The organism is Haloterrigena gelatinilytica, from assembly GCF_013342145.1.
In the GTDB taxonomy this organism is placed as follows: Archaea; Halobacteriota; Halobacteria; order Halobacteriales; family Natrialbaceae; genus Haloterrigena; species Haloterrigena gelatinilytica.
This window is the reverse complement of record NZ_JABUQZ010000001.1, coordinates 612,214-722,976: the sequence shown is the minus strand read 5'-3', so window position 1 is coordinate 722,976 and position 110,763 is coordinate 612,214. Positions and strand designations below refer to the sequence as shown.

The following is a 110,763-nucleotide window of genomic DNA, read 5'->3' as shown; positions in this document are numbered from 1 at the left end:
AGACAAGAATTCTTGAACGCCGATATCGTGCTACCAGAGCTCTCTGTGAGGAGAACCGGTTCAGAGAACTTTCGTTGCTCGAAGCGTGAAGGAACTAGAGACGATTGAGACGCGTAACTCCAGCAGCCGTCACTCGTCGCCGACCAGACAGTACCCGTGTCCCGGTTCCTCGAGGATCGTCTCCCTCTCGTCGTCGTAGTAGTTCGAGAAGACGGCCCGTTCCGCGTAGTAGATTCGCCCGTCGACGGGGACCGGCGCACTGGTAACTCGACCGCGGTTCGCAACCCGCCAACATCGATTGCCGGTCTCCTTGTCGAGGGCGTACAGGTGCGAATCGTAGGAGCCGGCCAGCACCGTTCCGGCAGTGACCGTCAGCGCGCCGATAACGCGGCCGCCGACGTCCGCCGACCACAGCTCTTCCCCCGATTTAGCGTCGATCGCGTAGACGTAGCCGTCGTCATTGCCCATGTAGACGACATCTTCCTCGATGTCGACTGCGGGGTTCGACATGATAGAGCGATCCGTGTCGAACGACCACACTTCCGAGCCGTCCTCGAGATCGAGACAGTAGAAGGTCTCGTCCCAGCTGCCGACGTAGCCGTAGCCGTCGTGTGCCGCGACGGTGCCCTTGATCTGGGCGCCCTTGCGAAAGGCGCCGCCCGCTTGTTCCTCGCCGTCGGCGTCGGTCTGGAACGACCACGCGAACTCGAGAGAGGGAAATTCCCAACAGTAGACGACGCCGTCGTTCGACCCCGCGAGGATCCGTCCCGTCTCGAGATCGATCGTCGGTGAAGGGTGGGGCTGGCCCCAGATGCGGTCGTCGCTCCAGGTCGGCTCCCCCGTCTCCGGATCGATTTCCCAGAGTGCGCCGGAAGATGGTGCGCCGTATTCGGCGATGATGTAGAGCCGCCCGTCGTAGTAGGCGGGACTCGAGCCGATCGCGAGCGTTCCCTCGAGGTCCCGGGAACGAGTCCGCCAGACGAGGTCGCCGGTTTTGACGTCCAGCGCGTAGAGGTCACCGTCGTAGCCGCCGATGTAGGCGGTGTCGTCGATCACTGCCGCCGAGCCGTGGAACCCTTTCTCCGTCGCGCCGGTCCGGGTCGACCACTGCAGTTCCCCCGTCGGTGCGTAGGCGTATACCCAACCGGTGTCGCCAGCGAAGATTATCGTCTCAGCGTCGGGCGTCGGGACGGGGCTCGACTTGGCGGCCGTGTGGCCGACGTAGTTGAGCGGGAACGTCCAGTTGACGCTCACCGAACTCGGGACGACTTCGTCGGGGAAGTAGCCGAGTCGACGCAGTCCGCGACGGAACAGCGAGACGTCCGTCTCCGGATGCGTCGCGTACTCGGAAACGGAAGCCGCGGGTTTAGCGGTCCCGCAACCGGAGTCGTCGTCGCTCGGGTCGACGATCGTACCGAGAGTGTCCACTGTCTCGGAACAGCCGGCCAGCCCGGTGACCGCGGCCGCGCTACCGAGACGAAGTAATTGTCGTCGGGACGGGACGTGTGTTCGCGCCCGCCCGTGATCCGCAGATCGTTTCGTCGAATCCATTAATAATCTGTTGCTGTCAAGAACTGCTGTTGACAAAAACATCTCGATCGCGCCAACTCCAGCCGATCGAGAGTAGAAGGCCGGCGAAGACTCACATGAGGATTCGATCTACCGAGGTGATCTGCAGTTCGGCTACTGATGGTGTCTCTCGCGGGCCGCCTGCAGACACTCGTCGCTGCAGTAGTGGTACTGGAACACGTCCGCCCCGTCGCGGACGCGCCACGTCAGTCGCCGGTCACGGGGCCCGATTTCGCATTCACAGGTGCGACACGCCGTCGTCTCGCGGAGTCGGTCGTGACTCGAGGGTAGTTCGGGTCCGTCGTAGCGGTGTTCCATACGGTGACTGGACAGTCAACCGACTAAGACGGTCGGCTGAATTACTGGACATCTTATATATGCCGTCGTTTCGAGTTGTCGAATTTGGCGGGCGAGGACGGTGACCCTCGAGACGACGGCCTGGTAGGACACCCCTCGTTTTCAGTGAACCGGTTGCTGTCGTAGCGATCCGGAGCGGGTAGACACCCCTCGTTTTCAGTGAACCGGTTGCTGTCGTAGCGATCCGGAGCGGGTAGACACCCCTCGTTTTCAGTGAAAGCCGCCGGCAAACAGCAGCGAGATGCGTTATATCGAGGATTCGGAGAGCGCGTCGAGAACGTTGCGCTGGTCGCTCGTAGACTCGAGGCAGGCGCTCATCACGACGTCGGGATCGTGCAGCAGGCGGTGGGTCCGGTAGCTGCCCTGTCCCTTGCCGCCGCCGGTGTGTCGGCTCTCGGTGATCTCCGGCAGCGTCCACTTCTTCATCAGATCGAGGACCCGCTGGTGGGTCAGCGATTCGCCGGCGACCACGTCAGCGACGACGCAGTAGGTGTCGTAGACTTCGCCCGTCGAGAAGGAATCCGAGAGTTTGGACTTCGTCAGGTACGCCAGCGCGTAGAGGGCGTAGCGAGAGTGAGGTGTCCCGTTCTTGATGACCTGAATAGAGCGGTTGAGATCGCTGTACTCGTCGGCCTTGCGCACGTGGTCTTCGGTCACTCGATCGCTGCCGTCCTTCTCCGCGAGTTTGCCGGCCGAGCGGAGGATGTCCAGCGCTCGGCGGGCGTCGCCGTGGTCGCGGGCGGCGAGCGCCGAGGCCAGTTCGATCACGCCCGGTCCGAGGACGCCGTCCTTGAACGCGTCCTTGCGGCGCTCGAGGATCGCCTGCAGTTGGGTCGCGTCGTACGGCGGGAAGATGATCGGATCGTCCTGGAAACTCGAGGCGACGCGCTCGTCGGGCGCGTCGGTGTAGTCGGTCTTGTTGCTGATCGCGACGACCGCGATGTAACAGCCCGTCTTGCCGGCCTCTTCGGAGCGAGAGAGCTTCGAGAGAATTTCGGCGGTATCGTCACCGAGTTTGTCGATCTCGTCTAAGATCACGATCAGCGAGTCCGAGTCGTGGAGGAGGCCGTCGCCGTCCCAGAGCGCGTCGTAGTAGCGACTCGCGCCGACGCCGTCCTTGGGGATGTAGCGGTCGGGATCGATCGCGTCCCGGACCTCGAAGGCCATCTTGCGGGCGGCTCGCGTCTCCGTGTTGTACTGATCGCAGTCGACGTACGCGGCGGTGAGATCGGTCTCCTGCATCTGGGCGATGCCGCGTGCGCGGCCGGTGACGTGTTTGGCGACGAGCGACTTGCCGGTCCCCGTCTTCCCGAAGAGGAAGCCGCTCTCGGGCGGATCGCCGAAAGCCGCCGGTTTGAGTAGCGCCTCGACGGTCTCGATCTCGCGGTCGCGGCCGACGATGCGGTCCTTCTGGGGCACGTGCTGGGGCCGGAGGAGTTCCCGACGACGGAAGATAGACGTCGTTCCGTCCGCCATCGGATCGTCCTGGAGTTCCTCGATCGAGGGCGTCGGGATCGGATCAGTTCCCATTAGCGAAGACTTTCCCGACGCGAGTGATAAACGCACCGAACCGGATTTTCAGTGAAAGACTCGAGACGGGCCACGAGAGTGAGTGACTCACTGATCGGGTCGCGGACGGCGACGGCACACACACCCCTCGTTTTCAGTGAACGGCCGCGTAAGTGGGGATCCGTGATCCGCTCTCAGCTCGAGTCCCTTGATCGCGTTATTATATTATTTATTGTATCGGTAAAGTAGTAGTGTAGTAGTAAGCCAACAGATCCTGAAAACGGTCTTTAGGACGCGCCACTTTCGCTCAGCGTTTTCTTTATACTACTGCTCGATCTTCGCACCCACGGGTTTTCGCTTTCACTGAAAACGAGGGGTGTGCCCGTCGTCGTTCTCCGTCCCGGTCGCTCGAGTCGAATCGACGACTGGTGTTACACCGGGGTCTCCGCCGGAATCGCTGTACGCGAGTAGCAAGAGCGGTGCGTCTCAGGTCGCCCACAAAGTCCTGACGTCGACGCGTCCCTCCCAACAGCAGCACGGACTCCGCGTATCGCCGCGTTCGAGTACACTCGAACAGACAGCCACCGACTTCCGGCTACTCCCATCAACAACTTATGAAAACCACCGATATGTTTATCGGCGTTTGCTCGAATGCGTGACGTAACTCATGCCAAGGTGTGGCAACTGCGACGCGTACGTGACGAGCGACTTCGTTCGGGTGTTCGGCGTGAACGACGAGGTCCACGGCTGTCCGAACTGTTCGACGTACCGCGAACTCTCCGGCGGCGACGGCGCGGTTCGCGAAACCGAGACGGAACGCGAGGTCGGCGAACTCCACGTCTGAGCGACTGCGACCCGTTTTTTCGCGGCGGCGCCCTCGCCCTCGAGTCGTTACCGTTCGCTCTCGCGTTGTCGGAACAGGCTACCGCTCGAGCGCGCCGGCGAGTGCGGAGGCTGCGTTCGATGGAGAACACCCTCGCAAACGCGAGGGTGGAAACGACATTGGGCGCGAGGATACGGGATCGCCGATCGACGGCCCTTCTCGAGCGCGAGATTACGACTGCGTCTCGGTCGCCGTCTCCGTCTCGACGTCGGGGGCGGCGGTAGCGGCGTCGTTTCGGTACTCCTCGAGTTCCTGCTCGACTTTCGCCTGACCTTTCTTGAACTCGCCGGTCGATTCGCCGATGGACCGCGCGAGTTTCGGGATCTTCTGTGCGCCGAACAGCAGGATCGCGACCCCGACGATGATCAGCAGTTCCGGGGCCCCGGGCGTCGGGACGAACAGCGGTGCGATCGATGTCACGTCTTCACTGCCTATCGGTGTGCATGTAGTCTTTTCCTCTCAACGGATCGGTTCCGTTCCGCGACCGCTCGGTCCGCTCGTCCGTCGTCACGGGTGCTTTCGGCACGTTATCCGCCGAATCCGGCTCGCTCACCAGTTCGTTCCCCGGGAGCGCGCTCGAGCGCGACCGGATACTGACGCTTCGGTCGGCGAAAAAGACAGTGACGCTTCGGTCGGCGAAAAGACAGAATCGACGTACGACATACCCCGAGATCTCCCGCTTCGTACTCGAGCGCTAGCCAGCGCGCGTTGAACGGCGTGCTCAGTCGTCGGCCGCGGCCGGTTCGACTTCTTCGATACTCGAGTCGGCGCGCTCGAGGTCCTCGAGGTACTCGTCGGCGTCCAGCGCGGCCTTCGAGCCCATGCCCGCAGCGGTGACGGCCTGCTGGTAGTGGTAGTCGACGACGTCGCCGGCGCCGAAGATACCGGGGACGTGGGTCTCGGTCTGGCCGCCGCCGTCGCCGCCCTTCGTCTTCAGGTAGCCGTCGGCGTCCATCTCGACGCCGGTGCCCTCGAGGTACTCCGTGTTGGGCGTGTGGCCGATCGCGAGGAAGACGGCGCCGACGTCGAAGTCGAACTCCTCGGTCTCGGGGTCGTCGAGTCGGTCGGTGGGGTGGCCCTGATCGTTCTCGACGAGGGTGACGTGGTCGACGCCCTCCTCCTGGGAGCCGTGGACCTCGACGAGTTCGGTGTTCTTCATGATCTCGATCTCGCCCTCCTCGACCTTCTCCTCGACGCGGTCGACCCAGTAGTCCTCGGCGCGGAACTCGTCGCGGCGGTGGGCGATGTAGACGGTGTCGGCGAATTTTGTCAGGAAGGTGGCCTCCTCCATGGCGGCGTCGCCGCCGCCGACGACGAGCATGTCTTCGCCGCGGAAGAACGCGCCGTCACAGGTCGCACAGGTCGAGAGCCCGTAGCCCATGAGTTCGTCCTCGCCGGGGATGCCGAGCGTTCGAGCGCTGGCGCCGGAGGCGGCGATGACGGCGTCGGCCGTGTAGACGTCGCCGTTGGTCAACTCGACGCGGAACGGGCGGGTGTCCGCGTCGACGGACTCGATGATGCCGTTTTTCAGCTCGGCGCCGAACTGTTTGGCCTGCTCTTTCATGTTGTTGACCAGTTCGGGCCCGCTGATCCCCTCGGGGAAGCCGGGGTAGTTCGCGACGTCCGTGGTGAGGGTGAGCTGGCCGCCGGGCTCGTCGCCCTCGATGACCAGCGGCTCGTTGTTCGATCGACCGGCGTAGATCGCGGCGGTGAGGCCGGCGATCCCGGTGCCGGCGATGATCAGTTTGCGGTGCTCGAGGATCTCGCCGTCCTCGGCGCCGGCGGCTTCGCCGCCTCCGTTTCGATGCCCCTCCGGCGCATCGCTCGCGATGCCGAGCTTTTCGTCCAACTCGCCCGTCTCGTTGAGCGCGCTGGTGTCGTCCCAGCCGCCGATGAGTTCGTCGTCGATGAACACTTCGGGCGCGGTCTTGCGGCCGTCGGCGCGTTCGACCATCTCCTCGAAGAGGTCGTCGTCGCCCGTGACGTTGTACGTCTCGTACTCGACGTCCTTGCTATCGAACAGGTCCTTTGCCTTCTCGCAGTACGGACAGTCCTCCTTGGTATAGATCTCGACGCGAGGCTGTTCGCTCATGTATCAGGGTTGGGATAGAGCGCCTAAACCCCTTGCGTTCTCAGCAATCTCGAGCGGTTGCTACGACGCACCGGTGCCGTCGTTCGATCTCCGCTCGCGGTCGCGAGGCGTCTCGCGTCTCGCTATTGACTACGAGGCCTGTGGGGCCCCGCTCTCGACGAACTCGACGGTCACGGCCACGTCGCGGTCGGTCCGGTCCTCGAGGCCGGCCTCGAGGGTCGAGACGAGGGTCGGATACGGAACGTCGGCGGGTCGCTGGACGACGACGGTGACCGCCGGCTCGCCGTCGGTCCCGGGACCGACGAACTCGGTGCGCACCTCGACGAGCTCGAGGTCGTCGTACGCCTCGTCCTCGAGGACGGTCCGCACCTCGTCGTTGACGGCGTTCTGGTGGCTCACGTACTGGCCGATGACCAGCCCGCCGGCGGCGAAGACGAGCATGCCGACGACGGCGGCGATGAGGAGGGTATCGAGCCACTCGCCGGGGACGTTGTCTCGGAGCGATCCCCGCGTCCAGCCGTCGGGCCGGTAGCCGAGATACCAGAAGACCGCGAGGCCGGCGAAGAGGATCGACGTAGCGTTGACGGCGACCAGCGCGCCGGCGCCGACGGCGACGGTCGTCTCGCCCCAGGCCAGCCCGATGCCGACCGCCGCGGCCGCCGGGATGAGCGCGACGGCGATCATCACGCCGACCAGCGAGACGGGAATCGCCGTCGCGAGGCCGAACGCGCCGGCGGCGCCGGCGCAGACGCCGACCACGAGCGCGAGCAGCCCCGGCGAGATCCGGTTCTGGACCTGCACGATGGCCGTGATATCGATCGTCGAGGGAACGACCCCACCGGACCGGACCAGCCACGCGAACGCGAAGGCGCTGGCGATGGCGACGACGAGCCCCATCGCCAGCGAGGTGAGTCCGCCGGCGATCATGTCGCGGTCGTCGAGCACGAGGCCGACGGTCCCCGTCAGCGCGGCGCTGACCTGCGGCGCGATCACCATCGACCCGACGACGATCGCCGGCGAGTCCAGCAGCAAGCCCGCCGTCGCGACGATCGCGCTCAGGACCGTCATCGCGTAGTAGGTGACGCGACCGGGCGTCATGTTCAGCGCCCGCGTGCGGATCTCCTCGCGGGCGATGCTGTCGTCTTCCTCCTGTCCGTTGACGTACCGTTCCTCGAGCTCCTCGATTCGCGGTGTCCGGGCCGTCTCGATCGAGGAGACGACGATGAAGTCGTCCTCGACGCCGGCCTCGCGCAGCGACGTGAGCACGCTGTCGACCGCCTGCGTCGGGACCGGGAACGTGACGAGTTCGCCCTCCCCTCGGTCGCTGCTCTCGTTCGTTCGAACGTAATCGAGGCCCTCGTCCTCGAGCACGTCGAGCGCCGCGTCCCGCGTTTCGGCCGGGACGAACACCTGCAGTAGTCGCACTGGCGACGGAGACGAGTCGTCGCGTGATACCTATGCGGTCGTTATACTGTTGTTTCCGATCGTTTCTTCCCGGTTACCGTCGGAGTCGGGCGCGCCCGCCGTGCCGGTGTTGCCGACGGTGGCGCGGCGTCGAGTTCCGGCTCCGCTTCCCCGTAGGTGATGGTGGAAGGCGATCCCCGGCGCCGATCCGTCGCCGACGCCCGGGCGAGACAACGCACTTACGGTCTCGACCGACGAGTATCGACCATGGCTGCGGATCTCGAGGAGAAGACGGATCGCTACGGCGAGTTGCTCGCGGAGGCCCTCGAGGCGGCGTCGGTCGCGCCGCCGGAAGGAACCCCGATGGCCGAGGCGGCGGCCGAATGTTACGAGATGGCGTCGTCGTACCTCGAGGACGGCCGTCACTTCCGCGAGGCGGACGACCTCGTCAACGCGCTGGCGTCGTTCTCCTACGGCCACGCGTGGCTCGACGCGGGCGCTCGAGTCGGCCTGTTCGACGTGCCGACTGAGGGACACCTGTTTACGGTCTAGCGGTCCGCTCGCGGCCGGCGAGCCGCGTCGGGCTCGAGACCGAGGAGACGGAGCGCGGACGGCGAGACGGTACCAATGCATTTGGACACTACACTTCTGTAGCTCGCTGTTGTACGGTCGACTGCGATGGTGATGGTACGCGCCGACCGAGTCGGACCGAGCTCGCCGGCGGGTAACTCGCACTACCGAATCGCCGACGGAGTGCGTCGTCGCGGCATCCCCGGAATCCGCACGAGTAACACCAATATAACCGCAACATATATAATAGAAAATCCGAACAGTTTATAAGATAGGCGAAACCTTTATATGACTTACGGCCTTACCCTATGTTAGCTGAGGCGACCGGGTTTCTTCTGGTTACCCCACCCGGGAGCCCCGAGTAACGCACCCGATACACACACCATGACAGACACCACCATCAAAACGTACTCAGGCGAGACGGAGAGCGAGGAAACGACCGAACAGTCGGGGGAGCAAGAGCGCTGCCCCGAGTGTGGCGGCCGAGTCGTATCGGACGCCGAACACGCCGAGACGGTCTGTGAAGACTGCGGTCTCGTCGTCGAGGAAGACGAGATCGACCGCGGCCCCGAGTGGCGGGCCTTCGACGCCGCCGAGAAGGACGAGAAGTCCCGCGTCGGCGCGCCGACGACGAACATGATGCACGACCAGGGCCTCTCGACGAACATCGGCTGGCAGGACAAGGACGCCTACGGCCGGGCCCTCTCGAGTCGTCAGCGCCAGAAGATGCAGCGCCTGCGCACCTGGAACGAGCGGTTCCGCACCCGCGACTCCAAGGAGCGCAACCTCAAGCAGGCGCTTGGCGAGATCGACCGGATGGCGAGCGCGCTCGGTCTCCCGGAGAACGTCCGCGAGACCGCCAGCGTGATCTACCGCCGCGCGCTCGAGGAGGACCTGCTGCCGGGCCGTTCGATCGAGGGCGTCGCGACAGCGTCGCTGTACGCCGCGGCCCGCCAGGCGGGCACGCCGCGTAGCCTCGACGAAATTTCGGCCGTCAGCCGCGTCGAGAAGATGGAGCTGACCCGCACGTACCGGTACATCATCCGGGAACTCGGCCTCGAGGTCAAGCCGGCCGACCCCGAACACTACGTGCCGCGGTTCGTCAGCGACCTCGACCTCTCGGACGAGACCGAGCGCATGGCCCGCGAACTGCTCGAGTCGGCCCGTCAGGAGGGCGTCCACAGCGGCAAGTCGCCGGTCGGCCTCGCGGCCGCCGCGGTCTACGCCGCCGCCCTGCTGACCAACGAGAAGGTCACCCAGAACGACGTCAGCGAAGTCGCCAGCATCTCCGAGGTCACGATCCGCAACCGCTACAAGGAGCTGCTCGAGGCCTCCGACACGGCAGCCCCGGCGTAAACGCCATGTTTCGGGGTCTGTCATCGGCGGTTTCGATTCGACCTCGGGTGCCGTAAGCGGCTGATTGGGAAGCGACAACACTTTTGAGGTGCGGTGTGGAATATCATGGCATGGACGAAACGACCGTGCAACTGTTGTGTCCAGAATGTGCGAAAGATTGGCAGATTTCTCCCGGCGAACTCCCCGCTGCCGCCGACATGTTTCACTGCCCCGGCTGTCACGCCTCGCGGCGGATGTCCGAGTTCACGCGAACCGATCGGGATCTCCAGACGTTGAAACAACTCGGCTAGCGATCGACCCCGTGCGGTGCGGAGCGCGATCCGCCCACTTCTTCGATTCTCTCGCGTCAGTGTCCAGTAGTAGTGACCGTTTACCGAGCCTGACTGGAGCGTTCAACCCCCCGCTGAAAGCGCTCATTATTCGTGTAATACCCCATTGTACGCGCTTCCTTCGAGCGGTTTTGTTCCGAGTAGGGACCCCTTTCCGCGATTTCTATCCGGCGACGTCCTGTCGACTGAACTCAGGGCCCGTGCTAACGCGACTCAAGATAATAATATAACCCTGCAGTGGGTATGATTGCATGGTTATGAAGAAGCAGGAGCTCATTCACCTTCACGGCCTTCTCGCGGAGGTATCGAACCAGTGCGCGGAGTGGGATGACTGTACTATCGACCTCGAGGAGTACGAGTCGCGGGGCATCCGACCGACATCGATCCACAAGTCAAAAACCGATCACAAAGCTGCTGTCTTCGCACTCGCCGGGGGAATCACGAAGAACATGCGCGAGGGGGAGCAGGAAGCAGTCGCCGCTACTGCGGACTGAGACAGACGACATCTCCTTCGATAACTCAACCGCTGACTGGCGAGACTCGTCTTCATATGCTACGCCGGCTTCTTGTGCGCCTCGTCGGCGACGAGCGCCATTCTGCTACGTTTCGCGATACTCGCGCTGCTATCCGTCGCGATAGTCGGACTCCTGTTCAGTGCTGTGCGTATCGCTCGCGAAAATACACCGGAGAGTCAGGCGGGGACGTCAGTTACTCGACCAGATCCTCGAACTCGGGGAGGATCTCCTCGTCGTCGGTCTCCTCGTCGTCGGTCTCCGCGGTCGACGACTCCTCCGTTTCGGTGTCCGACTCGTCGTCGACTTCGTCTTCCTCGAGTTCCTCGACCTCGATGACCTCGAGGGGGATGTTCTCGAGGAGTTGGCCGATCTCCTTGCGCGCGATGCGGGAGGCGTGTTCCTCGCGCTCGACGTTGAAGACGGTCATCTCCAGTTCGAGCGCGACCAGTGCCTCGTCGGCCGCGATGAAGGCGGGCGGGAGCTCCTCTCCCGATGGGGAGGTGCGCTCGCCCATGTTGATCTCGACGTAGTTTAAGTCAGGGTTTAGCATCTCACCCGTCTTCGAAATGGCGATGCGAATCGCCTCGTCCGGAGTTTCCACATCGAACACCGGCACGGCGGCTTCGACGACAACCCTGCAGTTCATGTGCGGATATTGTGTCGCATCCAGTATGAAAGTTCGCCTCAGGAGACAGGACACTCTGTTCGAGAGCTAGCTCTGCCCGGCGAGCGCCCCGTCGGCTGGATAGCTAGGTAATCTCACGCGCTGTGCGGCTGATTCGATCGACCGGCCACCCGTCTGCCCCGTCGGTTCGAAAGGCAAAAGCCCGCGCCCCCGAACGGACGGCTAGATGGAGTCAGGGACGATTCCGGTCGACGAACTCGGGGGCGGTCTCGACCTGTATCGCACGCTCGAGAGCGGACAGAGCTACCTCTGGCGGCGCAGCGACGGCGAGATGTACGGCGGGTCGCCGGCGCCGAACGCGTGGTATCACACCGTCGTCGACGGGGAGGTGATCCGCGTTCGCCGCCGCGGCGGTCCGGAGGGCGATCCGACCGCCGGGGTGGCGGCCGACGCGACGACCGGCCGTCTCGAGTGGGCGTCGACGACCGACGCCGAACCGATCGTCCGCGACCTGTTGCGCCTGGACGACGACCTCGGGGCGATCGTCGACGCGGCGCCGGACGATCCCCTCCTTCGCGAAGCCTACGAGGCCCACCGCGGGATGCGACTGGTCGACGATCCGGCCTTCGGCTGCCTGATCTCGTTTATCTGTTCGACGCAGATGCGGGTCGGTCGGATCCACACGATGGTCTCGACGCTGGCTCGAGAATACGGCGACGCGATCGCGTTCGACGGCGAGACCTACCACGCGTTCCCGACGCCGGCGCAACTCGCGGCGGCGACCGAGGCCGAACTGCGGGACCTGGGACTGGGCTACCGCGCCCCCTACGTCGTTCGCACGGCCGAGATGGTGGCCGACGGCGAGGCCCACCCCGAGGAAGCGCGGGACCTCGCATACGAGGCCGCGCGGGAGTACCTGACGCGGTTCGTCGGCGTCGGGGACAAGGTCGCCGACTGCGTGCTCCTGTTCTCGCTGGGATTCGACGAGGCCGTCCCCCTCGACACGTGGCTCAAGTCGGCCGTCGAGGAGTACTACCCCGACTGCGACCGCGGCTCTTACGCCGCGACCTCGCGGGCGATCCGCGAGCGACTGGGCGGGGAGTACGCCGGGTACGCCCAGACCTACATCTTCCACCACCTGCGGACCGGCGAGTGACGCCGTTCGCGCGGACAATCGCTCGGCCGCCGCTGTGTCGATCGGCGCTCAGTCGTAGTCCTCGCGCCCGGTCATCGCCCAGTAGGCCTGCGAGACGAGCATAACGGCGAAGATAGCCGCGAGTACGGCGGCGACGTAGCGGGCGGCCGTCTCGCCGACCAGATAAGACGCGAGTCCGCTCGCGACGAGAACGAACAGGATCGCGCCGACGAGTAACTCGAGTAGCTCTCGGAGCGTCGCGCGACTCGTCGAGACGTCGAGATACTCGTCTTCGATGCGTTCGATGATGCCCATGGTCGTGTCCTCTCTCGTTCGGAGCCCGAATCAGCAGAACTCCTCGAGCGCGGTCTGATCCCGCTTTAGCGGTCGCGCCCGGTAGCCGTACTCGGTCTCGAGGCGGTCCGCAAAGGCCTCGTCAAAGCCGTGGTGGGTGTAGACGGTTTCGGGGTCGATCGCCCGGACCGTCTCGAGCAGTTCGTCGAAGTCGCAGTGATCGGTAAGCGGGAAGGTGACGTCGTAATTCCCCCGATACAGGAAGAAATCGTCGACGGCCCAGCCGGAAAAGCCCGCCTTCAGCGCGCCCTCGCGCTCGACGGCGGCCTCGACCCAGTCCGCGCGGGCCTGGTTGGTCGGGAGGATCACGATCTCGTCGGAGAGGCCGCGCAGGGAGTCGTACGGGCGGCCCGGGAACGCGAGTCGGCCGTCCGTGGCGGTCTCGATGGCCCGGTTGACGTCGCGGATCGAGTCGGACACCAGGATCTCGCGCTCGAGGTCGTCGCTGTCGGTGGCGGTAGTCTCGTCGGCATCGATTCGAGTGTCACCGTCGGCCGCTCGAGACCCCGCCAGCGCCTCGCGGGCGATCCACTGCAGCTTCTGGGCCCGGCCCAGCGAGTAGCCGAAGCAGAACAGCGGCCGGTCGTCGTTGTCGCGGATCCAGTCGGCGATCTCGGCCTCGAGTTCCTCTTGCGACGGGAAACGGTACTTCGGGAGTCCGTAGGTCGTCTCCATCACGAGGACGTCGGCGTCGATGCGCTCGGGGTCGAACCCCTCGAGGTAGCACCGATCGCGCGTCGAGAAGTCGCCGGTGTAGCAGTAGCGTCGGGAGTCGCCGTCGGCGGTCTCGAGGTCGAGCAGCGCCGCGCGCGAGCCGACGACGTGGCCGGCGGGAACGAGGTCGACGCCCGGCGCGGAGTCGACGAACTCGAAGCCGGTACCGGTGCGAGCCTCGGCGATCGCTGCGGTTTCCGGCGAACAGACGACCGTCTCGGGAGTCGACCGAAACGTGTGGTCGGCGTGGGCGTGGCTCACCACGTTGATCGCCCCGACGGCGCTGCGGGCGTCGGCGACGATCCGCGGCTGTGATTGCCGCTCGAGGCCTTTCGAGGACTCGAGTTCGAAGTGGATGCCGTCACGGTGGCGAACGGGCACTGGGATCGCGCGTTTGTAGGGGCTCGAGCTACCTTCCGTTGTCGCTTCTGTGCACGGTGGTCGTCGATGGAGTACGCGCTTCCGTTCCGAGATCAGGGACGGACTCGAGTAGTCGTGGCGGATCGAGACCTCGCTCATCCACTGGAAGACGCTTCGCGCCTCCCAAGCCTTCGTTCACTCCGTTCGCGAAGACCCCGCGCAAATTCGACAGGCGCCCTCGCTTCGCTCACGGTTACTCCGCTCCCCGTTCGCAGTCGAGGTGCTCCCGTCGGTCGCACCTCGCTTCGCTCGAGTGCCTGACAGCGCGCGCCACGGCGGGTGATCAGTCGACGGCTCGCGTCGTAGAGTCGGCTTTTTGCCGCTCGCGGTCGACCACTCGCACATGGCGGACCGAACCCGCGCACACGTCTTCGTCTCCGGGAAGGTACAGGGCGTCTACTACCGCGCGAACACTCGAGACACGGCCCGCGACAGGGGTGTCGACGGCTGGGTGAAGAACTTGGACGACGGCCGCGTCGAGGCGATCTTCGAAGGACCCGAGGACGCCGTCGAGGAGATGATCGAGTGGTGTCACACGGGCAGTCCCGCGGCCGACGTCGAGGACGTCGAGGTCGAGTACGAGGAGCCGCGGGGCGAGGACGGCTTCGAAATCCGGTACTGAACCGGCGTTCGGCGCTGCTGTCGGCCGCTATCGAGGACCGAACCGATCCGTTCGGCGGTCGCCGTCACCGGTCGTTTCACTCTCGATCGTCGGGCTGGTCGACTCCCGAGTCGTCGCGTTCGGCCCTCGATCCCGTGACCTCGCCGTCGTAGATGTCGATGTGGTGGACCGCGCTCGGGGAGAGGAGTCGGTTCCCCTCGAGTTCGATCCAGCCGTTGGCGTGGACGACGATCGGCCCTTCGTAGAGCGGGTCGTCGTCGACCGGTTCGTCGTAGATGACGACGTCCCTGTAGGCTTCCGTGAGGGGATTCACGTCGTCGGAGACGATCGAGTCGCGGGAGGCGATCGGCGGGAACATCGTAGGGGAATGACACCACTACGTCAGATAAGTATACCGTAACGGACAGTGGCCGTGCCGTGCAACGCGAGACGACGCCATCGAGGCGAGCGATCAGACGGACTCGACCAAATACGACTCGAGCCACGGCGGCTCCTCGGTGTACTTCCACTCGGCCATCTCGGCCTTCTCGCCGGCGTAGTAGGCCCGATAGGCGGCGACGGGATCGTCGGGCCGTTTGTACTCGTCGGGCATCGTCTGGGGTCGGGGCGTCGGCTCTTCGCCGGGGAATTCGATCGCCTCGGGGTCGATACGCTCGATCACCTGCCAGGAGGCGTGGTCGTCGTCCTTGTCGTATCGCTCGACGAACTCGGCGTTGAGCGCCGCGGCGTGCTCCCGGAGGCGAAGCCAGTTCGCCCGCGACTCGGTCGCCCACGTCGTGACGGGGTGGTCGACGTGGGTCGGCCGATAGAGGAAGTCCGCCTCGTAGCCGTTCTCCCGGGCTGCAGTGCAGAGGACCTGCGCGGCCTCGAGCAGCAGCTTGTTGACGTGCTGGTCGCAGTGATAGCGCGCGGCGAGCCGCGGATCCTCGTCGAGCCAGAAGACGTTCACGACGGTAGTTGGGGCTCGAGACGATTGACGGTATCGCCTACCGATGTTCGACCGAGTCCCACCGGTCCGCAACGTTGAACGGACGGCCCGTCGAACCCCCGGACATGATCACAGGCGAGCGAATGGGCGCCGTCGACGAGAACGCCGCGGCACTGGGCGTGCCGCGAAAGCAGTTGATGGAGTCGAGCGGGAACGCCGTCGCCCGCGCGGTCCGCGACGTCGCCGAGCGGGGCGACCGAGTCGCGATCGTCGCCGGACGAGGCAACAACGGCGGGGACGCGTTCGTCGCCGCTCGCTTCTTGGACGGGTACGACGTCACGACCCTCCTGCTCGGCCGCGCCGCGAACATCGGCACGGAGATCGCTCGCGAGAACTGGGACGCCCTCCAGCGGGCCGACTACGACGCGCGAGAAGTCACGGACTCGAGCGGGTTCGAGCTCCCCGAGTGCGACGTCATCGTGGACGCGATGCTGGGGACGGGGATCAGCGGCGACCTCCGGGAACCCGCGGCGACCGCGGCCGACGCGATCAACGCCGCCGACGCGACCGTCGTCGCGGTCGACGTCCCCTCCGGCTTCGACGCCGACGGGGGCGACCACGCCGACAACGGCGTCGAGGCGGACCGCGTCGTCACGTTCCACGACGCGAAACCGGGACTCGAGGACCTCGACGCGGAGATCACGGTCGCAGATATCGGCATCCCGGCCGCGGCCGAACGGTACGTCGGGCCCGGCGACGTCGACCTCGCGCGACCCGACACTCGCGAGGGACGGCCGAATATCATCGGCGGGGGCCCCTACACCGGCGCGCCGGCGCTGGCGGCCCAGGCCGCCCTGCGGGCCAGCGCGGAGCTCGCCTTCGTCGCGGCTCCCGACTCCGTCGCCGGCGAGATCCAGGGGTACAGCGAGGATCTGATCGTCCAGTCGTACGAGAGCGACGTCCTCACGCCCGAGGTGGCCGACGACCTCCTCGAGACGGCCGAAGCGTACGACAACGCCGTCGTCATCGGCCCCGGTCTCGGCACCGCAGACGAGACTCTCGAGGCGACCCGCCAGTTCCTCTCTTCGTACACCGGCCGGGCGGTCGTCGACGCCGACGCCCTCGCGGTCGTCCCGGAGATCGAGACCGACGCGACGCTGGTCTGTACGCCGAACCGCGGTGAACTCGCACGGATGGGCGGTCCCGACACCGACGATCTGGCGTCGGCGGCCGACGAGATCGAGGCGTTCGCGGCCGAACTCGGGCACGTCGTCCTCGCGAAGGGGGCGAACGACGTGATCACCGACGGCGAGCGCACGCGGATCAGCCGCTCGGGCACCGTCGGGATGAAGGTCGGCGGCACCGGTGACACGTTGGCGGGGATCGTCGCCGCCCTGCTCGAGCACGCCGAGCCGCTCGACGCCGCCGCGGCGGGGGCCCACGTCAACGGGCTCGCGGGCGAGCGCCTCGCGGAGACCAAGGAGCACGGGTTCCTCGCGTCCGATATGCTCGCTGAACTGCCCGCGGTGCTCTGGGGTGGTGACGATGAGTGAGGACCCGTCTCCCGCCGCGGACTCGAACACGGACCCCCGAACCGACGCCGACGACCTCACCCACACCACCGACGAGGGCGACGTCCAGATGGTCGACGTCGGCGACAAGCCCGACAGCGAGCGCCGCGCGGTCGCCGCCGGCGAGATCCGCCTGCAGTCCTCGACGATCGAGGCGATCCGCGACGATCAGATCGGGAAGGGCGACGTGCTCGCGACCGCCCGCGTCGGCGCGATTCAGGCCGTCAAACACACCTGGGAGACGATCCCGATGTGCCACCAAATTCCGATCACCAACGTCGACACCGAGTTCTCGCTGGGCGAGGACCGGGTCGAACTCGAGGTCGCCGTCGAGACGATCGGCAAGACGGGCTGCGAGATGGAGGCCCTCGAGGGCGTCACGACCGGGCTCAACGTCGTCTGGGACATGGTCAAGGCCGTCGAGAAGGACGACGACGGGCAGTACCCCGAAACGGGGATCGAGAACGTCCGAGTCGTGACCAAGGAGAAGCACCGGAAGTGAAATAGCGGTGACTCGAATCGGGGCGTGTCATGGCACTCCGGACGCCGCTCTGTGACGCCCTCGAGATCGAGTACCCCATCGTCCAGGCGCCGATCGGCAGCGCCACGACCCCGGAACTCGCGGCGGCCGTTTCGAACGCCGGCGGGCTGGGCCATCTCGCCGTCACGTGGCGGGACCTCGAGGAGACCCGCGAGGCGATCCGCGAGACCCGCGAGCGAACCGACCGGCCGTTCGCCGTCAACCTCGCGCTGGACGACGCGACGACGGTCGTCGACACCGATCCCCATCTCGAGGTCGTCCTCGAGGCCGGCGCGCCGATCGTCTCGTTTTCCTTCGGCGATGCGGCCCCGTACGTCGACCGCGTCCACGACACCGGTGGGACGGTGCTGCAGACCGTCGGCAGCGCGGACGCCGCACGCGAGGCCGTCGAGGCCGGCGTCGACGTCGTCGTCACGCAGGGCCTCGAGGCCGGCGGCCACGTCCAGAGCGAAATCGCGACGGCGGCGCTGGTCCCGCGGGTCGCGGACGCGGTCGGCGACGCGGTGCCGATCGTCGCGGCGGGCGGATCGCCGACGGCCGCGGCGTCGCGGCGGCGCTCGCACTCGGCGCGGACGGCGCGTGGCTCGGCACCCGCTTCGTCGCGTGCGAGGAGGCGAACGTACACGAAACGTATCGGCGACGGCTCCGCGAGAGCGACGAGACCGATACCGCGTACACGACCCTGTACGACGAGGGCTGGCCGGGGATGCCCCACCGCGTGCTCGAGAACGAGACGCTCGAGCGCTGGCGGGCGGCCGGGGAACCGCCCGCGGGCGAGCGACCCGGCGAGGGCGACGTCGTCGCGCGGACGGACGACGGTGACGCCGACCCGATCGAACGCTACGACGAGGCGCTGGCGACGCCCGACCTCGAGGGCGATATCGAGTCGATGGCGCTGTACGCCGGCCAGAGCGTCGGCGGAGTCGACGAGGTGCGGTCTGCGGCTGCAGTCGTGAGGGAGCTCGTCGCGGAGACGCGCGAGACGATCTCGGATCTCTCGACGGTCGCCAGTTCGGTGGATCGATAGGCTCGTTTCTCACGCCCTTGAGCGGTGACTGGAAGGCGAACCGACTCGATCGAGACCGATCGCACGTCATCGCAGTCACGAAGCGAGATCGTTGTCCGTCGATCGTTTCGGGAAAAGAGTGCGGCCGAATCGCGGCGCTGGAGGGCCGTATCGAACGGGGGCAGGCGGTATTTAGAGGTCCATCCCGCCGTTGACGTCGATGACTTCACCGGTCACGTACGAGGAATCCTCGCTGGCGAGGAACCGAACCACGGCCGCGATGTCCTCGACTTCGGCCAGCCGCTCGAGGGGGATCCCCGAGACGATCCGCTCTAAGACCTGATCGGGGACGGACTCGAGCATGTCCGTCCGGGTGAAGCCGGGGGCGACGCAGTTGGCCGTCGAGCCGCCCTTGGCGAGCTCGAGGGCGATGGTTCGGGTGAAGCCGAACATGCCGCTCTTCGCGGCGGCGTAGTTGGCCTGGCCGAAGTTCCCCTGTTTGCCGACGACGCTCGAGATGTTGATCAGGCGCCCCTCGTGGGCGTTCCAGATGTCGTCGAAGAACTCCTGGGTGCAGTTGAACATCCCGCCGAGGTTGACGTCCATCACCCGGTCCCAGTCCTCGCGGGACATCTCGGTGAACTGTACGTCGGCCGTGATGCCGGCGTTGTTGACCAGGACGTCCGCCGGGCCGAACGCCTCGTGGCAGACCTCCCGCATGTGTTCGACCTCCTCGCGGTCGGTTACGTCGGCCTGGGCCGCGACGGCGCTTCCGCCGGCGTCCTCGATCGCGCCGACCGCATTTCGGGCGGCGTCTTCCGAGGAGCGGTAGTTGATGACGACGTTCGCACCCTCCGCGCCGAGATACTCCGCGATACCCCGTCCGATACCGCGCGCCGAGCCGGTGATGATGCAGGTTCGCCCATCCATGGACATGACTCACGCCTTCAACGGCCGCCGATAAATAACGACCTGTTAGTTATCAGTACATACAACGAGGATAACGGTTCAGCGGCCGATCGAGCCCAGACGCCGGTCTCGAGCGAGCCGCGAGCGTCCCCGACAGCCGAACCGATACTATCGGCTTTCGGCCTGCTCGATCCAGTCTTCGATGCGACTGGGCGAGATCCCCGTCTCGGTGGCCAGTTCGGCGACGTCGGCGTCGACCAACTCGTCGAACGTCTCGATGCCGGCCTCGGCCAGCGTATCCGCGTAGGCCTGTCCGACGCCGTCGAGGTCCGTCAGATCGTCGGTCTCGGACTCGATCGCCGACTCGGCGTCGACGTCCTCGTCGGTGACTTCTTCGACGACCTCCTCGTCGACGTTCATCTCGCCCGGTTCGGCGGGTTCCTCCTGAACGTCGTCCTCGCCGCGTTCGACGATCTCCGCGTCCGATCGGTCCTCGCCGTGGAGGTCGCTGGTCTCGGCGTCGAGTTCGGTCTGGGTACTGCTCTCGGCGTCCGTCTCGAGTCCGGATCCGTCCGCGAGGTCCTCGGCGCCGGACTCGTCGCCCGCGACGTCCTCCGCGAGCGCGGCGTCTGCGGCCTCGGGTTCGGGCGTCTCCGGCTCCGAATCGACGTCGGAACCATTCGAGCGCTCCTCGAACCACTCGCTGACCTGCGGCCAGAGCTCCTCGTGGCTGCGCGAGGAGACGGACATGCCGATGTGACCCGTCGCGAACTCCATGACCTCGGTGTCGTCGGAGCCGATGACCTCGTTGAACGGCTTCGAGGCTCCCGGCGGGATGAGGTGGTCGTACTCGGCGACGATCTGGAGGACGGGCATGTCGATGTTGGAGACGTCGACGCGCTCGTCGCCCAGGTAGAGCTCGTTGTTGTAGAGCTTGTTGTCCTGGTAGATGTCGCGGATGAACTCCTCGTAGGCCTCGCCCGCGACGTCGATCCCCTCGTCGAGCCAGCGCTCCATCCGGGCGAAGTTCTCGACGAAGTCCCCGTCCTCCATGTTGTCGTAGAACCGGACGTACTTCGTCACGTTGTTCGCGACGGGGTCCATCAGCGCGAAGCCGACGTCCAAGAACTCGGCGGGGACGTTGTCGAACGTCTCGGTGACCGCTTCCGGATCGTAGAACTCCTCGCCGCCCCAGAGCTCGAGGACGCCGCCCTCGCCGGCGAAACAGAGGCCCGCGGCCATCAGTCCGAGGTTCTTGACCTTCTCGGGGTACAGCGAGGCGTACATGGCCGACTTCGTGCCGCCCATGCAGTAGCCGAGGATGTTGATCGCGTCCTGGCCGGAGCGTTCGCGGACGACGTCGACGCAGTTGTCGATGTAGCGGTTGACGTAGTCGTCCAGCGACAGCGAACGGTCCAGCTTCGAGGGCTCGCCCCAGTCGATCAGGTAGACGTCGAAGCCGGACTCGAGTAAGGTCCGGACCACCGAGCGGTCCGGCTGGAGGTCGAGGATGTAGGGTTTGTTGATCAGCGCGTAGACGATGAGGATCGGCACGTCGTGTTGCTCCTCCGTCTGGGACTCGTAGTGGAGGAGTTTCAGCTTGTTCTCCTCGTAGACGACCTCGCTGGGCGTCTGACCGACCTCGATGTTCTCGACGGTTTCGGTGCGGTCCGGGGCGACCCGACTCTTCTCGGCCAGATCGGCGGTCGCCTCCCAGGCCTGTCGCTGCATGTTCAGGGCGGTCGCGAACGGATTGTTCATTGCTCCTCTAGGTGCTCGAGAACGCGGTCGATTTTCTTCTCGACGTCGTGTTGGCGACGCTCGAGTTCGACCAGTCGGTCGCCGATTTCGACGACGTCCGCTTCGGTCGCGAAGCCGAGCGTTCGCAGGGTCTCCTGGGACGTCTCCTGGGCCTGCTGTTGCATCTCGAGGACGTCGCCGACGGTCTCGCCGGTCATCCGAGCGAAGGCGGTCGTCGACATGACGTCCTTGAACGCCTCGTTGGCCGTGTTGAGCCAGATGTCACGGAACTCCTCGGCGTCGACGTCCTCGCCCTCGAGCTGGTCGTTCATCCGCTCGACCATCTGCTGGGAGGCGTTCATCCAGGTCTCGTAGGCCCGGGCGTAGCCCTCGACGCCGTCGGAGATCTCGTTCTCCTCGGTCGCCTCGCCGACGGCGTCCGACCAGCTCTCGACGAACTGGGCCTGGGCCTCCATGTTCTCCTCCAAGGCGTTCATGAACTGTTCGTTCCACTGTTCGACGACCTCGTTCCACTCGTGTGACTGGGGCTGTGAATCTGACATTGGAATAATATTAGCGGGCCAACCGCAAAAGCCTGGGGCTGCGTTGCGCGTTATGCGGAGATGTCGATCTCTTCGGCGGCCTCCTCGACGTTCTCGGCGGCCTCGGAAACGTTCGCTTCGACCTGCTCGTGAGCCTCGAGGTAGGCGTCGAAGGACGTGTCGACGACCTCGGCGTAGCTGGCGGCGAACTCGTCGTAGGCGGCCTCGGACTCCTCGATGGCCTCGACGACGGCCTCGAGCGACTGGGACTTCGCTTCGGTCGCGGACTCGAAGCCCTCGTCGACGAGTTCGCGGATCTCGTCGAACTCGGCGGCTTCCTCGGGCAGCGAGGCCTCGAGGGCGTCGAAGTAGGCGTGGACGGCGCCCTTGGTCAGTTCCGCGTTGGACTCGAAGAGCGCGCCCGAGGACTCGACGGCGTCGCCGAAGGCGGCGATCGAGGACTTCTGGGCCTCGAGGGCGTCGTGGGTCATGCTCTGGGACTGTTCGATGGCGGTGCGCTGGGCGTCGAAGACGGCGGTGACTGGGTTCTGGGTCATGATTGATCCTCTCGGTTTCGTTTGACGGGGACGACGACGGTCTGGACGATATCTCCCTCTTCGATGTCGAGGGCTTCCCGTTCTGGACCGGGAATGCTGATCCGACCGCCGCTCTGGACGCGGGCTTTGAACGTCGCCGTCCCCATGTTCATCGGCCCGAAGCTCGAGCCCGTATCGAACGGGTTCGAGCTACTGGCCTGCATCATCTTCTTCAGCATCTCCTGCTGGGATTCGGCAACTTGCTCGCCCGCCTCCTGCATCTGTTCGGTGAACATCGCAGGCGGGAACCAGAGCGATCGATCGGAGTCGTCCGTCATCACCTGTATCAACGAGCGCGCACCACATAAGGGTTTCCACTAGATACCATCTAATACCATCTAATACCATAGTGGGGGCCGGGCAGTTTCGAGCAGCGATCGTATTACCGGATTTTATCATGGGAAAAATTCTGTCTGTCGGTTGTACTGACGCGAATTCCGGCCCTAGAGCCCTCCTAATGGTAAATTACTAGCTATGAGCACCAGTAACAGTCCGTGCGCGAGCCAAAGAAGTCATAATGTCCACACGCTTACCGCCCCATAGATGTCCCACCAGAACGCTGCGAAACGGAACCTCGCTGCCATGACCGATGCCTGGTCGGCGATGACACAGACCTTCCTCCAGAGCGCGACCGCGGCGAACCGGGCGGCCATGTCGGCGATGGTGCCGACCGCGTCGAACGGGTCGGAAAGCGAAACGGTTCCCGCGTCGATTCCGTCCATCGACCACTCCAGTCTCGACTGGCAGTTCGACCGAACCGTCGACGATCCGGAGCACATCAGCGTCGGCGACACCGTGACCTTCGAGAAGGTCATCAGCGACGAGGACGTTCGCGCGTTCGCCCACGTCAGCGGCGACACGAACCGGCTTCACCTCGACGACGAGTTCGCCGCCGACACCCGCTTCGGCGAACGGATCGTCCACGGCACGCTCGTTTCCGGGCTCATCAGTGCCGCCCTGGCTCGGCTGCCCGGTCTCACCATCTACCTCTCCCAGGACCTCGAGTTCAGCGGCCCCGTCGGGATCGGCGACCGCGTCTCCGCGCGCGTCGAGATCGTCGAGGACCTCGGGAACGATCAGTACCGCCTCGAGACGCTCATCCGCGACGAGGACGACGACGCGACCGTCATCAACGGCGAGGCGGTCGTGCTGATCGACGACCTCCCCGAGGAGTAATTCGGTTCGAACTCGAGTCGGCACCGTCCGGCCGCTCGCCGCCCGCCGCTCGCCGTCCACCGTCCGCCGCTCCACGGGGGCGAGTAACCCCCGCCAGCCGCGTTGAATCGGCTTCCCCGCCGTTTTCGCAGTTTCACGAGTTCGCCCGAGCGGAGCGGACGGATCCGCCGTCGGGCGTGCGAACGCGACGCGTGTGCAGTGTTGCTAAGTAGTTCCTCGCGGAACGGCCCCACATGACGCTATTCGGGACTGCCGGGATCCGCGGTCCAGTCGAGGAGATCACCCCGTCGCTGGCGCTTTCCGTCGCGCAGGCCGCCGGCGAACCGGGGGCCACGTTCGTCGTCGGCCGCGACGGCCGGGAAACCGGACCCGCGCTCGCCGCCGCCGTCGAAGCCGGCCTCGAGAGCGCCGGCGCGGACGTCTACCGACTCGGGCAGGTGCCGACGCCGACGCTGGCCTTCGCCTCGCGCGGGCGACGCGGCGCGATGCTCACCGCGAGCCACAACCCGCCCGCGGACAACGGGATCAAACTCTTCGTCGACGGCGTCGAGTACGACCGCCAGGCCGAACGGGAAATCGAGGACCAGCTCGCGGACGGCTCCTCGCCCGCGGTCGCCGACTGGGACGAGTGGGGTCGGTCGGCCGAACTCGAGATTCTCGATCGGTATCGCGACGCCGTCATCGATTTCGTCCGCGACCGCTTCGACGGTGCGGAGAACGCGGTCTCGTCTTCGGGTCCGCTCGCCGGGCTCTCGATCGCCGTCGACTGCGGCAACGGCATGGCGTCGCTGGCGACTCCGCAGGTCCTCGAGCGGCTGGGGGCCGACGTCGTCGCGGTCAACGCCACCGTCGACGGTCACTTCGTCGCTCGCGAGAGCAAACCGACGCCCGAGACGCTCGCGGAGTTCACCGACTTCCTCGCGGGGAGCGAGGCGTCGTCCGCCTCGGAACGGGGGGGTGCCACCGCCGCGAGGACCGGCCAGTTCGATCTCGGACTGGCCCACGACGGCGACGCCGACCGGCTGGTCGTCCTCGGCCCCGACGGCGACGTGATCCACGAGGATACGATCCTCGCCGTCGTCGCCGCCCACTACGCCGAGACGAGCGACGCCGACGACCCCGTCGTCGTCACCACGCCCAACGCCTCGGCCCGGATCGACGAGCAGGTTCGCGCGGCCGGCGGCCGCGTCGAACGCGTCCGCCTCGGTGCGCTGCACGAGGGGATCGCTCGAGAACGCAAACACGGTGGTCCAGGGACCGAGATCGTCTTCGCCGCCGAACCCTGGAAACACATCCACACCGCCTTCGGCGGCTGGATCGACGGCGTCGCCAGCGCCGCCGTCGTCGCCGCGCTGGTCGCCGAGGCCGGCGACGCGGCGACCCTTCGCGACCCCGTCACCGAACGGCCCTACCGCAAGGTCAGCGTCGACTGTCCCGACGACGCCAAGGCCGACGCGATGGCCGCCCTCGAGTCCGACCTCCCCGACGCCTTCCCCGACGCCGCGGTCGACACCGATTACGGCGTCCGCCTCGAGTTCGAGGACGCCTCCTGGATCCTCGTCCGCCCCAGCGGGACCGAACCCTACGTGCGCCTCTACGCCGAGAGCGACGCCGTAGACGAGCTGGTCGCCGAGGCCCGGGAGGTCATCGAGTCGGCCGTCGCGGCCTCGCGGTGACGGTGGTCGAGAGGGACCTTTTTCCGTCCGCTCGAGTCAGTACCCGTATGACCGACTCCGAGTTGCTCGAGGCCGCCCGCACCGTCCAGGATTCCGCCCACGTCCCCTACTCCGAGTACCCCGTCGGCGCCGCGCTCGAGACCGCCGACGGCGAGGTCTTCGTCGGCTGTAACTTAGAGAACGCCAACTTCAGCAACAGCCTCCACGCCGAGGAGGTCGCGATCGCCGAGGCGGTCAAGAACGGCCACCGTGACTTTTCGCGACTCGCGGTCAGTTCCGGTCGCCGCGACGGCGTCACGCCCTGCGGGATGTGCCGCCAGACCCTCGCCGAGTTCTGCGACGACGATCTGGTCGTGATCTGCGACGAGGGCGAGGACGAGGCACCGAGCGAGTACACGCTGGGCGAACTGCTGCCGAACACGATCACCGAAGAGATGCTCGACTGATCGAAGAGGAGTGTGTGGTCGGGAACCGTCACTCGCTGCCGTCCGATTCGATGCGGTCCAGTATCACCTGCGCCAGCAGTAACGCGGGGATGAGTCCGACGAAGAGTATAAACGCCAACGATCCGGATTTGACGGCGTAGTAGCCGAGAGAGAACAGAAACAACGCGCCGAAGAGCCGCGGGCTCTTGATCATACGTTTCGGTTTTCCATCACGTTATATAAACCCGGCCGTCGATCCGCTCGCCGCGGTCACTCCGAAGAGCCGTTCGAGAGCACGTCCCGGAGCACCGTCCGGTGGCACCGCTTCTTCTCGGTGTTCTCGAAACAGACCAGCGCCAGCGACTCGCCCGCGGCCAAGCGCGACTCGAGGTCCTCGATCGCCGCCCGCGCCTCGTCCGATTCCTCGAGATACTTCCGATACGCCTCCTCGAATCCGACCTCGTCCCACGCGGCGTTGTGGGCGCCCTCCTCGCAGAGCCCCTGCATCTTCATATCTTCCTCGCGCCGGCGGAACGTCTCGAGCAGGTCCGCCGGCGGCCCCAGTTCGGGTCGGTTCTCGTCGACGGCGCCGTGGAACCACGACGTGGGTTTGCGGACGACGCCGACGCGGGTCGCATCGGCGGGCAGCTCGACCAGTTCGTGCTGGATCGCGGCGACGTAGGTGTCGGTGAGCGTTCCGGCTCCCCCGTCAGCGTCCTCGCTCCCGACGATATCGCCGCTCTCGTCGGTCCCCGCGGGCTCGTGCTCGTCTGCGTCGACCATACCCTCGCTACGGGCGCCCTGCAGTTATATACCGCGCCGGACCGAACCGCCGGACCGAATGACCGGCGCCGATATCGACGACAGCGAAGACCCGAACGCCGACGTCCAGTACCACCTCGAGGTCGGCCCCGGGGACGTGGCCGACACCGTGCTCCTGCCGGGGAATCCCGAGCGCCTCGAGAAGATCGTCGCCTTCTGGGACGACCACGAGATCGCGGCCCGCCACCGCGAGTACCGGACTGCCACGGGAACGTACGAGGAGACGCCGATTTCGGTCACGTCGACGGGGATCGGCAGCCCCTCCGCGGCGATCGCCGTCGAGGAACTCGCTCGAGTCGGTTGTGACACCTTCGTCCGAGTCGGCTCCTGCGGGGCGATCCAGCCCGAGATGGACGTCGGCGACCTCGTCATCACGACGGGGGCGGTCCGACAGGAGGGGACCAGCGACGAGTACGTCCGCGAGGACTATCCCGCGACGGCCGATGGGGAGGTCGTCAGCGCACTCGTCGCCGCGGCGGAGCGGTTGGGCTACGACTACCACACCGGCGTCACGATGAGCGCTGACTCCTTCTACGCGGGACAGGGCCGCCCCGGCTTCGAGGGGTTCGAGGCCGCGGGCTCCGAGACCCTCGTCGAGGACCTCAAGGAAGCCAACGTGAAGAACATCGAGATGGAGGCCAGCGCGATCCTGACGCTGGCGAACCTCTACGGGCTCCGCGCGGGCGCGGTCTGTACCGTCTACGCCAACCGCGAGACCGGCGAGTTCCGCACGGAAGGCGAGTCCCGAGCCGCCGAGACCGCGACGCTGGCGACGCACCTGCTGGCGAAGATGGACCGCATCAAACGCGAGGCCGGCGCCGACCGGTGGCACGCGGGGCTCTCGCTCGAGTAACGAGACGCTCATCGAGAGCGACGACGGGCGCTACGAACCGCCGAAAAACGAGCGTTCAGTCTCGCATCCGAACGATCCCGTTCTCGAAGACCTTCCGATTGGGGACGATGTACTCCTCCGAATCGTCCTCGATCTTCGTGACGAAGAGGTCGACCTCCTGGACGATCCCCGTCTGGTCGCCGATCCGGATCTCGTCGCCGATCCCGTAGGGCTGGTTGAGCAGCAGGTAGATCCCCGCGGCGCTCGAGACGAGGAAGTCCTTGAAGGCGACGGTGCCGACGATGACGATGCCGACGGCGTACACCGTCAGCAAGATCAGCAGGGCGACGACGTGGACGCCGACCTGTCCGAGCGCGATGATCAGCGTCACGTAGAGGACGCTGTACTTGACGAGTTTCGGGATCACGGAGACCTCGGGGAGCTTGACGCCCCGGAGGTACTCGCTGACGACCAGTTCGGCCTTGTCGGCGATGATGAAGCCGATGATGAGCACGAGGACGGCGATGAACAGCTGCGGGATGAAACTCGTCACCCGGAGCCAGAACGCTTCCGTGTCGAGCAACTGCGCGATGTGGATCGCCGTCAGCACGGCGATGCCGTAGATGAACCACGAACTCAGTCTGGCGACGATCTCGACCGTCGAGGTGCCGATCGACTGGGCGGTCCGCTCGAACGGCGTCCCCTCGACGGCCTCCGGGACGCCCGACGCCTGCAGGAGCTCTTCGTTGAGCCGCCCGACCAGATAGCCGACGACGAGCCCGAGCGCTAGGACCGCCGCGGCTATCACGGCCGGTTCGTTGATGAGCGTCTGCCACTCTACCATATCAGTACGCCTCCGGATCGACCTCCAAGATGAGCTCTCCGGCTTTGAACGCCCGGACGAGCCCATCGCTTTCCGAGAGCACGATCGTGATCGCGTTCGTATCCCGCGTGATCGCGCCCCCGGCCATGTGTCGGGCCCCCAACCCCTTCGGAATGTCGACACCTTCCGCGGACGGCTCGAGGTAGCGGTACGCGGAGACGATCTTCCCCGCGTCGGAGATGACGAACGCGCCGTCGAGCCGCGAGAACTCCTTCAGCATCACGTTCACGATCGGATCGCCGACGTGGACGTGGGACTTCTCGAAGGGGTTGTACGACAGCGGGCGGGACTTGTTCATCACCTTGCCCGCGTCGCCGACGACGAACAGCGCGCCGACGGGTTTCCCCTTCTGGCCCTTCTTGCCGAGTTCGATCGCCAGTTCGAGGACGGCCTTGATCACCTCCGGCTCCGCGCGGGACTTGACGAACAGGTCGTAGATGCCCGTGTGCGTCTCGGCGTCGGCGCGGACCCGGGAGACCGTATCGATCTCGTCGCCGTAGAGACTCGTCGCACAGACGAGCTGGTCGCCGTCCTCGATGAGGTCCTGCTCTAAGGCGCCCTCGAGACCGAACTTGATCCGCTCTTTGATGTCGTCGAACGCGAGGGGGAGTTCGACGAAGACGTCGGCGTTGACGGGGTTTTCCGTCCCGACGACGATGACGTCGAGGTCGTCGACGTCCGCGAAGCGTTCGTAGTACGAGCCACTCGGCGAGAAGAGGAGGACGGCATCGATGCTCGCATAAAGATCCCCGAACACGTCGTCTAACCCGGCCATTGCTCATACAAGTTGCTCCCGCGCGAATAAGCGTTGTGGACCGTCTGACGCACGTCTGTCGCTTGTCTCTCGGTTCGACCGGATTCAAAATACCATGATCACGGTTCAGCGCTCGATCCGGAGCCCGGACGGCATTCCCGCCATTCGACGGTGTGACGCAGCGCTGGTTCGATTCCCAACCAGTGGATGATCGCTCTCGACGACGCCGGGACCGTTCTCGAACGGTCGTCGACGCGCCGATTCCTGACGGCTCCGCGACCGAGTCGCTTTCAAGCCGGTCCGGAATCGGTGCCGACCGTCCGCTCCTCCACAATCGAATCACCGCGCGGAGCTGTCACTCGAGACGAGCGGCTCACTCGGTCAGCGGCAGGATGACCCCGAAAATCCACACCGAGAAGAAGCCGATGACGAGGCCGCCGCCTTCCGCGAAGGTAAACAGCGTGTGTTCCCATCCCGGAAGCTGTCCCAGGAACATGTGGCCGAGCAACTCGCCGGCCGCGCCCAGCACCAGGAGCCCGAGACCGAGCAGGAAGCCGCCCTTCGTGAGGGCCGGGTAATCGAGATCACCGTATCGTCCTGTACGGGTCATACGTAACACGGACACGCGAGGAATTATTATCGCTTCGGAACTCGAAGGCGACCGTTCGGTTCTCGCGGACTCTCGCTCGGCACTCGTGATCGGCTTTCGGCTCGCACTTTCGTCTCGAGTAGTTGCGACGGCTCGAGCGGAACGCGAGCGTTCGCTTCTGAATTCTGGTGTGCGGGACCGGATTCGAACAACGCGAAGACGTGCTCGTTCCCGAGGGTCACTGCGCGCGTCTTCTCTCGTTCGAATCCGCTAGCTGCATTTTCCGCTCACGATATTGTTCGCGGAAAATGCGCGGGACCGGATTCGAACCGGAGGAAACCTCACTACGTTCGGTTTCCAGGGCTCGAATCCGGTCCTGCTCTTCGCTCACTTCGTTCGCTCATGCGCGGGACCGGATTCGAACCGGCGGACCCCTACGGGACAGCGTCCTAAGCGCTGCGCCGTTGGCCTAGCTTGGCTACCCGCGCTCACTTCCAGATTTTCACGAACCCAGTAAGTACCTGTCGATCCGCGCTACCGCTGTTTCACTGGCTCTTCGGGCGACCAGTCCGGCGGCACGATAAACGTCACGTGCTCCGAATCCCGAAGCTGGTGGAGTTCCGCCGCTTGTTCGGCCAGCGATCGATCCCGGTACGGCATCTCGAGGCCGCAGCCGGTACAGACGAGCTTGCAGGTTGGCTCTTTCATAGACGGGACGCAGCCGTGCAGGAGCCGGACGAGCGTCTATTGTGAGGGACGAAGACAACCCGGTTTAGTAGTCGTATCCTAGTGAAATTACCAGAGAACAGCCAATTAGGCAACTCGTTCGTAGCTGAACGTTGCCCAGCGTAGCACCGGATTGGACGGTCCGTTCGGTGCTATTTCGAATCAGCCGCCCGAATATGTGATCGTTTCCTGACCGATTGGCCCTACCTTTATGCGCGATGCACCGATAGCCGGGTGCATGCACAGCGCCCGGGACCGGATCGAGTACGAACCGTGGCTCGAGGAACTCGAGCAGATCGCCGACCGGTTGGAGCTCTCGACCGAAGCGCGATCCTGTGCGGTGGATCTCTTCTTGACGGACGTTCCGGAGGACGACCGGTCGAAGCGAGCCGTCCTCGCGGCCAGCGTCTACGCCGGCTCGCTCGTCGCCGGCGAGGGCCGAACCCAGGGCGACGTCGCCGACGCCGCGGACGTCTCGCGGCTCTCGATCCAGTCGCGCTGGAAGGATCTCCTCGAAACGGCGGGCCTCGAGCCGCCGCGGTGGTAACTCGCCCGAACCGACCGTTTCGACTGTTTCACGGACTCACGCTGTGACTGTCTTCCCGTAAGTATACGCTACAAGAACGAAAATCGCGGGTCGGACGGTCGTCGCTTCCGTCCCTCGATTCGATGCTCCGGTGGGTGGCCGGATCGGTCCGCTCCGTCAGTTGGGGTCGGCCGCGTCGTCTCCGTCCTCGAGGACGTTTCCGTGTTCGTCGATCTCGCCCTTGACGACCCGGGTGCTGGAGATGATGTCGCCGTCCTCCGCGCGGACGTGTGGCACGACGACGACCTCGAGGGGATCGTGGCCGCGCTCCCGGCGAATCTCGTTGATTCGCTCCCCGCCGTCTTTGGTCTCCGGCGAGACGACCAGATAGTCGAACTGGGGTTCGGTCGCGATACCGGTCGGTTCCTCGAGAGGCCGGACCGCGAACTCGCGGTCGTGGTCCGCGGCGAACGACTCGAGTTCCGCCTCGAGCGCCGTCTTCCGTTCGTCGAACGATCTGACGCGGCGCTCGACGTGTCGCGTCTTCGGCGCGAGTTCGTCGCTCGTCAGTCCCACGGTCACGTCTCCGAGTTCGAACGCCCGTTCGAACAGCCGACGGTGGCCGTCGTGGACGGGGTCGAACGTCCCACCAAGCGCGACGTCCATACCCCATTCCACTTGCGCGGAGCGTATAAAACGGTCGAATCGGGGAACGCGTCGCTCTCGAGCGCCGATCGGATCGGGCCGAAAATTCGACGATCGTCGAAATCCACCTCCACATTGTTTTTAGTACTCCCCTGCAGTGTCCCCAATATGGGATTAGACGAGGACGCACTCGAGTATCACCGCACCGATCCGCCTGGAAAAATAGAGATTTCGACAACGAAACCGACGAATACCCAACGCGACCTCTCGCTCGCGTACTCGCCCGGCGTCGCCGCGCCGTGTACGGAGATCGACGAGGATCCGACCGACGCCTACCAGTACACGGCCAAGGGGAACCTCGTCGGCGTCGTCTCGAACGGCTCGGCGGTGCTGGGACTCGGCGACATCGGTGCCCAGGCGTCGAAACCCGTCATGGAGGGGAAGGGCGTGCTGTTCAAGCGCTTCGCCGACATCGACGTCTTCGACATCGAACTCGACGAGGAAGACCCGCACAAGTTCGTCGAGGCCATCAAGATGATGGAGCCGACGTTCGGCGGCGTCAACCTGGAGGACATCAAGGCGCCGGGCTGTTTCACCATCGAGGAGCGCCTGCGCGAGGAGATCGACATTCCCGTCTTCCACGACGACCAGCACGGCACCGCGATCATCTCGGGCGCCGCGCTGATAAACGCCGCCGACATCGCCGGGAAGAGCCTCGAGGAACTCGAGGTCGTCTTCTCGGGCGCCGGCGCGAGCGCGATCGCGTCGGCCCGATTCTACGAGTCGCTGGGCGTCCGGAAGGAGAACATCACGATGTGTGACTCCTCGGGGATCATCACCGAGGCCCGCGCGGAGGAGGGCGACGTCAACGAGTACAAACGGCAGTTCGCTCGTGACCTCCCCGAAGGCGGCCTCGCGGACGCGATGGAGGGCGCGGACGTCTTCGTCGGCCTCTCGATCGGCGGCATCGTCTCGCAGGAGATGGTCCGCTCGATGGCCGACGATCCGATCATCTTCGCGATGGCCAACCCCGATCCGGAGATCGGCTACGAGGAGGCCAAGGAGGCCCGCGACGACACGGTCATCATGGCCACCGGCCGCTCGGACTACCCGAACCAGGTCAACAACGTGCTCGGGTTCCCATTCATCTTCCGCGGCGCGCTCGACGTGCGCGCGACCGAGATCAACGAGGAGATGAAGGTCGCCTGCGCCGAGGCGCTGGCCGACCTGGCCCGCCAGGACGTCCCCGACGCGGTCGTCAAGGCCTACGGCGACGAGCCGATTCAGTACGGTCCCGACTACATCATCCCCAAGCCGGTCGACCCGCGCGTGCTCTTCCGCGTCGCGCCGGCGATCGCGGAGGCCGCGATGGAGTCCGGCGCCGCTCGCACCGAACTCGATCTCGAGGCGTACGAGGAGGAACTCGAGGCCCGCCTCGGCAAGTCCCGCGAGATGATGCGGGTCGTCCTCAACAAGGCCAAGAGCGACCCCAAGACGGTCGCGCTCGCGGAGGGCGAGAACGAGAAGATGATCCGCGCGGCCTACCAGATCCAGGAGCAGGGGATCGCGCTGCCGATCCTCATCGGCGACGAGAGCGACATCCGCCAGACGGCGGCCAACCTCGGACTGGACTTCGATCCGCAGGTCGCGGACCCGTCGGTCGGCGACTACGAGGAGTACGCCGACCGGCTCCACGAACTCCGCTCGCGCAAGGGGATCACGCGCAGCGAGGCCGGCGAACTCATCGAGCGCGACACCAACTACTTCGGGAGCGTGATGGTCGAACAGGGCGACGCTGACGCGCTCCTGACCGGCCTCTCCCACCACTACCCCTCGGCGCTGCGGCCGCCGCTACAGGTGATCGGGACCGACGAGGACGTCGATTACGCGGCCGGCGTCTACATGCTGACGTTCAAGAACCGCGTGATCTTCGTCGCCGACGCGACGGTCAATCAGGACCCCGACGAGGAGGTCCTCGCGGAGGTCACCAAACAGACGGGCAAGCTGGCGCGACGGTTCAACATCGAACCGCGCGCGGCCCTGCTCTCGTACTCGAACTTCGGTAGCGTCGACAACGAAGCGACCCGTCGACCGCGGCGCGCGGCGAGCATGCTCCAGGACGATCCCGAGGCCGACTTCCCGGTCGACGGGGAGATGCAGGCCGACACCGCCGTCGTCGAGGACATCCTCGAGGGCACCTACGGCTTCTCGGAACTTGAGGACCCGGCGAACGTGCTGGTCTTCCCGAACCTCGAGTCCGGTAACATCGGCTACAAGCTGCTTCAGCGACTCGGCGGCGCCGATGCCATCGGCCCGATGCTGGTCGGCATGGACGAGCCGGTCCACGTCCTCCAGCGGGGCGACGAGGTCAAGGACATCGTGAATCTGGCCGGCGTTGCGGTCGTCGACGCGCAGAAAGAGTAGCGAGGGATTGCAGATCCCTCGAACGAACGGGCGCACAGCGCCCGTGAGTAGCGCGGTCCCGGCCGCTCACCGCGAGCGAATTTTCGGCATTTTCTCGAGACGGTTCGGGAGAGCCGTCAGAACGGGTGTTGGCCGGTTACGATGAGGTGGACGCGTTCCACTCCCGAAACGCCCCGTCGCCGTCGGAGTCGGTCTCAGTGCCGACGTCCTCGAACGTGACGCCGCCGTAGGCGACGCTGCTGCCGGCTCCCGAGTAGACGCCCGCATCGCCGCAGTCCGCCGCTCGAGCGGTCGTCAGCGTCGCGTCGACGTTGTTCCGGAAGCGGAACGCCTGATCCCTCGCGCCTTTGGCCGTCACGGCGCTCAGCTTCAGGTCGCCCATGTCGTCGAAGAGGATCGCGTTCGTGAACTCGCCGTCGACGACGGTGTTCGAGATCTCGGCGCCGTCGAACCCGGCCGCGTACAGCCCCGAGCCGGCGGCCAGCCCCCTGTTGTCGGTTCTGATCGTGACGTTGGAAACCGTCAGCTCTCGGCGGCCGCCCTTGACGTGTCCGAGCGAGATCCCCCGCGCGTTCTCGATACACGAGACGGAGTCGATCGTCAGGTCCTCGATCTCGTCGCCGGTGTCGCCTCGGATCGCCGAATAGAGGCAGCCGGAGATGTACCCGTCGCTGATCGTGATCGACTCGTTTCCGTTCCGGTGGATGTGGACGCCGTACTCCGGACCGTTCTCGGGGTCGATCTCGAAGTTTTCGAGGATGCAGTTCCGCGTCGGGGTGCCGTCGCTCCCGGCCAGCAGCTCCTCGCCGCCGTCCCAGACGCTGTTCGACGCGATCTCCGTGGTCTGGTTGTCGAACTGAATCGGCGCGTCCGAGCCGGCCTCGCCGCCTCGAGTCGCCCAGTAGCCGTCGATCCCGACGTTTTTCGAGGACACGACGTCGATGTGGTGGTAGTAGATCCGGTCGCCGTAGATCCGTTCCAGCCGGACGTTCTCTGCGTGTGCGGGCATGATCCCGTTCGTAGCCGGCGAATCGATTCGGACGTTGCAGATCCCCCAGTTCGACGCGCCGTCGAAATCGACCGCGTCGTAGCCCCTGTTGGAGAGCAGCGCCCGGCCGTCCTCGCCGTCGGGGCGCGTTCCCTCGAGGACCGTCGCGCGACCCGCGCCCAGCAGGATCGTATCGTCGCCGATCAGCGGCGTCCGCTCGAGGAGGTACCGGCCCGGCGGGAAGTAGACGATCCCGCCGCCGGCCTCAGCGACGTCCGCGAGGAGGTCGTGGACGGCCGCGCCGACTTCCGTCTCGCCGTCGCCCTCGATCCCGTGTGCTTCGACGTTCCAGACGGGGGTTTCCTCGGTGCGCGCGTGGACGAGTTCCGCCGCCTCGAAGTGACTCGTCCCCGGTATCGGCTGCTCCGAACAGCCCTTGCCGCCGAAGTACGTCCAGTCCTCGCTCGAGGCGTCCCAGCGCCACGTGATCCCCTGATCGGTCGCGTGGTAGAGCTCGTCGTCGTACTCGCCCTCGTCGGGGCGGTCGGCGATCGGTCCTCGAACGATCGCGTGTCGGTCGACGGCTTCGACCGTGTCGGTGTGATCCCACGCGTCGCCCTCCTCGAACGTCTCGAGTCCGAGCCGCGGCGTTCGATCGCTCACGATTGCTCGCCTCCGCGTCCGTATTCGCTCCCGTAGGCGGCTCCGTAGCCGGTATCCTCGACCGACGCGTCGCTTTCCGAACAGCCAGCAAGTAGGAGGGAGGTTCCCGAGACCGCGACGAGTACGTCCCGTCGGCGGGGTCCTGAATCGGTCATACGTCCTGACTCTCCCACCGGCGTATAAACATTATTGCCTGAAACGGGGCCTCGCGGACGCCGGCCGGCGTCGCGTTCGCGACGGCCGCGGAACCAGTGGGATTTTTCGAGGTCCCCTCGAGACGTGTAGCACACGCAATGCGATCTCCGAACCGAGATACGGTCTCCGAACGCGGTTGCGACCGGTCCGCCGGCCTCTCGCGTCGTCGGTTGCTCGGCGCGAGCGCGGGCGCCGCGGCGGCGGGGCTGGCCGGCTGCGTCGGCGTCGACCTGCCGACCACGCTGGGCGGACGCTTCGACGGCACCGAGGACGTGTCGCTGTTCCAGAACGGGCTCCGACGCCTCGGCTACTACCCCGACGAAACCGTCCCGGAGTCGGTGAGCGTCAACTGGTCGTTCCCGATCAACGCCGCCGACCACACGGCCGCCAAGTCGAGTCCCGTCCCGACGCCCGACGGCGAGACGATCGTCTTCGCCGGCGACACCGGCAAGGTGTGCGCCTACGCGCCGTCGGGCGACCTCCAGTGGGCGACCCAGACGGACGCGACCGAAAAGGGCTTTCACGGGTCAGCGGCGATCGTCGGCGACGTCGCCTTCATCGGCGGTTACGACGGCGATCTCTACGCGCTGGATACCGAGAGCGGTGACATGGTCTGGCGAACGCGATCCGAGGACGGCGATCTGGACGGCCCGCTCGCGATCGGTTCGAGTCCCGCCTACCACGACGGCTCCCTCTACCTCATCTCCGAGTACGCCCCGCCCTCCTCCGGCGCGCTCTGGGAGATCGACCCCGAGACCGGCGACCCGACGTGGAGCGACGACCGCATCTGGGGGCAGGCCCACCCCTCGCCGACGATCGATCTCGAGACAGGGCGGATCCTCGCGGGGTCGAACGACGGCGTCGTCTACTGCTGGGAGTACCCCTCCCTCGAGTTCGCGTGGTCGTTTCAGGCCGACGCCGACGGCGAGGAACAGGCGGGCGGCGCCTTCCGCAAGGGCGCCCAGATCAAGGGCACCGTCGCGGCACACGACGGCTACGGCTACGTCGGCAGCTGGGACGGGACCTTCTACTGTCTCGACCTCGAGGACGGCTCGGAGGAGTGGTCGTTCGAGACGGGCGAGGTGATCATGTCGAACCCGGCGGTCGATACCGACGCGGACGTCGTCTACATGGGCAGCGACGACGGCTACGTCTACGCGCTCGATCCGGCCTCGGGCGAGGAGCTGTGGTCGACGGACGTCGGCGGCCGCGTCATCGGCGCGCTGACGGTCACCGCGGAGACGGTACTGGTCGGCTCCTACGATTCGCACCTGTACGCTCTGGATAAGGAGACGGGTGACCGCCGGTGGCGGGTTCGGAACCGCGGTCGAGTCACCAGCGCGGCGGTCCCCGTCGACGGGCGAATCTACTACGCGGAACGGGCCGTCTTCTCGAACTACTACGACGACGACACGGAGACGATCCTCGAGGAACCGGGACACGGGTACTGCCTGGTCGGCGACGAGTAGCCCCCTCAGCCGACGAGTAGCGTCGACACGGGCAGTCGACGGCGGTCGAGCGGTCGCACCACCGGGCGGGTTCCGGACGGGGCCCTAACGTTGCATATAAATATACGCCGAGACTGGATGCGAGTATGCAAAACCAGGGACGCTCCACGCGCAAGCGAACCGGTGGCCGACTGAAGAACGTCCGCAAGCGCCGAAAGAACGAGCTCGGACGCCTGCCGACGGAGACGCAGGTCGGCGAGCCCCGATACCGAACCGTCGACGTCCGCGGCAACGAGACGAAGACCCGCGCGCTCGCGACCGACGTCGCCAGCGTCAACAAGGGCGGCGAGACCGTCTCCGCCGAGATCGAGGACGTCGTCGAGAACGACGCCAACCCCAACTACGTCCGCCGAAACATCATCACGAAAGGCGCCGTCATCGAGACCTCGGAAGGCCGCGCTCGCGTCACCTCCCGTCCCGGTCAGACCGGTCAGGTCAACGCCGTTCTGCTCGACTAGATCGCGACCGTCTCGCTTCGTCTTCCGATCGAAGGCGACGTTCAGTTCTCCTCGAGCGACAGCTATCTTCGAGTAGCCGCACAGCTCCGCTCGAACTCCCGTGAGCGCGCGTCAGACGTCCCCGATCTCGGCGTTCCAGACCGGCGTCTTCGGCGCCTCGAGCCGCTCGATCTCTTCGTCAGTCAGGTCGACCTCGAGCGCGCCGACGTTTTCCTCGAGGTGATCGATCGTCCGCGGGCCGACGATCGGCGCGTCGACCAGACCCTTGTGCAACAACCAGGCCAGCGAGAGCTGCGCCGGCGCCGTGTCCTTCTCGTCGGCGAGGTCCCGGACGACCTCGAGCACCGCCCAGTTCTCCTCGGTGAAGCGTTTCTCCATAAATTCGTCCGACGCGGCGCGGCCCTCGTCGGGATCCGCGTCGCGTTCGTACTTGCCCGTCAGGAAGCCGCCGGCCAGCGGCGACCACGGGAGGACGCCGACGCGCTGGTCGGCACAGAGCGGCAGGACGTTGGCCTCCTCGTGGCGGTCGACGAGGTTGTACTCGCACTGCATCGAGACGAACCGCTCGCGGTTGTTCAGGTCGGCCTCGTACAGCGCCTTCGCGAACTTCCAGGCGGGCATGGTGCTCGCGCCGACGTAGCGGACCTTCCCCTCCTCGACGAGCGCGTCGAGCGCCGAGAGGGTCTCCTCGATCGGCGTCTCGTCGTCCCAGCGGTGGATCTGGTAGAGGTCGACATAGTCGAGCCCGAGTCGCTCGAGGCTCGCGTCGGCCTGTTCGAAGACGTGCTTGCGGGAGAGTCCCTGTCCGTTCGGGCCGTCGTGCATCGGGCCGTACACCTTCGTCGCGACGGTCAGTTCCGCTCGGTCGCGGTCCGCGTCGGCCAGCGCCTCGCCGAGGATCTCCTCGCTCTCACCCTGGGAGTAGACGTTCGCGGTATCGAAGAACGTGATCCCGAGGTCGAGCGCCCGCTGGATCACCGCACGGGACTGCTCGCGGTCGTTTATCATCCACGGCTCGTCACTGCCGAAGTTCATACAGCCGAGACAGAGCCGGGACACCTCGAGTCCCGTCTCGCCGAGGTGGGTGTACTCCATCCCGTCGTCGTTCGCGGCGTCGCGGGAAAATCCTCAGCCGGCCTCGCGGACACTGTCTCGACGCCCGACAGGAACCTCGAGCGCGGACGGTACTCGAGCGAGAGAGTGACGAAACCGAATCGAACCCCGGGTCAGGGGCGCGGCGCGGCCTTCTGGAGGGCCGTCTCGGCGATGTTGCCGCCGTAGTCGGCGCTTCGAGACAGCGAGTCGACGATCAGCCCCAGCGACTGGGCCTGCACCGGCTCGAGTTCTCGAAGCATGTCGTCGATCGTTCGGGTGTGTTCGTCGATCTCGAGGATCGCCTCGCGGGCGGCGTGGCCGAGGTCGGTCGCCTCGTCGCTGTCCTCGGCGACCAGCGCGTCCATCGACTTCTCGATGACGTCCGCGACGTCGTCGTGGAGGGCGACGAGCGCGTCGGCGACGTCTCCGGGAATCGCCTCGAGTTTGAGCGCGAGGTTGCTGATCTTGGCCGCGTGGTCGGCGACCCGCTCGAGTTGGCGGGCGCTCGAGTGGAAGTCGAAGCAGTCCTCGCGGGGGACGCCGAGCTCCTCCGCGGCCCGCGGCGAGCGCAGCGTCGCGCGGAAGATCCGCGAGACGACCTGCCAGAGGCGGTCGACGTCGTCGTCGCGTTCGATGACGTCCTGAGCGATGTCGTCGTCGTTCTCGACCAGCGCCGTGACGGCGTCCTCGAGCATCGCGCGGGCGATCAGGCGCATCCGCGAGACGGCGTTGACGATCGAGAGCTCCGAGGAGTCGAGCAGGTCCTGGATGACGACGCTGTCGGTCGTCTCCTCTAAGACCTCGACGCCGACGAGGCTCTGGGTCGCGCTCCGGATCGCGCTGCGCTGATCGGTCGTGATGCGGCCGGCCGAGAGGCGGATGATGTCGAAGCCGCTGACGTACATCGTCATCACGGCTCGGGTGAGCCGCTCGCCCTCGAGGTCCGTGACGTCGAGGGTTCCCGTCTGGCGATCGGTCTCGCTCTGGGGCGTCAACAACAGCGAGTCCCCCTCCGGATAGAACTCGACCGTCGTCCCGGCGCTGACGTCGTTGTCGGTCGCCCAGGATTTCGGCAGCGAGACGGTAAACGTCGACCCGCCCGTCACCTGCACCTTGCGCGTCTCCATACCGTGGCGATTCGACCCCGTGCGTATAAACCCATCTTCATCTATAGAGATCAGCGTCACCTATCGTACGGCCACACTACTGCTTCTGTGGGGTGAGTTGCCGAAATACGCACGCGAGTCCCTCGTGAGCCAGTCCGACCGTAGGAATATGTATAGTTGACAGGAATCTATGTAGTGATGGCAGCGACGGACCCGTCCCCGACCGTTCGCGAGCGGCGCGTTGTTCGGTCTCGAAAAATCGAGCAGTATCGCCGATCAGCGCCGTCGTACACCTCCTCTCCGTAGGTCTCTGTAACGTCACTGGGGCGACGTGTAACGGACGGACCGCTCATAGCACAGTATTTATTCGCTCGGGCGTTGAGTCCGGATAATGGTACCTGCGCACCGATTCGGACGCCGACCGATCGGAGCCGAGTTCGGTCCGGCGCTCGCCGCCGGTCGCGTGCCACCACGGCAGCGATCGTATCAACCTGCGTTTTCCAACCGATAACTGCCCGAACTTACCCACAATGACCGCGAACGGAACCCAATCCGTCTCGACGTCCGACGACAGTACCGCCCGTTCGGTCACGTCCGTAACCGACGACGCTCCCCTCGGATCACCGCGGGTCGACGACGCCGTCATCGAAGCGCGCGATCTGGACGTCTACTACGGCGACGACCAGGCGCTGGACGGTATCCACATGGACATCCCCGAGCGGAAGGTCACGGCGCTGATCGGACCGTCGGGCTGTGGAAAGTCGACGTTCCTGCGCTCGATCAACCGCATGAACGATCTGATAGACGTCGCCCGCGTCGAGGGCGACCTCTACTTCCACGGGAAGAACGTCTACGACGACGACGTCGACCCCGTCGCCTTACGCCGGAAAATCGGCATGGTCTTCCAGTCGCCTAACCCGTTCCCCAAATCGATCCGGGACAACGTCGCCTACGGGCTGCGGGTCCAGGGGAAAGACGAAAACGTCGACGAGAAGGTCCGAACAGCCCTCGAGCGAGCGGCCCTCCTCGAGGAGGTCGACGGTCAACTCGACTCGAGCGGACTGGATCTCTCTGGCGGTCAACAGCAGCGCCTCTGTATCGCCCGCGCGATCGCGCCCGATCCGGAGGTCGTGCTGATGGACGAGCCGGCGTCGGCGCTGGATCCGATCGCCACCTCGAAGATCGAGGACCTGATCGAGGACCTCTCCGAGGAGTACACGGTCGTCATCGTCACCCACAACATGCAACAGGCGGCTCGGATTTCGGACAAAACGGCGGTCTTCCTCACCGGCGGGGAACTCGTCGAGTTCGACGACACCGAGAAGATCTTCGAGAACCCCGAAAGCGACCGCGTCGAGGACTACATCACCGGCAAGTTCGGGTGAGCGGAGCGCCGACACGTGCGGCGACGAGGAGCCGGAGTCGACGCCTCCGAAGCGTCCGAAAGCCGTCTGACGGACGGCCGCACGATTCGCGCTTGGCGACCGGACCGGCCGGCGACTCGATTTTGCTGATCGACCCACGGAAATGGAACCCGACACCGATCGGTGTGCCCGTGATTCGGGTCGCCGTTCGCTTCGGACTCCTGATCCGATCACCGTAACGCCTCGTCGAACCACCGACCGATCGTCCGATCTCGTCTATATATGTTCGACTGTTCACCGCCGAATACGCTCTCGTAGAATACACGTTCATTCATCGCTATGTCTTCTCGTGTCAGCTATTGTCATATGTATGGGTTAGCGGCCCGACACTGGCACCAGTTATCGTGCTGATAGTCGCTGCAGCAGGTACATATCACTATATAGTTCTCATAGTAGTCTACTTACCTACAGTGTGGTTTGCATCCGGTGATGTCGAGAGAAACCACGGCGTCCCTGCCGACCGGCTTCGGTCGGCGTGATTTTCTCGCCGCGGCTGGTGTTGCCCTCTCCGGTGGGTTAGCCGGCTGTAGCGGCGTCTTCGCCGCGGAAGCAGATCAGGTGAACGTCGCGGGGAGCAGCACGGTGTTCCCCGTGACCGAGGCGATCGCTTCCGCGTTCTCCGAAGAGCACCCGACCGTCAACATCTCGCTCAGTAAGACCGGGACTGGCGGCGGGTTCGGGAACTTCTTCTGTGCGGGACGAACCGACATTAATAACGCGAGTCGGGCGGTCGCCGACGCCGAAGTCGAACAGTGTGGGAACAACGGGATCACACCGATAGAGTTCACGGTCGCGACCGACGCGCTGACGGTCGTCGTCAACCCGGACGCGGACTGGATCGACTGTCTCACGGTCGAGGAACTCCGCGAGATCTGGCGGGCCGACGGCGCCGAACGGTGGAGCGATATCAACGAGGACTGGCCCGACGAGGAGTTCGAACTGTACGGGGCCGCGACGACCTCCGGCACGTTCGACTACTTCAACGAGGCCGTTATCGGCGAGGAGGAGAACCACCGTAGCGATTACCACGCGACCGAACGCGACCGAACGATCGTCCAGGGTGTCCAGGGTTCGGAGTACGCGATGGGCTACTTCGGATTCTCGTACTACAGCGAGAACCCGGACTCGATCAAGGCAATCTCGATCGATAACGGCGACGGCTGCGTCGAACCGTCGATCGAGACGGCCATGTCCGGCGAGTACACGCCCCTCTCGCGACCCCTCTACATTTACGTCGCGAAGGAATCGCTCGAGAAGCAGGCGGTCCGGGACTTCGCTCGCTTCTACATGAAACAGGCCGCGACGGACCTCGTCTCCGACGTCGGCTACGTCCCGATCACCGAGGAGAACCGCGACGAGAACCTCGAGAAACTCGACGCCGCGATCGCGGAGGTGACCGAATGAGCCAACCGGACTTCTCTCACGACGCGAGCCGCACGGCGCGGGGCACCGCCTTCCGTTATCTCTTCATGCTGTGTGCGCTGCTGTCGATCCTGACGACCGTCGCGATCATTCTGACGCTGCTGATCGACGCGGTCGACTTCTTCGCACAGGTCTCGCCCGCCGAATTCCTCACGGGCACGCGGTGGAGCCCCACGAACGAACCGATCGCCTTCGGCGTTCTCCCGCTGATTTCGGGGACGCTGGTCATCACCGTGGGCTCGGCGATGGTCGCGCTCCCGATCGGACTGCTGACCGCGATCTACCTGAGCGAGTACGCCACCGATCGCCAGCGTTCGTATCTCAAGCCGGCCCTCGAGGTGCTGGCGGGCGTTCCGACGGTCGTCTACGGTTACTTCGCGCTCGTCTACATCACGCCGGCGCTGGACACGTTCCTGCCGCTGTCGACGTTCAACGGGCTGTCGGCGTCGATCATGGTCGGCATCATGATCATCCCGATGGTCTCCTCGATCAGCGAGGACGCGATGAGCGCGGTGCCGGACTCGCTCCGCCAGGCCAGTTACGGGCTGGGGGCGACGAAGTTCACCGTCTCGACGTCCGTCGTCGTGCCGGCGGCGCTGTCCGGGATCTTCTCGTCGTTCATCCTCGCGCTCTCGCGGGCGATCGGCGAGACGATGATCGTCGCCATCGCGGCGGGACAGACGCCCCGGATGGTCGATCTGACCGATCCGGCGGGGATGTTCCTGAACTCGATCCAGCCGATGACCTCCGCGATGGTCCAGATCGGGACGGGCGACATCGTCGGGCAGGGCGAAGCGTACAAGAGCCTCTTCGCCGTCGGACTGACGCTGTTCGTCATCACCTTCGTCATGAACCTCATCAGTGAATTCGTCGCGTCGCGCTACCGGGAGGTGTACCGCTAATGGCGGCCGATACCCGCGACGAACCCGCCGATTCCGGGTTCGGTCAGATCAGCCGGACGAAAGACGTTTCGTTCCGCCTGCTCGCGCTGGCGGCGACGCTCGTCGGCATCGTCTCGCTCGCGGCGTTGCTCCTGAACGTCGCCGTCGACGCCGTCGGCTGGCTCGACTGGCAGTTCCTCACGAACCCGCCCCACCCCGACCCGTTCCAGGCAGGGTTCCTGCCCGCACTCGTCGGCTCCGTCGCAATCATGCTCGTGATCGCGCTGATCACGTTCCCGCTCGGCGTCGGCGCCGCGATCTACCTCGAGGAGTACGCCGACGACGGCTACCTCACGCGGTTCATCCAGCTCAACATCGCGAACCTCGCGGGCGTTCCCTCGGTCGTCTACGGCCTGCTGGGACTGGGGCTGTTCGTCGGCCTCTTTAGCATCGGCTACGGGACGGTGCTGGCGGCCGCGTTCACCATCGCCCTGCTCATCCTGCCGATCGTGATCATCTCGGCCCAGGAGGCGATTCGGTCCGTCCCCGACTCCCAGCGACAGGCGTCCTACGGGATGGGCGCGACGAAGTGGCAGACGATCCGCAACGTCGTCCTGCCGCGGGCGATGCCCGGCATCATGACCGGGACGATCCTCGCGCTCGGCCGCGCGATCGGCGAGACGGCGCCGCTGATCATGATCGCCGCCCCGACGACCGTCTTCGGACTCCCGAACGGTCCCTTCAGCAAGGTCAGCGCCATGCCGCTGCAGATCTACAACTGGGCCTCCTATCCCCAGACCGAATTCCAGTACGGCGTCGTCGCCGCCGGCGTCGTCACGCTGCTCGTCGTCCTGCTGACGATCAACTCGATCGCGATCGTCATTCGGAATCGATATCAACAGCGCACCTGACAATGACTAACGAACAGATGACTTCCTCGGAAACGGAATCGACCGACGACCAGCCAGCCCCGACGCCGGGAACGGACGGCCTCGTCGACAGCGCCGACGCCGGCGCCGAGACGGAGACCGACCGGACGCTGCTCGAGGCGCGCGACCTCGACGTCTACTACGGCGAGGAGCGAGCGCTCGACAGCGTCGACATCGAGATTCCCGAAAAGCAGGTGACGGCGGTCATCGGTCCCTCGGGCTGCGGGAAATCGACGTTCCTCCGGTGTATCAACCGGATGAACGACCTCGTCGACGCCGCCCGCGTCGAGGGCGAACTGCTGTTCGACGGCAAGAACGTCTACGACGACGACGTCGACCCCGTCGCCCTACGCCGGAAGATCGGGATGGTCTTCCAGTCGCCCAACCCGTTCCCCAAATCGATTCGGGACAACGTCGCCTACGGGCTGAAGGTCCAGGGGAAAGACCGAAACGTCGACGAGAAGGTCCGAACAGCCCTCGAGCGCGCGGCCCTCCTCGAGGAAGTCGACGGTCAACTCGACTCGAGCGGACTGGATCTCTCGGGCGGTCAACAGCAGCGCCTCTGTATCGCCCGCGCGATCGCGCCCGATCCGGACGTGATCCTGATGGACGAACCGGCGTCGGCGCTCGACCCCGTCGCCACCTCGAAGATCGAGGACCTGATCGAGGATCTCTCCGAGGAGTACACGGTCGTCATCGTCACCCACAACATGCAACAGGCCGCCCGCATCTCCGATAAGACGGCGGTCTTCCTCACCGGCGGGGAACTCGTCGAGTTCGACGACACCGAGAAGATCTTCGAGAACCCCGAGCACGACCGCGTCGAGGACTACATCACCGGCAAGTTCGGATAGCCGTCGACACCACCGCCGGTCGGCGGTCGCCGATCGCGCGCTGACCGGGTATAATTTCGTTCGTCGTGACGTTTTCGGTCACCGATCGCTGAGCGAACGCACTGTTCACCGGCGGACGTGATGCGCTAATCTACGAATGTGTATTGTTCGCTAACCATATCTATTATGTGATTCAATAGCATGGGTTGGCAAATATGGTCGCCACTGGGGTACACATCCTGCTCGGTCTGGCACTGGTTCTGCTCGTTACTCGGTCCGAACGATCGGAGCCGTATCTCGTCGCGGCGCTCGCCGCCGCCGTTCCCGACGTCGATACGTTCGTCTTTCGGCCGCTGATCGAACTCGGCTACGTCTCGAGCATCGTGTGGACGCATCGCGGGCTCACGCACTCGCTGCTGGCGGGGGTCGTCATAGTGGGTCTCCTCTCCGCGTTCGGTCCCTGGCGAGCAGCCGCGATCGGATTCGGATCGCACGTCGTTTTCGATATGCTGAGCGGCGGAGTCCGGTTGTTCGCACCTGTCGATCAGACGGCGTACGGGGTTTCGCTCGACTGGCTGCTCCTGAATATGGTCACGTCGGCCTTCGCGGTCGCCGTGATCCTCGGCAGTTTACTCGGCATGAAATACGATTTCGAGCGCCGCGTTTCCCTTCGATTCCCGAAGTCGACAATCGAGCGATTCCGTTCGCAATAGCTCGTCGCACGGGTTATTCACACACGGCAGTTAGCTGGAAGCAGACGGACGATTTGGGAATACCGTGTACCACCTACAGCGGATTCGTATCGGAGTCCGTTGAAACGCCCGCCGCTGGGAGACAGCCCCATCAGCCCGCCTTATGCGTCGTAGATCGGCAAGGAGTCGAAAACTGTCGTCCCGTTCCCCGGTTCGGACTCCACCCACATCTCGCCATCGTGACGCTCGGCGATCCGTTCACAGAGCGATAGCCCGATCCCCGTGCCGGAGTGGTCTTCACGACTGTGGAGGCGTTCGAACACCTCGAAGATTCGGTCGTGGTTCCCGGGCTCGATGCCGATCCCTTCGTCGCGGACGGCGATAATTCCCTTCGTTCTGTCTCGTTCAGCCGATACGGAGACGCGCGGCGGTTCGTCGCCGCTGTATTCGAGCGCGTTGTCCAGCAGATTCTGGAACAGCTGTCGCAGTTGGCTAGCGTCTCCTTCGACGCGAGGGAGGTCCGTAACGGCTATCTCGGCATCGGTTTCCTCGATCTTCCGTTGGAGGTCCGTCTGCACGTCCATCAACACATCGTTCAAATCGACCGGTTCGAACGGATCGCCCTGCGTCTCGACTCGCGAATACGCGAGCAGCGCGTCGATCATATTGCGCATCCGGTCTGCGCCATCGACGGCGAACTCGAGAAATTCTCGACCCTCCTCGTCCAGCGTCTCCCCGTACTGGTTTTCGATCAATTGGAGATAGCTCGACACCATCCGCAGCGGCTCTTGCAGATCGTGCGAAGCAGCGTGGGCGAACTGCTCGAGCCGTTCGTTCGACGCCCTGAGCCGTTCGTTCACGGTTTCGAGTCGTCGCTCGGCTTGCTTTTGTTCCGTGATATCAGTGAGCGCACCAGGGAAGGTCAGCGGGTTCCCGTCGTCGTCGCACTCGACGTATCCGCGGGCGATGACCCACTGCAGTTCGTCGTCGGCGTTCCAAACGCGGTATTCGGCTTCGTACTCGCCGCAGGATTCGACGGCGTCTTCGATTTCCCGCGTCACTCGGTCACGGTCGTCCTCGTGAATGGAATCGAGCAGCTCTTGAAGCGGCACGCCCTCGCTGGCCTTATCCGGGTCGACTCCGAAGGTCCTCGCGAAAGATCGTCCGGTAACGAACTGGTCTGCAGGAATGTCCCACTCCCACGTCCCGACTGCGCCGGCGTCCACCGCCGCCTCCATATGTAATCGCGTATCGCGTAAGGATTGATACTGTTCTCGCTGTTGGAGCTGCGTACTCACCCAATTGCTGAGGAGTTCGATAAACGTCACCTCCCAGTCGGAGAAACCATCGCTCCTGGCCTCCGTCCCGCACAAGCAAAACGTTCCGTAGACCTCGTCGGCATCGAATATCGGCGCCCCGAGGTAACAGGCCATTCCCCGGGGATCTGCTAACTCCGGGGCTTGCGCTTCGACGTCCCCGAGGACGAGCGTCTGCTCGGTTTCAACGACGCGTTTGGACTTCGGGACCTCGGGAAGCGGAACCGAATCTCCCCGCTGAATATCGGCTCCGTTTGGGACGTCAATTGCCTCGAAGACGCAGGCGTCGTCATCTACAAATGAGAACGCCGCGAACTCCGCCCCGACGGCGTCACGACCGGTTTCCAGGAGAGAATCGATTTGCTCTAAGAACGGCTGGTCAGTATCTGAGATGATCTCTGAGACCTGCTGTAAGAACCTATTCCGACGCTCAAGCTCGTCCGTGAGAGTTTCTTGAGAACCGCTCGGTGATCCGTCGTCACCCATTAGCTGTCAGCAGCGCCTCTACGAGGAAAGGATTGTTCAATTCTTCTCCCGCACTGAACGAAAGATTTACATCCCACTCCGAATACCGAAGCTGTGTTACTGCCTACTGTTCGTGAGTGGTCTCGACGGCCTGTACCCATCGCGTCGATTTGACAGGGTTTCAAGCGTCGTAGCGGCCCGACACTTCGCTCGCGGATCGATGCAGCCTGCGACGGGCGGTTCCGGTAGTTCGGTGGCACAAGTTATATCTACGCCCGGAAAGGTGGCTGAACCATGGCCAGAAAATCGTATCAGGAGAAACTCGCGGAACTCCGCGAGGACATCCTCTACATGAGCGAAGTCGTCATGGAGCGACTTCGGATGGGGCTCGACGCCCTCGAGCAGAAAGACCGCGAACTCGCCCGGGAGGTAATCGAGGGCGACGGCGAGATCAACCGGATGTACCTCAACTTAGAGCAGGACTGCATCGACCTGCTGGCGCTCCAGCAGCCGGTCGCGAGCGACCTCCGGTTTATCGCCGCCTCGTTCAAGATCATCACCGACCTCGAGCGGATCGCCGACCTCGCGACGAACCTCGGCGAGTACACGCTGGACGCCGAGGAGAACCTGTTCCCCGACGTCGACGTCCAGGAGATGGGCGAACTGACCCTCCAGATGATCGAGGACGCGATGGTCGCCTACGACGAGGAAGACACTGCGGCCTGTCGCGAACTCGCCGCCCGCGACGACGACCTCGATCACTTCGCCGAGCGAGCCAGCGAGATCGTCGTCCGCGACCTGATCGAGCGCGAACTCGATTCGCCCGAAGAGGTCGAACTGTTGTTGCAGGACGTCTCGCGGCTCCTGTTGACGATCCGCGACCTGGAGCGCGTCGGCGATCACTCGGTCAACATCGCGGCGCGGACGCTGTACATGGTCGAAAACGACGACGAACTGATCTACTGAGCGCCCCGCTCCGTTTTCGCGCCTGCGAACCGCCCTCACTCGGGTTCGCGGTCGGTCGTCCCCATCGTGATCTCGCCGTTGGCGCGGATCGTCCCGTCGATCTCCGCGTCGGGGCCGAGCTCGAGCGCCGCACACGAGACGTCACCGAGGACGCGAGCGCCCGCCGCGATCGTGACGTCGCCGTCGCGCGTGGTCAGGTCGCCGTGGATTCGCGTTCCCTCGCCGACGGTGACGTCGCCTCGAGCCCGGAGGCTGCCGAAGATCGTCGTCTCGGCGCCGACGGCGATCGTCTCGGCGCGGACGTTGCCGTGGAGCCGGCAGTCGTCGCCGATCGTCGCGGGCGTCGAGACCCGCCAGGCGTCGTCGCTGACCGTCGCGTTCTTGGGGATCACGAGCGGATCGGCGTCGATCTCCTCGCCCTCGTCCTCGTCGACGAGTTCGGAGACGAGTCGCTGCGCGGTCTGTTCCTCGCCGATCAGCAGGAGGTGTTTGAGGTAGACGAACAGGAACACGATCGTCGGCATGGGGTTGCGGATGACGATCCAGCCGTTGGCCTCGAACCCCTCCTCGATCTCGACGTCGTCGCCGATATCGAGGTCGCCGGCGACTTTCATCTCGCCGGCGACGTGGACGCGCTCGCCGATGTAGGCGTCCTGCCCGACCAGTACGTTTTCGGCGACCTCGCACCACATGTCGAGACGACAGTCCGCCTCGGCTTCGATGGCGCCGCCGAACTCGACGGCTTCGCCGGCGAGGACGTTTCGGCCGCGGACCCCGAACTCGACGGTCGACCGACCGCCGACGAGGACGTCACCGTCGGTTACGAGGTCGACTTCCTTGGCTTCCGTTCCGTCGGGAACGACCAGTTCGTCTAACGGGTCCCTGCTGAAGGCCACACTTCACCCCAAAGGAGTATCCACTAATAAACCTCGCGCGTCGTCCGCCGCGCGTCTGACGCGCGTCTCACGCGACGCGAATCGCAACGCCCCGCTTTTAATCCCGCGCCGCGTACGGCCGTCCATGACGACTCTCGCGTTCGACGAAGAGGGGGTCGACGTCGTCTACGAAGGCACCGAGTTCCGCCTCGAGCGAGAACTCATCGAAGAGGCGACGGAGAAGACCTACTACGACGTGACCGACCACGAAGTGCTGCAGATCGTCGCCGAACAGCCGAACCTCCAGGGCGAGCCGCGACGCGTCGGTGATATCCTCTGAGGACGAGCGGGGACCCCGAGACTGGCATGCGGTACGCACTCCCACGGGAGACGAAAATCGAAACGGGTAAAAACATCACCCGGGTACGAATGAGTGAGCCGAGATAGCCTAGCCCGGCCAAGGCGGTAGATTCGAAATCTACTGTCCTCACGGACTCGGGAGTTCAAATCTCCCTCTCGGCGCTTTTGCAGCAACAAACCGGTGAGCGACGCGTAGCGGCGCGAACCGACGCCCGTTGCTGCGAAACGACTGCGAAGATTTGAACGAGAGAAGACGCGGGATGAGGTCTTCACGTCGTTCAAACCTCTCTCTCGGCGTTTCTCACGGTGCAACGAGACGAACAGCGGACGGACTTCTCGAGTCCGAGACCCGTCCTCGAGTCGAGCCACGACACTAATCGGAACCACCGCGTCGTCGAGTGCGGCGTACCGTCCCGCGAGGGACGTCTGCGAGCGTCGAGCGGCCGCATGCCATTCGCAAGCACACTGTTTATCGAAATAGGTCCGAAATCGGTAGTAGCAGAAAATGGGACTCGATTGTAACCAGGCGGCCGTCGATCGGGGTGGACAGCGGTGAGTTCCGACGATCACGAGGGTGCGGACGAGGAGACGTTCCATCCCCTCGGCGAAGAGTGGCAGGACGGCCTCGAGGCGGAACTCGAGGACACGGAGTACGACGCGGAGTTGGGGATGGAGATGGCCAGAGACGCCATGCGCGTCACCAAGGGGGAGCTCTCGGAGGAGGAATTCCACGATCGCTATCACGAGGACGTGATGGACGAGTTCGGCGAGGACGAACGACCGATCGAGGCCGGCGACGCCGACGAGGACGGGCGCCTCGAGAGCACGCTCTCTCGGTTCGGCGTCGACGAGGAGTCGCGCCGGGACGTCATGAAGAAGATGGGGGGCGCCGGCGCGGTGGGGTTCGGCGCCTGGGGAATCTCTAACGGCGGCTCGGACGAACCGCCGGCCGCCGCGGTCACGGCGGAGTCCGAAGAGGGAGGCGAAGAGAACGAAGGGACCCAGTGGGGGATGGCGCTCGATCTGGAACACTGCGACGGCTGTCTCTCCTGCGTCGTCGCCTGCGCCGAGGAACACGACTGGGATCAGGGCGCCAACTGGATGTACATCCTCGACTACCAGGACGAGACGACCGACGAGGAGGAAGACTACCGCCTCATTCGGCCCTGCCAGCACTGCACCGACGCGCCCTGTGAGAAGGTCTGTCCGACGACGGCGCGCCACACCCGCGACTCCGACGGACTCGTCCTGACTGACTACGACGTCTGTATCGGCTGTCGCTACTGTCAGGTCGCCTGCCCGTACGGCGTCAACTACTTCCAGTGGGACGAGCCCGAAGTCCCCGCGTCCGAACTCGAGGAGGACCACGTGTACGACGAGCGGGGCCGGCCGGTCAGCGCCCGCGGGCCGCGGGGCGTCATGGAGAAGTGTACGTTCTGTCCGACGCGTCAGGACGGCAGCAAGGGCGAGGAGTTCGTCGGCCGGACGGCCTGCGAGGACGCCTGTCCGCCCGAGGTCATTCAGTTCGGCGATATGAACGATCCGAACAGCGATCCGCAACGGTACATCGAGAACACCGCAAAAAGCCGCTCGCTCGTCCGAATCGAAACCGATCTCCCGGACCCGCAGACGATCGAGGAGAATCTCGAGGGCGACGATCAGGACCTCCAGTCGGTCGTCGAGTCCGTCGAAGACCTCGACGAGGAGACGATCGCGATCGTGTTGGCGGTCGCCATTCTCGGAGAGGGCGGCGAACCCGAACACGGGGCGAACGAGACGCTCGCCGAACAGGAAGCGGCCGTGTTCGACGTCGTCCGTGCGCTCGACGAAAACGGACTCGACCTCGAGAGCCAGGAGCTGCTCGTCGAACTCGAGCTCGCCGAAGATCCGGGCGAGGACGAGGAATTCCAGGGATCGGACGAGGAGCTCGCACAGGAAGTCCTCGAGAACTTCGGCGGCGATCCGCAGTCGCAGTTCAAACTCCTCGAGGACATCGGGACGGATCCGAACGTCGTCTACATCGGCAACCAGCCCGGCCCCGAAGCCCACCAGGTCGAGGGGCCGGTCGCCTACGAGGACGTCGACCAGACGGACGTCCGCAAGGACGTCCTCGACGAGGGAACGTTCGGCCCGCAGGGCCCCTCCCTGTAAGCGGGTCGCCCACTGGCGACGACCCGTCGGGTTCATTACGCCCGCCGCGAACGTCCACGTATGAACATTCGCCAACGACTGATCGTCGGGGCCCTCTGGATCGGCGTCGGGGCCGTAATGGCGATCACGATCGAGCCCGGCGTCCCGTCGACCGCGAGCGAGATCCTCAAACTGTTCGTCGTGCTCCTCGCGCTGTTCATCGCGTGCGTCTACCTGCTCGACCCCTGGAACGTCATCTCCCGCCAGCGGTTCCACTAGCGGGACGAATCCTGAACGGCTATTCTCCGGCAAACGCGTGAAAAACGGTTCGTCGCGACCTCAGTCGTCCGCCGGCGCGAGCGGTTGCTGATCGGCCGCGAGCAACCGATCGAGCGCGTCGACCATCGCCTCGACGCTCGCGCGCGTGATGTCGGCCTCGCTGCGGGCGACCGTCACGGAGCGATCGTTGCGGATCATGGTAACCTCGACGGTGACGACGGCGTCCGTGCCGCCGGTCACGGCGTCGACGTGGTAGGAGTCGAGTTCGGCGTCGGCCATCGATCCCAGCGCCTCGCGAACCGCGGAGACGGCGGCGTCGACGGGGCCGGAGCCGGTTCCGCTGGCGACGCGTTCCTCGCCGTCGACCTCGAGTCGGACGCTCGCCGTGGGAACGGCACCGCCGCTGGTGGCGTTGAGGTCCAGCAGTTCGACGACCCGCTCGCGGTCGTCGCCGGTGACGTCCTCGGCGATCGCCAGCAGGTCGGCGTCCGTGACCCGACGACCCCGGTCGCCGAGTTCGGTGACGCGATTCGCGATTTCGGCGATCTCGTCGTCGGCGGCGTCGACGCCGTGTTCCTCGAGCGTCGCCGCGACGCCCGCGCGGCCGGTGTGCTTCCCGAGGGCGAGCCGGCGCTCGCGGCCGACGGTCTCGGGCTCGTAGGGCTCGTACATCTTGTCGTCCTTGAGCGTCCCGTCGGTGTGGATCCCGCTCTCGTGGGTAAAGGCGTTCTCGCCGATGACGGCCTTGTTCGGCGGGAGCTGGACGCCGGTCGCCCGCGAGACGGTCTGGGCGAGGTCGTACAGTTCCGTCAGCTCGAGCGTCTCCACGTCGTAGACGTGCGAGAGGGCGATCGCGACCTCCTCCAGCGCGACGTTGCCGGCGCGTTCGCCGAGCCCGTTGACCGTACAGTGAACGAGGTCGGCGCCGGCCGAGACGGCCGCCAGCGCGTTCGCGACGCCCAGGCCGAGGTCGTCGTGAGTGTGGACGCTGACCGGACCGACGTCGGCGAGCCGACCGACCGCTTCGGCCGTGCGCTCCGGCCCGGTGTGGCCGACGGTGTCGGCGAAGCAGATCCGATCGGCGCCGGCGTCGACGGCCGTCGCCATCAGCTCCTCGAGGTAGTCGAGATCGGCCCGGGAGCCGTCCTCGCCGATGACCTCGACCCAGAGGTCGTGGTCTTTCGCGTAGGCGACGAGTTCGGCGGTTTTCTCGAGGTTGTCCTCGTGGGAGGTGCCGACCTTGTCCTCGATGTGGCGGTCGCTCGCGGGGACGACGATGTGGACCCCGTCGACGTCACACTCGAGGGCCAGATCGATGTCGGACTCCATTCCGCGACAGAAGCTCGTGACGCGGGCGTCGAGCTCGAGATCGGTCACCCGCGAGATGGCCTGTCGCTCGCCCGCGCCGGTGCAGGCGCTGCCCGCCTCGATGACCGAGACGCCCGCCCGCTCGAGCGAGCGGGCGATTTCGACTTTCTCGTCGGGCGTCAGGGAGACACCCGGGGCTTGTTCGCCGTCGCGAAGCGTCGTATCGAGAAGGCGGACTGTGCGGTCTGGAGCGATCGTATCGGTGGCGGAGTGAGTCACAGGTAGAAGCGAATCGGTGGTTACGGTCGTTTCATCGGAGAATTTCACGCCCAGCCGGGTTGCCCCGACTTCCTCTATCCTCGGACATATGTATGTGCCTCTATCACAGTATGCTGACTTAAATCCGCCGGTCCCGACTCGCTGAGACGGGGTCCGGAGTCCCCGTCCCCGATTCGTTCGGCCGCTCAGCACCGCCGTTTGGGAGCGTTCAGGACTCGAGGACGACCCGGTCACCGTCCTCGACGCCGTCCGCGGCGCCGGCCGGAAGTTCGACGAGCAGGTCGCATTCCGCACGGGCGAAGCTCCGCCACGGGCGCAGGCGCTCGATTCGTTCGACGACGCCGTCGACGACCCAGACGGCGTCGATCGGGAAGAAGACGAACAGCATGTGGACGTCGCGGACCTTCGCGGAATCGAATCGGAAGGCGAGCGCGGAGTCGTCCGGCATCGATCGCCGGAACATGAGGCCGCGGGTCTGGCTCAGCAGCGAGTCCGCGAGGTCGACGTCCGCCGCCAGCACTCGTCGGTCACCGCCCTCGTCGGTCGCATCGCCGCTCGAACCCGCTTCGTGAACCAACTGCACGCCCTCGAGTCGGGAGGCGGGTGGCAAAAGTCTTCTCGCTCGAGGCGCCGTCGCGAGCCGACTGCGACGAGACCGAGCGGTCCGCCGTCTTCGCGGCGGAACCGCTTCGCGTCTCGTTCCGACTGCGTTGTAACGCGATCTTTCCCGCACGGACCGGTCGTTCGTTGCCGTAACCGCAGTGATGCGCCGAAAACGGTCGTACGGGCGGTGCCACGAGAAGGTTACGACCGTGAACGAACGTCCGTCTTTTATTGGACGCCGTTTCTACGTGCGGGCGTCCGCCGGGGACGAGAGAACCATGACTCACAGCAACGAACACCGGCCTGAGCGAACCGTTTCCGACGAATCGCGCCGGACGTTCCTCGAGAAGGGCGTCGTCGTCACCGCCGTCGCGAGCGCCGCAGCGTCGGGCGTAACGAGCGCACAGGAGGACGACGAGGAGCGGCCCGGCGTCCTCGAGGGCGCGTGGGAGGGGTTGATTTTCCAGAACGACTTCCATCCGGAAGCGCGGTTTGCGATCGTTTCGGATACCCTCGACTGGTCGCCGAATTACGGCGGGATCGACGATAGCTGGTTCACCGGCTACAACACGCGCACGATCCGGTGGCTCAACACCGGCGAACACGTCCAGCTATTCGTCGCGGACGAAGCCGACATCGGACAGTACGACGTGAGCCTCGGATACGTCCCGAACCAGGAAGAGGGCTCGGACCGGCCGCTGGTATTCGAGGTGAGCCCGGAGTGGTCGCCCTTCGATAACGATCCGCGGCTGACCGCGATCAACTTCAGTCCGGTCGAGGAGGAGATCGAAACGCGACTGCTCGAGGGGGACGACTGGTGGCGGAACCAGGAAGAGACGATTCCCGAAGCCGAACGTACCGACGGCAACGCTACTGACCAGAACTAGACTGACGTTTCCGGAGACGAGAACCGACGGCCGACGCTCGCCGTCCGGAACCGACTCCCGACCCGTGACGTTCAACTGCTCGCCGTGCGAATGGCCGCTAACCGCGCATGGAGAAAACGCCGCGGGGTACGTCGGTCGGCGTCGACGACCCCTACGAGTTCGCGGGCGTCTGCGATCACCTCACCGGCGATGGGAACTGCCGGTACGCGTTCGACCACTACGAGCACGATCCCGAGTTCGCCCGCGAGCGCGCCGAAGACGAGTACGAGTGTCCCGTCGTCGACCCCGAATCGGACTGGACGTGGGCCGACTGCCCGCACTTCCGCTCGCGCAATCGCGACCGGGAGTGCGTCCGCTGTGGCCTCGCGGAAAAGCGCATGGCCCACGACGACGAGCGGCCGCTGCTCGAGGAGCACCACCTCTCGTACGCGCGCGACGGGGAGACCCTCTCCCACGAGATCACGGTCTACCTCTGCCGGTGGTGTCACGCCAAAGTCCACAACTCGTGGGCGCGGATCACCGACGACGCGGCGCCGGATCCGGAAGCGATCGCGGCCCTCGAGGAGCGCCGCGGTCGCGAGCACGAGGAGTTGGGGTTCGAGTCGGCCGCGGAGCGATACGACGAGGACGACTGAGGCCGCGTCAGCCGCCTCGCGGACCGAACCGATCGATCAGCCCGTGTTCTTCATCCCTGCGGCGATTCCCTTGACCGTCAGCCGGAGCGTCCGTTCCTCGATATCCGTGCGGTGGGTCTGCTGGAGCAGGTAGACCTGCAACATGTTCAGCGGATCGACGTAGGGGTTGCGCCGCGCTAAGTTCTCGCCGAGCCAGTCGCGGGTGTGGAGATCCTCGCGCTGGCCGATCTCGGTGATCAGTTCGGTCGCCCGCTCGTACTCGTCGGTCACGCGCGGGAAGAACCGTTCGCGGAGATCCGGTTCCGCCAGGTCGGCGTACTGCTCGGCGATCTCGAGTTCGGTCCGGGACAGCGAGAGGGCGGCGTTGTCGAGCGTGGTGCGGAAGAACGGCCACTCGTCGTACATCTCTTGGAGGTGTCCATGGACCCTCCGTCGTCCAGGTACGCGTCGATCCCCGCGGCGACGGCGTACCAGCCGGAGGATACACCGCGACTGGGTCCAGGAGAACACCCACGGATCGCCGGAGATCCTCGACGGTTCGCTCCCCGCTGCGGGAGGCGGGTCGCGACCCCAGATCCAGGTCCTCGATGACCGTGATCGGCGTCGCCTGCTCGAAGTACTGGACGAACCCGTCGCTCTCGAGGAGATCGCGGTACTCCTGCCGGGCGACGTCGGCCATGGTCTCCATCGCGTCGAACCACTCCTCGGGGAGTTCCTCCTCGTCGGGTTCTTCCTTGGCGTACAGCCGCGCCCGGAGCTGGGCGTTGAGCATCTGCTCGATGTTGCGCTCGGCGATGCGGGGGTTGGCGTACTTCTCGGCGATCGCCTCGCCCTGTTCGGTGAACTTGACCTGGCCGGTGATCGTGTTGTTCGGCAGGGCCAGCAGCGCCTCGTTCATCGGGCCGCCACCGCGGGAAATCGAGCCGCCGCGGCCGTGGAACAGCCGCATCTGGACGTCGTAATCGTCGCAGATCTCGCCCAGTCGGCGCTGGTTTTAAACAGCGACCAGTTCGCGGCCAGGAAGCCGTTCTCCTTGTTCGAGTCCGAGTAACCCAGCATGATCTCCTGGGTCTGCCCGCGGGCCTCGAGGGCCTGACTGTAGGCCTCGTTTTCGAACAGCGTGCCCATGATTCGTCGGGCCCCCGAGAGGGCGTACTCGGTCTCGAGCAGCGGAACGATGTCGATGCCCGCGTGCTCGGGCAGCGAGACGACGCCGGCCTGATCCGCGAGGAACAGCACCTCGAGGACGTGGCTTGGCTCGTCGGTCATCGAGATGGCGTACGTGTCGATCGCCTCGACGCCGTATTCGGTCTGCCAGTCGCCGAGGTTCTCGAAGAGTTGGAGCACGCGCGCGGAGTCCTCGGAGAGCCCCTCCGTCTCCGAGAGATCGACGACGGGATCGTCCTGGAGGATCGCCTCGGTTAGCAGGTCCGTCCGTTCCTCCTCGGAGAGCGACTTGTAGTCGATCCCTTCGCCCTCGAGGGCTTCGGCGATGGCGTCGGTGTGTTTCTGCTGGTGTTCGCGCAGGTCCAGACTGGCCAGCGAGAAGCCGAAGGTGGCGACCTGGCGCCGAATCGGGTCGACGTGGGCCTCGACGACGCTCTCGCCGCCGTTGTTCCGCAGGCTCCGCGCGATGACTTCGAGGTCGTCGAGGAGTTCGTCGACGTCGTCGTAGCCGCCCGGCCGGACGTCCCCGACCCGAGCGAGGCGCTCGCGCATGAGCTTGAGCTTCTGGCGGTAGGGCTCGCCCGGATACCGCTCCTCGGCCGTGCGGGCGACGCCGGGCAGCCGCTCGCGGTCGTCCTCGAGGGAGGCCTCGAACGCGGAGCCCGTATCGATGCGGCTCCCGTCCTGGCTCAGGACGCCCGAGAGGCGCTTGAGTTGTTCGCGGTACTTCTCGAGGACGACCTCGCGCTGGCGCTCGAGCGTATTGGCAGTCACCTCGGGGGTCACGTAGGGATTGCCGTCGCGGTCGCTGCCCGCCCACGAGCGGAACTCGAACAGCTTCGGAATCTCGAGGTCGCCCTCGGTTTCCGCGTCGATCGCGTCCGCGAGTTCGTCGTAGACCTCGCCGACGACGTCGAACAGCGTGTTCTCGAGATACCACTGGACGTTGCGCGCCTCGTCTTCGGGTTCGGGCTGGCGGTTTCGGACCTGCGGCGTCTGCCAGAGGCTCGTCACCTCCGCGTCGATATCCCGCCAGACCTGCGCTTGCTCCTTGTCGGTCAGCAACCGTTCGTCCAGCGTCTCGAGGTGCGTCGAGATCGTCCGCAGCTTCGATTTGACCGTCTTGCGCCGCGCCTCCGTCGGATGGGCCGTGAAGGTCGGCTCGATGAGGACGTCGTCGAGCACGTCCTCGACGGTGTCGACGCCGCGCTCGCCGAGTTCCTCGGCCGCCATCTCGAGGCTGTCCTCGAGCGTTCCCTCGTTGGACTCCGTCCGGATCGTCCGAACCCGCTCGCGCTCCTCCGCGAGGTTGATCAGTTCGAAGTAGGTCGTAAACGCCCGCGCGACGATCCGCTGATTGTGAGGCGACAGCCCCTCGAGTCGCGAGATCAGCGGCTCGCGAGACTCGAGATCACCGGATCGGTAGTCGATCGCCGCCCGCCGGCACGACTCGACCGTCTCGAACCCCTGCCGGGAGGTCTGGTCCTCGAGAACGTCGCCGAGTAACGCGCCGAGCTCTCGAACGTCCTGTCGAATCTCCCTGTTGTGAAGTCTCATACTGGCATGGTATAGCTTCACCCCCAAAAACCCCTGTGTAGCCGTTCTACCGTCGGTTTGGATCGTTTTTCGTGATAGTTACTCGCGGTGGTTGAATTCGGTGACACTTCGTGTAGACGAACGACGATAGCGCCCGTTTGAGAATGGTAATCACAGATTCGCTATCGCGAGATTTCGTCAGAACATGATATCCGAGAGACGACTCGCTCGCGGTGACGGCCGTCGAGGAGACGTATCCATTTCCACCACCGTCATTCAATTCACTACAACAATAGTCAATGGTTGCGAGTGCCGGGCGGCGACGGACCCCGCTACTGACCGCGCCCGATATCACCGCCGCGCTCGGTCCGCTGTACCCACTGCATAGCGCGCGATCGTCGCGCTCGTTCGGCCGAAAGCGATTCCTATCGCTCGCGGACCCTATCGGATCGTTCCGCCGAGGCGTCGTTGGGGGTACTTACTCGCGCCGCCGTGATCGAACGTCGGCGTCGTCGCTCTCGAGTGCCTGAACCGTCGGGTTCGTTACTGACTTTACCGGCGTTCGTCAGGGGTAGCGATCCCGAGCCGCTTCCGGTCTGGGTCCTGACACGTATCGGCGTTCCAGTCATTCGTATATTATTCATTGACAATTTGGTGTGTATGTGCTGTTCTCTGTCATCGATGGATGAGAAAAACTCCATCGAGAATCACTCTGCGTCGGTGTTAAGGAGACTGAACGAATTGTACGACTGTAATAACAAAACTCTACACACTGTGACAATAGCCCCGTGTTCGCTATGGAGAGTTCGACTGGTTTCGATCGCCGCTCCGTGGCTGTCCGGACAGCCGACGGTGTCCCCGTAGCCGAGCGCGCGGAGCGCGCTCGTCCCGCGGTCGACCGTCGTCGGGACGGGAACGACGGCTTCGACGCCCTCGCCGCGCCGAGAACCGAGAGCGCGTCCGGATCGGTAGTCGCCGTCCCCCGTTCGGGGCGACCGTTCGATCGCGCGCGCGGACGGGGAACCCGCGATCGACCAGTGGCGTTGATTGGACGGATTGCAGGGTATCGAACGCAACCCGAGACCGCCCGCTACGGAGGGTGAGAGCATGTACAGACAGCACACGATCGGCGTCGTCGTTCCGGCGTACAACGAGGAAGGGTTCGTCGGCGACGTGCTCAGGACGATGCCGGAGTACGTCGATCGGATCTACGCCGTCGACGACTGCTCGACCGACGGCACCTGGGACGAGATCCGCCGGACGGCCGAGGAGATAAACGGCGCCGAGAAGTCCGTCGCGGCCGTTCGGGCCGACGAACAGCCGGCGGCCGCCACCGACGGCGGTCCGGCGTTCGACCGGCGCGTCGTCCCGATTCAACACGAGACGAATCGGGGCGTCGGCGGCGCGATCAAGACCGGCTACCTCGAGGCCCTCGAGGACAAGCTCGACATCACGGCCGTGATGGGCGGCGACGGACAGATGGACCCCGATATCCTGCCGCGCTTTCTCGACCCGATCGTCGAGGGCGAGGCGGACTACACGAAGGGGAACCGCCTGGTCGACAAGGAGTACCGCGACGGCATGTCGCGGTGGCGGTTCTTCGGCAACTCGGTCCTGACCTTCCTGACGAAGATCGCCTCCGGCTACTGGAAGATGATGGACCCGCAGAACGGGTACACCGCCATCTCCCGGCGAGCCCTCGAGAACGTCGGCATCGAGGAGATGTACGAGTACTACGGTTACTGCAACGACTTGCTGGTGAAGCTCAACGCCCACGGCATGCGGATCGCCGACGTCCCGATGCCGGCCGTCTACGGCGACGAGGAGTCGAGCATCGATTACCCCTCCTACATCTGGAACGTGTCGGGAATGCTCCTCCGGAACTTCTGCTGGCGGCTGAAGGCCCGCTACCTCGTCCTCGATTTCCACCCGCTGGCGCTGTTTTACCTCCTCGGGACGGCGATCTGCGGCGTCGGCGTCGCCGGAATCGTCTGGTCGCTGTACGCCTGGCTGACGCTCGCCGCCCCGCTGTTCGTCCGCGGATCGGTGAGCGCGCTCCTGCTCGTCACCGGCTGCCTGTTCGTCCTCTTCGCGATGCTGTTCGACATGCAGGCCAACGAGTCCATGGAGGTGTGACGATGGCGACCGCACCTGCGGGCCGCGTCGTCGTCACCGTCCAGCATCCGGCTCACGTTCACTTCTTCAGGAACGCGATCGGCGAACTGGAGGATCGGGGCTACGACGTCCGCGTCTTCGCGCGCGAGAAAGACGTCACCGAGGCCCTCCTCGAGGCCTACGGCATCGAGTACGAGCGCCTCGCGGGGAGCGCGGCGTCGCCCCTCGAGCTCGCGAAAGTGCAGGCGACCTACGAGTACCGCCTGCTCAAACGCGTTCGGCGGTTGGATCCGGACGTCATGCTCGCGATCGGCGAGCCGGGGGTCGCACACGCGTCCGCGGTCGTCGACGGCCACAGCGTGCTGTTTACCGACACCGAGCACGCGACCCTGTCGAACGCGCTCGCGTTGCCGTTCGCCGACCTCGTCTGTACGCCCCGCGCGTTCTGGGACGACCACGGCTCTTCCCACTACACCTATCCGGGCTACCACGAACTGGCGTACCTCCATCCGGATCGGTTCAGCCCCGATCCGTCGGTCCTCGCGGACCTCGAGCCGCAGGTCGAGGCGGGGCTTCCCGCGGCGACCGACGGCGGGGCCGCGTCCGGGGCAGCCACCGGAGCTGAATCCGTTGGGTCCGGCGGCTCGACCGGCGGCGTCGGCGACGAGTCGCTGGTCGTCTTGCGGCTGATCTCGTGGACCGCTGCCCACGACATCGGCCGGGAGGGGATGGCCGGCGTCGAACGCCTCGTGGCCGACCTCGAGCGCGAGGGGGCGACCGTTCTCGTCTCGGCGGAGGGCGACCTCCCGCCGGCGCTTGCCGACCGGCGGATCGACCTACCGCCCGATCGGATCCACGACCTGCTGGCCCACGCCGACCTGTTCCTCGGCGAGAGCGCGACGATGGCCATCGAGAGCGCCGTCCTCGGCACGCCGTCGCTGTACGTCTCCGATCTGGACGCCGGCGTCCTCGAGGAACTCGAGACGCGCTACGGGCTGGTCCGCCGGCTCGAGCGGGACGCCGAGCCGAGCCGAGTCGCCGCCACCGCTCGGGAACTGCTGGCGATCGACGACTCGACGTGGCGGGAACGCCGACGGACGTTGCTCGACGAGACGATCGACACGACGAACTTCGTCGTGAACACGGTCGAACGGGTGAGCGACGCGTGATGGCGGACCGTTCGTTCGACGACGACTACGAGTTCGCCCTCTGTCTCACCCACGACGTCGACCGGCCCTACAAGACGTTCCAGGCGCCCTACTACGCCGCCGCGGAGCGCGACCCCTCCCACCTCCGGTCGCTGGTCACCGACGAGCGTCCCTACTGGCAGTTCGAGGAGCTGATGGCCCTCGAGGACGACCTCGACGTCCGGTCGGCCTGGTACTTCCTGAACGAGAAACGCCTCTGGGAGAAATCTCCCCGCGAGTGGCTCGAGCCCCGCAACTGGATGCTCTACACGGGCCGGTACGACATCGCGGACCCGGAGATCGTCGACGTCGTTCGGGCGCTCGACGACGGCGGCTGGGAGGTCGGCCTGCACGGCTCCTACGACTCCTACGACGACCGCGAGCGGTTGGGTTACGAGAAACGCGTCCTCGAGGACGTCCTCGGCGACTCCGTTCGCGGCGGCCGCCAGCACTACCTCAACACGAAACTCCCCGACACGTGGGAACACCACCGGGAGATCGGCCTCCGGTACGACGCCAGCTACGGCTCGAGCGACAGCTACGGCTTCGACGGTCAGTACGACGTCCTCCGCCCGTTCGACGACGAGTTCGTCGTCTTCCCGCTGACGGTGATGGAGACGACGCTGTTCTCCCAGACCTCCTCGGTCGACGCCGCGTGGCGCGAGTGCCGGCGCCTGCTCGAGGAGGCGGCCGACAACGGCGCGATCATGACCGCGCTCTGGCATCCGCGGTACCTAAACGAGGAGGAGTTTCCGGGGTATCGGACGATCTACCGCCGAATGATCGAGGAGGCGAAGGCGCTGGGCGGATGGGTCGGTCCGCCGGCCGAGTGTTACGACCGGCTCACGGCTGTGACGCCGTAGCGACCGTTCGCGCACAAAATCGGCACTCCGCCCCGGTAGCTGACTGAGTCGGTCGGAGAAACTTACTGGTTCTCGAGGGCGGCGCGGGCCTCCTCGCGGTCCATGTCGAGACAGATGTCGTGTTCGTCGTAGTACATCGCCGCGTCGGACGCGTTGCCGACGACGTAGCCCAGCGGGCCGACGGCTTCGATCCGGTTGTCGTCGGTCGTCGTGAAGCGCATCGAGGTGTCCTCGAAGGCGAGCTCGCCGTTGACCCAGTACTGCATCACGCCGTCCGCGTTGGCCTGGCCGTTCCGGTAGGAGTTGACCTTCACGTGGCACTCGATCTCGTTCCACTCGTCCATCTGCACCACGGCGTCGGTCATCTGGAAGTCACCGGAGCCGGTGTTGTCGAGGTGGTAGGAGTAGCTGAAGAACTTGTACCCCTCCGGCGCCGGCGAGTCGTTCCGGTTGGCGAACCCGATCGCGTTCGACCAGCCGTTCGTTCCGTCGGTGTTACCGCCGCCCGAGGAGCCGGGACCGTTCGTCAGGGGCCCCCAGAACATTCGGATGGTGTCGTCCTGATTGAGGTCGAAGTTCTCCGGGTAGATTTTGAACCGCGTGTAGACCTCGTCCTGGTAGTCGCCGACGTGCTCGGGGAACCGGTACTCGCAGTTGGCGATCTTCTGATCGCCGGTAAACGCCGTGTAGAGGGATTGTCGGCCCGTCGTCGTCCGGTTCGTGACGAACTCGGGCTGGTGGGAGCCGCGAACGTCGTTGACGTCGTAGACGTCGCCCGGGGCGCTGTAGTCGTCGTAATTAACGGAGATCAGGTCGCCGTCACCGGCAGCGGCCGCCGACCCCGCCACGCCCGAGATTCCGAGCGCCGCGGCGGCCGACCCGGCCAGCTTGAGATAGGACCGTCGGCCGAGACCCGCCTCGGCACCGCTGGTTCGGTCGTCGTCGACCGATCGATCGCGTTCGGTTACCGACTGATCGCTCGTCATGCAACTCTGGTAACGAGGATATACTGTTATAAACCTTTACCACTGATTAACGTCATATTATCCTGAGTGTATCTTCTTTCTACTACGATTGTCCGATAATTCTCGAAAGCAGATATGGACGACGGCGGGCGATATCGGCTGCTCGAAAGGCAGCGTTACCGTCCGTCGACGATGGGGAAAGAGGCTATTACTACGGGAGGAATCGGCCGGCTCAATCGTCGGTAACGGACGGGAAACGGAAGGGAACGGAACGTACTCGAATCGTCGAAACGCCGAGTCGACGATCCTACTGGATCTCGTGGTGAACGTCGACGGTGGCGTCGCCGACGAGTTGGAAGTCCGTGATATCTCCGTCGAAGAAGTAGGCGTCTCGCTCGCCCGCCCCGACGGAGCCCGCGGCGCTCGTGCCCTCGAGCGAGTCGGCGCGGTCGACGGTCGCGTCGCGGTAGTTCGACTGGATCACGTCGCCGTCGACGGTGAAGGAGTAGTCGGTCGCGTCGTCGGCCTCGCTGCCGTCGATGACGATCGCGTGCGGGAGGACGCGGGTCTCGCCGCTGTAGTCGGCGGGATCGATGCGCTCGGCGTCGAGGTACACGTGCGTCTCGCCCGTCGCGAACGCGACGTCGACGAGTTCGCCGGAGAAGCGGAACCGGTGGACGCCGCGCTCGATCGTCCCCGTCACGGTCTCGGAGGTCTGCCGTTCGGCGCCGACGGCGGACGCGTCGCCCAGGACGGTGTCGATCGTCCCGTCGACGGTCAGCTCGTAGCTCGCCTCCGATCCGTTCCCGACCACGGTCAGGACGTGGGGCAGGTCGTCGCCGTAGTCGGCGGGATCGATCTCCTCGCCGTCGACGGAGACGCGCGCGGCCCCGTCGACCGTGAGCTCCTCGAGCTCGCCGCTGAAGCGGAAGGCGTCGCGCCAGCCGCCGACGAGACCGGTGACGCGTCCGCCGTCGATGGCGTCGCCGTCGTCGATCGACGCACCGCCGTCCGTCGATTTCTCGACCGAGCCGCTGACGGCGAACTCGTATCGGGTGGTGCCGGTCGTTCCGAGGCCGTCGACGAGCACGACGTGCTCGAGGGGCTCGTCGGACCGGTCCTCGGCCGGCGGCGCGTCGGGATAGTCGGCCGGATCGATCTGCTCGCCCGAGACCCACAGCTGCGAGGGGTCGGGGTCGGCGGAGATGGCGACGATGTCGCCGTCGAAGAAGTAACCGTCGATAGTGCCGGGTTCGGCCGTCGCCTCGACGACGGCGTACTCGTCGGACGTGATCTCGACGCTCTCGTTGTAGGTCGCCTGGCTCCAGTCGGACTGGACGATGTCGCCGTCGACGTAGATGCGGTACGCGGCTTCCTCGTCGCCGTTCCGGTAGGTGAACCGCTCCTCGTACTGGTCGCGGGCGCTGGGCTCGACCAGCGTCGGATCCTCGTCGTACGGCGGCGAGTCGTCCCGATCGGCGGGCATACCGCCGATCGCGATCTCGTGGTCGTCGTAGATCAGCGCGTCGCCGGAGAGGCTCGAGCCGACGACGTACCCCAGCGGGCCGACGCCCTCGATGAGGTTGCTCTCGGTGGTCGTCATCCGGAGGTTCGTCCGTTCGAAGGCGAGTTCGCCGTTGACCCAGTAGCGCATCACGCCGTCCCGGTTCGCGCTGCCGCCGGAGAACGTGTTACACCGGACGTAGCCCTCGATCTCGTTCCACTGGTCCATCCAGATCGGGACGCTCGTCATCTGGAAGTCGCCCGAGCCGCCCCGGTCCATGTGGTAGGAGTAGCTGAAGAAGTTGTAGCCGTCCGGCGCCGGCGAGTCGTTCCGGTTGGCGAACCCGATCGCGTTCGACCAGCCGTTGGTTCCGTCCGTCGCGCCGCCGCCCGACGAGCCGGGGCCGTTCGTCAGGGGCAGCCAGAAGATGCGAACCGTATCGTTCGCGCTGAGCCGAATCCCGTCGGGGTAGAGCTTGAAGCTGGTGTACACCTCCCGCGGCATCTCGTAGCCGTTCTCCTCGAACCGGTACTCGAGGTTCGCGGTCTTTTGCGCGCTCGAGAACTCCGTTCGAATCGCCTGATTCGAACCGTTCGTCGGCGAAGAGACGAATTCCGGCGGAATGCCGCTCCGATTGTCGTTGACGGTGTACAGCTGTGACGGATCGCCGTACCGGTCGTAGTCGAGTTCGATTCGTTCCATTCCCTCGGTCGATTGCGCGCCCGCGACGCCCGCCGAGATCCCGATCGCCGCCGCGGCCGCGCCGGCGAGTTTGAGATACGATCGTCGATCGATCGCGCCGTCGCCGGCGGCTCTCTCGTCCGCACCGTCCGACGAGTCGTCACCCAGTTCCGGAGTGTTGCGTGCCATATACACCGAGTAATCAGATTTTACTATCATAAACTTTTCCGCTCCGTGAACGGACAAATAATCCTAGATTAAAGCCGTTTGAAAGGGAACTCTGTAAAATAACTCGATAGGTGTGGAAATATTGACCATATCGGGATTCGTGGCGTAAGATGAGATTACCGGCGGCTCGAGACCGCGTCGATCGCACAACCGTCGCGGGTCGGCCCGTCTCGCGGGCTCGAAACGGTCGGATTGCCCGTACGGTCACGCGAACCGACGCTATCGCGGCCGTCGGGAATCGCGTGTCCGCACGGCCCTTCCCGGAACGAAAGAAGCGACTCCCTTCGTTTTGCGCAGTACGGCTACAGCGGCCGTACGGCTGCTATAACAAAGCCTACATGAACCGAAGCTGAGCGAGAGTGTCGCCTTCGGCGATCGACCGCCCGTCGACACCGACAACAATGAGTATTCGTGTTTCAGTAGCCGATCCGTCAGAACAGGAGACGTGGAACAGGTACGTCGATCGCTCCCCTCAGGGGACGGTCTTCCACCGGTACGAGGCCCTCGAGTGCCTGCGGGATCACACGGGTGCGACGCTGTATCCGCTGATGGGACACAAGGGGGAGCATCCGGTCGGAATCTTCCCCGTCTTCGAACTGAACAGCGGCCCGTTCTCGCTGGTCTTCTCGCCGCCGTACGAACTCGGGATACCGAACCTCGGCCCCGCACTACTGCATATGGGCCAGCTGAAACAGCGAAAACGGGAGAAACGACACCGCCGGTTCATCGAGAGTTGTCTCGAGTGGATCGACGAGGAGGTCGATCCGCAATACACCTACGTCGAGACCGACTGGAACTACGACGACACCCGCCCGTTCGACTGGAACGAGTTCGACGTCTCGCCGGCGTACACGTACGTCATCCCGCTCGAGGACTCGCCCAGCGAGGAGGAGTTGATCAAGCGGTTCAGTCAGAGTCCGCGCAGGCGGATCCGGGACGCGCAGGACCGGGAAGACGAGTACACGATCGAGACCGGCGACCGAGCCGATCTCGCGTGGACCGTCGAGCAGGTTCGGAAACGGTACGAAGAGCAGGATCGGAAGCCGCATCTCCCCGTCGACTTCGTGACCGGACTGTACGACCGACTCCCCGACGGAGCCGTTCGCGTGGACGTGCTCCGGCTCGACGGCGAACGGGTGTCGGGCAACATCGTCCTCGATAACGGCGATCGAATCCGCGGCTGGCAGGGCAGCACGCGTCCCGATACCGATTTCCCGGCCAACGAGCTGCTCGAGTACCACGGCATGTGCGACGCCCTCGAACGCGGGGCCGACAGCTACGAGATCGTCGGGGCGAACACGCCTCGACTGACCACGTGGAAGGCGAAGTTCAGCCCGGAGACGCGGACCTACTACTCGGCGAAACGGTCGACGATGAGCATGGAGATGGCCGAGAGCCTCTACGTCAACCTCCGGGACAGCAGCGAGTTGCTCTCGCGACTGTCTCCGGCGACGAACTAGCCGTTCGCGCCGTCGCGCGGGCCGCGTCGTCCGCGACCGCGAGTCGAATACCACGCACGAACACCGCCGACCAACCGTCTACGCTTTCGAAACCGTGTCAGCACTCGAACCGACTCTGTACCGGAGCATCGAACCGATAAACGAGAACCAGTGGAACAACGTCGTCACCCAGTCCGACCGCGGGACCGTCTACCAGCGCTACGAGTGGGTCCGGGCGATCGAGGAGGCCTTCGACCACGAGCCCCGCCACGTCGTCGTCGAGAAGAGCGGCAATCCGATCGCCCTCATGCCTAACTTCAAGACCGACCTCCCCGTCCCCGACGCGGTCACGGAGACGCTCCCCGTCGCGCCGCCGCTCGAGCAGTTGGTCTCCCTGCCGACCGGATTCGGCGGCCCGGTCGTCCTCACCGACGAGGCCGACGCGCTCGACCTGCTCTTTGACGGTCTCGAGGAGACCAGCGAGCGGACCGTCGTCAACCACGCCATCGAGACCTACGACCTCGAGTACGTGCGGTACGGCCAGTACCTCCAGACCCGGGGGTACGAGCCGTCGTTCGACTCGTGTCTGTTCCTGATCGACCTCGAGGACGGCTGGGACGCCATCCTCGACGGGATGGACAAGGGCCGACGCCGCGACATCCGAAAGGGTAACGAACAGGAGTATCGGATCGAGATCGACCCGCTCGGGACGGACCTCGAGACGACCTACGACTGGTACGTCAAGAACCTGGAACGCGTCGACGGCTCGCCGCTTCCGAAGGCGTTCTTCGAGTCGCTGGCCGACCGGCTCGAGGACCGCCTGCGGGTCTTCAGGGCAATCGTCGAGGGCGAGGAGGTCGGTCGATACGTCTACCTCCTCGACGACGAGGGCGACGTCCTCCACCACTGGCTGTCGGCGATCCCGGATTCGGACAACTACCAGTACCACCCCTCCGAACTCCTCCACGAACGCGGGATCAAGTGGGGGATCGAGCAGGGCTACGAGCGGTACAACTTCGGGAAAACCGGTTCGCACTTCTCGAACTCGGTCTTCCGGTTCAAACACAAGTACGGGGGGACGGCCGTCCCCGTCTTCAAGGTCGAGAAGGGGTACTCGCGCGTCGCGTGGCCCCTCTACCAGTTCGGGCGCGAGAAGTACGTCGAAAAGTCGCTCTAACACGACGAACTTTTGCGCTGCGGGCGCGGCGAAGCCGCGCCCTCGGCAAAACTTCGATGAAAAGCACTCCTCCCTCCCCGCCGGGTCGGTCGTCGGCCCGCTCGCTCGGCCTTCGGCCTCGCTCACGGCTGCGCCGTTCGCGTATCCAAGGCGGCTTCGCCGCCTCGCTTCGCTCGCGGTAAGTGCATCCGTCTGTCTGTATTGCGAGTCTCACAGCAAACTCTCGAGACGAGATCCGGTCGCGATCTACTCGAACCGGCCGGCCACGTAACCGACGTACGGATGCGCCGCTTCTCGAGGTGAGCTACGTCGCGTCGAGCAACCGTCGTTACTCCCCGGGCCTCGAGGGAACCGCCTCGGGATCGAGTTCCTGCCCGTCGACCCACAGCTCCGCCAGTTCCGGGTCGGCGTCGACGGCGACGACCGAGCCGTCGTACAGGTAGCCGTCGGCGCTCTCGGGAGCGGCGACCGCGTCGGCGGTCGCGTACCCCTCGGTGTCGTCGGCCAGCGCGATCTCGACCGTCTCGTTCGGCGACGTCGTGTGCCCGTCGACGTTGCTCCACTCGCTGTGGACGACGTAGCCGTCGACGTAGACGCGGTAGCTCGTCTCCGCGTCGCCGGTCGCGACGGTGATCCGGCCGTCGTAGTCGTCCATCCTGCTGGGGTCCTCGACGTAGGGGGCCGATCCCCGTCGGTCCTCGATCGCCCCGTTGCCGCGCAGTTCGTGGTCGTCGTAGTAGATCGATAGGTCCGCCGGCGCCGTTTCGTCGCCGCCGTACCGAACCAGCGGCCCGCCGTACTCGATCGCCTGGTCTTCGGTCGTCGTCCAGCGGAAGTCGGTTCGCTCGTAGACGGGCGTACCGTTCAGCCAGCACCGAACCTCGCCGTCCGGGTTCGCCTCGCCGTCGCTGACCGTGTTCATCCGGACGAGCGTCTCGAATTGAAACCACTTGCCGACCGGAACCGGCGCACCGACGACCTCGAACTCGCCGCTGATGCCCTCCTGATCCATGTGGTAGGAGTACGCGGCGAGGTTGTAGGCGGCCTCGTCGTCGATCTCGCGATCGGTCACGGCGAACATGCTCGACCAGCCGTCGTCGCCGTGGGGCCGTCCCCGACTGCCCGATCCCTGGACGCCGGCCTCCGTGTTGAGCCCCGCACACCAGAACCGACAGACGTCCGTCTCTTCCATCGTCCAGTCCTCGCTCAGCGAGATCATCGCCCGCTGGTAGAGCGCCCGCGGCTGGGCGTAGCCGCCGTCGGGAAACCAGACCATCGCGTTGCTCCCGTCGCTGTCGCCCGCGGGGATGTCACACCGCAGGGCCGTCGCTCCCGTGTAGGCGGCTCCGTCCTCGAAGGCGAACCGTTCCGGATACCCCGTCCAGACGCGGTAGACGTCCGACGGGTCGTCGTGCGCGTCGTACTCGACGTCCCGTTCCTCGAACGTCGCAGTCCCGCCGCCACCCCCCTCGTTCCGGGCGACCAGTGCGATCACCCCGCCCGCGATCCCCGCCGTGAGCGCGCCGCCGGTGAGTTTCAAATACGACCGTCGGTCGACCATCTCCCGTACGGTACGGCGATCCCACCCTTAGTTACGTTCCGAATTCGAGAGTATACAATCGGTAGCAGGCCGTTATCCGATATACGCCCCTCCTACGGCACCGACCCTGCAACGTCGCGATACCCGAGGACCCCATGGATCGTCGCCGAGTTCCAACGAGGACGGTCAGACCGCGTCGCTGCGTGCAGCACTCCGCGCTCGAGAGAGATTCTCGCTCTTCGGATCGAATCGCCACCGTAGCGGACGCTCGAGTCGGAATTCGAGTCCGTCTCGGCGGCCGTTGTGTCATCCTACTCTGACAACTCCGATCCGGTTACGTTCACCGAACCTATCATAATCTATCGAATGTGAGCGGCCCAACAGTAGCGACAGCGATACGTTCTCAGCGGCTGTGAACGGTGTCGAACGTTTTTCGAACGCAATTGTATCTAGTTCCGACAGATGATCAGTTCCGTCGATCGAAGCGGACCGACAGCCAACCGTCGGTCCCGACCGGGAGCCGAACCGAGACCGGAGCCCGTCGCTCGAGTACGGATTCCGAACCCCTCGCGACCGATCGCGAGACCGCCGCAGGTCGGTGGTGCGCCGTGAGACGGCTCGTCGACCGCGTCTACGGGCTGTCGACGGTCGCGTTACCGCTCGTGGCCGTCGTCGGGGTCGTCGTCCCGCTGGTCCTCGGGCTGACGAACCTGGCGATTCTGGGGCTGTACTTCGCCGTTCCCATGATCGCCGCGCCGGCGCTGGTCCGAGCGATCGGCGACGAACGGGGCTCGTCGACGGCGGCCGGTCGTCGGATCCCGCGAGTCGACTGGCGAATCTGGTCGGTCACCTTCCACCTGCTGCTCGCGGGACTCGTGGTGTTGCTCAGCGCGACCGAGGTTCGACCGTTTCTGTTCTACGCGGGAGTCGCCGTCGCGTACCTGCTGTGTTTCCTGTTGATCACGACCTCGCGACCGACTCGAGGCCGCCACGCGATCGGCCTCTATCACCTGGTGGTCCTCGCCGCGCTCGTCATCTTCAGCGTCACGCTGAACTACGACTTCTTCGTCGGCCACGGCGATCTCATGACCCACATCGCGATGGCCACGTCGATCCTCGAGACGGGCGAGCTCTCGTCGCTGCTGCCGGAGTACGAGGCGTTCCAGCTCTGGCACGTCTACACCGCCGTCTCGACGCAGCTGTTCGGCGACTGGATCCCGGTTCACACGACGATGTACCTCCTCTCCGGGGGCGTCTTCGCCGCCGCCGTCGGGCTCATGTACGGCCTCGCCCGGCGCGTCTACCCCAACGAGACCGCCAGCCTGCTGTCGTGTCTGGTGTTGATCTCGTTCCCGCTGTACCTCTTCTACGGGATGTACTCGATCCCGCGCAGCGTCACCTCGATCCTCTTCCTCGCGCTCGTGCTCGCGCTCGTCGATCGGCCGACGGGGAACATGCGGATCCTGACGGTCCTCCTCGTCGCCGCGATCGTGGTCTACCACCCCGCGTCGATCCCGTTCGTCCTCGCGATCCTCCTCCTGTTCGCGGCCCTCGAGTTCTCGATCGCCAGCCCGATCCGGGCCGCCGACAACTACGTGCTCTCGGTCGGCGTCCTGGTCACGGCCACCTACTGGCTCTACAACGCCGAGTTCATCGTCGAACGGCTGGTCGACACGATGGTCGTGAGCTTCCTCGGCTCCACGTCGGGGTCGGGTCAGTCCGGAGACGTGCTCGCCGCGCCGTGGGCGCAGGTCGCGAACTTCGTTCCCTACGCGTTCGCGCTGTTGCTGGTCCTCGTCGGCTTCCTGTTCTGGCACCGGCGGCTCGCGACGAGCGGCGAAGCCGACGCGATGGCGGACGTGGCCGAGTCGAGCGTCGACTTCCGTTCGTCGCGGCGCGTGCCGCTGTTCACCTCCCTCGGGCTGCTGACGGTGGCCCTCGTTCCGCTCGCGTTCCCCGGACCGACGCTGCTGCTCGACGCCCTGGCCGGCATCAACATCAGCCGATTCGGCCACTACAGCATCATGTTCATCGCGTTGCTCGGCGGGTTCGGACTGTACGAACTGTTCGACCGCGGCGGCGTCGCGGTGTTCCTCGCGCTCCTCGTGCTCACGTCGGGGCTCGGATTCACCGCCGTCTCCAACGACTTCACCGCCTCCGACAACCCGGTCGTCGAACGTCCCTTCTACACCTTCTACCTCTCCGACAACGAGGTCCAGTCGTTCGAGGCCGTCGACGCGGGCTACGACGGCGAGATCGGAGCCGACAGGCTCTCTTGTCGGTATCTCACGGAGCTACAGGGCTCGTCGTGTTCGGTCGTCGACGCCGGCGGGGAGGGCGACATGTTCGCGGGCTACGACGCCGTCCTCATCAGGGAGGGCGAACTCGCGGACAGGCCGTTGCAGTTCTCCGAGTACGTCGAGAAGGAGTCGATCGACGAGAGCGAACTCGCCGATCGAAACCGCGTCTACGATTCGAACGAGGTCGCGCTCTACGGCTGATCGGCGCCGCGCGGCGCGCGATCAGCCCGTGAGTTGCTCCGCGACCTGATCGACGTCGATGAGGTCGAAGGCCTGACAGGCGACCAGCCAGACGACGGCGCTGGCGCCGATCGCGACGACGAGGCCGACGTATCCCGAGAGGACGTGTAGGAACGCCAGCACGATGGCGGCCATCCCGATGCTGATCCCCAGCGACGTCGCGAAGCAGTGGACCACGTTCCGGTAGTCGAAGGGGAGTTCGGTGTAGACGATCCCGACCGTACAGATCGCGTACGTGCCGTAGGTGATCACGGTCGCGACCGCGGCCCCGGCGGCCCCGAAGAGCGGGATCAGGGCGACGTTCAGGGCGACGTTCCCGATCGACGTCGTCGCCTTGAGGATCGCCCGCGACCGGGCCCGTCCGAGGTAGTCCAGCGCGGGCCCGGAGATGTTCTCGAGGGCCTCGAAGAAGACGAACAGCGAGAGGATCTGGACGACGAGGATGCCGCCGGCGTAGCCGTCCCCGAAGAGCAACACGATGGCCGGGTCGGCGACGACGAGGATGCCGATGCAGGCGGGCACGTACAGCGTCAGCGTCTTCCGCAGGCTCTCCTCGTACACCGAGGCGGCCGCCTCCGTTTCCCCCTTCGACGACTCGGCCCCGTAGGAGGGCGAGAGCGCGAAGCCGATCGACGCCGCGGGGACGCGCGTGAACTGGCTGATCTGTTTGCCGATGGTGTAGAACGCGACCTGCGTCGGGTTCGTGAGAAAGCCCACGAGGATGGTATCGAGGTGGCCGTCGACCTCGTCGGAGAGCCGCGTGACGCTCAGGGGCACGTTGTACCGGAGGATGTTCATTCGGACCTCGCCGTCGCCGGCGACGCTCTCCCGGTCGAGGTCGCTGACGCGCCAGACCATCCAGTGGCCGAGCAGCGTCGCGAGCGCGTAGGCGACCACGTAGCCCACGACGGCCGCCGTCGGCGTCGGTCGGAGCAGGACGGCGCCCGTCACGAGCGTCAGGGTCATGCCGCCCTTTATCGCGTGTAGCTTCGCCGTGGTGGTGATCGCTTCGTACCCCTGCAGGATGGCCCGGTTGTACCGGTAGAGCGTGTAGAAGAGGACGTAGCCCGAGCCGACGAACAACAGGCCGGCGAGGCCGGCCTCGTTCAGCAGCGCCGCGAGGAAGTCGGCGCCGACGAGCAGGGCGACGGCGACGGCCAGCGACGCGATCGCGACGAGGATCCACGATTCGACGACCGCGGCGACGGCGCGCTCGGTGGCGTCGTCCCTGTCCTCCGCGATGAACCGCGCCGCGGCCCACGGCAGTCCCGATTCGCTGACGAACCGAGAGAAGGAGAAGACCGAGAGCGCGAACGCGAGCAGTCCGTACGACTCCGGCCCGAGGATCCGCGTGAGCACGAGCAACAGGAGTCCGGTCGATACGACGTGAACGACGCGACCACCGAAATCGGAGACGATGTTCGATATCAGTCTGTTCGCCATGTGGTGTTTCGAGTTGTGAGGTTATCGATTGGACGGTGCGGGGTTCCGGAGCCGACGCGGGCGCGGAATCGACGCCGTCCGCGGTCGACCTGGGGCGATACCTGACCTGAGGGTGATGTGAAACGCGAACTAATAGGTTCGTGACGGGAATCGTGTCACTGACGAGTTGCTGAACGCTAGGGATCGAATAGGATTCGCTATCCGCCGCCTGAACCGACCGGCGGTGCGCGTAGGATCCGAATTCCCTCCGCCGTCTCGAGGCGGTCCAGTTGCCGCGGTTCGAACGATCACCCACCGATATGTACGCAGATCGCATCAGCTGACCGTGATGTCACTCGTCAGTAAGGCGAAGCACACCACGCAGGATCTCACCAGCAAAGCGAAGAACGCGAAGCTCGATCTGGCCGCCTACAAGTTCGCTGGCGAGTTCCCCGAAGAGTCGTACGCGTCGATCGACACTGAGCGAGCCGTCGTCGACGATAGAGAATCCGTGCGTCGGTTCTTCGGCGACGACCCCACGTGGCGGGATCGGTACTTCGAGTACCTCGAGGACGGCCACGTCGGGATGGTCCTCCACGACGACGGCGAGGTGATGAGCTACGGCTGGACCCTGACGCCGGAGTCGGTGCGGGCCCCCAGGGCGCTCCCGGACACGATCGTCGAGGAGGACTGCTACTGGCTGTTCGACGCCGGGACGGAACCGGAGTACCGCGGCAACGGGCTGTTCAAGGAGATCAACCGCGCGCGAACCGAGTGGATCCTCGAGCGGGATCCCGACGCGACGATCTACACCGATACCGGCGTCGACAACGTCGCCCGCTACGGCATCGAGTCCTCGCAGTTCGAACCGCACGGCACGATCTCGCTGGTCAGATTCGAGCTCCCGGGAACCCCGCTGTTGAAGTGGAGCCGGTGGGATCGGGACGCCGAGCATCCGCCGAAACCGGAGTGACGGATCGGCGACGGCCGACGGTCGCTCGAGTCTCGGGCCGGAACCGTTCGATCGAGTCCGGCGCTGCCACGATCGACGGGTACGAGCCGATTACCGACCGTTCGTGCGGTGGACGACCGACTGGTTTTATGTCACGGTCCGGAATAGTGCGGCGGCGATGCCTACGCCACGTCGTCTCCGATTCGTTCGCACGCAGGTCGCGCTGCTCCTGGGGTTGCTCCTGGCGCTGGCGGCGGTCGGCGCCTTCTCGCCGGGACTGTTCGTCCTGCTGGGAGTCATCGGCTTCGTCACGGCCATCGAACTCCTGACGCCGGCCGAGGTCCGCCCGCGGTGGTACGGGCGCGTCGAGGTGCTCGTCACGCTGGCGCTGGTCACCGCCGCGGCCGTCGCCGGCGTCCGCACCGTCCAGTTGTTCGAACCGGGCCTGCTTCCGTAGCGCGGCCGTTCGTCGCCGTCGGCGAGCGAACCCTTTCTTGACGGTCGGACGCAAACTGCTCGTAGCGGCACCGTCCTACGAAACCTACCATCGATACCCCGCACTCAGTAGAGCGCACAGCGCCCGGACTCCGTACCGGCGCAAAACACCCGCCGAGCGACGACTCGCGTCTCACTGACGCGCCGGTTCTCTCAGAAGGATGTTGGTCTCCCCGCTCGAGTCAGTCCCGTCAGACCGATCGACGCCGGTTCGCGACTCGAGTCCATCCCCGTCCGTCCCCCCGTCACCCGCTCAGTCCGCGCCGGTGTCCGCGTCCCACTCACAGCGGACGAGCCACTCCCCGCGGTCGGCGTCGTCGGTGACCTCGAGTCGGACCGGCCGCTCGAGGACCTCGGCCAGCCCCACCGCGAGCGTCGAGGCGACGGGATGGTCGAACCGGTCGACGGCGCCGAACGCGCTGCCGGAGACGGCGATCTCGGCCCGGCCCCGATCGATGTCGACGGCCGGCTCGGCCGCGGTCGCGAACTCGAACCGGCCCTCGAGGGCGTCGCTCAGTTGCTCGACCGTCGCGGCCGGCGTCTCGGTCGCGCCCGAGCCGGTCCCCGCGACCTCTCGAACGAACTCGGTGCCGATCGGCTCGAGGACGAGGCCGTCCTCGCCGAAGCCGACGCTCGTGTCACCCTCGATCGGCCGCGGCGCGTCGTCCGACTCGGCCGGGACGAACAGGCGGACGCGGTCGTCGTCGGTCGGGAGGTACCACCGGTCCGTCTCGAGACCGCGACGCGCGAGTATCGCCTCGTAGTTGGCGGCGCAGGTCGCGTAGACCCGCTCGGCGTCGCCGCTTTCGACGAATCGACTCCCCGTCACCGACCGGGTCAGCAGGCCGGCGAACAGTCCGACGCCGGCGAGGGCGTACAGCACCTCCTGTCCGTTCGGGAGGACGAACGCGGCCCCGAAGCTCAGGACGCCCAGGCCGACGAATCCGAGAGCGGTGAGCCGGAGCCGGTGTCGACGGGAGTCGTCGACTCCGTCCCGGAGCCGTTCGTTTCGGGCCCGCAGTCGCTCGACCCGGTGCTCGAGTTCGACGCGGTCGCCCTGCGTCGGGCCGCGAGTTCGGTCGGTGTCGGCGATGCTCGCATCGACGTTTTCGTCGGGGTTGTCAGTCCTCATGGGTGGATTCCTGTGGCGGTCGACCGCCGCGGACGGCCGCCGGCGCGCCGCGTCGGTCCCGCGAGCGCCGCCGAGAGAGACGGCCAGCTCCCGGTGGGCGGAGAGACGCCCGCAGTCGACGCGAACGGCGCATTCCTCGGCTACTAATTACGATCCCGGTGAAAGTAATGCCCTCACTATACTCTACCGACGTCGGAACCCGCGGGAGACGCCGTCGAGCGTCGCGGTTTTCGGTCCCTCAAATCGTTCGCGCGGGCGGCGTAGTCGGCTGCTACGCTCGTGACCGTTCAAGTTGCGTAGTCACTACTTCCTGACTGTCTCCGCAAGCGACCATCCAATTTACGTATCGGATATCGAACGGGAGATATATGTCAGATACCACTGCGAACCGGAATCGGTCCGCGCGGACCGAGGGGTGGCTGCCGCCGGATCTCGCGGCGGTCGTCGTGGCGACGCTGCTCGTCGTCGTCGCCGCGTTCGCGCCGGTGATCCGCGAGACGCCGCTGCGCGTCCCCCTCGGCATCGCCTTCGTCCTCTTCGTCCCCGGCTACGCGCTCATCGCGGCGCTGTTTCCCGAACGGAACCGAGTCGCCGTCGCCGACGCGGACGGCGACGATGCGGGCGACGCGACCGGCGGCGGACGAACCCGCATTCTCGGCGCCGGCACCGGCCTCGACGGCGTCGATCGCCTCTCGCTGTCGGTCCTCGCCAGCGTGGTCCTCGTCTCGGCGGTCGGCGTCGCGATCCACTACACGCCCTGGCCCATCCAGGCCGGCCCGGTCGTCGCCGTCGTGGCAGTCGCCACGCTACTGTTGGCGTGGATCGCCGCCCGTCGTCGGCGAGCGCTCGCCCCGTCGGTCGCGTTCGCCGTTCCGGTCCGGCGCTGGCGGTCGACGGTTCGGGGTGCCGTCCGCTACCCCGACAGCCGCGCCGACATTATGCTGACCGGGCTACTGGTTCTCGCCGTCGGGATCGCGCTGGCGAGCGTCGGCTTCGCCGCCGTCGGCCCCGGATTCGGCGGCGCCGACGAGGCCGAGGGCCACTCGGCCCTGTTCCTCGAGCAGGACGGCGACCTCCTGACCAACGAATCGGCCGCCCTCGAGGGCGACGACGCGACGAACGTCACCGTCGGCGTCGAGAACGAGGAGGGGCAGACGGTCGACTACACCGTCGTCGCCGTCGCGCAGCAACTCGAGGGCGACGGCGAGAGCGTCTCCGTCGCGAACGAAACCGAACTCGACCGCCGCGGGGTCGAGGTCGACGACGGCGAAACCCGACGCCTCGAGTACGAACTCGAGTCCGGATCGGTCACCGACGCCGCGGACGACGACGCGCGGATCGTCTGGCTGCTCTACTCGGACGAAGTGCCCGACGATCCGTCGACGGAGACCGCCGAGGCGTACGTGACGCTGTCGCTGTCGGACGGGGAAGACGGGTCGGACGGCTGAGCGCCGCGGCCGAACCCGATCGACCGCACGGCCCGGCGGCGGCGAGGACCGGCGGTTCGTCTGCCGCTCGAGGCTCGGTCGCGTTCTTCGACCGGCGAATCACGGCTCTCCTCCCCCCTTTTCGAACGCACCGACGGCCGCTTCGCTCGCGGTATCGCGAATTCACCCTGACTCCTCGAGGTGTCAGGGGGCTCCCGGTCGACCTGACAGCGGGAGCGAACGTCGTCGCCCCTCCGGCAACAATAATCAAGAGTCCGTACTCACAAGCGAGACTATGACAGACTCGGGTCCACCGGAGGGGGAACGCGAGGGGGACCCGAAGCGATCGGTCGTCTCGCGAGTCGCGCGCTCGGTCGTGCCCGGCGTCGTCCGCCGCAGTTACGCGCTGAAACTCGCGCTCGCGCTCTTCGTCGTCGTCCTGCTGATCGCCGGCATCGGCGTGGTCAGTTACGTCCAGATTCAGGGGATCATCGAAGCGGACGCGGAGGATACCCTCCGATCGACCGCGACGGTCCAGTCGGACGCCGTCGGCGAGTGGATCGACGGGATCGAGAGCCAGACGCGCGGGATCGCGACGTCGGACGTCTACGGCACTCGAGACCGGGAGGCGATCCGGGACCACCTGCGGGACTCGCGGGCGCTGGCCGGCGAGGACGTCGTGGGCGCCCACTACGTGAATCCGGAGAGCGACGAGATCGTCGCGAGCACCGATTCGGACTACGAGGGAGAGTCGGTCGCGACGGCGGTCCCGGCCTGGAGCGCTCCGATCGAGCGGGCGACCGCCGACTCGGGCGACGGCGACCCGATCGCGTCGTCCGATCGCGCCTACGAACGCAACGGCCGCCTGCTGATGGCGTTCGCCCGTCCGGTTCGCGTGGGCGACGGCGTGCTCGTCGTCGTCGCCGACGTCCGGCAGGGCTTCGAACAGCTCTACCGGTCGGAGACGATCACGACGACGCGGGTCCTGACCGCCGACGGCCGCGAGGTGGCCGCTCCGCGCCAGTCTCGGCCGGCGCCCCTCTCGGACACGTCGGCGTTCGGCGCCGCTCGCGACGGAGAGACGGCGATTCACGACCGCGACGCCGACGTGTTCGCGTTCGCTCCCGTCGACGGCACCGACTGGATCGTCGTCGCCGAGGCTCCCAAGGCGCAGCTCTACCAGGCCGGCGAGACCGTCGGTCGGAACGTCGCCTTCCTGATCGTCACCTCGCTCGCCGCCCTCGCCGTCGTCGGACTCGTGCTCGGCCGCGGGACCGTCCTCCCGCTGATCCGACTGCGCGAGCGGACCCGGGCGCTCGAGGCCGGCGAGTTCGACGTCGATCTTCGAACCGACCGCGAGGACGAGATCGGGCGGTTGTTCGCCTCCTTTGCGGCCATGCGAGACGCCCTCCGGACGCAGATCCGGGAGACCGAGGCGGCCCGCGAACGGGCCGAACGCTCGAGCCGGAAACTCGCGCGCCAGAACGAACGCCTTGACCAGTTCGCGAGTACGGTCAGCCACGACCTGCGCAACCCGCTGAACGTCGCGGACGGCTACCGGGACCTCCTCGAGTCGAAGCTCGCCGACGCCGAGTCCGAGGACGTCGATCTCGAGGAACTCCGGGAGTACGCGACGCGGATCGACGAGTCCCACGAGCGCATGGAGACGATCATCGCCGACGTGCTGGCGCTCGCTCGGGAGGAGAACACCATCGACGACACCGTCTCGGTCGACCTCGAGTCCGTCGCCGCCGACGCCTGGGCGAACGTCGACCACGAGGACGCGACGGTATCGGTGGTCGGCAGCCGGACGTTCGAGGCCGATCGGGAGCGGCTCCTGCGCGTGTTCGAGAACCTCTTCCGGAACAGTGTCGAACACGGCTCGACAAGCTCTCCTTCGCAAGCTCAGGAGAATAGCGTGGAACACGGGTCCACGGACAGTCGGCCGCAGGCCGACGACAGTGTCGAGCATGGCTCGACAAGCCTTCCTTCGCACGCTCAGGAGGACGCCGTGGAGCACGGCTCCACGAGTTCCCCCTCACAATCCGGACAGACCGACGTCCAGCAGGGCGACTCGAGCGTCAGCATCGAGGTCGGTCCCACGGAAACGGGCTTCTACGTCGCCGACGACGGCCCCGGCATCCCGACGGACGCCGTCGACGACGTCTTCGAGTACGGGGCGACGACGGCCGAGGACGGAACCGGGTTCGGGCTGGCGATCGTCGAGAGCATCGTCTCGGCGCACGACTGGACGATCGCCGTCGACGAGCGCTACGACGACGGGGCGAAGTTCGTCGTCTCGGACGTCGGCGGCGAGTGATCGCGGGTCCTCGAGACCGACGGCGTCGGACGGGTTCGCAACCGACCTTCGCTTCGGCGGCGGGCCATCACTGTTATCAGCGTTACCGAGAGTTCATCGGTAATGCACCGCCGACGGTATCTGGCGTCGCTCTCGGCTAGTTCGGTGGCCGCACTCGCCGGCTGCTCGAGCCAGCGAACCGACGGTCCGGTGACGGCCGGACCGCCGCGACTCACCGTCGAAGGGCGCTGGGTGACCGATCCGGACGGCAACCCGGTCGTCCTCCGCGGAGTGAGCCTCGACGATCCGGTGTGGAGCCTCGAACACGCCGCGGTGCGGGAGGAAGAGTACTGGGATGCCGTCCGACTCGCGACCGACGACGACGCCGGGTGGCACGCGCGGGTACTTCGGCTCCCGATAACGCCGCGTTCGATCAGCGACGCCGGCATGGACGCCGTCGTCGACGCCCTCGATCGGGCGGTCGAACTCGCGGCCGAGCGAGGCGTCTACCTGCTGGTCGACTACCACGCGAGCGAACGCTACGACACGTCGTCGATCGATCGGCGACTGCGCTCGTTCTGGGACCGCGTCGCCCCGCGGTACGCCGACGACGCCCACGTCCTCTACGAACTGTTCGGCGCGCCGACCGAGCCGGCGGCCGGCGGCCTCGAGGCCTGGCGGACCTGGCGCGACCGCGCGACGCCGTGGTTGTCCCGCGTCCGCGACCGCGCTCCGGAGACGCCGATCGTCGTCGGGTCGCCGGCGTGGTCGTCGATGACGGCCCACGCCGCCGAGGAACCGTTCGATCACGACGGACTGCTGTACTCGGCGCACGTCTACCCGTCCTGGGACCCCCGCTCCTGGGAGGCGGCCTTCGGAACGCCCGCCTTCGACGTCCCGGTGTTCGTGACCGAGTGGGGGTACACCGCCGCCGCCGGCGCCGAGGCGGCGGGGGCGGACGCCCACCTGATCGGGAGCACGGCGGAGTGGGGCGAGCCGTTCCGCGAGTGGGTCGACGCCCACGAGAACGTCCACTGGTGTGCGGCGACGTTCGGGACTCGCCGACAGCCGGCCATGTTCGACGCCGACTGGTCCCTCCCCGACGGCGACGACCACATGGGCGCGCTGGTCAAGGACTGGCTCGCCGACAGACGCGACGACCACCGACCCGGTCGGGAGACGCCGATCCCGTCCGGCGAGGGGTCGCCGCCGGCAGCCCCGGGAGCGGTCAGAATCGAGGAGGTCCACGAGACGAGGGCGACCGTGCGATGGGAACGGCCGCCGGATCCGGACGGCGACGACGTCCTCCAGTACCGGGTGATCGTCGACGACCGCGAGCCGTCGACCCTGCGGGGCGTCGAACGAGCGACCGAACTCTCGAACCTCGATCCGGATCGAGAGTACGAGGTGCGCGTGACGGCCGTCGACGAGCGCGGCCTCGAGTCGGACCCCGCGTCCGTCCGGTTCAGTACGCTCGATCGCACCCGGCCGGCGGCAATCATCCCCAGAACCGCCTCGAATCCGGTCGGCGACGAGGACGGTGCGTGGTCCGCCGCCGAACCACATGCGGCCGATATGCTCCTCTGGACCGATCGCCCGCTCGAGAACGCGATCACGTGGCGGGCGCTGTGGGACGAAACCGCGCTGTACGTGCGCATCGATCTCACCGATATCGAGGACTGGCAGGACACCTTCGCGGAGGTGTATCTCGACCTCGACAACAGCCGCGAGGAGACGTACGACGGAGAGAACGATCTCGATATGATCGTTCCTCGAGGCGGGCGGATCATCTGGCAGAGCGCGAACACGGCGCCGATAAGCGACGGCTCTTCGGTCACGACGACCGAGACCGACGGCGGATGGCGGGCGGAGTTTACGATTCCGTGGCGGGAATACGGCGTGCGGCCGATCGTCGGTCATCGCTTCGGAATGGACGTCCACACCGTCGTCGAGGAAGACGGCGAGCGAATCGCGAAGTTCGGCTGGTTCGACGAGAGCGACGACGCGTGGGCGGATCCGCGGAAGTTCGCGACCGTCGAACTCGGCGAGTGATGTCATCGCGGCTCGCGGCTGGAAGAGACGCAGTTGCTCCGGACCGACCACGCTCGCACGATACCGTTACGATTGCACAACTGATCGTCTCGAGTACTAATTCGGCCGTCGAACCCGTTCTCGCTGGTCGTCCCGATCGCTCGCGGACTCGGCCTCGTTCGCATCTGCCGATCCGAGCAGATCCGTCCGGAACGTGCGGTCGTACGAGAGGAACTCCAGCGGGACCGTCCGCCGAATCCCGGCGTACTCGAGGGTCGCGTCGAACTCGACCGTCAGGTTCGACGTTTCGTCGTTCCGGAGGTGCGTGACCCACCAGTCGTCTAGCTCCGCGTTATCGATGGCCGCCCCGGCGTCGATCGTTCGCGTACTGCCGGCCGGAATAACGGTCTGGTCGGCCGCAACGCCCTCTCCGACGACGATTCCGTTCAGCCGTACCGTGTAGCCGATCTCCGTGATCGGGACCGGCAGCCCGGTCGGGTTGGTCACCGTCGCCGACGCGTCGATCGGCGTGCGATTTTCGGTCGCGGTGCCCCACTCGGCGTCCGTTTCGTCGACGACCAACACCGTCCGATCGTACGCCCGAAACCGTCGGGTCTGATTCGTCCGGAGCGGCTCGAGCAGGTCCGTCCGGACGGTCCGTTCCTGCGCCGCTCCGTCCGCGGGGAGCCGGATACCGCCGTAGGTGGTGACCACGTCGGGTTCGACGCGAACCGTCGTCGTCTCGTTTCGGTTGACGTGGGACGCCCACCACGCCGGAATCTCGTCGTTGTCGATCCACGTCGAGACGGTAACGGCGCGTCCCGTCTCGTCGAGTCGGACGCGGTTGTCCCGCTCCGACGCGAGCACGATGTCGTTCGCCGAGACGGTGTACGAGACGTCCGCCACGGCGTCGCCGGCGCGGAGTACCGACGGCTCGTCGACGCCGATCCGGGTTTCGACTTCGGTCCGCTCGTCCGTGACGGTCCCCCACTCGGTCTCGACCGATTCGACCTGCGGCCGGTCGGCCGTGATCACGCCGTACGTCGCGGTCCCGCCGGTCAGAACGATCGCGGCGAGCACCGCCAGCGCCGCTCTGCGACGGCTCATCTACCGCCCCTTTCGTCCGCCCGGGGTTCTGCTATCGCGTTACACGTTCAGGTCGTTCAAGTCCGCACCGTCAGTGACCCGCTCTCGGCGCTTCGGGACGCAGTTGCGAGCGCTGGTCTCCCCCGATCGCTCGAGTCGCCGTCGCTCGCGAGCCCGCGGCGAACCGTACCCGCTGCTCCGGAGCCGAATCCCGAATACCAAATCGTATTGGATATACGATTATTCCGATCGGTTTCCTCTGTCGTCCTAGGGCAGGCACCCACCCCATCATCGCAGTGTCAGAGGCAGTTCTCCTGCCCTACGGCGATATCCCCTCCCCTTCCATCCTCCCTTCGAAGCGCAGTCCGGGAGACCCGACGCTCCTGTTCCCGTCCAGTCGCTTCGTCGTCTGCTCGAGTCGAACGATTCGTTTAGCTCGATAAGCGAATCGCTTCCGGTGAAAACACGGCGCAGCCGCAGGAGGAACAATCTACGCGTCGCTCGCTCGAGAACTGTGTCGGAGAAGTGCTCCGTCAGGGATTCGAACCACGGTCGCAGCAAAGCTGCTCTCTGATTCGAATCCTGGGTCGTATTCTTCGCTCACGAAGTTGTTCGCGGAGAAGTGCTCCGTCAGGGATTCGAACCCTGGTCATTGCCGTGAGAGGGCAATATGATTGGCCGGACTACACCAACGGAGCGTTCACTGCGTTCTCGCACCGAGCCTCGACGGACATCGTCCCTCTCGGCAACGGAGCGTTCACGTCCTTCGTCTGCATTCAATCGTTACGTCGTACGATGTTTAAGCATTCCGTTTCGATCCGAGAGTGTCCCACCGTCACACGGGTTCGGCAGCTGACAGCAGTCATTCCTCGAAAGGCGATTTGGTCGCTTCGGGTTCGAACCCGTCGAGGCTGATGATGTTCTCGCGACCGACCCGGAGTTTGCTGATCGTGCCGTCCTCTTCCATATCGGAGAGGAGCATGCTGACCTTGGATTTCGACCAGCCCGTCTCTTCGACGATGTTGACCTGCTTCATGCGACCGCCGTTCTCGCGGATGAGTTTGACGACACGGTCCTCGTCGGTGAGCAGCTCTTCGTCGGTGAGCGGATCGGGCTCCGGTTGGGTCTCTTGTGCCGACGGCTCGTCGTCGGTATCGCGCTCGGTCGCGGCGGCCGTCGCGGCTGCCGCCGCCGGGGCCGACGCCTCCGAATCGTCCGGCTCCGCGACTGCGTCCGGCGTCGGACCGTCGCCGTCGTCGTCGGTCCGGCGGCGGTGATACCAGACGGCGCCGACGACGACCGCCAACGCGAGGAGGCCGGCCGCGGCGAGTTGCCACGTCACGGCGCTCCCTTCGGCGACGCCGTCCCGTACGAACACCGCTCGCGGTTGCCCGTCGAGAAACTGCTGCTCGCCGCTCCAGCGAACCGTGTCCGCGTTCTCGAGCGAGTTGCCGGCGTACTGAGCGTCGGCTTCGGGATCGACGCGTTCGAAGGTGAGACCGTCGCCGGCCTCGACCTCGATTACCTGATCATCCGCGATGTAGAGGTCTTCGAAGACGTCGCCGACGGTAACGGTCCCGCCGTCGACGCGGGCGAACCCTTCCCAGGTGAACGACATTTCGACGATGCCGTGCGTCGTGCCCAACTGCTCTTCGACTCTCGCGGAGCGTCGGAAGTTCGTCGCTTCCATCTCGCGGTCGGTCTGCTCGGCGCCGCTGGCCGCCATGGCCTTCGAGGAGTTGACAAACCGCTGATAGAGGTCGCTCTCTTCGGACTCGAACTCCTCGGCGAACTCCTCGAACGCGTCCCGTTCTTCGGATGCGTTCTCGCCCCCGAACCGCCGTTCGTGGCGGATCGTCCACGTCGCGCTCCCGTTCTGGTGGACGGTGATCTCGAACGTCGTCTGATCGAAGTCCTGGGACTGAGCGATCGCGGGCTGTGACTGCGTCTCCGTCGGCGCGATCGACTGTGCGTACGGCGACGGGTCGCTTGTGGCACCCGTCCCAGCCACCGCCGTCGGGACGCCGAGACCGGCGACACAGAGCACGACGAGAACGACGGCGACGACGGAGACCGGCCGGTTCATTCGTCTACCACTACGTGCCGCAGCTAAAAATCCTTGTGAATACGAGACTCTCGAGGCGACCGGCCGACAGTCGAGTCGAGAGCCGATACCGCTCGGCTACAGACCGTAAACCGAACTCTGAGAGGAGTATCGGAAGGAACTCACAGCGCTCGAGACCGACGCGTGTCGGGATGTCGATACGTACAAACGGGTCGACGGCGTATCGGTGGCTATGATCACCAATCTCGCACAGGGCGTCCAGGCGTTTACGAGCAACGTCTTTCTCGTCGACGGCGAGCGGACCGTGTTGGTCGACGCGGGAGCGAACTTCGACGTCGTCGCGGCCGTCCGGGAACGGGTCGACGACCTCAACGCCGTCGTGCTCACGCACACCCACCGGGACCACGTCGGCAATCTCGAGGCGGTGACAGACGCCTTCGACGTCGACGCGTGGGGGTACGACACCGCGATCGACGGCGTCGACCGCGCGATCGCGGACGAGGAGACGGTCCGCCTGGGGGACCACGAATACGTCGCGCTTCACACGCCCGGCCACAAGAACGACCACCTCTGCTTTTACGCCGAGCGCCCGGGCGTCCTCTTCGCCGGCGATCTGATCTTCCAGAACGGGAGTTTCGGCCGAACGGATCTCGAGGAGGGCGACCGCGAGACGCTCATCGAGAGCATCGACCGCGTCCGCGAGCGGATCGATCCGGACCTCGAGGAGATGCACACGGGCCACGGGCCGAGCGTGACCTCCGACCCGTACGATCACGTCGAGCTCTCGGCGCAGATGGCGCGACAGGCCTGATTACCGCCGCTCTTCTGCCGACTGCGTCTCAAGTACGTGCGCGTCCGTCGGCGCGAACCCGACTGCGACGTCGCCGTCGATCGTCGCGTCACCACCGTCGTCCGCACCGTCAGCTCCGTTGTCGTCCATACCGCCGTCGGTCGTCGCGGTCACCCCGCTCTCGAGGCCGTCGGGGTCCGATGGGAACTGCATCTCGGCGTCGAACTGGAGCACGACCGACCCGCCGTCCCACCGCCCGTACGCCCGAACGTGCTCGCCGCGGAACTCGCTCGTTTCGATCTCGACGGGGAACCGATTGGCGTCGGCGTCTCGAGCGAGCGCGGCCGGTCGGACGCAGAAACTCACGCGCTCCGCACCGGCCGGGACGCCCGCGATCTCGAACTCGCGATCGCTCCCGTCGACGGCGACCCGCGCCCGGTCGCCGTCGCGGCCGCGCGCGGTCGCGTCGAAGACGTTGTTGTCGCCGACGAACTCGGCGACGAACCGGGTCGACGGCTCGCGGTAGATCTCCCGCGGTCGGCCGACCTGCTCGATCCGGCCGTCGCGCAGCACCGCGAGGCGGTCCGAGATCGCCAGCGCCTCCGCCTGGTCGTGGGTGACGTAGACGGTCGTGATCTCGAGTCGCGACTGGATCCGTTTGAGCTGGCGGCGCAGCGACTCCCGGAGCCGCGCGTCGAGCGCGCTCATCGGCTCGTCGAGCAGGAGCAGGTCGGGTTCGGGCGCGAGCGCGCGGGCCAGCGCGACCCGCTGTTGCTGCCCGCCCGACAGCTGGTCGGGATCGCGGTCGCCCATCCCCTCGAGATCGACCAGTTCGAGCAGTTCGCGGACGCGGTCGTCGACGCTCGTCCCCGCGGGCGGCTCCCGGTATCGAAGTCCGTAGCCGACGTTTTCGGCGACGCTCATGTGGGGAAAGAGCGCGTAGCTCTGGAAGACGACGCCGACGTCTCGCTCCTCGGGCGCCGCGTCGGTGACCACCTCGCCGTCGAAGCGGACGGTGCCGTCGGTCGGCGCCTCGAACCCCGCGATCGCTCTGAGCGTGGTCGTCTTCCCGCAGCCCGACGGCCCGACGAGCGTGAAGAACTCGCCGTCGCGGACGGTCAAATCGACGTCCCGCAGCGCGACGGTGCCGCTTCCGTCCGCCCCGTAGCGCTTGGTGACGCCCTCGAGTCGGAGTTCGGTCACAGTTCGTACCTCCCGCCGACGCGATCGACGACGACGAAACTCGCCGCCGTGACGAGCAACAATAGGGTCCCCATGGCGATCGCGGGCCCGGAGCGACGGCCGAGGTAGCGCTCGACGGCGACCGGCATCGTGTAGTGCTCGCTCCCGCTGGCCAAAATCACCGTCGAAGAGAACTCGCCGATCGAGACGGCGAAGGCGAAGGCCGCGCCGGCGACGATCCCGTTGGCGACCAGCGGGAGTTCGACGTCGAGCAACGCCCGCGTTCGCGAGGCGCCGAGGGCGCGGGCGGACTCGACCAGCGCCGGATCGAGTGTCGCGAGCAGCGGCGAGACGTTGCGCGTCACGAACGGGTAGGCGGCGACCGCGTGGGCGGCGACGATGGCGACCGCGCCCGTCACCTGGAGGCGCCAGCCGCCGGGTAAGGGAACCCCGAAGACCAGCCCCTGCAGGAGCCCGATCCCGAAGACGACGCCGCTGACCGCCAGCGGCAACATCGCGAGCGTGTCGACGAGCCGTCCGCTCCTGCCGGCCCGGACCGTCAGCACCGAGATCACGACGCCCATCGGCACCGCGACGGCCAGCGTCGCGAGCCCGAACAGCAGCGAGTTCCGGATCGCCGGGACCGGACGCGTCTGGAAGCTCGCGCCCTCGAGTTGGCGCTCGAGCAGGAACGCGTAGTTCCGGAGCGTGAACCCGGAGCCGTCGGTGAAACTCCCGACGACCAGACTCGCCAGCGGACCGACGAAGAGGACCAGCGCGACGCACCCGTACCCCAGAATCGCGAGCCGCCGCGGCGAGAGCGCCGTCCGCACGTCGGGGAAGAGCGCTTCTCTCGGCGGCGGCGACGGCGCCTGCGAGAACCCGGTCTGTGCCGACTCGTACCGGAGGTAGGCGTAGGTCAGCCCCAGCGAGAGGATCGTCTCGAGGATCGCGAGCGAGGCCGCTTCCCCGTAGGCCAACCGCTGGATCCGGTCGTAGATCCAGACCTCGACGGTCGCCAGTTGGAGGCCGCCGAGCGCGAGCACGATGGGGAAGGTCATGAACGTGAAGATGAAGGTCAGCAGCGCGCCGGTGAGGACCGCCGGGACGAGTTGCGGCACGACGACGTCGCGGAAGGCCCGGCGGGGGCTCGCGCCGAGGCTGCGGGCGGTCTCGACGGTGCGGGCGTCGACGGACTCCCAGGCGGAGACGGTCAGACGGGCGACCAGCGGCGCGTTGTAGAAGGCGTGGGCGAGGATCACGATCGCGAGCGGGCTCGTCTCGACGAACGCGAACGGACCCAGGCCGACCGCCCCGAGCAGGGTGTTGAGCGTCCCCGTCCGCCCGAACATCGCGTAGAAGCCGACGGCGACCATGATTCCTGGCAACACGAACGGTAGAATCGTCAGCGATCGGAGCGTGCGCCGGCCGCGGAACTCGTAGTTCGCGAGGACGGAGGCGGCCGGGAGGCCGATCGCGACGCTCGCGACCGTCGACAGCGCGGCCTGATAGGCCGTGAAACCGAACAGCCCCTTCCGAACCGGCGGCGCGTCGACGGCGAGCCACGGCACCGGCAGGTCGACGCCGGGAACCGGAGACGCGAGGGTCGGCGCGATCGACACCGCGGCGAGCCAGCCCGCGAGCGAGCCGAGATGCGCGCCGATCGCGAGCGGATCGGCGAAGACGTCCGCGAGGACGCCGAAGTAGAACGGATCCGTCAGCACCTCAGTGACGTGACCGAGCGTCGGCGATCCGTCCTCGAGGAGCGCCTCCACGAAGACGAGACCGACGGGGAGGTAGAGCACGACGACGAGGACGGCCGCCGTCCCGAGCGCGGCCAGCGAGAGGGCGCGGCGCTCGAGCCACGCGCTGACGGCGCCAGCGGAGAGTCGATCGACGACGGGACGATCTGCGAGGGACACGAGTGGGGCGACCCGTTACTGGCCGGCGAACTCCTGAGCCCAGTCCTCGACCCAGCCGTCGAGGTCGCCCCGGAGATCGTCGTAGTCGAACGAGACCATCTCCTCCGGCGTGTGCGCGTACTCGTCGAACTCCTCGTCGAGGTCGACGTGCTCGTCCGCGACGGCCGGGTACTGGACGTTTCGCGTGGCGATCTCGGCCTGGGCCTCGCTCGAGAGGACGAAGTCGAAGAAGTCGTAGGCGAGGTCGACGTCGCCGGCGCCCTCGAAGATCGCCATCCCCTCGGGGTTGGCGTAGCCCTGATCGTCCGGGAAGGCGACCTGATGGCGCGAGAAGTCGTAGTCGAACCGGTTGGCGTACACCTGGTCGGTCGAGTAGGAGACGACCATCGATCGCTCGCCCTCCATGTACGCGCCCGAGTAGGACTCGCTCCAGCCGTCGAGGACGCGAACCCCGTTGTCCTCGAGTCGCTGCCAGTAGTCGAGGTACCCGTCCTCGCCGAAGGCGTCGATCGTCCACAGCAGGAACGCCTGTCCCGAATCGGCTTTCTGGGCGTTCTGGGCCAGCAACGCGTCCTCGTATGCGGGTTCGGTCAGATCCTCGAGCGACGCGGGTTCCGCGACCTCGGTCTCGTCGTAGACGAGGCTGATGTAGCCCATGTCGTAGGTGAGCGTGCGGCCGTGGGGGTCCCCCAGCGAGAACTCGTCGCGGACGCGGTCGGCCCGCTCGAGTCGGTCGCGATCGAGTTCGCGAAAGAGGGCGCCGCCCTCGAGCTGGTCGTCGACGCGCACCAGATCGTCCACGTTCAGCCCCAGGTAGACGTCGGCGTCGATCTCGGCGTCCCGATCGGCGCGCTGGACGTAGTGGTTGATCCCGCCGTCAGGAAGTTGCTCCCACTCGAGTTCGGCGTCGAACTCGTCCTCGAAGCGCTCCTTGAGCCACGGGCCGGCGGAGTCCTCCGTATCGATCATCGACTCGTAGGTGACGACGGTGAGCGTTCCGTCGCCCGCCTCGTCGCCGCCGTCGTCCCGCGTCAGACAGCCGGCGATGCCGAGCGCCGATCCGCTTCCGATCGCACCGAGCAACGCGCGTCGTTTCATTACACGGTGGTTCCACTGAGTGGTCTTAATCCCTCTGATCGGATATCCCGGCAACGGCTGCCGCCTGAACCGGGCTCGAGCGACTGCGCGAGCGGAAACCCAGCTCGGACGAGGGCGACATTTTCGACTCGGACGATCCAAAGATCGATCGCCGGCAGCCGAGCGCGACGTTCGTCTGGCCCGGCCTCTCAGACCGCTCGAGCCGCCTCGAGCAGCGCGTCGTAGGCGTCAGAATACGCGCGAGCGATCCGCGCCGGCTCCGCCCGCTCGTCGCTCCCGAGCGGCGGCAGGCGAATCCGGTCGATCGGATCGAGGTATTCGAGCACGTCGGGGACGCGCTTCTCGAGCGCGCCGTCTTTCGGGCTCGAACTGGCGATCTCGCAGGCCCGGCAGTAGCGATCGCTCGGGTAGATCCGGACGCGGCCGGGTTCGACGGCCGCGACGGCGCTGATCGCCGCGGGATCGAGCGACTGGAGCGGTCGCGCGATATCGCTGTAGGATTCGACGACCGCGACCTCCGTCGATTCGACCTCGGCGGCCAGCCCCTCGAATGCGGGGACGTACCGCCGCTCGGCGATCTCGTTGAACTCCGCGACGGTCTCGACGGCGACGGCGTCCTCGAGCGGGAGCGCGTCGGCGACTGCGTCCGGAATATCCGCGGTCGCGTTGCGCACGAACGTCGGATCGTCGTCGCCCGGGCGGCCGACGCGATCGACGAGGAACTCGCGATCGGCCTTCCCGAGGAGTCCGGTCCCGTCGCCGGGCGTGGGACGCCAGAGGCGGTGGACGGGATTGAGGGTTTCCGGCTCGCGGCCGCGTCCCTCCGCGGCCGCGAGGCGTTTCGCGTCCTTCCCGTAGAGGCGGTCGTCGGCCAGCGCCGTCCGGCAGTCGTCGTGGTCGAACCAGTAGTCGTTGCCGGCCCGGGGCTTGTAGCCGACCGCGCCGGTTCGCTCGAGCAGGCCGACCGAGAACGTGGTCTTGCCGGCGTCGACGCGATCGGCACCGACCACGAGGAGGATCATTCTTTCAGGCCGTAGTAGCCGGGTTCGTCGTCGGATCGCGGCTCGGCGACCACGAGATCGTCCGCGTTGTTCATCACCCAGGGAATCGCCCAGTCGAGCAGGATGCTCTCGGTGCCTTCGTCGATCTCGGCGTCGGGCTCTAACCCCTGCAGGAGGCGGGCGATCTCGTAGACGGTGTACATCTGGTCGTCCTCGAGCAACTCCGCCGGCGTGTAGAAGTCACAGGGCGGGAGACTCTCGAACTCGTCCTTCGGAACGGGCATAGGCGACCGTAGACGCGCGCGCCACAAGACCGCACCGATCCCGACTCTCGGTTCCAGTTTCGGGTCCGCATCCGACCGTCGAGACGCCGGTCCGAGGACCGACGGCTCTCGAGATCGCAGACCGACTAGTAACAGATAGCCGATCGCCGTACTCGGCCCGTTCGATGTGGTGGCCCGGCAGTACAATTCAAAGATCGGAGCAGATAATCCCGCCTCGATCAGCGCATACGCTAGTCGGTAGCCACAAATCTTTATAATTCCGCCACGAGACGGACTCGGGTGGCACTCGCTCACGAGCTGATCCCGCTTATCTACGCCGTCGCGGCGGTGACTGCCGCCGCGCTCGGCGTCGTCGTCTGGGGCCATCGAGAGAAAACCGGTGCCGTACCGCTGGTCGTCGCGGTGGTCGGTGCGGCCATCTGGGCTGGATCGCTGTTCGCGCGCTCCGCGGTCGATCACGTCTCGCTGTCGGTGTTCTTCCTCCGATTTCTCTACGTCGGTGTCGGAGCCAGCGTCCTCGGCTCGTTCCTGTTCGTCCTCGCGTACACCGGCCGCGAGCACCTCCTCACGCGACGGACGATCGCGCTCCTCTCGATCGAGCCAGTGCTCCTCGCGGCGTTCGCGTTCGCGAATCCCGGCGACCTGTTTTTCGAATCGATCTCCCGCGATCCGACGGTCGTCGGCGGTATCGGCTTTCAGTGGGGCCCCGCGTTCGACGTCCACCTCGTCTACTCGTACTGTCTCTCCCTCGCCGGAACGATACTAATCCTCGAGTTCCTGCACAACTCCCGGTCGCTATACCGGGGGCAAGCCGCGATGCTGGTCGGCGCGTCCGCGTCCCCGCTACTGACGAACGTGGTCTACACCCTCGACGTCCTCGGGTCGATCGCCATCGATACGACGCCGATCGGATTCATCCTCGCGGGTGCGCTGTATTCGGTCGCGATCGTCCGCTACCGGCTGGTCGATATCGCTCCGATCGCCCGCGATCGCGTTCTCGATACCGTCACCGACGGCGTTTTCGTCGTCGATACTGAGAATCGCCTCATCGACGTCAATCCCGCCGGCCGAGCGCTGCTCGAGGAGTTCGACGAGTCGCCGATCGGGACGGATCTCGACTCGCTGTTCGCCGATCGCCCCGAGTTACGGGACGAATTCCGCGGTCTCAGGGATCGTCCCGTCGAGACCGAACGCGAACTGGCACTGCGCGACGGGCACTTTCACGTTCGGACGACGCCGATCGAAGACGGGCGCGACCGCCACGTCGGCTGGCTGTTCGTCGTCCGCGATATCACCGAACGCAAGCGCCGGGAAGCCGAGTTACAGCGCCAGAACGAACGCCTCGAGCGGTTCGCCGATCTCGTCTCCCACGACCTTCGCAATCCGTTGAACGTCGCGGACGGTTACCTCGACCTCGCCCGCGAGACCGAAGATGAGGAATACCTCGACGAGATCGAACGATCCCACGAGCGGATGGAGGCGATCATCGACGACGTCCTCGCGCTCGCTCGTGAGGGAGCGGACGTGACCGATCCGGAGCGCGTCGACCTGGCGGTGGTGGCCGAGCGAGCCTGGGTGAGTGTCGACACCGGCGACGCGACGCTGACGATCGAGGAGTCGACGACCGTCCTCGCCGACCGACGGCGACTGCTCCGACTCCTCGAAAACCTCTTCCGGAACGCCATCGACCACGGGCGTCCGGCGGACGGCTCCGCCGACCCGGAGGACTCGAGCGATCCGACGGAGCCGTCGCTGACCGTTTCCGTCGGTGCGGTCGGAACGAATCCGGTACGCGGCTTTTTCGTCGCGGACGACGGTCGCGGGCTCTCCGACGACCGCGACCGCGTCTTCGAGGAGGGGTACACGACCGACCCGGAGGGGACGGGCCTCGGACTGAGCATCGTCGAGGAGATCGCGACCGCCCACGGGTGGGCGATCGAGGCCGTCGAAAGCGCCGACGGCGGCGCCAGATTCGAGTTCCGCGGCGTCGAGATCGACGACCGGGACGCGGCCGTCCCGACCGCTGACTGACGGCTTCGAGTCGCGGCGGTCAACCGCCGCCCGGCGTCGGTCCGACTGCCGACCGAACGGCCAGTGCACTTTACGTACTCGATGCTCGAGTGACGACGATGTCCGCGGCCCCGGGAAGCTCGATCGTACAGGCGATGTACGCGATCACGGCTCTCAATAGCGTCATCCTCGCCGGCGTGCTGTGGCGCCATCGCGATCGGCCGGGCGCGTGGCCGCTGCTCGGAACCGTCCTCGGGTCAGGACTGTGGACCGTCTGCGGGCTCGCGCTCATGCGGATCGATCCGGGCCCCCTCGCCCTCGCACTGCTCGGACTCCTATTCCTCGGTGTGGGGGTCGGGACGATGGCGCAGCTCGTCTTCACGCTCGAGTACACCGGTCGAGAGGAACTGATCAGGCCGCCGATCCTGGCCGCGCTGTCGATCGAACCGGTGCTGGTCGTCTTCACCGTGATCGCGAATCCGAGGAACCTCTTCTACGCCCTGAGCGACGGAACGGTCGAGTGGGGGCCCGCGTTCTGGATCCACACGACGTACTCCTACGTCGTCCTCGCCGTCGTGACGGTGCTGATCATCGAGTTTCTGGTTCGCTCGCGGTCGCTGTACCGCGGGCAGAGCGCGGCGCTGCTCGCCGGCACGCTCGCGGCCTGGGTCGGGAACGCAGCCTACGTCTTCGGAGCGGTCGACGTCGACGTCTCGCCGATCGGGTTCGCCGTCGCCGGGATCCTGTACGCGGTCGCGATCCTTCGCTACCAACTGGTCGATGTCGTTCCGATCGCCCGGGATCGGGTGCTCGACACCGTCACCGACGCGGTCTTCGTCGTCGACGACGAAGACCGACTGATCGACGCTAATCCCGTCGGTCGGCGCCTGCTGGCGTGCGTCGACGGCTCGCCGATCGGGACCGGCGTCGACTCCCTGCTCGCCGACCGCCCCGCGTTGGGCGAGGAGGTCCGCGCGCTGACCGCGACTCGCGACCCCGCGGAACGCGAGCTCGCGGTCGGCGACGACTACTACCTCGTGCGAACGACGCCCATCGAGGACGGCCGCGATCGCCACGCCGGCTGGCTGTTCGTCGCTCGCGAGATCACCGAACGGAAACGCCGCGAGACGCGACTCGAGCGCCAAAACGAGCGCTTAGCGGAGTTCGCGAACATCGTTTCCCACGACCTCCGCAATCCGCTGACGGTCGCCGGCGGCCACCTGCAACTGGCCCGCGAGGCCGACGATCCGGACCCGCACCTCGACGAGATCGAGCGGTCCCACGAGCGGATGGAGACGATCATCGAGGACGTCCTCGCGCTCGCCCGCGAGGGACGGGATGTAACGGATACCGAACCCGTCGACCTCGCGGCGCTCGCGGACCGCGCGTGGGCGAGCGTCGACACCGGCGACGCGACTCTCGCGATCGACTCGAGCGCGCCGATACTGGCCGATCCCGACAGGTTGTGGCGACTGCTCGAGAACCTGTTCCGCAATTCCCTCGAGCACGGGACCGATCGCGCGGACGGCGCCGACCTCGAGGTCGCGGTGGGAACGCTCGGCGACGCCCGCGACGGATCCGGAGCGGGGTTTTACGTCGCGGACGACGGCGTCGGAATCCCGTCGTCTCAGTGCGATCGGGTCTTCGAGAGCGGGTACACGACCGACGGGGACGGCACGGGGTTCGGGCTCTCCATCGTCGAGGAAATCGCGACGGCTCACGACTGGACCAGCGCCGTCGCGGAGAGCGACGCCGGCGGCGCCAGATTCGAGTTCCGCGGCGTCGAACCGGCCGGCGACGCGACTCCCGCGGACGCCGATGTCGGATCGGATGAGTCATCGATCGGGACCGATCCGTCTCGGTCCTGAGCCGCACGCACGCTCGACTATCGGTCCGAATCCGAGCGCAGCCCCTCATTCGTCCCGCGTGCCGCCGTCCAGATAGTACCGGATCCGGTCGCGACTCGACTCGGCCACCTTCACGAACTCGAGGACGCGCTCGCCGTCCTCGCGGCGGTCCGACTCGAGGCCGACCGTCAGCGACTGCTCGCGCAGGTGGTCGAGGAGCGCGCCGATCGTCTCCGGATCGCCCCTGACCGTGTGTCGCTCGCCGATCGTCTCGCCGGCTTCGACGGCCCGGATGGCCGAGACCATCGGCCGGAGGATCGACTCGCCGAGGTCGTGGGCCCGTTCCTCGAGTCGGTCGTCGTCCGCGTCGAACTCGGCCGCCTGAAACGCGTCCCGGACGATCCGCGAAAAGACGAAGTCGCGGCCGTGATCGAAGGGCAGCGAGAACGCGTAGGCGAGTTCCTCGTGGTGTTGGGTCTCCGTCGTGTACTTGACCAGTCGCTCCCCGTCCGCCGACTTCAGGACGACCCCTTCCCGGCCGGCCGCGTCGAGTTCCTCGATCGCCGCTCGAGTCGGTCCAACGGCGTCGGCGGGCGCCGCCCGTCCGAAGAGTCGCGGCTGGGCGAACCCGTACTCCTCGCAGAGCCCTCGCCGATCGTCGACGGCGAACGGTGCCCCGGTCTCCCGGTCGCGGACGTCGAAGATCCGGAACTCGTGGGTGTCGACCCCCTCGTAGTCGTGGGTCGAGTAGGGCGTCTCCGGGCCGACGAGTTCGGCACAGAGGGTCTTCTCCGGGTGGGTCGCGAAGAACGCCTCGAGGGGGAGGCGATCGCGGGCCCGCCCCGTCGTGTACGGACAGACGTAGCCGCTTCTGGTGAAGGCGAGGGGTTCGCCGCCGACGGCCGCGATGCGAACGTTGAAACCGTCGAGTTTCTCCTCGATGACGACGGTCTCGCCGTCCTCGAAAAACGACGGAACTCCGGGGTCGAGCACGAGAATCCGGGGGATGCTCGGATAGCCGCGAACGATGGTTTCCGCCTCCTCGACGATGACCGTCCCCCGCTCGACCCCGTGGCGAGCGGCCGTGAGGACGTAGTGGGTCCGTCCCGCCGTTGACCGTTCCTCGACGTGCTCGAAGAGGTCCTCGGGCGTCTCCGCGGTCGTCCCGAGCCGCTCGAGGTACTCGTCGCGGTCCATGAGTTGTTTGTCACCATACCTCGTGAAAAACACCCGGTCGGCCAGCGGACGCCGATCCGCAGGCCGTCCGACCGCGTTCGATCGATCGAACGCGGGGGGAGACCTTTGTAGCGCACCGTCGAACTGTCGACTATGTCTGGCGAACTGCCACGCCAACGGTTCGTTCTCGACACGTCACTGTTTATCACCGAGGAGATCCGTCGGGGAGACGAATCGCTCGAGTCAGCCGTCATCCGCCTGTTCGACCTCATCGCGACCGCGCGACTCGAACTCAACATCTCCTGTTACGTGCCGCCCTCGATCCACGACGAACTCGCGACGATGTTACGGGAACGCGACGTCGACGAAACGGTGTTCTCGCGGCTCGACACGTGGGTCGTCCGCAAGAGCCCCGATCGGTACGGCGTGACGATTCCGGCCAACATCGTCTACAACTTCATCGACGAGATGAGCGATCGGGTCGATCGAGGCCTCCGCGTCTCCGAACAGGCGATCCGCGAGGTCGAACAGCTCGACCCCGACGCGCTCGCGAGCGATCCGACCGACGACGGGCGCGAGGAGTACATGACCGACGCCGACCGGATCCTCTCGGACATGCGTGACAAGTATCGGCAGGCGCTCCGACAGGGCGTCCTCGACTCCCGCGAGGACTTCGACCTGCTGATCCTCGCCCGCGAACTCGACGCCGGCGTCGTCACCGAGGACCGAGGCATCATCTCCTGGGCCGACGAGTTCGGGCTCCGGTACGTCCGCGGCGGCCAGTTCCCGACGCTCCTCGAGGAGTACCTGCGAGCGGCCGGCGTCGAGGACGAGTCGTAACGGCGGTCTCCGCGCTATCCGCTCCTCGAGTGACAGTCACGGGTGCACCGCTACCGGCGGACCGATCTGCGAGAAAAATTCGGGATTGACTGGCTCGTCGCTGTCGCGGTCGGCGACTTACTCGAAGTGATCGAGGCAGGTCTGGTACTCCTCTTCGGCCTTCTCCCAGTTGACGACGTCGAAGAAGGCGTCGATGAACTCGCCGCGGTCCGGACCGTAGTCGTAGTAGTAGGAGTGTTCCCAGACGTCCAGCGCGAGCACGGGATGGGCGCCCCAGAGCGCGCCCTGGTCGTGCTTGTCGACCGCGAGGTTACGCAGCTGCTTGGCGACCGGGTCGTAGACGAGCAGGGCCCAGCCACCGGCGGCGCCGGCTGCCTTCTGGAACTCGCCCTTCCAGCCCTCGTAGGAGCCGAAGTCCTCTTCGATGCGGTCGGCGAGGTCGCCCTCGGGCTCGCCGCCGCCGTTGGGGGACATGTTCTCCCAGAACAGCGTGTGGAGGTAGTGGCCACAGCCGTTGTGGGTGACGTCCTTGAGCGCACCGGGCGTCGAACCGTAGTCGCCCGATTCGCGGTTCTCCTCGAGGGTCTCCTCGGCCGAGTTCAGACCGTTCACGTAGCCCTGGTGGTGGGTGTCGTGGTGCCAGGTCAGGACCTGCTCGGAAAGTGCCGGTTCAAGCGCGTCGTAGTCGTACGGAAGTGGTGGAAGTTCGTGGTCAGTCATTGGCGCTCACCTACAGTTCATATCTGCATCTCGCGTGTTAAGCTTTGAGGAAAGAAACGCTACCACGGAACACAACCCGACGCCCGCACGCGATTTACGCTACTGACACCGAGCTATCGGGGCGCGTACTCCCCAGTTCGTCGCCCCTCGCGCGGTTGTCGACGGTCCCTCAGGCGAGTTCCTTGTGCCGGGCGTGCTCGAGCCACTCCTCGAGCGACGGCTGGTTCCAGTAGCGGACCATCTCGCTGCGATGGTCGTGTTCGAGAACGCCCGCATCCTCGAGTTTCGGCAGGTGCGTATGCTGGAGGTCCATGCGAACCTGTTGGCGGCGGCTCTCGAGATCGGGGTCGTCGTCGGCCCGGTCGTCCGTCTCGGGATCCGAGTTCGACTCGAGATACTGCCGGCTGACGACGGCATCCGTCAGTTCGTCCATCGTTGCGACGCCGTCGGGCTGATCGTAGAGATGGTACAGCGCGTATCGGCGGCGACGATTCGAAAGTAACTCGAAGATGAGATTCAGCGACGGCGTCACCTGAGCTGTGAGTTCCGTTGCCTCTCCCTCCGTTTCACGCATCCACGAACCACCTACCGTGTGTTACCATTCGAAACCACCACCAGCCTCTACTGCAGCCGTCACATTAGATGTTACGTCTACCTAGAAAAATACATGTACTCGGCCCTGAGTCAGATCGGCGGTAAAACGGCGATACAGGGCCGCTCGAGTGAGTTCAGCTGAAACTCGAAATGAGTAACTCTCGATGAAAACGACGAACGGACGATCGCGGTGATCGCGTTACTCGTAGAGCCACTCGGCGTCGTGCTGATCGTAGTCGATCAGCTCGTCGTCGTCGAAGTGGATCGCGATCTCGCGTTCGTTGGCGCCCTCGTCCTCGTGGTCGGCGGCGTGGACGACGTTCCGACCGAGATCGAGCGCGTAGTCGCCCCGGATCGTTCCGGGTTCGGCCTCGAGGGGGTCGGTCTCGCCGATCATCTGGCGGACCTGACGCGTCGCGTCCTGGCCCTCCCAGACCATCGGGACGACCGGTCCCGAGGTGATGAAGTCAACGAGGTCGTCGTAGAACGGTTTGTCCTCGTGTTCGCCGTAGTGTTCTTCGGCCCGTTCGCGGGGCATGTTCTCGACCTTGATCCCGACGAGCTTGAGCCCGCGGTCCTCGAGTCGAGAGACGACTTCGCCCACGAGCCCACGCGCGAAGGCGTCGGGCTTGACCATCACGAAGGTTCGCTCGTGGTCACTCATTAGGCCTCACTCTCCTCGGCCTCGGCTTCCTCGGTCTCGTCGACCGCTTCGTCGCCGGCGGGCACGTCGTCTTCGTCTTCGTCGACGGCGTCGGCCTCGGTCTCGAGATCCTCGTCTTCGCCGGCTTCGACCTGCTCGGTCTGGTCGGCTTCCTCGTCGGCGGGCGTCTCGGCCTGGGCGGGACCCTTGCCGCGGCGACCTTCCTCGGTCCACTCGAGATCGCGGGGTTCGCGACCGAGCTTGTAGTTCTTCTCGGCCTTCGAGTCGACGAAGTGGAGCACGCTGCCGTCGTTCTTGACGTACATGATGCCCGTGCCGGGCTCGATCTCTTCGCCCGTGTAGTCACACGTTCGTTTCTCGACCATTGGTTATTGTCCTCCGATGGAGTCCGCCTCGCGGGCGGTCTCGCGAAGCTGGAGTACGTCCCCTTCGCGGACCGGCCCGAGGCAGTTCCGGGTGATGATACGTCCCTGGTTCTCGCCCTCCTGAATACGGCATTTGACCTGCATGGCCTCGCCGTGCATGCCGGTCTTGCCGACGATCTCGATGACCTCGGCGGGCGTGGATCCAGTTTCTTCCTCTTCAGCACTCATCTCTGATCACCTCAGTCGAGGTCCTCGACCTTGTCGGCGATATCTTCGACGTCGTCGGAGGCCTCGCCGGCGTCGACGATCGCCGCGGCGGCCGAGCCGACCTCGAGGCCGGCTGCGTGGCCGACGTCGTCCTGAGTCTCGACGAAGACGACGGGGATGCCCTTCTCCTCGGCGAGGTCGGGCAGGTGCATGACGATCTCTTCGGGAGAGACGTCCTCGGCGACGTAGACGAGCTCGGCGTTGCCGCGCTCGATCGCCTTCGTGGTTTCGTTCGTTCCTTTCTTTACGCGTCCGGTGTCTCGTGCGACCTCGAGGGCCTCGAGGGCGTCCTCTGCGAGGTCGGCTGGGATGTCGGTGTTGACGTAGACTGACATTGGTTGTTCACCTCTCCTACACGTGGGCTCGCGCTCCCCTGCCATTCGGGGCACGATACGGGCAGACGGACGTCGTGAGCGGGCGTCCGACGACCGTCGTGTCGGACGCCGCAAACAGTTCCGTCAGCCCGTATGGCCACCCCTGGCCGAAGTAGCTTCGGCGGAAGTCCTGTGAGGCTAGGAGCATCATCAACCCCGCGTAGGGTGTACTACGTCTGTAGCGTTGCCCCCCTTAAAAGCGTGTTCAAACGACCGGAGCCGTGCGACGCGTCCGCACATCGGAAATGGTTTCGTTCCTGACTAGATCGCCACGGGCGGTGACTCAGGCCGTTCCCTCGAGGGTCTCGATCTCCGAGGCCAGCTTGCGGCGCAACCGCTCGGCCGCCTCGTCGTCGTAGTCGGTGTGGTACTCCTTCGCCACGCCGTGTTCCGCGAGCATGTAGTGGCGGTCGGGCGCGACGTCGTGGCGATCGAGACACCGTTTCGTACACTCGAGCGGGCAGCCGTCGATCGCGACGATCGGCCGGCCCGAGGTCGCGGTGTCGACCAGCGGCGCCACGCCGCCGCCGACGCCGGCGATACAGGACATCTCGGCGACGCCGTCCCGGTCGAGGGAGATCGCCAGATCGTTCGCCAGCTGTGCGGCGCTCGAGCAGCCCGAACAGGAGTAGACCAGCGGGAGCTCGTCGTACTCGGTTTCGTCGCTCATCTCGGCCGTTCGTTTCCCCCGAGCGCTCGAGAAGGTGGTCCCGCACATGTGCGCCCCAGCAGGTTTCTCGATCGGCGGCGTACCGACTCCCGTGACCGATCTCAGATCGCATCCGGTCCCGGACGCGGTCGACGCCGAAGCTTGGACGCTCCGCGTGACCGGCGCCGTCGACCGATCGCTTCGCCTCACCGCGGCGGCCCTCGAGTCGTTCCCCCTCGAAACCGTGACCGCCGACTTCGCCTGCGCCGAGGGGTGGGTCGCCGACGGGCTCGCGTGGCGCGGGATTCGCGTCGGGGAACTCCTCGAGCGCGCCGGTCCGTCGGCCGAGGCCGAGCACGCCCTCGTCGGCGCGATGGACGGCGACTACGCCTGTTCGTTCCCGCTCGAGACCCTCTCGGACGCGCTGCTCGCGGTCGAACTCGACGGAGAGCCACTGCCGGTCGCCCACGGCGGGCCGGCGAGACTCGTCCCGACCGGTCCCGGCCGCGACTGCTGGGAGAGCGTGAAGTGGGTCTCGGAAATCCGCGTCGGCGAAACGCCGTTTCCGGACGCCGACACCGCGAAGGAGACCGCGCTGTCCCGGCTCGGATAGGACGGCCCATCCTTCTCGCTCGCTCGATCGCCGGAGCGATGACACCACGACCGTTCGGACCGCGGCCGATGGTAGCGACAATTATCTCCGACGTGACCTCCATTCACGTGATTATCTACTAACAGTATTATGCACTATAAGCATGACCTCGATAGAAAAGATTACTTTCGCTTGTAATTCGCCGGATCGACTCGCGACGTTCTGGGAACGGGCGCTCGAGCGCGACCGGGTCCCACTCCCCGCTGAACCACCCGACGAGACGGACGATCCGGATTACGTTCTCCTCGCGGCTCCCGACGATCGATCGCCGCCGCTCCTGTTCAAGCGACTGTCGAAGGGGTCCACCGAGGATATCCCGATTCACCTCGATTTGGCGACCGAAGATCGGGCGGCCACGGTCGAACGCCTCGAGGAACTCGGCGCGAGCGCAGTCGAGACGAAACGCGAGCGATTCGCCGATCGGACCGAGGAGTGGACCGTGATGGAGGACCCGGAGGGGAACGGCTTCTGCGTCTGCGATCGAGCGCCCCGATGAACGTCGTCGGCGGGCGCGTTCGGCTCCTCGAGTCGCCGCTCGGTCGAGTGCGGTAGTGGACGTACCGTTCTCCCTAGCGAAAAATTGACTTTCGAAACGCGAACGGTCGACGACCGACGCTACGCGCCTTCGGAAGCCGTTTCGGTGATCCGATCGAGGAGTTCCCGTTCCGAGCGCCGGTTGCGGACGAACTCGATCAGCCAAGAGACGCGAACCTCCACCGTGAGGCCCGACTTTCCTTTCTTCTTCTTTCCGTCGGTCTCGTCCAGGACGGACACGGTGATGGTCTCGATTGCGGCGATAAACGCCTGCGGATCGGTGACCGCGTCGCCCGCGGCGCTAACGATGTCCGAGAGCCGCTGTCGCAGTTCGGCGCTGTCAGCCGAGGCCGACAGGTCGTCCGCGTTCAGGTCCGAGACCGACACCTTCAGGGTGAGATTCGGCCCGCTCCGGCGGAGCGTCTCGACCGTGATACCCTGCTGCTCCAGCAGGGACTCGAACGCGTCGACGTCGAGGCCGGGAACGTCTCGTTTCCCGTTCTTGTCACCGCCTTTTTCGTCGCCGTCCTCGGCGTTTTCGCCGTTTTCACCGTTTTTGCCGTCCTTTCCGTTTTCGCCGTTTTCGCCGTCTTCGGCGTCTTCACCGTTCTCGTCGGAGCCGTTCGGCGTTTCGTTCCCGTTTCCGTTCTCGTCGGACTCGTTCTCGTCATCGCTCATGAGATCCTCGCCGCTGCAGCCCGCGAGGACGGTTGCCAGTCCGACGCCGCTACCGAGGAGGAGTTTTCTTCGCTCCATGGTCGCCCCATTGACGATACTTCTTAAAGGTAATCGGATGATATAAATTGAGACGAGATCGTCCGAATTTTGGAACTGTTTCCGGACGCTCAATCGAGGCGCCGTCTGCCGGTTCCGGTGTCGGAGCCACAGTTCGGTCGCGTCCGACCGAGTTCGGCGTCAACGATTGCACTGATTGCAACGGAACGACGACGGTTCTCGGCCACGCCACCGAGCCACTGGGCGGACCGGGGACGCCGTTCTCGACGGATCCCGGATACTATTACGGGCTGCGTTCCAACGAGACCCCATGATCGTCGAGACGGGCGCGACGGTCCTGTTCGAGGAGGCGACGGCGGTCGACGAGCGACGCGTCCTCGTCCTGGCCGGCGACCGCGAGCGGGGGTACGACGCCCTCGAGTCGATCCTCGACGCGATTCCCGTTCCGATCACGGAAACCACGCTCGTCGGCCCCGAAGACCGGCTTCGCTGCGAACACCTGCCCCAGGCCAACGCGAGCGAACTCCTCGGAACGACGCGGACCGCGATCGCGCTCGACGCCCACGAGGGGCTGCGGCCGAACGCGCTCGGGAAAGTCGTCGGCGCGGTCGACGGCGGCGGCCTGCTCGTCCTGTTGACGCCGCCGCTCGAGGAGTGGCCCGATCGCCGCGGCGCGTTCGACCGGTCGCTGGCCGTCCCGCCGTTCTCGCTGGACGACGTCACCGGTCGATTCAGGACTCGGCTCGTCGAGACGTTACGAGCCCACCGGGGAATCGGAATCGTCGACCTCGAGACCGAGCGGATCGTCGACGACGGGCTGACGGAACCGGCGCCGAAGCGAGTCGACGGCTCGGACGGGACCTCGTTCGAGGCCCCGCCGAACGCTCGGTTTCCCGCCGACACCTACGAGGCGTGTCTTACTGGCGACCAGCGGGACGCCGTCGAGGCGTTCGAGTCGCTGCTCGAGGGCGTCGACGGGCGCGAAGACAGCGGCGGGGACGCGGAGACCGAACAGCGACGCGCCGTCGTCCTCGAGGCCGACCGCGGACGGGGCAAGTCCAGTGCCGCGGGACTGGCCGCGGGCGCGTTCGCCGCCGACGGACTGGACGTGCTCGTCACCGCACCTCGGTCGCGAAACGCGGCGGAACTGTTCGACCGCGCCGGCGAACTGCTGGGGACGCTCGGGGCCGACGCGACGATCGACGGTCGGACGATCGAGACGAGTTCCGGCGGTCGCGTTCGGTTCCTCGAGCCGGCGACGGCCGTCGAGCGAATCGAATCGGCGACCGGCGACGACCGCGGCCCCGCCGATATCGTCGTCGTCGACGAGGCCGCCGCGCTCCCGGTCTCGGTCCTCGAGTCGCTGCTCGCGGCCGATCGGGTCGCGTTCGCGACGACGATCCACGGCTACGAGGGCGCGGGGCGGGGGTTCTCCGTTCGCTTCCGGGACCGCCTCGCCGAGAGCGATCACGAGGTGATCGACCGCACGCTCGTCGACCCCATTCGGTACGCCGCCGGCGACCCCGTCGAGGTCTGGGCCTTCCGCGCGCTGCTCCTCGACGCTCGTCCACCGGTCTCCCCGCTGGTCGCCGACGCGACGCCCGAGACCGTCGCGTACCGCAGCCTCGAGCCCGACGACCTCCTCGCGGACGACCGCCTCCTGCGGGAGGCGTTCGGCCTGCTCGTGCTCGCCCACTACCGCACCGAGCCCAACGATCTCGCGCGGCTGCTCGACGCGCCCAACCTCGAGGCCCGCGCGCTGGTTCACGACGGCCACGTCGTCAGCGTCGCCCTGCTGGCCCGCGAGGGGAACTTGCCGCCCGAGACCCGCGCGATGATGTACGAGGGCGGCCGGATTCGGGGGAACATGCTCCCGGACGTCCTCACGAGCCAGTTGCGCGACGAGGCCGCCGGCGAGTCGGCCGGCCTGCGCGTCGTCCGGATCGCGACCCACCACGCGGCCCGCTCTCGAGGGCTGGGCTCGCACCTGCTCGAGCGCGTTCGCGAGGCGTTCACTGACGGCGGCCTCGAGGCGGGCGACGACGGCGACGGGATAGACTGGCTCGGTACCGGCTTCGGTGCCACGCCCGGCCTGCTCGAGTTCTGGCGCGAGAACGGCTACCGGACCGTCCACGTCTCGACGACTCGCAACGACGCCAGCGGCGAGTACTCGGCGCTCATGCTCGCCCCGACGGGCGACGCCGGTCGGGAACTGCACGACCGCCACGCCGACTGGTTCGCCCGCCGGTTCCCCGCGCTCTGTACGGACGCCCTCTCGGATCTCGAGCCGGACGTCGCCCGCGCGGTGCTTCGCTCGGTCGACGCCGACGCGGCCCCGGAGCTCGGCCTTTCGGCCCACGACTGGCGCGTCGTCGCCGGCGCGGCCTACGGCCCCGGCCTGTTCGACGCCGATCCCGGCCCGTTTCGGGACCTCGTCGTTCGGTACTTCGTCGAGGATCCCGACGACGCCGACCTCACCGCCCGCGAGGAACGCCTGCTCGTCATGCGCGCCCTACAGGGTCGGCCGTGGGAAGCCGTCGCGGACCGCCTCGAGTACCACTCGTATGGCCAGTGTATGCGCGCGCTCGGCGGGGCGTTCTGTCCGCTGGTCGACCGCTACGGATCTGAGGCGGCGCTCGAGGTCCGAGAGCGATTTCTCGAGAACTGAACGTCTCCGCTTCTGTGTTTGCTCTGTTGCGATACATAGCAGTGCCACACACAGAGATTCCACGCTTCCCGGTCCATTCGTGCTACTAGAGACAAACATATAGGATTAGAGTTAGTTCACACAATATGTGCAATTCAGTCGATATTGACGGAATACGAACTGAGTTAGAGAAGCGGTTCGATCCGGACCCTGCGATACTCGAAGCAGTAGTGGAGCAAATCGAGAGGGCCCAGCAAATGGAAGATCTATCCGACTATTCTCATTGGCGCGAGCCGACCAAGCTGGGTGACGACCTCGAGAGTTTCTCGCGAGGATACGGATTACAAGCCGGGTGGAACACGTGGATCGGGATCCAGAAGACGGATACTTCGAATCTGACTATCGACGAGGAAGAATAGATAATCCGTCTGATGGGCTGGCCTCTTGGGGCGTCTCGATATGTGAGTGAATCGAGACCGAGTACGACCGACTAACTCTCTACTCCAAGACGGCCTCGAGTGCGTTCATCGCCCGGTCGACCTTCTCGACCTCGGCGTTGTACCCCATGTGGCCGAACCGGAGGATGTCGTCCTCCAGCTCACCCAGCCCGGTCGCCAGTACGACGTCCTCTTCCTCGGCGACTCGCTGCCGGATCGCTTTCGCCTCGCCCGGGAGGCGAAACGCCGTCACGGTCGGCGAACTCCGCTCGGCATCGGGATAGACCTCGAGTCCCAGTTCGGCGCCGCGCTCGCGACAGCGCTCGGCGGCCGCCTCGTGGCGCTGGTAGACGTCCTCGAGCCCCTCCTCGAGCAGGCGATCGATCGCTTCCTCGAGGGCGGCTACGTTCGCGCTCAGGTGCGTGTACGGGAAGTTCTCGGAGACGTCCTGCCACGGGAGGAAGTTCGTGTACAGCGAGGACGGGTCGCGTTCTTCCATGCGCTCCCACGCTCGGTCGCTGATCGCGGCGGTGGTCAGCCCCGGCGGCGCGCTGAAACACTTCTGGGACGCCCCGAGACAGACGTCGATCCGATCGGTCGGAACCGGCGTCCCGCCGAGCGACGAGACGGCGTCGACGACGCTCGGCACGTCGTACTCCTCGAGCAGGTCCAGCACGGGGTCGAGATCGTTGAGCGTCCCGGTCGGCGTCTCGCAGTGAACCATCGTCGCCAGTGCGAACGGCTCGCCGTCGGTTTCGGCGTCCTCGAGCGTCCGCTCGATGGCCTCGAGGTCGAGCGGGTCGTCGTAGGGCGCCGAGACGAGTTCGGCCTCGCCGTCGTAGGACTCGACGAAGTCCGCGAAGCCGTCGCCGTAGAGCCCGTTCGAAATGCAGAGCACGCGATCGCCGGGCGCGACCAGCGAGGCGATCGCCGCTTCGAGGCCCAGAATGCCCTCGCCGCCGGGGACGACGACGTCGTGGTCGGTGTCGTAGACGTCGGCGAGGGCCTCGCAGAGGGCCTCGTAGCGCTCCGCGAACGCGGGATCGACGTCCGGATTCGGCTGTTCCTCGGCCATCGCCTCCCTGACCGCCGGCGGGACCGCCGTCGGTCCTGGCGTGAACTTCATGGTCGGTCTCCGCGCCGCGTCCCTTAGCCGATTACGGTGGCGGTGAACGATTCGCGCGGACGGTCGGGACTCCCCGCGAACGGTCAGGAGAGCAATCGCCGCAGCACCGACTCAGGGATCGCCTTCAAGAACCACGCCACGAGCCGCCAGCGGCGGGGGACGTAGACGTGGTTCCGCTGCTTATGGATCGCGCGGACGATCTGCGCAGCGGCCGTCTCGGGCGCACACTCCCAGAAGCCGCCCATCGAGAGTTCGGTGTCGACGAAGCCCGGTTCGACGGTCGTGATCGTCACGTCCGCGTCGCGATCGGCCTGTCGCGCCCGCAGCCCCTCGAGGTACGTCGAGACGTACGCCTTCGAGGCGTTGTACGCCTGCACGCCGCCGACGCCGAAGTGGGCGGCGACCGAGGAGATGCCCACGAGGTGGCCGTCGCCGGCCCTCGAACGGTCGGGCGTCGACTCGAAGTACGCCATCGCGGCGGTCGCGATCGCCGTGAACCCGCGGACGTTGACGTCGACCGTCTCCCGTTCGGCCTCCCACTCGAGGTCGGGGTTCATCGCCGCGGTGCCGGCGCTGATGACGACCACGTCGACCGACCGCATCGCCGCGGCGAGTTCGAAAAAGCCCTCGCGGGCGTCGTCGGTATCGGTGACGTCCATCGTCGCGACGGAGGACTCGGTCGGCAGTTCGGCGCCGATCTCCCGCATGCGTTCCGTCCGGCGGGCCGCCAGCCCGATCTCGTACCCCTCGTCGGCGAGCGCTCGAGCCAGCGCCTCGCCGATGCCCGAGGAGCCGCCGACGACGATCGCTCCGCGCGTCTCGCTCATACGGACGGATTCGGTCGTCGAACCGTAACGATACTGGTGACCTACCCAGGGCGGCGAGACGTCTCCGAGCGCTCGCTGTCGCGTCGGAAGCGACCGGATCACGACCGAAGGCCGTACGCCTTTGGGTCGGCCCACCATCTGTTCCCGTATGGTCGATGCAGTCACGATCCTCGCGGTCGCCCTGCTCGTCGGCGGCGTCGTCGGAACGGTCGCGCCGCTGGTCCCCGGCGGGCTGCTCTCGCTGTCCGGGCTCTCCCTCTACTGGTGGCACTCCGGGTTCAGCGATCCCGGGACCCTCACGGTCGCCGTCCTCGCGCTCCTCGCCGTCATGACGATGATCGCGGAGTTCTTCGGCGGCTCGATCGCCGCTCGAGCGGGCGGGGCCTCGTGGACAACCACCACGATCGCTACCGTCGTCGCCATCGTTCTGATGATCGTCACCGGCCCGTTGGGACTGCTCGCCGGGCTGTTCGGGACGGTCTTCCTCGTCGAGTTCGTTCAGGGCGGCGACGCCGGCGGCAGCGTCCGTTCGGCGGCGTACGCGACCGGCGGGATGCTCGCGTCGACGGCGATTCAGGTGCTGTTGACCGTCACGGTCCTGCTCGGATTTCTCGTCGCGGTCTTCGTCTTCTGATCGCCGCGGTCGCGCGTTTCTGTCCACGCGTTGTCCGGAACGGAACCACCGGTCCGCAGGTTCGTATTCGGGGTACCGTGACAGCAACTTATCTGGCCACGAACTGTAGTCCGTCTATGAGCATGTTCGAACGGCTCGGCGAGAAAGTCGAGCGCTTCAAACAGGAGGCGGTGGCCGCACGCGAGGACAGCGCTCCCTACCGCTGTCGCGACTGCGAGACCCGGTTCCACAGCGAGCGGGAGACGTGTCCGGAGTGTGGAAGCAGTGAGGTCGAGCGAGTTTCCGAGGCGACCGAATCGGACGGAGAGACGAACGCAGAGTCGGTGACAGAAACGGAAACGAAAACGGAGTGACGTACTGCCGGCAGTGGCCGATCGACTATCGATCGACGATCGGTGCGATCCGAATTAGGGATGCGCGTAGTAGACGACGGTCTCCTCTTCCTCGTCGTCGTGTCGGTCGATTCGCGCGAAACCAACCCGTTCGAACTGCACCATCTCGTCGCTCTCGAGGTCGCCGACGCCGGGTTCCGCGTGGCCGCGCACGTCGCCGTCGGGCGTGCGCATCCGGACGGCGACGCTCTCGCTCGCCGGGGCCCAGTGGACGACGTCGACCTCGCCCTCCCGGACCACGTCGATGTCGTCGGCCGTGTACTCGAGCGCGCCCTCGGCGTACCGGAAACAGCCGAGTCCCTTGAGCCAGATGCGTTCGCCGTCTTCGGGAACGTCCTCGGGCTCGAGCATCACGGAGTCGCTGACGGGGATCTCGCGGACGCCTCGCTCCTCGTGGTTGGGATGGAGCGGCGGGTTCGCTTCCGCGGGCGGATCGCCGGAGATCGGAAGCTGGTTGCCCTCCCGGACGAAGAAGCGGCGGTCGGTCTCCTCGTCGATCAGGTCGCGGTTGTTCGCGTAGATCGAACTCATCGCGAGGTCGACGTCGCTGGTCGACGTGCCCAGCCCGGCCATCGCCTCGACGATTGCCTCGCCGCGGATGCCGCGCCGGCGGAGGCTCTTGAGCGTCGGCGCGCGCGGGTCGTCCCAGCCGTCGAGTTCGCCCTCCTCGATCAGTTCGGCGATGGTCGACGTGCTCATCTTCACGTCGTAGGCGTCGATCTGGACGTGGCCCCAGTGGACGACCTCGGGGTAGTCCCAGCCGAAGTAGTCGTAGACGAACTGCTGGCGCTTCGCGGAGTCCTGCAGGTCGATGCCGCGGATGATGTGACTGATCTCGAGGAGGTGGTCGTCGACCCCCGACTGGAAGTCCAGCATCGGCCAGCAGCGGTACTCGCTGGCCTCCTCGCGGGGATGGGGCGTGTCGATCATCCGGAAGCCGACCCAGTCGCGGAGCGCGGGATTCTTGTGCTCGATGTCGGTCTTGATCCGCAGGACCATCTCGCCGCTGTCGTACTCGCCGTCGACCATGGCCTCGAACTCCTCGCGGACCGTCTCGACGTCCTTCTCGCGGTGGGGGCAGGG

106 protein-coding genes, 3 tRNA genes and 2 pseudogenes (1 of these 111 only partly in view) are annotated in these 110,763 nt (G+C 66.1%); 52 read left to right on the top strand and 59 right to left on the bottom strand.

What is annotated here, in order from left to right; all coding sequences use genetic code 11:
* Positions 1-129 precede the first annotated feature (129 nt).
* The 3 genes from HTZ84_RS03570 to HTZ84_RS03560 form a co-directional block, all read right to left on the bottom strand.
* On the bottom strand, positions 130-1,551 hold the full coding sequence (locus HTZ84_RS03570) for an outer membrane protein assembly factor BamB family protein (RefSeq protein ID WP_174679420.1): 1,422 nt from the start codon (positions 1,549-1,551) through the stop codon (positions 130-132).
* Positions 1,552-1,683: 132 nt separating this feature from the next.
* A complete protein-coding gene (locus HTZ84_RS03565; RefSeq protein ID WP_174679419.1) occupies positions 1,684-1,887 on the bottom strand; it encodes a DUF7576 family protein in 204 nt (67 codons plus the stop codon).
* A gap of 285 nt (positions 1,888-2,172) precedes the next feature.
* Positions 2,173-3,456 carry a Cdc6/Cdc18 family protein gene (locus HTZ84_RS03560; RefSeq protein WP_174679418.1) on the bottom strand — a complete coding sequence of 428 codons (1,284 nt, stop codon included), beginning with the start codon at positions 3,454-3,456 and terminating at the stop codon, positions 2,173-2,175.
* A 646-nt stretch (positions 3,457-4,102) separates the two neighbouring features.
* On the opposite strand from HTZ84_RS03560, the gene HTZ84_RS03555 reads away from it, so the two are divergent.
* A complete protein-coding gene (locus tag HTZ84_RS03555) occupies positions 4,103-4,279 on the top strand; it encodes a DUF7563 family protein (RefSeq protein ID WP_169332647.1) in 177 nt (58 codons plus the stop codon).
* Between the two features lie 210 nt (positions 4,280-4,489).
* Here HTZ84_RS03555 and HTZ84_RS03550 read toward each other — a convergent pair whose 3' ends face one another.
* The 3 genes from HTZ84_RS03550 to HTZ84_RS03540 all read right to left on the bottom strand — a co-directional run bounded on the left by HTZ84_RS03550 (position 4,490) and on the right by HTZ84_RS03540 (position 7,835).
* Positions 4,490-4,738: a Sec-independent protein translocase subunit TatA/TatB gene (locus tag HTZ84_RS03550; RefSeq protein ID WP_126661461.1), complete on the bottom strand. Its 249-nt coding sequence runs from the start codon at positions 4,736-4,738 to the stop codon at positions 4,490-4,492.
* A 301-nt stretch (positions 4,739-5,039) separates the two neighbouring features.
* Positions 5,040-6,410 (bottom strand): FAD-dependent oxidoreductase, encoded by a 1,371-nt coding sequence (locus HTZ84_RS03545; protein ID WP_174679417.1) that lies wholly within the window; start codon positions 6,408-6,410, stop codon positions 5,040-5,042.
* Between the two features lie 129 nt (positions 6,411-6,539).
* Entirely contained in the window at positions 6,540-7,835 is a 1,296-nt protein-coding gene (locus HTZ84_RS03540) for a DUF389 domain-containing protein (protein WP_174679416.1), read from the bottom strand.
* 246 nt (positions 7,836-8,081) lie between these two features.
* Here HTZ84_RS03540 and HTZ84_RS03535 point away from each other — a divergent pair, with 246 nt between their 5' ends.
* The 4 genes from HTZ84_RS03535 to HTZ84_RS03520 all read left to right on the top strand — a co-directional run bounded on the left by HTZ84_RS03535 (position 8,082) and on the right by HTZ84_RS03520 (position 10,563).
* Positions 8,082-8,366: a DUF357 domain-containing protein gene (locus HTZ84_RS03535; RefSeq protein WP_174679415.1), complete on the top strand. Its 285-nt coding sequence runs from the start codon at positions 8,082-8,084 to the stop codon at positions 8,364-8,366.
* 402 nt (positions 8,367-8,768) lie between these two features.
* A complete protein-coding gene (locus HTZ84_RS03530; RefSeq protein WP_008894657.1) occupies positions 8,769-9,740 on the top strand; it encodes a transcription initiation factor IIB in 972 nt (323 codons plus the stop codon).
* 110 nt (positions 9,741-9,850) lie between these two features.
* On the top strand, positions 9,851-10,030 hold the full coding sequence (locus HTZ84_RS03525) for a DUF7836 family putative zinc-binding protein (protein WP_008894656.1): 180 nt from the start codon (positions 9,851-9,853) through the stop codon (positions 10,028-10,030).
* Between the two features lie 296 nt (positions 10,031-10,326).
* Complete coding sequence (locus HTZ84_RS03520; RefSeq protein WP_049914513.1) at positions 10,327-10,563, top strand: UPF0058 family protein; 237 nt, start codon at positions 10,327-10,329, stop codon at positions 10,561-10,563.
* Between the two features lie 214 nt (positions 10,564-10,777).
* Here HTZ84_RS03520 and HTZ84_RS03515 read toward each other — a convergent pair whose 3' ends face one another.
* Positions 10,778-11,230 (bottom strand): DUF555 domain-containing protein, encoded by a 453-nt coding sequence (locus tag HTZ84_RS03515; RefSeq protein ID WP_174679414.1) that lies wholly within the window; start codon positions 11,228-11,230, stop codon positions 10,778-10,780.
* Positions 11,231-11,435: 205 nt separating this feature from the next.
* On the opposite strand from HTZ84_RS03515, the gene HTZ84_RS03510 reads away from it, so the two are divergent.
* Positions 11,436-12,365: a DNA-3-methyladenine glycosylase family protein gene (locus HTZ84_RS03510; protein WP_174679413.1), complete on the top strand. Its 930-nt coding sequence runs from the start codon at positions 11,436-11,438 to the stop codon at positions 12,363-12,365.
* A 48-nt stretch (positions 12,366-12,413) separates the two neighbouring features.
* Here the strand turns inward: HTZ84_RS03510 and HTZ84_RS03505 are convergent, their stop codons facing one another.
* Entirely contained in the window at positions 12,414-12,659 is a 246-nt protein-coding gene (locus HTZ84_RS03505) for a hypothetical protein (RefSeq protein ID WP_174679412.1), read from the bottom strand.
* A gap of 30 nt (positions 12,660-12,689) precedes the next feature.
* A complete protein-coding gene (locus HTZ84_RS03500) occupies positions 12,690-13,793 on the bottom strand; it encodes an MBL fold metallo-hydrolase (protein WP_254611704.1) in 1,104 nt (367 codons plus the stop codon).
* Between the two features lie 382 nt (positions 13,794-14,175).
* Here HTZ84_RS03500 and HTZ84_RS03495 point away from each other — a divergent pair, with 382 nt between their 5' ends.
* Entirely contained in the window at positions 14,176-14,454 is a 279-nt protein-coding gene (locus HTZ84_RS03495) for an acylphosphatase (RefSeq protein ID WP_174679411.1), read from the top strand.
* Positions 14,455-14,530: 76 nt separating this feature from the next.
* Here the strand turns inward: HTZ84_RS03495 and HTZ84_RS03490 are convergent, their stop codons facing one another.
* Together HTZ84_RS03490 and HTZ84_RS03485 are read right to left on the bottom strand one after the other, a co-directional pair.
* Positions 14,531-14,812 (bottom strand): hypothetical protein, encoded by a 282-nt coding sequence (locus tag HTZ84_RS03490; RefSeq protein ID WP_174679410.1) that lies wholly within the window; start codon positions 14,810-14,812, stop codon positions 14,531-14,533.
* Between the two features lie 93 nt (positions 14,813-14,905).
* Complete coding sequence (locus HTZ84_RS03485) at positions 14,906-15,403, bottom strand: hypothetical protein (RefSeq protein WP_174679409.1); 498 nt, start codon at positions 15,401-15,403, stop codon at positions 14,906-14,908.
* A gap of 104 nt (positions 15,404-15,507) precedes the next feature.
* Here HTZ84_RS03485 and HTZ84_RS03480 point away from each other — a divergent pair, with 104 nt between their 5' ends.
* From HTZ84_RS03480 to HTZ84_RS03470, 3 genes and pseudogenes are all read left to right on the top strand, one after another.
* A complete protein-coding gene (locus HTZ84_RS03480; protein ID WP_174679408.1) occupies positions 15,508-16,935 on the top strand; it encodes an NAD(P)H-hydrate epimerase in 1,428 nt (475 codons plus the stop codon).
* Positions 16,928-17,455, top strand: a complete 528-nt coding sequence (moaC, locus tag HTZ84_RS03475) for a cyclic pyranopterin monophosphate synthase MoaC (RefSeq protein ID WP_174679407.1) — start codon at positions 16,928-16,930, stop codon at positions 17,453-17,455. The genes HTZ84_RS03480 and moaC overlap by 8 nt, the downstream gene beginning before the upstream one ends.
* Before the next feature lie 29 nt (positions 17,456-17,484).
* Positions 17,485-18,521 (top strand): annotated as a pseudogene (locus HTZ84_RS03470) (NAD(P)H-dependent flavin oxidoreductase).
* A 171-nt stretch (positions 18,522-18,692) separates the two neighbouring features.
* Here the strand turns inward: HTZ84_RS03470 and HTZ84_RS03465 are convergent.
* The 5 genes from HTZ84_RS03465 to HTZ84_RS03445 all read right to left on the bottom strand — a co-directional run bounded on the left by HTZ84_RS03465 (position 18,693) and on the right by HTZ84_RS03445 (position 22,565).
* Positions 18,693-19,436, bottom strand: coding sequence for a beta-ketoacyl-ACP reductase (locus HTZ84_RS03465; RefSeq protein ID WP_174679406.1), 744 nt, complete (start codon positions 19,434-19,436; stop codon positions 18,693-18,695).
* 141 nt (positions 19,437-19,577) lie between these two features.
* Positions 19,578-21,170 (bottom strand): class III poly(R)-hydroxyalkanoic acid synthase subunit PhaC, encoded by a 1,593-nt coding sequence (phaC, locus tag HTZ84_RS03460; protein ID WP_174679405.1) that lies wholly within the window; start codon positions 21,168-21,170, stop codon positions 19,578-19,580.
* Positions 21,167-21,712 (bottom strand): poly(R)-hydroxyalkanoic acid synthase subunit PhaE, encoded by a 546-nt coding sequence (locus tag HTZ84_RS03455; protein ID WP_174679404.1) that lies wholly within the window; start codon positions 21,710-21,712, stop codon positions 21,167-21,169. Before HTZ84_RS03455 ends, phaC begins: the two co-directional genes overlap by 4 nt.
* A gap of 50 nt (positions 21,713-21,762) precedes the next feature.
* A complete protein-coding gene (locus HTZ84_RS03450; protein ID WP_174679403.1) occupies positions 21,763-22,248 on the bottom strand; it encodes a hypothetical protein in 486 nt (161 codons plus the stop codon).
* A complete protein-coding gene (locus HTZ84_RS03445) occupies positions 22,245-22,565 on the bottom strand; it encodes an AbrB/MazE/SpoVT family DNA-binding domain-containing protein (RefSeq protein WP_008894639.1) in 321 nt (106 codons plus the stop codon). Before HTZ84_RS03445 ends, HTZ84_RS03450 begins: the two co-directional genes overlap by 4 nt.
* 265 nt (positions 22,566-22,830) lie before the next feature.
* On the opposite strand from HTZ84_RS03445, the gene HTZ84_RS03440 reads away from it, so the two are divergent.
* The 3 genes from HTZ84_RS03440 (at position 22,831) to cdd (ending at position 25,585) form a co-directional block, all read left to right on the top strand.
* Positions 22,831-23,463, top strand: coding sequence for a MaoC family dehydratase (locus HTZ84_RS03440; RefSeq protein WP_174679402.1), 633 nt, complete (start codon positions 22,831-22,833; stop codon positions 23,461-23,463).
* Between the two features lie 233 nt (positions 23,464-23,696).
* On the top strand, positions 23,697-25,139 hold the full coding sequence (locus HTZ84_RS03435; RefSeq protein ID WP_174679401.1) for a phosphohexomutase domain-containing protein: 1,443 nt from the start codon (positions 23,697-23,699) through the stop codon (positions 25,137-25,139).
* 47 nt (positions 25,140-25,186) lie between these two features.
* Positions 25,187-25,585: a cytidine deaminase gene (cdd, locus tag HTZ84_RS03430; RefSeq protein WP_174679400.1), complete on the top strand. Its 399-nt coding sequence runs from the start codon at positions 25,187-25,189 to the stop codon at positions 25,583-25,585.
* Positions 25,586-25,613: 28 nt separating this feature from the next.
* Here the strand turns inward: cdd and HTZ84_RS03425 are convergent, their stop codons facing one another.
* A complete protein-coding gene (locus HTZ84_RS03425) occupies positions 25,614-25,778 on the bottom strand; it encodes a hypothetical protein (RefSeq protein ID WP_174679399.1) in 165 nt (54 codons plus the stop codon).
* A 56-nt stretch (positions 25,779-25,834) separates the two neighbouring features.
* On the bottom strand, positions 25,835-26,347 hold the full coding sequence (locus HTZ84_RS03420) for a DUF488 domain-containing protein (RefSeq protein WP_174679398.1): 513 nt from the start codon (positions 26,345-26,347) through the stop codon (positions 25,835-25,837).
* A gap of 58 nt (positions 26,348-26,405) precedes the next feature.
* Here HTZ84_RS03420 and HTZ84_RS03415 point away from each other — a divergent pair, with 58 nt between their 5' ends.
* The gene (locus HTZ84_RS03415) at positions 26,406-27,239 is read left to right on the top strand and encodes a nucleoside phosphorylase (protein WP_174679397.1); all 834 of its coding nucleotides are present in this window, start codon (positions 26,406-26,408) and stop codon (positions 27,237-27,239) included.
* Between the two features lie 55 nt (positions 27,240-27,294).
* On the opposite strand, the gene HTZ84_RS03410 is transcribed toward HTZ84_RS03415, so the two are convergent.
* From HTZ84_RS03410 to HTZ84_RS03390, 5 genes are all read right to left on the bottom strand, one after another.
* On the bottom strand, positions 27,295-28,062 hold the full coding sequence (locus HTZ84_RS03410; protein WP_174679396.1) for a mechanosensitive ion channel family protein: 768 nt from the start codon (positions 28,060-28,062) through the stop codon (positions 27,295-27,297).
* Position 28,063: 1 nt separating this feature from the next.
* Positions 28,064-28,876 (bottom strand): diadenylate cyclase DacZ, encoded by an 813-nt coding sequence (gene dacZ, locus HTZ84_RS03405; protein WP_174679395.1) that lies wholly within the window; start codon positions 28,874-28,876, stop codon positions 28,064-28,066.
* 352 nt (positions 28,877-29,228) lie between these two features.
* Complete coding sequence (locus HTZ84_RS03400) at positions 29,229-29,465, bottom strand: DUF7860 family protein (protein ID WP_174679394.1); 237 nt, start codon at positions 29,463-29,465, stop codon at positions 29,229-29,231.
* A gap of 382 nt (positions 29,466-29,847) precedes the next feature.
* Positions 29,848-29,932 (bottom strand) — tRNA-Leu (locus tag HTZ84_RS03395).
* Between the two features lie 46 nt (positions 29,933-29,978).
* Positions 29,979-30,152, bottom strand: a complete 174-nt coding sequence (locus HTZ84_RS03390) for a hypothetical protein (RefSeq protein ID WP_012943626.1) — start codon at positions 30,150-30,152, stop codon at positions 29,979-29,981.
* Between the two features lie 256 nt (positions 30,153-30,408).
* Between HTZ84_RS03390 and HTZ84_RS03385 the strand changes: the two genes are divergently transcribed.
* A complete protein-coding gene (locus HTZ84_RS03385; protein WP_008894628.1) occupies positions 30,409-30,717 on the top strand; it encodes a transcription initiation factor IIB family protein in 309 nt (102 codons plus the stop codon).
* Positions 30,718-30,873: 156 nt separating this feature from the next.
* Here HTZ84_RS03385 and HTZ84_RS03380 read toward each other — a convergent pair whose 3' ends face one another.
* Positions 30,874-31,362: a phosphopantetheine adenylyltransferase gene (locus tag HTZ84_RS03380; protein WP_174679393.1), complete on the bottom strand. Its 489-nt coding sequence runs from the start codon at positions 31,360-31,362 to the stop codon at positions 30,874-30,876.
* A 147-nt stretch (positions 31,363-31,509) separates the two neighbouring features.
* Here HTZ84_RS03380 and HTZ84_RS03375 point away from each other — a divergent pair, with 147 nt between their 5' ends.
* Complete coding sequence (locus HTZ84_RS03375; RefSeq protein ID WP_174679392.1) at positions 31,510-33,765, top strand: NADP-dependent malic enzyme; 2,256 nt, start codon at positions 31,510-31,512, stop codon at positions 33,763-33,765.
* Between the two features lie 136 nt (positions 33,766-33,901).
* On the opposite strand, the gene HTZ84_RS03370 is transcribed toward HTZ84_RS03375, so the two are convergent.
* Together HTZ84_RS03370 and HTZ84_RS03365 are read right to left on the bottom strand one after the other, a co-directional pair.
* Entirely contained in the window at positions 33,902-35,416 is a 1,515-nt protein-coding gene (locus HTZ84_RS03370; protein WP_174679391.1) for a glycosyl hydrolase family 28-related protein, read from the bottom strand.
* Positions 35,413-35,571, bottom strand: coding sequence for a hypothetical protein (locus HTZ84_RS03365; RefSeq protein ID WP_174679390.1), 159 nt, complete (start codon positions 35,569-35,571; stop codon positions 35,413-35,415). The genes HTZ84_RS03370 and HTZ84_RS03365 overlap by 4 nt, the downstream gene beginning before the upstream one ends.
* 138 nt (positions 35,572-35,709) lie before the next feature.
* Here HTZ84_RS03365 and HTZ84_RS03360 point away from each other — a divergent pair, with 138 nt between their 5' ends.
* Both HTZ84_RS03360 and HTZ84_RS03355 read left to right on the top strand, forming a co-directional pair.
* Positions 35,710-37,080, top strand: coding sequence for an outer membrane protein assembly factor BamB family protein (locus HTZ84_RS03360; RefSeq protein WP_174679389.1), 1,371 nt, complete (start codon positions 35,710-35,712; stop codon positions 37,078-37,080).
* A gap of 125 nt (positions 37,081-37,205) precedes the next feature.
* On the top strand, positions 37,206-37,577 hold the full coding sequence (locus HTZ84_RS03355) for a 30S ribosomal protein S8e (protein ID WP_174679388.1): 372 nt from the start codon (positions 37,206-37,208) through the stop codon (positions 37,575-37,577).
* 111 nt (positions 37,578-37,688) lie between these two features.
* Here the strand turns inward: HTZ84_RS03355 and HTZ84_RS03350 are convergent, their stop codons facing one another.
* Positions 37,689-38,672 (bottom strand): aldo/keto reductase, encoded by a 984-nt coding sequence (locus HTZ84_RS03350; RefSeq protein ID WP_174679387.1) that lies wholly within the window; start codon positions 38,670-38,672, stop codon positions 37,689-37,691.
* A 131-nt stretch (positions 38,673-38,803) separates the two neighbouring features.
* Positions 38,804-39,799: a phosphate uptake regulator PhoU gene (locus tag HTZ84_RS03345; protein WP_174679386.1), complete on the bottom strand. Its 996-nt coding sequence runs from the start codon at positions 39,797-39,799 to the stop codon at positions 38,804-38,806.
* A 509-nt stretch (positions 39,800-40,308) separates the two neighbouring features.
* Here HTZ84_RS03345 and pstB (HTZ84_RS03340) point away from each other — a divergent pair.
* The 6 genes from pstB (HTZ84_RS03340) to HTZ84_RS03315 all read left to right on the top strand — a co-directional run bounded on the left by pstB (HTZ84_RS03340) (position 40,309) and on the right by HTZ84_RS03315 (position 45,980).
* On the top strand, positions 40,309-41,163 hold the full coding sequence (gene pstB, locus HTZ84_RS03340) for a phosphate ABC transporter ATP-binding protein PstB (protein WP_174679385.1): 855 nt from the start codon (positions 40,309-40,311) through the stop codon (positions 41,161-41,163).
* Positions 41,164-41,631: 468 nt separating this feature from the next.
* Positions 41,632-42,606: a PstS family phosphate ABC transporter substrate-binding protein gene (locus HTZ84_RS03335; RefSeq protein WP_174679384.1), complete on the top strand. Its 975-nt coding sequence runs from the start codon at positions 41,632-41,634 to the stop codon at positions 42,604-42,606.
* Positions 42,603-43,526: a phosphate ABC transporter permease subunit PstC gene (pstC, locus tag HTZ84_RS03330; protein ID WP_174679383.1), complete on the top strand. Its 924-nt coding sequence runs from the start codon at positions 42,603-42,605 to the stop codon at positions 43,524-43,526. Before HTZ84_RS03335 ends, pstC begins: the two co-directional genes overlap by 4 nt.
* Positions 43,526-44,416 carry a phosphate ABC transporter permease PstA gene (gene pstA, locus HTZ84_RS03325; RefSeq protein WP_174679382.1) on the top strand — a complete coding sequence of 297 codons (891 nt, stop codon included), beginning with the start codon at positions 43,526-43,528 and terminating at the stop codon, positions 44,414-44,416. Before pstC ends, pstA begins: the two co-directional genes overlap by 1 nt.
* A 2-nt stretch (positions 44,417-44,418) precedes the next feature.
* A complete protein-coding gene (gene pstB, locus HTZ84_RS03320) occupies positions 44,419-45,288 on the top strand; it encodes a phosphate ABC transporter ATP-binding protein PstB (protein WP_174679381.1) in 870 nt (289 codons plus the stop codon).
* A 194-nt stretch (positions 45,289-45,482) separates the two neighbouring features.
* Positions 45,483-45,980, top strand: coding sequence for a metal-dependent hydrolase (locus tag HTZ84_RS03315; RefSeq protein WP_174679380.1), 498 nt, complete (start codon positions 45,483-45,485; stop codon positions 45,978-45,980).
* Positions 45,981-46,120: 140 nt separating this feature from the next.
* Here HTZ84_RS03315 and HTZ84_RS03310 read toward each other — a convergent pair whose 3' ends face one another.
* Positions 46,121-47,761 (bottom strand): GAF domain-containing sensor histidine kinase, encoded by a 1,641-nt coding sequence (locus HTZ84_RS03310; protein ID WP_174679379.1) that lies wholly within the window; start codon positions 47,759-47,761, stop codon positions 46,121-46,123.
* A 273-nt stretch (positions 47,762-48,034) separates the two neighbouring features.
* On the opposite strand from HTZ84_RS03310, the gene phoU reads away from it, so the two are divergent.
* Complete coding sequence (gene phoU, locus HTZ84_RS03305; RefSeq protein WP_174679378.1) at positions 48,035-48,706, top strand: phosphate signaling complex protein PhoU; 672 nt, start codon at positions 48,035-48,037, stop codon at positions 48,704-48,706.
* Between the two features lie 35 nt (positions 48,707-48,741).
* Here the strand turns inward: phoU and HTZ84_RS03300 are convergent, their stop codons facing one another.
* Complete coding sequence (locus HTZ84_RS03300; protein ID WP_174679377.1) at positions 48,742-49,602, bottom strand: polymer-forming cytoskeletal protein; 861 nt, start codon at positions 49,600-49,602, stop codon at positions 48,742-48,744.
* A 124-nt stretch (positions 49,603-49,726) separates the two neighbouring features.
* Here HTZ84_RS03300 and HTZ84_RS03295 point away from each other — a divergent pair, with 124 nt between their 5' ends.
* From HTZ84_RS03295 to HTZ84_RS03280, 4 genes are all read left to right on the top strand, one after another.
* Positions 49,727-49,921, top strand: coding sequence for a DUF5800 family protein (locus HTZ84_RS03295; RefSeq protein ID WP_008894610.1), 195 nt, complete (start codon positions 49,727-49,729; stop codon positions 49,919-49,921).
* Between the two features lie 97 nt (positions 49,922-50,018).
* A tRNA-Ser gene (locus HTZ84_RS03290) sits at positions 50,019-50,103 on the top strand.
* A 390-nt stretch (positions 50,104-50,493) separates the two neighbouring features.
* Entirely contained in the window at positions 50,494-52,092 is a 1,599-nt protein-coding gene (locus HTZ84_RS03285) for a 4Fe-4S ferredoxin N-terminal domain-containing protein (RefSeq protein ID WP_174679376.1), read from the top strand.
* 60 nt (positions 52,093-52,152) lie between these two features.
* A complete protein-coding gene (locus tag HTZ84_RS03280; protein ID WP_174679375.1) occupies positions 52,153-52,350 on the top strand; it encodes a hypothetical protein in 198 nt (65 codons plus the stop codon).
* A gap of 60 nt (positions 52,351-52,410) precedes the next feature.
* Here the strand turns inward: HTZ84_RS03280 and HTZ84_RS03275 are convergent, their stop codons facing one another.
* Together HTZ84_RS03275 and HTZ84_RS03270 are read right to left on the bottom strand one after the other, a co-directional pair.
* A complete protein-coding gene (locus tag HTZ84_RS03275; RefSeq protein WP_174679374.1) occupies positions 52,411-53,937 on the bottom strand; it encodes a (R)-citramalate synthase in 1,527 nt (508 codons plus the stop codon).
* Positions 53,938-54,145: 208 nt separating this feature from the next.
* Complete coding sequence (locus HTZ84_RS03270) at positions 54,146-54,520, bottom strand: DUF192 domain-containing protein (RefSeq protein ID WP_174679373.1); 375 nt, start codon at positions 54,518-54,520, stop codon at positions 54,146-54,148.
* Between the two features lie 298 nt (positions 54,521-54,818).
* On the opposite strand from HTZ84_RS03270, the gene HTZ84_RS03265 reads away from it, so the two are divergent.
* Together HTZ84_RS03265 and HTZ84_RS03260 are read left to right on the top strand one after the other, a co-directional pair.
* Complete coding sequence (locus tag HTZ84_RS03265; RefSeq protein WP_174679372.1) at positions 54,819-55,427, top strand: hypothetical protein; 609 nt, start codon at positions 54,819-54,821, stop codon at positions 55,425-55,427.
* Between the two features lie 107 nt (positions 55,428-55,534).
* Positions 55,535-56,062 (top strand): DUF7097 family protein, encoded by a 528-nt coding sequence (locus tag HTZ84_RS03260; RefSeq protein ID WP_174679371.1) that lies wholly within the window; start codon positions 55,535-55,537, stop codon positions 56,060-56,062.
* A 36-nt stretch (positions 56,063-56,098) separates the two neighbouring features.
* Here the strand turns inward: HTZ84_RS03260 and HTZ84_RS22745 are convergent, their stop codons facing one another.
* Positions 56,099-56,572, bottom strand: a complete 474-nt coding sequence (locus HTZ84_RS22745; RefSeq protein WP_309138883.1) for a phosphoenolpyruvate carboxylase — start codon at positions 56,570-56,572, stop codon at positions 56,099-56,101.
* 70 nt (positions 56,573-56,642) lie between these two features.
* Positions 56,643-58,786, bottom strand: a pseudogene (locus HTZ84_RS03255) (phosphoenolpyruvate carboxylase); the annotation flags it as partial.
* 1,086 nt (positions 58,787-59,872) lie between these two features.
* On the opposite strand from HTZ84_RS03255, the gene HTZ84_RS03250 reads away from it, so the two are divergent.
* From HTZ84_RS03250 to HTZ84_RS03240, 3 genes are read left to right on the top strand one after another with little or no spacing between them, the layout of a single operon-like run.
* Entirely contained in the window at positions 59,873-60,901 is a 1,029-nt protein-coding gene (locus tag HTZ84_RS03250) for a glycosyltransferase family 2 protein (RefSeq protein WP_174679370.1), read from the top strand.
* Positions 60,902-60,903: 2 nt separating this feature from the next.
* Positions 60,904-62,049, top strand: a complete 1,146-nt coding sequence (locus HTZ84_RS03245; RefSeq protein ID WP_174679369.1) for a DUF354 domain-containing protein — start codon at positions 60,904-60,906, stop codon at positions 62,047-62,049.
* Positions 62,049-62,930 carry a polysaccharide deacetylase family protein gene (locus tag HTZ84_RS03240; RefSeq protein WP_174679368.1) on the top strand — a complete coding sequence of 294 codons (882 nt, stop codon included), beginning with the start codon at positions 62,049-62,051 and terminating at the stop codon, positions 62,928-62,930. Before HTZ84_RS03245 ends, HTZ84_RS03240 begins: the two co-directional genes overlap by 1 nt.
* Positions 62,931-62,992: 62 nt before the next feature.
* Here the strand turns inward: HTZ84_RS03240 and HTZ84_RS03235 are convergent, their stop codons facing one another.
* Both HTZ84_RS03235 and HTZ84_RS03230 read right to left on the bottom strand, forming a co-directional pair.
* Entirely contained in the window at positions 62,993-63,916 is a 924-nt protein-coding gene (locus HTZ84_RS03235) for a hypothetical protein (RefSeq protein ID WP_174679367.1), read from the bottom strand.
* 286 nt (positions 63,917-64,202) lie between these two features.
* Entirely contained in the window at positions 64,203-66,269 is a 2,067-nt protein-coding gene (locus HTZ84_RS03230; RefSeq protein WP_254611703.1) for a hypothetical protein, read from the bottom strand.
* 440 nt (positions 66,270-66,709) lie between these two features.
* Here HTZ84_RS03230 and HTZ84_RS03225 point away from each other — a divergent pair, with 440 nt between their 5' ends.
* Together HTZ84_RS03225 and HTZ84_RS03220 are read left to right on the top strand one after the other, a co-directional pair.
* The gene (locus HTZ84_RS03225) at positions 66,710-67,768 is read left to right on the top strand and encodes a GNAT family N-acetyltransferase (protein ID WP_174679365.1); all 1,059 of its coding nucleotides are present in this window, start codon (positions 66,710-66,712) and stop codon (positions 67,766-67,768) included.
* A 94-nt stretch (positions 67,769-67,862) separates the two neighbouring features.
* Positions 67,863-68,924 carry a GNAT family N-acetyltransferase gene (locus HTZ84_RS03220; RefSeq protein ID WP_174679364.1) on the top strand — a complete coding sequence of 354 codons (1,062 nt, stop codon included), beginning with the start codon at positions 67,863-67,865 and terminating at the stop codon, positions 68,922-68,924.
* Between the two features lie 328 nt (positions 68,925-69,252).
* On the opposite strand, the gene HTZ84_RS03215 is transcribed toward HTZ84_RS03220, so the two are convergent.
* Positions 69,253-70,485 (bottom strand): hypothetical protein, encoded by a 1,233-nt coding sequence (locus HTZ84_RS03215; RefSeq protein WP_174679363.1) that lies wholly within the window; start codon positions 70,483-70,485, stop codon positions 69,253-69,255.
* A gap of 587 nt (positions 70,486-71,072) precedes the next feature.
* Between HTZ84_RS03215 and HTZ84_RS03210 the strand changes: the two genes are divergently transcribed.
* The gene (locus HTZ84_RS03210; RefSeq protein ID WP_174679362.1) at positions 71,073-72,965 is read left to right on the top strand and encodes a hypothetical protein; all 1,893 of its coding nucleotides are present in this window, start codon (positions 71,073-71,075) and stop codon (positions 72,963-72,965) included.
* 21 nt (positions 72,966-72,986) lie between these two features.
* On the opposite strand, the gene HTZ84_RS03205 is transcribed toward HTZ84_RS03210, so the two are convergent.
* Positions 72,987-74,447, bottom strand: coding sequence for an oligosaccharide flippase family protein (locus tag HTZ84_RS03205; protein ID WP_174679361.1), 1,461 nt, complete (start codon positions 74,445-74,447; stop codon positions 72,987-72,989).
* Positions 74,448-74,775: 328 nt separating this feature from the next.
* Here HTZ84_RS03205 and HTZ84_RS03200 point away from each other — a divergent pair, with 328 nt between their 5' ends.
* A complete protein-coding gene (locus tag HTZ84_RS03200; RefSeq protein ID WP_174679360.1) occupies positions 74,776-75,399 on the top strand; it encodes a GNAT family N-acetyltransferase in 624 nt (207 codons plus the stop codon).
* A 157-nt stretch (positions 75,400-75,556) separates the two neighbouring features.
* Positions 75,557-75,835, top strand: coding sequence for a hypothetical protein (locus HTZ84_RS03195; RefSeq protein ID WP_174679359.1), 279 nt, complete (start codon positions 75,557-75,559; stop codon positions 75,833-75,835).
* A gap of 291 nt (positions 75,836-76,126) precedes the next feature.
* On the opposite strand, the gene HTZ84_RS03190 is transcribed toward HTZ84_RS03195, so the two are convergent.
* Positions 76,127-77,005 carry a hypothetical protein gene (locus HTZ84_RS03190; RefSeq protein WP_174679358.1) on the bottom strand — a complete coding sequence of 293 codons (879 nt, stop codon included), beginning with the start codon at positions 77,003-77,005 and terminating at the stop codon, positions 76,127-76,129.
* A 368-nt stretch (positions 77,006-77,373) separates the two neighbouring features.
* Between HTZ84_RS03190 and HTZ84_RS03185 the strand changes: the two genes are divergently transcribed.
* The 3 genes from HTZ84_RS03185 to HTZ84_RS03175 all read left to right on the top strand — a co-directional run bounded on the left by HTZ84_RS03185 (position 77,374) and on the right by HTZ84_RS03175 (position 82,783).
* A complete protein-coding gene (locus tag HTZ84_RS03185) occupies positions 77,374-78,453 on the top strand; it encodes a DUF1616 domain-containing protein (RefSeq protein ID WP_174679357.1) in 1,080 nt (359 codons plus the stop codon).
* 274 nt (positions 78,454-78,727) lie between these two features.
* Complete coding sequence (locus HTZ84_RS03180) at positions 78,728-80,752, top strand: sensor histidine kinase (RefSeq protein WP_174679356.1); 2,025 nt, start codon at positions 78,728-78,730, stop codon at positions 80,750-80,752.
* A 102-nt stretch (positions 80,753-80,854) separates the two neighbouring features.
* Positions 80,855-82,783 carry a cellulase family glycosylhydrolase gene (locus HTZ84_RS03175; protein WP_174679355.1) on the top strand — a complete coding sequence of 643 codons (1,929 nt, stop codon included), beginning with the start codon at positions 80,855-80,857 and terminating at the stop codon, positions 82,781-82,783.
* A 96-nt stretch (positions 82,784-82,879) separates the two neighbouring features.
* Here the strand turns inward: HTZ84_RS03175 and HTZ84_RS03170 are convergent, their stop codons facing one another.
* From HTZ84_RS03170 to HTZ84_RS03160, 3 genes are all read right to left on the bottom strand, one after another.
* A complete protein-coding gene (locus tag HTZ84_RS03170) occupies positions 82,880-83,869 on the bottom strand; it encodes an LEA type 2 family protein (RefSeq protein ID WP_174679354.1) in 990 nt (329 codons plus the stop codon).
* A 602-nt stretch (positions 83,870-84,471) separates the two neighbouring features.
* Positions 84,472-84,546, bottom strand: a tRNA-Glu gene (locus HTZ84_RS03165).
* A 164-nt stretch (positions 84,547-84,710) separates the two neighbouring features.
* Positions 84,711-85,934, bottom strand: a complete 1,224-nt coding sequence (locus HTZ84_RS03160) for a helix-turn-helix transcriptional regulator (protein ID WP_174679353.1) — start codon at positions 85,932-85,934, stop codon at positions 84,711-84,713.
* A gap of 211 nt (positions 85,935-86,145) precedes the next feature.
* Here HTZ84_RS03160 and HTZ84_RS03155 point away from each other — a divergent pair, with 211 nt between their 5' ends.
* Complete coding sequence (locus tag HTZ84_RS03155; RefSeq protein ID WP_174679352.1) at positions 86,146-86,724, top strand: MBL fold metallo-hydrolase; 579 nt, start codon at positions 86,146-86,148, stop codon at positions 86,722-86,724.
* Here HTZ84_RS03155 and HTZ84_RS03150 read toward each other — a convergent pair whose 3' ends face one another.
* The 5 genes from HTZ84_RS03150 to HTZ84_RS03130 all read right to left on the bottom strand — a co-directional run bounded on the left by HTZ84_RS03150 (position 86,725) and on the right by HTZ84_RS03130 (position 92,190).
* Entirely contained in the window at positions 86,725-87,906 is a 1,182-nt protein-coding gene (locus HTZ84_RS03150) for an ABC transporter ATP-binding protein (RefSeq protein WP_174679351.1), read from the bottom strand. It lies immediately after the preceding gene.
* Positions 87,903-89,807: an ABC transporter permease gene (locus HTZ84_RS03145; RefSeq protein WP_174679350.1), complete on the bottom strand. Its 1,905-nt coding sequence runs from the start codon at positions 89,805-89,807 to the stop codon at positions 87,903-87,905. The genes HTZ84_RS03150 and HTZ84_RS03145 overlap by 4 nt, the downstream gene beginning before the upstream one ends.
* Positions 89,808-89,822: 15 nt before the next feature.
* The gene (locus tag HTZ84_RS03140; protein WP_174679349.1) at positions 89,823-90,905 is read right to left on the bottom strand and encodes a thiamine ABC transporter substrate-binding protein; all 1,083 of its coding nucleotides are present in this window, start codon (positions 90,903-90,905) and stop codon (positions 89,823-89,825) included.
* A 188-nt stretch (positions 90,906-91,093) separates the two neighbouring features.
* Positions 91,094-91,927 (bottom strand): ATPase, encoded by an 834-nt coding sequence (locus tag HTZ84_RS03135; RefSeq protein ID WP_174679348.1) that lies wholly within the window; start codon positions 91,925-91,927, stop codon positions 91,094-91,096.
* Positions 91,924-92,190, bottom strand: a complete 267-nt coding sequence (locus tag HTZ84_RS03130) for a DUF5827 family protein (RefSeq protein ID WP_174679347.1) — start codon at positions 92,188-92,190, stop codon at positions 91,924-91,926. The genes HTZ84_RS03135 and HTZ84_RS03130 overlap by 4 nt, the downstream gene beginning before the upstream one ends.
* A gap of 279 nt (positions 92,191-92,469) precedes the next feature.
* Here HTZ84_RS03130 and HTZ84_RS03125 point away from each other — a divergent pair, with 279 nt between their 5' ends.
* Entirely contained in the window at positions 92,470-94,221 is a 1,752-nt protein-coding gene (locus tag HTZ84_RS03125; RefSeq protein ID WP_174679346.1) for a histidine kinase N-terminal 7TM domain-containing protein, read from the top strand.
* A 98-nt stretch (positions 94,222-94,319) separates the two neighbouring features.
* Positions 94,320-96,068: a sensor histidine kinase gene (locus HTZ84_RS03120; protein WP_174679345.1), complete on the top strand. Its 1,749-nt coding sequence runs from the start codon at positions 94,320-94,322 to the stop codon at positions 96,066-96,068.
* Between the two features lie 45 nt (positions 96,069-96,113).
* On the opposite strand, the gene HTZ84_RS03115 is transcribed toward HTZ84_RS03120, so the two are convergent.
* On the bottom strand, positions 96,114-97,244 hold the full coding sequence (locus tag HTZ84_RS03115; protein ID WP_174679344.1) for an RNA ligase: 1,131 nt from the start codon (positions 97,242-97,244) through the stop codon (positions 96,114-96,116).
* Between the two features lie 132 nt (positions 97,245-97,376).
* On the opposite strand from HTZ84_RS03115, the gene HTZ84_RS03110 reads away from it, so the two are divergent.
* On the top strand, positions 97,377-98,063 hold the full coding sequence (locus HTZ84_RS03110; protein ID WP_174679343.1) for an RNA ligase partner protein: 687 nt from the start codon (positions 97,377-97,379) through the stop codon (positions 98,061-98,063).
* Between the two features lie 117 nt (positions 98,064-98,180).
* Here the strand turns inward: HTZ84_RS03110 and sod are convergent, their stop codons facing one another.
* From sod to HTZ84_RS03075, 7 genes are all read right to left on the bottom strand, one after another.
* The gene (gene sod, locus HTZ84_RS03105) at positions 98,181-98,783 is read right to left on the bottom strand and encodes a superoxide dismutase (RefSeq protein ID WP_174679342.1); all 603 of its coding nucleotides are present in this window, start codon (positions 98,781-98,783) and stop codon (positions 98,181-98,183) included.
* A 169-nt stretch (positions 98,784-98,952) separates the two neighbouring features.
* Positions 98,953-99,357, bottom strand: a complete 405-nt coding sequence (locus HTZ84_RS03100) for a DUF7344 domain-containing protein (RefSeq protein WP_174679341.1) — start codon at positions 99,355-99,357, stop codon at positions 98,953-98,955.
* A gap of 219 nt (positions 99,358-99,576) precedes the next feature.
* A complete protein-coding gene (gene ndk, locus HTZ84_RS03095; RefSeq protein WP_174679340.1) occupies positions 99,577-100,041 on the bottom strand; it encodes a nucleoside-diphosphate kinase in 465 nt (154 codons plus the stop codon).
* On the bottom strand, positions 100,041-100,406 hold the full coding sequence (locus tag HTZ84_RS03090) for a 50S ribosomal protein L24e (RefSeq protein ID WP_174679339.1): 366 nt from the start codon (positions 100,404-100,406) through the stop codon (positions 100,041-100,043). The genes ndk and HTZ84_RS03090 overlap by 1 nt, the downstream gene beginning before the upstream one ends.
* Before the next feature lie 3 nt (positions 100,407-100,409).
* Positions 100,410-100,634: a 30S ribosomal protein S28e gene (locus HTZ84_RS03085; RefSeq protein WP_008894573.1), complete on the bottom strand. Its 225-nt coding sequence runs from the start codon at positions 100,632-100,634 to the stop codon at positions 100,410-100,412.
* A gap of 11 nt (positions 100,635-100,645) precedes the next feature.
* Entirely contained in the window at positions 100,646-101,008 is a 363-nt protein-coding gene (gene rpl7ae / locus HTZ84_RS03080) for a 50S ribosomal protein L7Ae (RefSeq protein WP_126661535.1), read from the bottom strand.
* 322 nt (positions 101,009-101,330) lie between these two features.
* Positions 101,331-101,717, bottom strand: a complete 387-nt coding sequence (locus HTZ84_RS03075; protein ID WP_174679338.1) for a putative zinc-binding protein — start codon at positions 101,715-101,717, stop codon at positions 101,331-101,333.
* Between the two features lie 46 nt (positions 101,718-101,763).
* Here HTZ84_RS03075 and HTZ84_RS03070 point away from each other — a divergent pair, with 46 nt between their 5' ends.
* Complete coding sequence (locus tag HTZ84_RS03070; RefSeq protein WP_174679337.1) at positions 101,764-102,309, top strand: molybdopterin-dependent oxidoreductase; 546 nt, start codon at positions 101,764-101,766, stop codon at positions 102,307-102,309.
* A 142-nt stretch (positions 102,310-102,451) separates the two neighbouring features.
* Positions 102,452-102,844 (top strand): VOC family protein, encoded by a 393-nt coding sequence (locus HTZ84_RS03065; RefSeq protein WP_174679336.1) that lies wholly within the window; start codon positions 102,452-102,454, stop codon positions 102,842-102,844.
* Positions 102,845-102,963: 119 nt separating this feature from the next.
* Here the strand turns inward: HTZ84_RS03065 and HTZ84_RS03060 are convergent, their stop codons facing one another.
* Positions 102,964-103,638 (bottom strand): hypothetical protein, encoded by a 675-nt coding sequence (locus HTZ84_RS03060; RefSeq protein WP_174679335.1) that lies wholly within the window; start codon positions 103,636-103,638, stop codon positions 102,964-102,966.
* Positions 103,639-103,927: 289 nt separating this feature from the next.
* Here HTZ84_RS03060 and tmcA point away from each other — a divergent pair, with 289 nt between their 5' ends.
* On the top strand, positions 103,928-106,285 hold the full coding sequence (tmcA, locus tag HTZ84_RS03055; protein ID WP_174679334.1) for a tRNA(Met) cytidine acetyltransferase TmcA: 2,358 nt from the start codon (positions 103,928-103,930) through the stop codon (positions 106,283-106,285).
* 125 nt (positions 106,286-106,410) lie between these two features.
* A complete protein-coding gene (locus HTZ84_RS03050; protein WP_174679333.1) occupies positions 106,411-106,683 on the top strand; it encodes a hypothetical protein in 273 nt (90 codons plus the stop codon).
* Positions 106,684-106,762: 79 nt separating this feature from the next.
* On the opposite strand, the gene HTZ84_RS03045 is transcribed toward HTZ84_RS03050, so the two are convergent.
* Entirely contained in the window at positions 106,763-107,827 is a 1,065-nt protein-coding gene (locus HTZ84_RS03045; RefSeq protein ID WP_174679332.1) for a pyridoxal-phosphate-dependent aminotransferase family protein, read from the bottom strand.
* Between the two features lie 83 nt (positions 107,828-107,910).
* Complete coding sequence (locus tag HTZ84_RS03040; RefSeq protein ID WP_174679331.1) at positions 107,911-108,654, bottom strand: SDR family NAD(P)-dependent oxidoreductase; 744 nt, start codon at positions 108,652-108,654, stop codon at positions 107,911-107,913.
* A gap of 148 nt (positions 108,655-108,802) precedes the next feature.
* On the opposite strand from HTZ84_RS03040, the gene HTZ84_RS03035 reads away from it, so the two are divergent.
* Together HTZ84_RS03035 and HTZ84_RS03030 are read left to right on the top strand one after the other, a co-directional pair.
* Entirely contained in the window at positions 108,803-109,288 is a 486-nt protein-coding gene (locus tag HTZ84_RS03035; protein WP_174679330.1) for a DUF456 domain-containing protein, read from the top strand.
* 116 nt (positions 109,289-109,404) lie between these two features.
* On the top strand, positions 109,405-109,641 hold the full coding sequence (locus tag HTZ84_RS03030; RefSeq protein ID WP_174679329.1) for a zinc ribbon domain-containing protein: 237 nt from the start codon (positions 109,405-109,407) through the stop codon (positions 109,639-109,641).
* 54 nt (positions 109,642-109,695) lie between these two features.
* On the opposite strand, the gene HTZ84_RS03025 is transcribed toward HTZ84_RS03030, so the two are convergent.
* On the bottom strand, positions 109,696-110,763 hold the 3' portion of the coding sequence (locus HTZ84_RS03025) for a glutamate--tRNA ligase (RefSeq protein WP_174679328.1). The gene runs 657 nt beyond the window's last position; 1,068 of the gene's 1,725 nt are visible here — the last part of the coding sequence; its start codon lies off the right edge, out of view; it ends in the stop codon at positions 109,696-109,698.

Excerpts from the sequence above, each read along its gene's own strand:
- HTZ84_RS03525 (WP_008894656.1), top strand. The coding sequence starts at position 9,851 with ATGGACGAAACGACCGTGCAACTGTTGTGTCCAGAATGTGCGAAAGAT.
- HTZ84_RS03480 (WP_174679408.1), top strand. The coding sequence starts at position 15,508 with ATGATCACAGGCGAGCGAATGGGCGCCGTCGACGAGAACGCCGCGGCA.
- HTZ84_RS03385 (WP_008894628.1), top strand. The coding sequence starts at position 30,409 with ATGCACAGCGCCCGGGACCGGATCGAGTACGAACCGTGGCTCGAGGAA.
- HTZ84_RS03505 (WP_174679412.1), bottom strand. The coding sequence starts at position 12,659 with ATGGGCATCATCGAACGCATCGAAGACGAGTATCTCGACGTCTCGACG.
- HTZ84_RS03490 (WP_174679410.1), bottom strand. The coding sequence starts at position 14,812 with ATGTTCCCGCCGATCGCCTCCCGCGACTCGATCGTCTCCGACGACGTG.
- HTZ84_RS03350 (WP_174679387.1), bottom strand. The coding sequence starts at position 38,672 with ATGGAGTACACCCACCTCGGCGAGACGGGACTCGAGGTGTCCCGGCTC.
- HTZ84_RS03570 (WP_174679420.1), bottom strand. The coding sequence starts at position 1,551 with ATGGATTCGACGAAACGATCTGCGGATCACGGGCGGGCGCGAACACAC.
- HTZ84_RS03180 (WP_174679356.1), top strand. The coding sequence starts at position 78,728 with ATGACAGACTCGGGTCCACCGGAGGGGGAACGCGAGGGGGACCCGAAG.
- HTZ84_RS03160 (WP_174679353.1), bottom strand. The coding sequence starts at position 85,934 with ATGAACCGGCCGGTCTCCGTCGTCGCCGTCGTTCTCGTCGTGCTCTGT.
- HTZ84_RS03030 (WP_174679329.1), top strand. The coding sequence starts at position 109,405 with ATGAGCATGTTCGAACGGCTCGGCGAGAAAGTCGAGCGCTTCAAACAG.
- HTZ84_RS03195 (WP_174679359.1), top strand. The coding sequence starts at position 75,557 with ATGCCTACGCCACGTCGTCTCCGATTCGTTCGCACGCAGGTCGCGCTG.
- HTZ84_RS03560 (WP_174679418.1), bottom strand. The coding sequence starts at position 3,456 with ATGGGAACTGATCCGATCCCGACGCCCTCGATCGAGGAACTCCAGGAC.
- HTZ84_RS03400 (WP_174679394.1), bottom strand. The coding sequence starts at position 29,465 with ATGACCCGTACAGGACGATACGGTGATCTCGATTACCCGGCCCTCACG.
- pstA (WP_174679382.1), top strand. The coding sequence starts at position 43,526 with ATGGCGGCCGATACCCGCGACGAACCCGCCGATTCCGGGTTCGGTCAG.
- HTZ84_RS03250 (WP_174679370.1), top strand. The coding sequence starts at position 59,873 with ATGTACAGACAGCACACGATCGGCGTCGTCGTTCCGGCGTACAACGAG.
- HTZ84_RS03545 (WP_174679417.1), bottom strand. The coding sequence starts at position 6,410 with ATGAGCGAACAGCCTCGCGTCGAGATCTATACCAAGGAGGACTGTCCG.
- HTZ84_RS03235 (WP_174679367.1), bottom strand. The coding sequence starts at position 63,916 with ATGACGAGCGATCAGTCGGTAACCGAACGCGATCGATCGGTCGACGAC.
- HTZ84_RS03455 (WP_174679404.1), bottom strand. The coding sequence starts at position 21,712 with ATGTCAGATTCACAGCCCCAGTCACACGAGTGGAACGAGGTCGTCGAA.
- sod (WP_174679342.1), bottom strand. The coding sequence starts at position 98,783 with ATGACTGACCACGAACTTCCACCACTTCCGTACGACTACGACGCGCTT.
- phaC (WP_174679405.1), bottom strand. The coding sequence starts at position 21,170 with ATGAACAATCCGTTCGCGACCGCCCTGAACATGCAGCGACAGGCCTGG.
- HTZ84_RS03215 (WP_174679363.1), bottom strand. The coding sequence starts at position 70,485 with ATGGTCGACCGACGGTCGTATTTGAAACTCACCGGCGGCGCGCTCACG.
- HTZ84_RS03365 (WP_174679390.1), bottom strand. The coding sequence starts at position 35,571 with ATGACCGATTCAGGACCCCGCCGACGGGACGTACTCGTCGCGGTCTCG.
- HTZ84_RS03230 (WP_254611703.1), bottom strand. The coding sequence starts at position 66,269 with ATGGCACGCAACACTCCGGAACTGGGTGACGACTCGTCGGACGGTGCG.
- HTZ84_RS03045 (WP_174679332.1), bottom strand. The coding sequence starts at position 107,827 with ATGAAGTTCACGCCAGGACCGACGGCGGTCCCGCCGGCGGTCAGGGAG.
- HTZ84_RS03225 (WP_174679365.1), top strand. The coding sequence starts at position 66,710 with ATGAGTATTCGTGTTTCAGTAGCCGATCCGTCAGAACAGGAGACGTGG.
- HTZ84_RS03205 (WP_174679361.1), bottom strand. The coding sequence starts at position 74,447 with ATGGCGAACAGACTGATATCGAACATCGTCTCCGATTTCGGTGGTCGC.
- HTZ84_RS03360 (WP_174679389.1), top strand. The coding sequence starts at position 35,710 with ATGCGATCTCCGAACCGAGATACGGTCTCCGAACGCGGTTGCGACCGG.
- HTZ84_RS03335 (WP_174679384.1), top strand. The coding sequence starts at position 41,632 with ATGTCGAGAGAAACCACGGCGTCCCTGCCGACCGGCTTCGGTCGGCGT.
- HTZ84_RS03345 (WP_174679386.1), bottom strand. The coding sequence starts at position 39,799 with ATGGAGACGCGCAAGGTGCAGGTGACGGGCGGGTCGACGTTTACCGTC.
- HTZ84_RS03420 (WP_174679398.1), bottom strand. The coding sequence starts at position 26,347 with ATGGTCGACGCAGACGAGCACGAGCCCGCGGGGACCGACGAGAGCGGC.
- HTZ84_RS03425 (WP_174679399.1), bottom strand. The coding sequence starts at position 25,778 with ATGATCAAGAGCCCGCGGCTCTTCGGCGCGTTGTTTCTGTTCTCTCTC.
- cdd (WP_174679400.1), top strand. The coding sequence starts at position 25,187 with ATGACCGACTCCGAGTTGCTCGAGGCCGCCCGCACCGTCCAGGATTCC.
- HTZ84_RS03155 (WP_174679352.1), top strand. The coding sequence starts at position 86,146 with ATGATCACCAATCTCGCACAGGGCGTCCAGGCGTTTACGAGCAACGTC.
- pstC (WP_174679383.1), top strand. The coding sequence starts at position 42,603 with ATGAGCCAACCGGACTTCTCTCACGACGCGAGCCGCACGGCGCGGGGC.
- HTZ84_RS03440 (WP_174679402.1), top strand. The coding sequence starts at position 22,831 with ATGTCCCACCAGAACGCTGCGAAACGGAACCTCGCTGCCATGACCGAT.
- HTZ84_RS03435 (WP_174679401.1), top strand. The coding sequence starts at position 23,697 with ATGACGCTATTCGGGACTGCCGGGATCCGCGGTCCAGTCGAGGAGATC.
- tmcA (WP_174679334.1), top strand. The coding sequence starts at position 103,928 with ATGATCGTCGAGACGGGCGCGACGGTCCTGTTCGAGGAGGCGACGGCG.
- HTZ84_RS03555 (WP_169332647.1), top strand. The coding sequence starts at position 4,103 with ATGCCAAGGTGTGGCAACTGCGACGCGTACGTGACGAGCGACTTCGTT.
- HTZ84_RS03280 (WP_174679375.1), top strand. The coding sequence starts at position 52,153 with ATGAACATTCGCCAACGACTGATCGTCGGGGCCCTCTGGATCGGCGTC.
- HTZ84_RS03115 (WP_174679344.1), bottom strand. The coding sequence starts at position 97,244 with ATGGACCGCGACGAGTACCTCGAGCGGCTCGGGACGACCGCGGAGACG.
- HTZ84_RS03445 (WP_008894639.1), bottom strand. The coding sequence starts at position 22,565 with ATGACGGACGACTCCGATCGATCGCTCTGGTTCCCGCCTGCGATGTTC.
- HTZ84_RS03295 (WP_008894610.1), top strand. The coding sequence starts at position 49,727 with ATGACGACTCTCGCGTTCGACGAAGAGGGGGTCGACGTCGTCTACGAA.
- HTZ84_RS03410 (WP_174679396.1), bottom strand. The coding sequence starts at position 28,062 with ATGGTAGAGTGGCAGACGCTCATCAACGAACCGGCCGTGATAGCCGCG.
- HTZ84_RS03190 (WP_174679358.1), bottom strand. The coding sequence starts at position 77,005 with ATGAGGACTGACAACCCCGACGAAAACGTCGATGCGAGCATCGCCGAC.
- HTZ84_RS03040 (WP_174679331.1), bottom strand. The coding sequence starts at position 108,654 with ATGAGCGAGACGCGCGGAGCGATCGTCGTCGGCGGCTCCTCGGGCATC.
- HTZ84_RS03185 (WP_174679357.1), top strand. The coding sequence starts at position 77,374 with ATGTCAGATACCACTGCGAACCGGAATCGGTCCGCGCGGACCGAGGGG.
- HTZ84_RS03175 (WP_174679355.1), top strand. The coding sequence starts at position 80,855 with ATGCACCGCCGACGGTATCTGGCGTCGCTCTCGGCTAGTTCGGTGGCC.
- HTZ84_RS03495 (WP_174679411.1), top strand. The coding sequence starts at position 14,176 with ATGGCGGACCGAACCCGCGCACACGTCTTCGTCTCCGGGAAGGTACAG.
- HTZ84_RS03465 (WP_174679406.1), bottom strand. The coding sequence starts at position 19,436 with ATGTCCATGGATGGGCGAACCTGCATCATCACCGGCTCGGCGCGCGGT.
- HTZ84_RS03170 (WP_174679354.1), bottom strand. The coding sequence starts at position 83,869 with ATGAGCCGTCGCAGAGCGGCGCTGGCGGTGCTCGCCGCGATCGTTCTG.
- phoU (WP_174679378.1), top strand. The coding sequence starts at position 48,035 with ATGGCCAGAAAATCGTATCAGGAGAAACTCGCGGAACTCCGCGAGGAC.
- ndk (WP_174679340.1), bottom strand. The coding sequence starts at position 100,041 with ATGAGTGACCACGAGCGAACCTTCGTGATGGTCAAGCCCGACGCCTTC.
- HTZ84_RS03070 (WP_174679337.1), top strand. The coding sequence starts at position 101,764 with ATGTGCGCCCCAGCAGGTTTCTCGATCGGCGGCGTACCGACTCCCGTG.
- HTZ84_RS03120 (WP_174679345.1), top strand. The coding sequence starts at position 94,320 with ATGTCCGCGGCCCCGGGAAGCTCGATCGTACAGGCGATGTACGCGATC.
- HTZ84_RS03515 (WP_174679414.1), bottom strand. The coding sequence starts at position 11,230 with ATGAACTGCAGGGTTGTCGTCGAAGCCGCCGTGCCGGTGTTCGATGTG.
- HTZ84_RS03110 (WP_174679343.1), top strand. The coding sequence starts at position 97,377 with ATGTCTGGCGAACTGCCACGCCAACGGTTCGTTCTCGACACGTCACTG.
- HTZ84_RS03130 (WP_174679347.1), bottom strand. The coding sequence starts at position 92,190 with ATGCCCGTTCCGAAGGACGAGTTCGAGAGTCTCCCGCCCTGTGACTTC.
- HTZ84_RS03565 (WP_174679419.1), bottom strand. The coding sequence starts at position 1,887 with ATGGAACACCGCTACGACGGACCCGAACTACCCTCGAGTCACGACCGA.
- HTZ84_RS03310 (WP_174679379.1), bottom strand. The coding sequence starts at position 47,761 with ATGGGTGACGACGGATCACCGAGCGGTTCTCAAGAAACTCTCACGGAC.
- moaC (WP_174679407.1), top strand. The coding sequence starts at position 16,928 with ATGAGTGAGGACCCGTCTCCCGCCGCGGACTCGAACACGGACCCCCGA.
- HTZ84_RS03075 (WP_174679338.1), bottom strand. The coding sequence starts at position 101,717 with ATGAGCGACGAAACCGAGTACGACGAGCTCCCGCTGGTCTACTCCTGT.
- HTZ84_RS03390 (WP_012943626.1), bottom strand. The coding sequence starts at position 30,152 with ATGAAAGAGCCAACCTGCAAGCTCGTCTGTACCGGCTGCGGCCTCGAG.
- pstB (WP_174679385.1), top strand. The coding sequence starts at position 40,309 with ATGACCGCGAACGGAACCCAATCCGTCTCGACGTCCGACGACAGTACC.
- HTZ84_RS03415 (WP_174679397.1), top strand. The coding sequence starts at position 26,406 with ATGACCGGCGCCGATATCGACGACAGCGAAGACCCGAACGCCGACGTC.
- HTZ84_RS03035 (WP_174679330.1), top strand. The coding sequence starts at position 108,803 with ATGGTCGATGCAGTCACGATCCTCGCGGTCGCCCTGCTCGTCGGCGGC.
- dacZ (WP_174679395.1), bottom strand. The coding sequence starts at position 28,876 with ATGGCCGGGTTAGACGACGTGTTCGGGGATCTTTATGCGAGCATCGAT.
- HTZ84_RS03355 (WP_174679388.1), top strand. The coding sequence starts at position 37,206 with ATGCAAAACCAGGGACGCTCCACGCGCAAGCGAACCGGTGGCCGACTG.
- HTZ84_RS03450 (WP_174679403.1), bottom strand. The coding sequence starts at position 22,248 with ATGACCCAGAACCCAGTCACCGCCGTCTTCGACGCCCAGCGCACCGCC.
- HTZ84_RS03530 (WP_008894657.1), top strand. The coding sequence starts at position 8,769 with ATGACAGACACCACCATCAAAACGTACTCAGGCGAGACGGAGAGCGAG.
- HTZ84_RS03140 (WP_174679349.1), bottom strand. The coding sequence starts at position 90,905 with ATGAAACGACGCGCGTTGCTCGGTGCGATCGGAAGCGGATCGGCGCTC.
- HTZ84_RS03520 (WP_049914513.1), top strand. The coding sequence starts at position 10,327 with ATGAAGAAGCAGGAGCTCATTCACCTTCACGGCCTTCTCGCGGAGGTA.
- HTZ84_RS03380 (WP_174679393.1), bottom strand. The coding sequence starts at position 31,362 with ATGGACGTCGCGCTTGGTGGGACGTTCGACCCCGTCCACGACGGCCAC.
- HTZ84_RS03200 (WP_174679360.1), top strand. The coding sequence starts at position 74,776 with ATGTCACTCGTCAGTAAGGCGAAGCACACCACGCAGGATCTCACCAGC.
- HTZ84_RS03090 (WP_174679339.1), bottom strand. The coding sequence starts at position 100,406 with ATGGTCGAGAAACGAACGTGTGACTACACGGGCGAAGAGATCGAGCCC.
- HTZ84_RS03535 (WP_174679415.1), top strand. The coding sequence starts at position 8,082 with ATGGCTGCGGATCTCGAGGAGAAGACGGATCGCTACGGCGAGTTGCTC.
- HTZ84_RS03315 (WP_174679380.1), top strand. The coding sequence starts at position 45,483 with ATGGTCGCCACTGGGGTACACATCCTGCTCGGTCTGGCACTGGTTCTG.
- HTZ84_RS03060 (WP_174679335.1), bottom strand. The coding sequence starts at position 103,638 with ATGGAGCGAAGAAAACTCCTCCTCGGTAGCGGCGTCGGACTGGCAACC.
- HTZ84_RS03050 (WP_174679333.1), top strand. The coding sequence starts at position 106,411 with ATGTGCAATTCAGTCGATATTGACGGAATACGAACTGAGTTAGAGAAG.
- HTZ84_RS03260 (WP_174679371.1), top strand. The coding sequence starts at position 55,535 with ATGGAGAAAACGCCGCGGGGTACGTCGGTCGGCGTCGACGACCCCTAC.
- HTZ84_RS03135 (WP_174679348.1), bottom strand. The coding sequence starts at position 91,927 with ATGATCCTCCTCGTGGTCGGTGCCGATCGCGTCGACGCCGGCAAGACC.
- HTZ84_RS03265 (WP_174679372.1), top strand. The coding sequence starts at position 54,819 with ATGACTCACAGCAACGAACACCGGCCTGAGCGAACCGTTTCCGACGAA.
- HTZ84_RS03375 (WP_174679392.1), top strand. The coding sequence starts at position 31,510 with ATGGGATTAGACGAGGACGCACTCGAGTATCACCGCACCGATCCGCCT.
- HTZ84_RS03100 (WP_174679341.1), bottom strand. The coding sequence starts at position 99,357 with ATGCGTGAAACGGAGGGAGAGGCAACGGAACTCACAGCTCAGGTGACG.
- HTZ84_RS03240 (WP_174679368.1), top strand. The coding sequence starts at position 62,049 with ATGGCGGACCGTTCGTTCGACGACGACTACGAGTTCGCCCTCTGTCTC.
- HTZ84_RS03245 (WP_174679369.1), top strand. The coding sequence starts at position 60,904 with ATGGCGACCGCACCTGCGGGCCGCGTCGTCGTCACCGTCCAGCATCCG.
- HTZ84_RS03085 (WP_008894573.1), bottom strand. The coding sequence starts at position 100,634 with ATGAGTGCTGAAGAGGAAGAAACTGGATCCACGCCCGCCGAGGTCATC.
- HTZ84_RS03065 (WP_174679336.1), top strand. The coding sequence starts at position 102,452 with ATGACCTCGATAGAAAAGATTACTTTCGCTTGTAATTCGCCGGATCGA.
- pstB (WP_174679381.1), top strand. The coding sequence starts at position 44,419 with ATGACTAACGAACAGATGACTTCCTCGGAAACGGAATCGACCGACGAC.
- HTZ84_RS03510 (WP_174679413.1), top strand. The coding sequence starts at position 11,436 with ATGGAGTCAGGGACGATTCCGGTCGACGAACTCGGGGGCGGTCTCGAC.
- rpl7ae (WP_126661535.1), bottom strand. The coding sequence starts at position 101,008 with ATGTCAGTCTACGTCAACACCGACATCCCAGCCGACCTCGCAGAGGAC.